This is a genomic window from Calditrichota bacterium (assembly GCA_013112635.1).
GTDB lineage: Bacteria > Calditrichota > Calditrichia > Calditrichales > J004 > JABFGF01.
Genome location: JABFGF010000003.1, coordinates 461,372 through 576,714, shown reverse-complemented (window position 1 = coordinate 576,714; position 115,343 = coordinate 461,372). Strand labels below are relative to the sequence as shown.

Genomic DNA, 115,343 nt, shown 5'->3' with positions numbered 1-115,343 from the left:
TCCTCAAAAGTCCACCATGAGACGAGCCAGGATTTTTTTAATACTTTGGCAGGCAAAGATGAATTTGTGCTTAAAAAAGAAGAGCAACTTTACGATCCTGAAGCCGGTATTTTTTTGGCAGATCGATTTGTTCGTGGCACATGCCCAAAATGTAAATATGAAGAAGCCTATGGCGACCAGTGCGAAAACTGCGGTACTTCCCTTTCCCCACAAGATTTAATAAATCCGAGAAGCGCCATTACAAATGCAAAACCAGTAATGAAAGAGACAACACACTGGTTCCTTCCGCTGGAAAAATACCAACCTGAACTTGAAAAATGGATTGACCAACACTCAGATTGGAAGCCAAACGCTTTGGGCCAGATTAAAAGCTGGTTTAAAGATGGGCTGCGTGACCGTGCAGTAACAAGAGACTTGCCATGGGGTGTTCCCGTTCCAAAAAAAGTTGCTGAACAGGCCGGGACCGATGCAAACGGAAAAGTTTTATATGTCTGGTTTGATGCCCCGATTGGATATATCTCTGCCAGCCGTGAATGGGCTGAGCAAAAAGGCGATCCTGACTTATGGAAAAAATACTGGCAAGAGCAGGATACGCGCCTGATCCATTTTATTGGAAAAGATAATATTGTCTTTCACTGTTTAATTTTTCCGGCAATGTTAAAAGCTCATGGCCAATATGTACTGCCGGAAAATGTACCGGCTAATGAATTTTTAAATCTTGAAGGCGATAAACTTTCCACGAGCCGTGATTATGCCGTCTGGCTCGATAAATATCTGGAAAATTTTGAACCGGATTCTTTGCGTTATTGTTTGGCCAGTATAATGCCGGAAACAAAAGATTCAGACTTCTCCTGGAAAGATTTTCAGGCCAGACATAATAATGAGCTTGCTGATATTCTGGGGAATTTTATTAACCGTTCAGCAATATTTTGCCACAAATATTTTGATGGTAAACTACCTCAATTGGGAGAACTTTCAGATCTTGACAAGGAACTGATAAAAAAATTAGAAGCAGCTCCGCAAAATTTGGGTGGGATTATAAACTCACATCAATATAAAAACTATGTTCGGGAAGCCATGGATTTGGCACGTTTTGCGAATAAATATTTTAATGATAAAGAGCCCTGGAAAACACGGAAAGAGAATCCTGATGATTGTGCCACAACAATTCACTTATGTCTGCAAACTGTGCGTGCTTTAGGAATTTTATTTGATCCTTTGTTACCTTTTACTTCGGAAAAAATCCGGGTACTACTAAACATAGCACAGCAAGAAGAGTGGGATAAAGCAGCAAACCAGACTTTAGAAACAGGCCATAAAATAAATCAACCCGAAATTTTATTTGCTAAAATTGAAGATGAACCGATTGAAGAAGAGATAAAAAAATTGAAAGACAATCAGGAACCGGAAAAAGCAGCGGATACTAATTTACCTGAGTTCAAAGAAACCATCGAATTTGATGATTTTGGGAAACTTGATTTAAGGGTGGCAAAAGTAATCCATTGCGAAAAAGTACCGAAAACTAATCGGTTGTTAAAACTTACTGTGGAACTTGGGCAAGAAGAAAGGACAATTGTAAGCGGCATAGCCGAGCAATATTCTGCCGAAGAGCTGGTTGGCAAAAACGTGGTTGTTATAGCCAATCTAAAGCCGGTGAAAATACGAGGCGTTGAATCTCGCGGTATGTTACTAACCTCAGAAAACGATAGTAAGCTAAGCCTGTTAACGGTTATGCAGGAAATTCCCTCCGGCAGTTGCATAAGTTAGATTTAAAGAAAATTTGAAAGCTTACTTATTGAATAAGTAAAAAATATCCCTCGTCTCCGCTCGTGATGAAGAAAGTGATCTTCATGGTGAGCGAAGGTGAACCATTCCCCATTTTGGTTGCGAGTTTAAGATATTCAGCAAACAACTTCATTTGTATTGGGGAGACTTTTTAAAGAGAATACACATTTAAGGATAAATATGTTTATTGATACACACGCCCACCTTGACTTTGCTTCTTTTGATGATGACAGGGATGCTGTCATTCAACGGGCCATAGAAAATAAATTATCAGCCATAATAACCATTGGCACCAGTCTTGATACTTCGAAACAAGCTATCCGTTTTGCTGAAAACTATGCTTCAATCTATGCGGCGGTCGGTATTCATCCATCGGATTGCGCAGAGGCTGAAGATAAAGATTATTCTGAAATCGAAAAACTTGCAAAGAATGAAAAGGTGATTGCAATCGGCGAAGTAGGCCTGGACTATTACCGCATGTACACAGATAAAGACACACAAAAAGCAGCTTTTAAAAGACAAATAAAAATAGCAAGAAATGTAAATCTGCCACTTATAGTTCACACTCGGGAATCACAGGAAGACTGTATAAAAATTCTTGTTGCAGAAAAAGCAGGCGATGTATCGGGTGTTCTTCATTCTTTTAGCGGATCTCAAGAAATTTTAGAAAAAGCTTTGGATACGAATTTTTATATTTCATACACTGGTGGAGTAACATTTAAAAACTCCACAACGGATGAGCTCGTCGCCAATACTCCTGTTGAAAGAATGCTTCTGGAAACTGACAGCCCGTTTATTACACCGGTACCTTTTCGCGGAAAACGAAATGAACCATCTTATGTGATCCACACAGCAAAAAAAATTGCAGAAATAAAAGGACTATCAGTAGAAGAACTTGCAAAGATTACAACCGAAAATGCACGGCATCTATTTGGATTGACTGTTTAAAAATTCAAGGCCTCAACATTTATAGAAAAATACCATGATATCGCTCCCAACTTGCAACACATAACCTGCAACAGAGTGTTTTCCCATGCATAAGCCCCTGAAAAAATTCGGACAAAATTTTTTAACCCAGCCAGCAATTGCCCGCAATATTGTAAAAGCCCTGCAAATAAATAATCAAGATACAATTATTGAAATTGGTCCCGGTCCGGGAGTACTGAGTGAAATTATAATTTCACAAAAACCTAAGAATTATTTTGCGATCGAAATTGATAAACGGTGGGCACATGATTTATCAACCAGGTTTGGAAATGAAATTGTAATTCTAAATGTCGATTTTTTGGAATGGGATTTTACTTCAATTATAGAAGAAAAGAAAAATATTAAAATAATCGGCAATATACCTTACAACATCACCAGCCCGATTTTATTCAAATTGCTTGATCATTTTTCCAAGCTGGATTGTGCGGTAGTGATGATGCAAAAAGAAGTGGCTAAACGAATTGTTTCTGAACCCGGGATAAAAGACTTTGGCATACTTTCCATACTCACACAAACATTTGCACAGGTGGAATGGCTGTTTGAAGTCGGTCGGAAAAACTTTAAACCAGAACCAAAAGTCGATTCAGCCGTTGTTAAATTTAATTTTTTTGACAGAACCGATGGGATTGATAACCTGAAACTATTTAAACAAACCGTTCGTGGTACTTTTAACTATCGCCGCAAAATGCTACGTAACAGTTTGGGTAGAATTTTTGATCAAACAATTGTATCTTCTTTAGATAATTATGACCTGACCCGGCGACCTGAGCAATTGACCATCGCCGAGTTTAAAGAACTTTCCAATACAATTAACCGGATGAAGAAAAATATGGAATAATTGAATATTGGAATTTTTTTCAATAATTCATTACTCCAATAATCCATTCTTTTTCTTATTATGGCTGAACTCCAGGTAGACAGCATTTTACCAGACATTGAAGATTTGATCGATGCAGGGCAAAGCGGCGCGCTCCTGAATATTATGATGGATATGCACCCATCTGATATTGAAGGTGTGCTTAACCGACTAAAAAAGGATCGGCGTAAATTCCTTTTTGAACTGCTTCCGGCCGAACTTGCTTCCGAAGTATTATCTGAACTGGACGCCCCTGTTGCAGAAGATGTTTTGGAAGAAGCTGATGATGAACGTATCTCTTCCATTATCCATGAAATGGATTCCGATGATGCTGCAGATATTGTTGCCGAACTGCCGGAAGATGTGCAAGAGCGTGTTCTTAATACATTGGAAGACGAGGTTTCTGATGATGTAAAAGAGCTCCTTGTATTTGACGAAGACACGGCCGGTGGAATTATGGCACTCGAGGTTTTGTCAATGCCGGACAGCTCCAGTGTCAATGAAACCATCGAAAAAATCCGTGAAGTAAGTGAAGATGTTGATCACCTTTATAATATTTGGGTTGTCGATAAAATCAATAATTTCTTAGGCAGTGTTTCCCTAAAAGACCTTGTTCTTGCCGGCGCCAGAACCAAACTGTTCACCATCATGGATACGGAGATTAAGACCATTCATGTAAGCATGGACCAGGAAGAAGTTGCAAATTTCTTTAAGAAATATGATTTGATCAGTGCTCCTGTTGTTGACGATGCCGGTAAACTTGTTGGACGGATCACTATCGATGATATTGTTGATGTTCTCGAAGAAGAAGGTTCGGAAGATATGGCGCGTATCTCCGGTGCTCCTGATGAAGAAATTCAGGAAGATTCGGCATTTATTATTTCACGGGCGCGTATTCCATGGCTTCTGGTCGCTTTTGTGGGCGAACTAATTGCAGCATTTATCCTTCAACAGTTTAATCTTGAACCGAGTCAACAACTGATCATTGCGGCATTTATTCCTATTGTAATGGCAATGGGCGGTGCCAGCGGCCAACAGGCCAGCGTAACTGTTGTTCGTGGTTTGGCCATGGGCGATATAGAATTACACGATACGGGGAGCAGGCTTTTTAAAGAATTTCGTGTATCCCTGTTAAACAGTACTTTCTTTTCTATTCTGCTTTTTTTGATTGTTTATTGGTGGTCCGGAATGATTTTCGCTATTATTTTAGCGGGTTCCATGTTTATTGTGATTAATAACGCCACCGTGCTTGGTGCTTTGGTTCCCTTGTTTTTCAAGCGCATCAATATTGATCCTGCCCTTGCTGCCGCTCCGCTTGTCTCAACCTCCAATGATATTATTGGGATATTGATTTATCTTTCAATAACTACCTATGTTTTAAGTGTTGGCCTTTAAGGTACAACCATGGATCAAAGCCAGGCCTTAGCCATTTTAAAAAGCGGTAGAAATGCCTTCCTTACCGGATCTGCCGGTACAGGTAAAACCTTTGTTTTAAATGATTATATCCGCTATTTAAAAGAGCGCAAAGTACCGGTGGCCGTTACTGCTTCTACCGGAATTGCCGCAACCCATATGAATGGAATGACCATTCACGCCTGGTCTGGAATTGGTGTTAAGAATTCCCTTTCCAGCAGTGATTTACTAAATATGCAAAGCAAAAAATACCTGCAAAAAAACCTGAAGGAAGCCCAGGTATTAATCATTGATGAAATATCGATGCTTCATAAAAACCAGCTTAACATGGTGGATGAAGTTTTACGATTCTTCCGGGAAAGTGACAATGCTTTTGGAGGTGTACAAGTTATACTTTCCGGTGATTTTTTTCAGTTGCCGCCAATTGGAAACCACGGCGAAAGCAATAAAGAGAAATTTGCATTTATGTCGCAATCCTGGCTGAATGCCAAACTTGCCGTTTGCTATCTCACGGAACAATACCGGCAAAGCGACCAACAATTAAATACTATTTTGAATGAGATCAGATCCGGACAAATCTCTCCCCATTCTATCCGAGAATTACAATCCTCCAAAGAAACAAAGCTTGAAGCACAAAACCAGCCTACAAAAATGTATACGCATAACATCGATGTAGATAAAATCAATAAAGAGCATTTACTTGAACTTCCTGAAGAAATGCATTTGTTTAAAGCAGTTACAAAAGGAAATAAAAAGCTGATCGAATCTCTGAAAAAATCTGTTTTGGCAGATGAAAACCTACAACTGAAAAAGTTTGCCAAGATAATGTTTGTAAAAAATAATTATGATAAAGGCTTTGTTAACGGGACTTTGGGACAAATAATTGATTTTTCGGATGATAACTTCCCAATCGTAAAAACCTATGAAGAGAAAAATATTTTGGTGGAACCGGAAGAATGGTCAATGGAAAATGATATAGGCAAAAATTTGGCATCTTTTTCTCAGCTCCCGATACGCCTTGCCTGGGCGATTACCATTCATAAAAGCCAGGGAATGACCCTTGATGCTGCAGAAATTGATCTATCAAAAACCTTTGAAGAAGGCCAAGGATATGTGGCCTTATCGCGTTTAAAAAGCTTGCAGGGATTACAGCTAAAAGGGTTCAATTCTAAGGCCTTGCAAGTTGCAAGTCTGGCTGCGAAAGCAGATAAAAGATTTCAGGAATTATCCACAGAAGTTGAGCACAGTTTACCAGATGAAAAAACACAGGAAAACCAGGCTTTAGATTTTATAAAGAAATGTGGCGGCATAACCGATCCTGACGAGATTGAGCGGTTTAGTAAAAGAGCCAAAGAGAAAAAAATGCCTAAGAAATCCACCTATCTTTTCAGCAAAGAGTATATAGAAAAAGGTTTATCTCTGGAAGAAATTTCCAAAGAACGAGGTTTGACAAACGGGACAATAAGTGGCCATATTGTAAAAATAAAAGAAATATATCCTGAGACAGACATTTCCAGGTTTAGGCCGGATGAGAAAATTATGGAAATGGTGATATCAGCGCGGGATAAATTAGAGGCGCGGAAAAACCCGAAAGATATAACCAGCAGAGGTCAGTTGTCTTCCAAAGCATTTTTTGACGCCATGAACGGAGAAGTGAGTTATAATGACATCAAGTTGGCCATGGCTTTTTTATAAATAATTCAAAGGAAAATTCTGGCAAGAAATGTTAAAGCTTTGCTTTCAAAGAATATAATTTTGATAAACGCTTAGAACAGGTTTTTGTATAGCTGTCTTCCTCGCCCGATGCCTCTTTTAAAATCACAAATGCCGATAGTAACAGTTTTTCAGCTTCTTCATACCTTTGTTGTAACATTAAGGCATTGCCCAGATTGCTTTTTGCGCGACCGATATATCGATGTTTCGCTTCCAATTCCTCTTCCCGGCGTTTTAACACTTCCCTGTATTGCTCTTCTGCTTTTTTATATTTTTGAAGATCGATATATACCAAAGCCAGGTTTTCCATTTCCCCTAAAACGCGGCGATGATTTTTATGATGCAATCGTGATTGAGCGGCCAATGATTCAATCAATAATTTTTCTGCACGCAGATACTCCTTTTGGTCGTAAACGGCCAAGGCCAGGTTATGCAAAGTTGTCGCTGCTTCCGGATCATCTTTGCCCTGGGTTACATAAATCATCTCCATTGAGTTTCGGTAATATATTTCTGCAGATTTGAAGTCACCCATCGCGTTATATACACGCCCGATATTATTAATTGTATTGGCAACGCTAGGATGGCTTTCTCCCCAGACCACCTTTTTTAATTGCAAAGCTTTTTTGTGCAGCTTTAAAGATTGATCATAATCTTTGGCATAGCGTAGTAACCGCGCTTTAAAATCCAGATTACTGGCCACAGAATGATGTTCTTCACCAAATAATGACAGGTTTATTTGATACGATTCGTCGATTAGCTTTTGAGCCTGATCCAGCTGCCGCATATCTTTTTTTAAAAAGGAATATGAAGTTAATACTTTGGCAAGGTCGCTATGCTGATCACCCAATAATCGGCGATCTATCTCTAATGCTTTTTGGAATGAACTGTCCGCCCGTTCAAAATCATCCCTTAAATGGGACAGTTTACCCAAATTAAAATATTCTGTACTTAACTCGATGCTGCCTGCACCAAATAGTTTTGTTTTTATGGCAATGGCTTTTAACAGCAACTCTTCCGATTCTTCATATTTACCCAGCCGTTTCATATTAAGCGACAAATCGCTATAACCGGATGCCACAGTTTCATGCTCTTCGCCAAAAAATTCAATATCCAGTTTCAAAGCTTCGCGAAACAAAGGCTCGGCCTCTTTAAACTCCCGTTGAAAATTATGAAATCGTCCTTTCAGGTTTAGTACTTCAGCCTTTTCGGCTATCAGATTTGTTTTTTGTAAAATGAGCATGGCTTCGTCAAGCAAATCTCCTGCCCGCTCATAATCATCCGTTTCCAGGTAAACAATTGCCAGGCTGGTCATCGATTCTACCAGATCACTGTTCATACTATCAAGATTGGCCCGTCTGAGAGAAAGTGATTTTTCAAGCAAAACAGTTGCAGTATCAAACAAAGCTAATCTGCCGTAAACATCACCCAGAACATTTAGCATTTTTGCTTGCAGTAAAGGTTGTTGCTCCAAGCGCGATTCGATATTCTGGCGCCCCTGTCCTAAAATTTCCCTGGCGGTTATAGTTTCACCTTTAGATACAGCCGGATCGGCCACCTGGAAAATATCTATCAAAAACGATGATACTTGTGCAGCTTTTATTTCTTCTGATTGTGCTTTATCGCGTTCCTGTTTAAGCTCGTTTGTATAAAACCAGATCAGTGAAAAAAATGCTATTACAATAAAGAAAGAACTGATCACTGCAATTTTATTTCGCTGGACAAACTTTTGAGTTTTATAAAGCCATGATGATTTACGTGCTAAAATTGGTTTTTTAGATAAAAAGCGTTTTATGTCATCCTGGAAAGATTCAACAGAAAGATAACGGCGTTCACTTTCCTTACGAAGTGCTTTAAGGCAAATTGTCGCCAGTTCACCTCCTAAGGTTTTTTTAAGATCTGAAATAGTGGTGCTTCTTTTAAGGGCGGTTTCCGAAAAGTTGTTTTTTGTTAATGCAGATAATTTTTGTGGTTCTTTTTTTTGTAATTCTTTCTCTACCTCAGAGAGAGACGAATTCTCAAACTTGTACGGCCTTCTCCCACTAAGCAGTTCGAACAAAACAACACCAAGCTGATAGATATCCGTAGATACCGAAGCCTGTGCGCCTTTAAACTGTTCGGGCGCTGCATATTCCGGAGTAAAAACATGTTGGCCAACTTTAGTAATCGGGCCATGCAGTTCATCGGTTTTATCCAATATATCAGCGATACCAAAATCAAGAAGTTTTACTTTTCCATCATTTGTAACAAAAATATTGCCTGGTTTTAAATCGCGGTGTACTATTAAGTTGCGGTGTGCATAGCTAACCGTTTCACAAACGGTTTTAAAAAGAGTTAAGCGTTGCTTAATCGTAACTTTGTTTTGGTCACAATATTGATCGATTGGTAAACCATCAATGTATTCCATTGTAAAATAGGGCCGCCCATCATCGGTAATACCTGCATCAAATAATCGCGCGATATTTGGATGTTGTAATTTGGCAAGAATTTGGCGTTCGCGGTTAAAACGTTTTAGAATTTGCTCTGAGTCCATTCCTTTTTTTATTACTTTCAAAGCTACGGAACGATCAAAGTGACCATCGCTTCTCTGAGCAAGATAAACCGCTCCCATTCCCCCGGTTGCAATTCTTTTAACGATCAGATAGTTGCCAACATTTTTACCTGCCAAAGACACTTCATCTTCGATTTGCAAAGTATCAATAGCCAAACCGTTTAAAAGATCGTGTACATTTTCATCAGCGGCCAACAAAGAAGTTATTTCTGCATAAAGTGCGGAATCACCGGCACATTTCTCCTTTAAAAATTGCTGACGGGTAGCCGGGTCTTTTTCAAGAACTTGTTCAAAGAGGGTTTGTATTTGTGTCCAGCGTTTTGTATTCATTTTGTTATAAGGATTTGAGATGAAATATATTGAGATGGCTTACATATTACTAACGCACGATTTGATTATAAAAGTGATAATCCTGATGAAAGTTGTTTTTGGTACAAATCAAACTAGCCTCGCTCTTCCATAGAGAAAAGAGTGGATTGTTTTTTCAAACATGTAAGTTAGAACAGTGTATATAGCAAAATCATCCTTAACTTTTTTTTGGTTGTTAAATTATTATTATTCACATTTCGCTCTAGCAGATTCAAATCCCTCTCTTCCAAAGAGAGGGAAAAAGGGTGAGTTGGCTTTTCCCTACACTATTAAGATTCCAATATCTGGCGAAAAACTCATCCCTAACCCTTCTCTTAAAAAAAGAGAAGGGAACCTCATTTATATTTGAATTGTCTTTTTTAGATTAATAAGAACAAGATTTATATTTTCTTCAATTTCTTCATTATTAAAACGAATCACTTTAATGCCTTTAGAATTAATAATTTCGCTACGGATTTCATCATATTCCTTTTGCTGCTTGTGAACTCCGCCATCAAGTTCAATCACCACTTTTAATTCGTGACAATAAAAATCGGCAATAAAAAACCGCTGTGTTCCATAATGGTTAAAAAAGATAACCTTTTGTCTATAAAACTTTTTACCGCAAAACCGTCTGTCCCTGACTGCTTCCCAGAATATTTTTTCTGCGTTTGTGCTATTCTTCCTTAACTTGCGTGCTAATGATTTTGCCAATTCTTTTTGGCTGTTTGAATTAATATTATTCACAGTCTCTCTAGTAGATTCAAATCCCTCTCTTTCAAAGAGAGGGAAAAGGGTGAGTTGGCTTTACAAACATCATAATTCTTAATCAAGAATTTTTTTCCAGTTCACGGCTAAGCCAGGCACGTGCAAAACGCCAATCCAGGCGAACAGTTGGTTTTGAAACCCCCAACACTTCCGCAATTTCCTCCTGCGTTAAGCCGGCAAAGAATCGCAATTCCACAACTTTGCTTTGTCGTTCATTCATTTTTGCAAGTCGTGTTAATGCCTCATCCAGAATTATCAATTCTTCCGCTTTAGTTTCACGGACAAATGCTTCTTCGTTAAAAGTGGCAACTGCTTCACCTGCACCTCTTTTTTCTGTTAAGCGGCTTTTTGCATAATTGATTAAAATCCTGCGCATTGCCTGGGCGCAAATCGCAAAAAAATGTGCCCGGTTTTTCCAATCTGTATTTCGCTGATCTACAAGTTTTAGATAAGCCTCATGAACAAGGGCCTGTGTATTTATTGTGTGGTTGGAGCGTTCGCGACGGAGTTGGTTATGCGCAATTTTCTGCAAGTCTTCATAAACGATTGGTAACAGTTGGTCTACTACATCGTTTTGCCCATCGCTAAGATGATTGAGCATTATTGTTACATTTTGAGGTGTTGAGTCAGTCATATTTTTTGTAATGAAAAGTTTTGTATTTCTTTATTTTTGAAACGCATTAAGATTCAGCAAAAATCCTGCTATTTTAATTAAATGATTTGCTTAGTATTCGTTTTACAAATACAATTATTTATGCTGATAAGAAAATATAATGAGAACGACAAACTTGAATTAATTAGAATATTTAAACGCAATACTCCAAAATTTTTTGATATTAAAGAGACCGACGATTTTATTGAATATTTAGATCTTGATGGAGAGAACTATTTTGTTATCGAAATTGAAAATAAAATTGTTGGAGGAATCGGTGTTCAAATAGAAAACCAACACAAAATTGGACGAATTACTTGGATATTTTTTCACCCGGATTATTCCGGTAAAGGATTAGGAAAGTTTTCTGTTGAACATTGTTTAGGTCTTTTTAGCAAGAATCCAAATATAAAAAAAGTAATTGTTACAACCTCACAGTTAGCATATAAATTTTTTGAGAAATTTAATTTTATCCATACCAACACAGAAAAAAATTATTGGGGAAAGGGACTCCATCTTTATACGATGGAGTTAAACCCGATCCCAAAAAAGTAATAAATAAAAAGAAACCCTTAAATGAAAAGTCTGATAGAATGGCAGAAGACAATATTGATGATTCATACGGATCTAAACGACTTGAAGATTTTTTTAACTCTGAAGTAAAAATAAACCCGGCTTAATATTTTTACTTTTTAATTTCAGATTAATTCAAATGAATTTAGGATAAAGGCCATTTCCTCATATATCTCAGGGAAAACATCCGTATCGCTTTCAAGTTTTGAAGCTGTGACCATATAAAATTTCCCCTCTTTAAATAGAAAGCGTTGCACTTGGTAAAGGCTTCCCTGGATATCCCTGTTAAGCATTACATTTACACCAGACATTGTTTCTTCATCAATTTCGGTGTCAACAACCTCCCAACCCAACTGAACCAACTCATTATTTGTTGCATCAATCCAATCCTTGATTGGTATGTCATTCGTAGGCCCAACCAAAACATTTATATTTGGAGTGAAATCACCAAAAGATTGATAATAACCGATATAAAGAGGGAAATTTGCATTCCAATTCGTAGACATGAACCCTGCCATTTCACGGTTTACGGCCCATTTACCATTTTGGGGCCAGTCGATCTGAAATCCATTGTCCTCGTCAACATAAACCTGTGAAACCGGCTCGGCAGATGTATCTTCAAATTCTGCAGCTTTGTTTGAAAGAACCGTTTTACCAAGCGGTGTATTTATCGTTCTCGTCTTAATGGCAATCCCATCTGTGGAGATAGAAATCTCTTCTGTTTTATCAAGTATCTTACTGATCTCTCCTTTAAAGAGAAACATAAAGACAATTATTACAACTCCAAATACGATCCACTTGGTCATAGCCGCTTTTTTTGCTGAACTATCGCCACTCTGATCTGAACTCATGGTAAGCCTCCTAATAAGTTTTGCAATTCAATCTTTTAAACTAACAATTGGGTTTTTGATTTGCTTTTTCTTTGTTTTAAGATTGCGTCTTTTCTCAATAATTTTGTGAACCTCTGATCCAATATGAGCTTCACCGCGGGATTTGGCAAGCTTTACTTGTTTTTCACGCTCCTTAAATCGCTGGCGTTGTTTGGAAGTTATAGAATCAAAACAGTGTGGGCAACTTTCTCCTTTAACATATTTGTCACTCTGCTTTTCCTGCTCGGTAATTGGCATACGGCATGCGTGGCATTGATCAAAAGAACCCTTTTCCAAAGAGTGATTAACCGTCACACGATTATCAAAAACAAAACACTCTCCTTGCCACATAGTATCCTTTTCATCCACTTCTTCAAGGTATTTTAAAATACCACCCTGCAAATGAAAAACTTCCTCAAAGCCCTGGCTTTTCAAATAAGCAGTAGATTTTTCACAACGGATGCCACCTGTACAAAACATGGCAACTTTTTTATTTTTGCCGGGATCCAGCTTTTCCTTTACGAATTTTGGAAAACTGCGAAATGAATTGGTTTCAGGATTAACAGCATTTTTAAAAGTACCAATATTGACCTCGTAGGAATTACGGGTATCAATCAGTGTAACCTGTGGGTCTGAAATTAGCTCGTTCCACTCTTTTGGTTCAACGTAAGTGCCAACACTTTTTTTAGGATCAATATCCGGCTGCCCCATTGTTACAATTTCTTTTTTAAGCTTTACTTTTCTGCGATAAAAAGGCATGCTTTCGTCATATGATTCTTTATGGCTTAACTCAGCGAGCCTTGGATCACTTTTTAGCCAACGTAGAACGGCATCAATTCCTTCGCGGGTACCTGCAATAGTACCGTTTATACCTTCCTGCGCTAATAAGAGTGTACCTTTAATTTCATTTTTAGCCATAATCTTTAACAAAGGTTTACGCAATTTTTCAAAATCATCTAATGTAACAAACTTATACAAAGCCGCTACTACAATCCTGGGCATTAATTACTCCGGTTTATGTCATTTTGGGGAAGCTTTTAAACACGCTTTTATACTATAAATATTTCCTGATGTTTATTCAACTTATATAGAATCCTATTTAATCCCACTTTAATCGAATAAAAATCGGTCAGCATTGAGATTGGTAAATCAGTAAAAATTTGCTACCTTTGCGCCTTGCAAATTCACAAACAAAAAATATTAAAATAAATTAAAAAACTTTCGGAGTATTAACTATTATGGAAATTGGAATTGTTGGTTTACCATATTCCGGTAAATCCACTTTGTTTTCAACCCTTTTAAATTTAAAAGATGATTCTGCTCAGCACGGAAAACAAAGCGCTGAACGTGGCGTGGTAAAAGTACCGGATGACAGACTGGAAAAGTTAACCGCTTTATTTAACCCAAAGAAAAAAGTAAATGCCACAATCGAGTTTGTAAAAGTTGCCGGACTTGAAGGTGATGGATCAAACCCGCAAGGACTACCACCTCAATTTATTGCTAATGTTAAAAATGTTGATGCAATGCTTGTAATGGTACGTGATTTTGAAAACGATTTTTATCCACATCCCCTGGATCGCATTGATGCCAAAAAAGATATCGGTTTTATAAACAGCGAGTTTCTTTTAAGCGATTTAGCAGTTGTTGAAACACGGGTGGAAAAGCTTGAAAAACAGGTGATGAAAATTAAAGATGAACAGGATAAGCGTGAGCTTGTTGTAATGAAAAAAATCCTGGATCAGCTCGAACAGGAAAAACCAATCCGTGAAATGGATTTAAATGAAGATGAGCAACGTATTATTCGCGGTTATCAGTTTGTAACAGCCAAACCTGTGCTTTATGTGATCAATATTTCTGAGGATAAAATTTCAAATTCTGATGAAATTGAAAAAGAATTTGAATCATTTGCAGGCACCAATTGCGAAGTGACATCGCTTAGTGCAGAAATAGAAAAAGAAATTGCAGAATTACCGGATGAAGATGCGGCCGTTTTTATGGAAGATCTTGGTATAAGCGAACCCGCTTTGAACAAATTAATCCGCCGCTCTTATGAATTACAAGGCCTGATTTCATTCTTTACCGTTGGTGAGGATGAATGCCGTGCCTGGACTATTAAACATGATACAAAAGCACAACGGGCAGCAGGCGCAATTCACAGCGATCTTGAAAAAGGATTTATCCGTGCAGAGACTGTTCATTACACAGATTTAATTGAAGCCGGTGGTTGGAATGCTTGTAAAGACAAGGGGATTTTGCGTTTGGAAGGAAAAGAGTATCCGGTAAAAGATGGCGATATTCTTAGCATCCGCTTTAATGTTTAAAAAAGGATAAGTTTTTGGATTGGATTGAAATAGTAGGATATTCAGGGTCATTCCTTGTAGCAATTTCCCTGATGATGACCTCGATGAAAAAGCTGCGTTGGATTAACCTTATTGGCGCATCCACTTTTGCAACTTATGGATTGCTGCTTAATGCGTATCCCGTATTTATATTAAATGGATTTATTACTCTGGTAGATCTTTTTTACATTTTCCAGATGTACCGCAAGAAAGATTATTTTGAAATTTTGGAAATATTAAATCCAAAAGCGGCATTTTTAACACGGTTTTTGGATTTCCATTGTGATGATATTAAAACCTTTTTCCCCGATGTCGATTTTAAGAAAACAAAAAAACCTTTAATATTTTTTACACTGAGAAATATGCTACCTGTGGGATTGTTTATTGGCGAAATAAAAGAAGATAATTCCCTTGAAATTAAAATGGAATATGTTACCCAGGGTTATCGCGATTTTAAAGTTGCAGAATATCATTACAAAAAAAATACCACCATCTTCGAGAAGCATAATGTAAAAACAATTCTCATTAACTCCACGGTTTATGCACATGTGAAGTTTTTGAAAAAGGTGGGTTTTACAAAAGACATGGCTTTAGGCGAAAATAATTATTCGTTGATTTTAGAATAACAACAATAGTAACCTTCAAGGTTTAAAAAACCTGGAAGGTTTCAACAAAAACTACAAAATCATTTTGAAATTTTAATTTTACTTAAATCTTCAAAAGAAAAATTTGCTGCTTTTAGCAATGGATGATCTGATGAAATATTCATATCACCATCAAAATTATAATTTAATTCCGCATCACCGGTTGCAATATCATAAACGGCTTTGCCCATAGATAAAAAATCCAACTTAAACGGAATGCTTACTATTTTTTCCCCGGAAGAATTTACGGCAATCTTATCTGTGACCTTGCCGCTAACCCAGTTTTTACCGGCAATTTTTAAACCATAAGCAAGGTTATCAACAAATAGATCGAGTCCACCACTGCCCTTTACAGCTATATCCAATTGCATTGATGCACCACTCCAACTAAGGTTTTTCATGCTTATATCTTTTAGTTTAACTTTTGGGAGCTTTAACAATGGCAACTCACCTGTTTTAGAAAGTGGCAATCTTATTTTACCCAGAACAGGCAAATCAAAACTAAGGCCGCCTTCAAAAGTGTATGATGATTTCCCTTTGCCGGTCAATGATTTAACTGTTTTGTAAATGTCATCGTATTTTAAGCTTAACGGAATTTGAATCGTGCTGGAACCTTTTGCTTCAATATTTAATGGATCATTTTTTGTTCCGCTGAATAAAGAGCTTTCATTTATTTTCAATCCATAATCTAATCCTGCCAAATCAATAGCAATCCCGTTTGGATTATTAATTTTAATGTCAAACAACAAATCAGCTTTCGTAAAAGATAATCCTGTAAGTTTTGTAGCTGTAACCGAAGCAGTTGGTTTTTGAACAGAAGACTGCTGTAAAAGCTGTAAAAGTTCCGCACAGCCTGTAAAGAAAAAAGAAATTGTTAAAAGAGCAATAAAGCGTTTCATGAAACTATCCTTAATATTGTATTTTATTTTGAAGGTAGGAAAAATATAAAGACAAAAATAATATTTTGTTAAAAAAAGGGCCAGGTTGTCCCCACTTCCCGGCCCTCGGAGTATAAAAGAACGTCGCTCCAAGCATAGCCTGGATTGACAGCCCCTTCATACCTTTTTTAATTTTCTACAGGTAAATAAATTGCTATCATTGTTCCGGCACCATCTGCCGATGCAACTTCAATGACACCATTCAAAGAGTTTATTATTTCTTTAGCAATTGCCAATCCAAGACCACTTCCAGTGGCTTTTGTACTGAAATACGGCTTCATTATCATTTCAGAATATTCTTCCGGAATTCCGCCCCCACTATCCTTTATCGAAATCTGAATATATCTTTGGTCATTCAAAGTAGAGACTACATTGCAGCCCTGTTCAATTCCGCAGGTTGAAATATTAATTGTTCCGTCTTTGTCTCCAATAGCTTCTATAGAGTTTATTAAAATATTTTGAATGGCTCGTTCCAGTAAGAGTTCATCAATAAGTAAATCTTCAAGATTCGGGCATGTCGAAAGTGAAAACTTTACTTTTGAAGAACCAATTATTGCCACTGTTGTTTTCTCTATTACAGATGCAATATTTACTTTTATTGGATTCTTTTGTTTTGGGTTTAATAGCCTGAGGTTTAATTCAGAAGCCATATCTACAGCTTTCAGGGCATTGTCAATTAAATCACTTTTTTTAGGATCCATTTTAACCAGCTCCAGATAACCCGTTATGGCTGATAAAAAATTACGCATATCATGCGCCACGCCTTTAACAGATTCAGCCAATAAAGGGAAGCTGCTGTTTTGTTTATTGGCAAAACGGATAGGCTGTTTGTTTGTATGTTCTTTTTCCATTTTATACTGGCGAAACTTTTCTTCCAGAGCTAAATCCATTTGTATTCCCCTTTAAAATTTTGACGCCGTCCCCCTCAAGCCGGCGCCAATTATTAACCCATTATCTTGAATAAACTCATTTTCTTTTTTGTAATCAAAAGGCTTTAAAATTGCTGGTTTATAATCTTTTCTTGAGAAAATCAAAATCAGTATTCAACTGATAGCTATATCAGTTGTTGATAACTGCTTAGGCAAAGTGTGTGCCAAAAACACCAAATTTATTTTAAGCCCATTTTAAACGAAAACTCGATTTTTTAAATACCGACAACAACAAAACCTTGGGTTATTTGCCCCGCTTTCTGGTCATTTCACCAAAATCGAAATATATACGGTATTTATTTTATTAATCGGCTGTGTCTTTTTTTTACATCCTCAATTGTGAACTCGTGCGGCATCTGTTTTTCTTTTTTTGATGACTTTAAAAGATTTATTAAGATTTTATGAGAATAACGAATAATCTCGTTTTCTGACATGGACAGTTTTTTTAAAAATAAATTCCATTGATCGAAATTTGGATTATATGCCAATGACATATTGTATGCAAAAGGCATAGCCAGGTCACTGTCTTCAATTGTGTTTAATGCTGCATAAAGAATCATTTCCTGTTCAGGATTTAAGTATTCCATATAGACCGGAATGAGAAACGATGCCATCACATGAAAATTTCTTTCATAAGTATTCCACATTTCTGTAAACAATGTGACCCCATCAAAAGAATGTGTCTTTAGTTTGTCAATCAACAATTCCAAAATTGAATTAAAAGTCTCAGATGGTAAATATCCATTTGTTTTCCTGCGAACTAGTTCTTCATTTAAACAGCGGACAATATCTGCTTCTTTGCTGCATGCAGTAAAGCAACCTGAAAGTAGGTTCATTTAGGTTCTCCAAAAATTATATATGCTCAACCTTTCAAAAAACAGGCCAAAGTTTTAAAATGGAGATAACTCTATTATTTTATTGGATTTAGTAATATAAATTAAGTGTAGGCTTAAATAATATTTTGGGGCAAATACACAAATCCGGGTGATTTAACACAGGAGGGTTTTAGGAAATATTATATTTTTCCAAACGATAGCGTAGAGTGTCTCGGCTTAAACCAAGAAGTTTTGCCGCATTGGATTTATTTCCATTGCTTTTTGTAAGAGCCGATTTTAAAAACTCAATTTCCATTTTCTCAAGATCAATACCGCTACTAGGTATATTATAGTCTAGCTTATTTTCTATGGTTGTATTTTTTCTGATTACAAAATCATCTGCTTCAAGAGTTTCACTTTCTGCAAAAATCATAGCTTGTTCTATGCAATTACTCAGTTCCCGAACGTTACCCGGCCAGCTATGATTTAATAATTTCTTTGTTGCCGATGCACTTAAGTTTTTTACCTTTTTATTAAAAAGCATATTGAAATTTGCAATAAAATGGTTCGCCAGAAGTATCAGATCATTCTCCATTTCGCGCAAGGCCGGCAAAGTTAATAGCACAACATTCAAACGGTAAAACAAATCTTCCCGAAATGTACCTTCTTCTACACATTTTGCCAGGCCTTTATTTGTTGCCGCGATTAAACGCAATTGTACCATTTTTTCTTTATTACTTCCTAACTGACGAAACTTTCTTGTCTCCAAAAAAGAGAGCAATTTTGCCTGCAGGTTTAAAGGCAGTTCACTAATCTCATCCAGGAATAAAGTGCCGCCATTGGCTGATTCAATCAAACCAATCCGGTCTGCTACTGCATTTGTAAAAGCACCTTTAATATTGCCAAAAAGTTCTGCTTCCAAAAGTGTTTCGGGGATTGCCGCGCAGTTTATCTCAACAAAAGGTTTATTAATTTTTGAAGAGGAATTATGAATAACCTGCGCCAGCATACTTTTCCCAGTGCCTGTTTCTCCTTCAAGCAATATTCTTGATGTCTCAATCTTCCCAATACGCGGTACAATCATTTTAATTTTTTGAATGGCCGCACTTTCCCCGATTATCTCGGAAAGTGCAATTTTATTTTGAGTGCTTAGCTGGGCTTTGAGGATATTTATTTCATTTTCTTTTTGAGACAGTTTTTGTTTTAACGATGCCTGCTCAGTGATTTCCTGAAAAGTTATAAGCAATGGTGTTTTGGAATCAGTATAACTTTCTATGCAACAATTGTAAGCTTTATTGCCCCTGTTTAAATATGGAATATTAAAGAGCTTTTCGTTGCCGGAGGAGATTTTTTTTAACTGGTTTTCCAACCCAATAAACTCAGGGATTAAATCGAAAATTTGTTTAGTACGAAATGCATCTTTTTCTGTTGAAGAACAGATATCAAGAAATGCATCATTATGGTCACCCAGTTCCAGATTGTGGTTAATCAAAGCAAATGCAATTTTTGCTTTTGATAATATGTGGTCAACAACTTTCATCAATCTGTAATCAGTTTTTGGGAAATATTTTGAAAGCAGGCTTCGACATTTTCACCATCTTTTGCGCTTGTAAAGAAAAACGGAGATTCTAAAATTTTGCTGTTCTCAGTAAAAAAATTATAACCCGGATGCTTTTTGGTGATAAGGTCCACCTTGTTTCCTGCCAAAACAACGTGCGCTCCGGGATTAATTTTCAAAAAAATATCAATAAAATTTTTATTTATTTCAACCGTTTGTAACCGTGTTAAATCCGAAACTATAATCGCACCTGATGCCCCGGTCAGATAATTTGTATTTATCTCATTTGTATTCGCTGCACCTTCTACATCCCAAATCATTAAAAAAAGTTCTTTGGAGTTTTCCAGGACTACCTTTTTTTGCGATACCTTAACACCAATCGTAGTAAGATAGGAGTCATCAAATAAATCTTCCACAAAACGGCGAATCAAACTGGTTTTCCCGACTCCAATATCACCCAGTAAACAAATTTTCTTTTTAATCAGGGACATTTCTTTATTCTACTTTGAATATTACACGTCTGTTCGATTTATATATACTAGTCTCTAATCCATTTTCCAAAACAGCAGAAGATATTCCAACCTTGTCTGGCGGAACACCATTTTCCAATAAATGTTTTTTGACAGCCATTGCCCTTTCGCTAGCAAATTTTTGATTTAATTTATGAGGACCACTGCTGTCTGCAAACCCATGAATATTGATTTTATTGAATGTAATAGAATCCAGAATCAGTAAGACAGAATCTAACACTTGTATGGATTGAGTAGTCAATTTACTTGATCCTATTTCGAAATAAAGAACCTGCCTATCAATATCCGATGCCATGTAAAGTGGTTTATTGGTAGCCACATTAATTTCATTAATAACAACCGGAAGCGAAGATTTTTCTGCAAATAATGTAGCTGCAAGAAATTTTTGCTGCCTGGATTCAACTGTTCCGCCTATGATTATCTGAGAAGAATCAACTACAAGATTTAATTCTGATGCAGTATTTAGATCACCCTTAACAGACAATAATTGTGCCTGGAGTTGCTCGAAGGAAGGTAAAATAAATAAGTTTTGGCTTTCAATATTCAGTTCTAAACCTTCCAATTCAGAGATTAGTTTATCACGATCTGCTTCAAAAACTGATCCTTTTAGGATAATATTGCTTTCACTTTTTTGGGCGGTAAAAAATGATCCGGGCTTATTTTGATAATTCTCGATAATCGAAGAATATTTTTCGTCTATATCAACTCCTGAAGGCCAAAAGAAATAAATTGAGACAATTATCAAAATTAAAATCAGGAGATAAAGTACCCCTTTCGGTTTACTTTTGTTTCCATCCTCCTGTGCCAGCACTTCTTTAAACATGGGCTCGTGCACAGATGAAATAAAACCAGAAAGAAGATCTTTTACATCGGTAAATGAACTTGTTTCACCATCAAAACCTCGCATGTCTTTATAAAAGCGCAAATGGATTTTATTCTCAAGCTCTTTGATAATTTCTTTAAAATTTGTTGAAGGCACACCTTTTACAACAAAAGCAAGATAGGCATATTTTCCGTCTTCAATAATTATATTTAAATCTTCATATTTAATTTCGTGCAAGCTTTGTCCACCGGCTGCGAAAGCTGTTTTAGAGAATTCTCTAATCGCGCTAAGCATGCCACTAATCACATCTTCGTTACCATTATTTTCCTTAGAAAACGATGCGTGTGAAAGTAGAAGACCTGTTTTTTTGTGGATAAGGAAAATTTCCTGCAAATGGAAAGGCAATGATTGTTTCAATAGAGTTTCATGATCTACTTTTTTACCCGAACGAAAACCCTGGTTTACAATATTATCAATTCGTTCATTGATGGCCTGCATCAGGTTTTTCATTGCCTCGGCAACAGACTTACGTACAGCCTGGCCAATTACCGGATACAAAGCATCGGCCATATCATCTTTTGCCTCGGCAATTTGTTTGCGAATGGCGCCACCCATAACCGGTCCAAGGGCTTCGGCCATTTGAGATTTGGACTCTATAATTTTTTTATATAAAAGATCGGCAATTATTGGATCAAGAGATTCAAGCAGTTGTTCTTTATCATTTAAACGCAGATACAAATCTTTCATCTCAGCTTCAAGATGAGCGATTCTATCTTTTTCACTACTGAGCAGAATGGCTTTTAACTTATCTAAAGCTTCTGTTTCTGTGGGTTGTAAATCAGGCATGGGATGCTTACTTGTTTTCACCGTTGCTAAGCTGAGCTGCTAAATCACTAAAGATTTTTGCTAAATCCACGTTTGCTGTTTTTGAATCTTCAAGAGTATTCAACTTATCCATCAACGTTTTTTGCATTTCCTGGATTTGAGAATTAACATTTTTCAGGGTTTCATCAATTTGATTTGCCCCATTCTGCCTTTCAGATTTTTCACTTGATAGCTGCTCAAGAAACTGATCAAGCTTTTTATTTATTGAGGAAATTTCGCTATCCACTTTTGCAAATTTTTCATCAAAACTCTTAATGGTTTCACCAAAAATTAAGTTGCGGATTTGGGAAATATCATTTGATTTACTCATGACAAACCTTTGTAATAATTAGGACATAAATAAATTTTAACGGGGATAGATAAAACAGATACAGCCTACACTTTTTTTTCAAAAATTGCAAACACATAGGTCACTAAAAAAAGGCCATGCAAAGATTTTGCATGGCCCATGAGGTAATAATTTATAATTGAGGACCGGCAGCAACAAGTGCTTTGCCTTCTTCATTATCTGTGTATTTCTCAAAGTTCTTAATAAATCTACCGGCAAGATCTTTTGCTTTTTCTTCCCATTCACTTGCATCAGCATAGGTATCTCTCGGATCAAGAATTCCACTGTCAACACCTGGCAAAGCAGTAGGAACTTCTAAGTTGAAAATCGGAATTTGCTTAGTTTCAGCTTTTTCGATTGAACCATCAAGGATAGCATCGATTATTCCACGTGTATCCTGAATGGAGATTCTTTTACCAGAACCATTCCATCCTGTGTTTACTAAGTATGCTTCTGCACCATGTTGTTCCATTTTCTTAACTAATTCTTCACCATACTTAGTTGGATGTAAGGTTAAGAAAGCAGCACCAAAACATGCAGAGAAAGTAGGTTGTGGGGTTGTTACACCACGCTCGGTACCAGCTAATTTTGCAGTAAAACCAGACAGGAAATGATATTTGGTTTGTTCCGGTGTAAGTTTAGCAACCGGAGGTAATGTTCCAAAAGCATCGGCAGAAAGGAAAATCACTTTGTTGGCATGTCCGGCTTTGGAAACAGGTTTTACGATGTTTTCAATGTGATGAATTGGATAAGAAACACGTGTGTTAGCTGTAACAGAACCATCGTTGAAATCGATTGTTCCATCTTCGGCAACTGTAACGTTTTCCAAAAGTGCATCACGTTTAATTGCATTGAAAATATCCGGCTCAGCCTCTTTATCCAGGTTTATTGTTTTAGCGTAGCAACCACCTTCGAAGTTGAATACCCCATCATCATCCCAGCCGTGTTCATCATCACCAATTAACTGGCGTTTAGGATCAGTTGAAAGTGTGGTTTTACCTGTTCCGGATAAACCGAAGAAAATAGCAACATCGCCGTCTTTGCCAACATTTGCAGAACAGTGCATTGCAGCCATACCGTTAAGTGGCAAGTAGTAGTTCATCATAGCGAACATACCTTTTTTCATTTCGCCACCATACCAGCTACCACCAATAACCTGCATTTTCTTTTCCAGGTTAAAACAGGTATAAACTTCGGAGTTCATTCCAAATTCTTTCCATCTGTCGTTTTCTGTTTTTGAAGCATTCATAACAATAAAATCCGGTTCACCAAAGTCTTCCAATTCTTCTGCTGTTGGACGGAGGAACATGTTTGTTACAAAGTGGGCTTGCCATGCAACTTCCATAATAAAACGTACTTTCAGGCGGCTATTTTTATTAGCACCTAAAAAAGTATCTACCACAAATAAACGGTTACCAGAAAGCTGTTTTGTGGTAATTTCTTCAAGGTAGTTCCAGGCTTCCTCAGTAATGGGTTTATTATCATTTGGGGATTCCGGGGTTGTCCACCAAAAATGCTCTTTTGTGGCATCATTAGCTACAATAAATTTATCCTTTGGTGAGCGACCGGTAAAAATACCAGTCATTACATTCAATGCACCAAGCTCAGTCTTTTGTGCACGCTCATATCCTTTAAGTTCAGGTTTCAGTTCTTCTTCATATAAAGTGTCATAGGACGGATTGTGAACAATATCTGTTACATCCTTAATTCCATATTTTGAAAGATCTACTTTAACTGACATTTCTTACTCCTCTAATCTTTGGTTTTAATTACTAGCAATTGTTAATTTACAAAAAAAAAAAATGCTTTTAAACATTAGTTTCTAATATTTTAAGATAAAAATGACTTTAATTATATAAAGCGTTTTCGACATAGTTTAACAAGTCATTAAATGATATAGGTTTTTGGATTGTATAGTTTGCTTCATGCACCATTTCCTCATATTCAAGAGGAATATCATAACCCGTTAAAAATATAAATTGTGTCTTATATTTTATTCGTTTAATATTTCTTAACAAATCCACGCCGTTCATCCTTGGCATCATAACATCACATAAAATTAAATCAAAAGCCTCGTTTTGGATTAATTCGAAGGCTTCTTTACCATCACTGGCGCCTTTGCACAAATAGCCGGCATTTTTAAAAATATCCATCATTGTTTCAAGAATTTCCCGCTCATCATCAACCACTAAAATTTTGGATTTTAATACTTTTCTTCCCGGTTCACTCGAGGCAAAAAGATCAAGTATTTTTGATTCCAGATAATCCATTTTATGGATTGTTGTAATATTTTTCAGGTTTGTGGTCAATTCTGAAATGCGGTTTAGCATTTCGCGTGATTTTTCAAAATACTCATCGCGTGCTTCCACATTCTGGATTAAGTGCAAATAGTTGTACAAGGCTTGCAAAGGTTGTGCAAATTCATGTGAAATTGCGCCGGCCAATTCTTTCACGCTATTCAGCTTTTCAACTTCTACCAGTTTTTGCCTGTTGCTTTTTAACTCATCCTGGGTTTCTACCAATTGCTGACGTGTTTTCATCAAATCATTTTCAGCACGTCTGCGCTCTGTAGTATCACGGATAATACAAACAACCTGCCGTTTGCCCTTCCTCTTAAATGTGGTCAACGAAACTTCCATCGGAAAGGAATCTTCATTTTCACGAAACCCGGTTATATCCCGGTAAATTTGTTTGCTGGCAACAGTTCCTAAATTATCAATAATTTTTAGCAAGTCCGGATTATTTTTAAAAACGTAATGCAAACCAATCTCAAGAACATCTTTTTTTTGTATTCCAAAAATCTCTTCGGCCGCAAAATTAATAAAAACAATGTTTTGCGATTCATCAAAATGGATGATTGCATCTGAGGAACTGCCGGCTACTGCCATAAATTTTTCTTCATTTTCCTTAATGGCTGTTTCGGTGGAGCGCTGTTCGGTGATATCACGCATTGTACACAAATAGGCATCCATGCCACGCCAGTTAATATCCACCATTTGCAGCTCAACCAGAACTGGTGTTTTTTGAGTAGAGTGAACCTCAATTTCTGCAATATTATTATCGCCCAAAAGCGGAATACCAAAGAGCTCACCAATTAACCGGCTTGCCGGCATTGCCATAATTTTTTCTGCAGTAGGGTTTGAAAAACGTATGTGGCCTCTATGATCGATGATTAAAATTCCATCCAGATCGGTTGTTATAATAGTTTGTAATTTATCCTCGATCTGTTCAAGATCTTCTTTTTGATCCCTGTATTTTAATTTTAAACGTTGTCGCTCAATAGAATATAATAAGGATTTTACAAGTAATGTTCGTTCAAATTGCCCCTTGATGATATAATCCTGCGCACCGAATGTCAGCGCGCCACGGGCCATACCAACATCTTCAGAACCAGCAAGTATTATCACAGGAAATTGAGGCAAAGTATTCGCAAACAGTTTTATCGTAGCTAAGCCATCGCAATCAGGTAAAAACAAATCCAGTAAAACAATATCAACTTTATTTTTAAGTCCTTTGCAAAACTTAATACCATCTTTTAGGTTTTTTTTCCAGGACAGTTTTATATCAATTTGTTCTTCTTGTTTCAGGATTGATTTTAGAAAAGCATTGTCTTCGGCATCATTGCCGATTTGCAATATATTTAGTTTTTCCGGAATCATTTAAAATCCTTTTATTTTTCCGGGTAGGAGTTTTAAGGCCAACATTACATTTCTCATATTTGTCAGGTTTCCTGTAACACGCAATTGGGGAAGCGGCGAAATACGAATTAAGGTAGGGGTGGCCATAATATTTTGGTTTACTGCTGCGGCCGGGTCTTTTTTTAAATCGTACAGATTTAGTGAATAATCTGTACCAAACTGGTCTTCGCATTGTTTTGTTAAGCGAGTGTAGATGGTGTTGCTGTTTGAGTTCATGCCATTTACATAAAGACTCAATTCTACAATATTTTTCATGTAATCTTTAATGTTGGTTTTTTGTTAAATACAATAATAAACAGGTATTCGGCTTTAAAAGCCAATCCATTATTTTGGTATTTTTTTTTTGGAGTTGGAAGTAGAACGAAGCTTAAACTACATTAAGATATTTCCGGCTCTAATGATTTTTATCTATCAGAATTATATAACGAATTTATTTATAATAATCGTAAATATTAAACGAGCAATGTTTATGCAATAGTGAATCGAAAAAATTAATAACAAAATGAAGCGGAAATATGATTTAAAACATTCATCACCGCATCACTTCATTTTTATAAATTTTGCAATTACTTCATAAAACAGATCAGGATTTTCATAGAAGGGAAAATGTCCGCTGCTACTTATTTCATCAATCTTGCAATGAGAGTTTTTTAAAGCTGGTAAATATGGCAATTTATTGTTTTGCGACCCATAAATAAACTGGACAGGCATTCTCAAATCTAAAAACCGTTTTAGCACATCTTCTTCTTCAGAATAACTTACCAAGGTTGGACATACATCACGCATAGCTGCGGCGCTGGCATATTTTTTTAATATTTTAGCATGCTCCTGCAAACCTTTATTTTGGTTTATTTTTACACGAAAAATATATTTTTCAAAAGCATGGTTTATAAATTCGCCTCTCTCCATTCCTGCAACTTTGCGTGAAAAAAAACAATCACTACCTGCCAAATTTCCTTCAACATTTATAAATGCCGTAACTTTTGCAGGAAACTTTTCTGTAAATAACAGCCCAACCAGACCGCCCATACTGTGGCCTAAAACCACAATCTTTCCAGGGTTTAATTTGTCCAGCACAAGATCAGTTATATTTACAAGATCATCAATTCCAAATCGGGCCTTTTCCGGATAAGAAGAATTGCCACAACCTGGAAAATCAATCCCAATCAAAGTCATCTCTTTTAAATATTGATTTTGGGTAGCGCCATAGAAGTCATTTTTGGCACAACCCAGACCATGTAGAAATAGAAGTGTTGATGAACCTCCCGGTCGTACAAAACAGGAAACTTCTAAATCAAAATTTTTATAATTAAAATTATAAGTTTGTTCTTTCATAAGCCTATTTTATTCGGATTTTATGCGGGCTTGTTCCGGGGACTCGCTCAATAATTCCACGCGCCTCTAAATCTTGCTTTACAGTTACAACATACCAAACAACTTTACCATCAAATGAATCTGACATTTCATGGACCAGTTTATCGCTTAAATACTGGTAAGTCACCTCATCCTCATTTTCGAGTACTTTTAAAATATCATCTTTTATTTGATCGTACCGCCGTTTGAGAATGTTGACACCTTGTTTGCCTTGTGGATGCAAGGTCAAAATTTTCTCTTCCATTTTTATACCTGTTTAGTATATATTTTTAGATTGAACGGCATTAAATGCTAAATTTATTTCTGTATTATTTTAAAAGAATAGAAACAAATTAACCTAAAAATAAATATATTTGGAAATATTAAAATTTTGCAATCTGGAACAGAAAATATTTTTGAGGTGAATAAATGAAAAAGGTTTTTCTTTTACTCTTTGTAAGTAATCTTTTTAGCATAGCAGCAGAAAGATCAAAAGCCATTAGTCCGGATCAAATAGCTGCTGTTTTTAAAAAATACAACGCCACAGGAACTTTTGCCTTGTACGATCTAAACGCCGGTAATTTTACAATCCATAATCCATCCCGGGCAGATAGTGCTGCAATCCCTGCTTCAACATTTAAAATTTTCAACTCCCTCGTTATTCTGGAAGAAGGAGTTGTTAAAGATGAAAATGAAACTTTTAAGTGGGATGGCAAAAAAAAGTTTTTAAAAAATTGGGAAAGTGACCACAATCTTAGCAGTGCCATTGAGCATTCTGCTGTTTGGTTTTACCAGGAATGTGCCCGCCGTATTGGTGAAGAGAGAATGCAGTTTTGGATTGATAGTGTGGGTTATGGCAACCGGAATATTTCCGGTGGTATAGACCGCTTTTGGCTGGATGGCGGCATTCGTATTACGCCAAAACAACAAATTGAACTTTTAAAAAAATTATACCTTAACCAACTTCCTTTTTCTCAAAGGTCGATGGATATTGTAAAAGAAATTACAATCCGCAAGAAAAAAGAGGATTATACACTACATGCAAAAACGGGTTGGGCGATTCGTTTTAATCCACAAATTGGCTGGTATGTGGGCTGGCTGGAAAAAGATGACAACGTTTTCTTTTTTGCCATGAATATTGATATTAGAAATAATGAAGATGGAAAGAAGCGCCGCAAAATTACTTTTGAGATTTTTGGACTGGATTAATTTTTTCGACTTTTTTACCCTTGATGCAAAAAAGTCAGGTTGTTTAACAGTAAAATCCTCAAAAAAGGATGCCATCCTACCGCTGTCGGATGGCATCGATAATCAACTTTTACCTTCCAGTCACAACAACCGTTTTGCCGGATTTGGTTGCCCGGTATTCATTGTCATACATGGCGTTGAAAGTTGCACCCGGCAAGAAAAATTCACCAACGGTAACAGCATTTATTTTTACCAGAAAATCTTTTTGTTTTTCATACCCTCGCTGATCGAAAAACCAGCTAATCCGGTCATCACGAATATCTTCATATTCCGCTTTTTTTAGTTTATAATTTCTGGTCCAAGATGGCAGATCCGATTGATTGAGACGCAGGTTTTCAATTTCCCAGCCGGCAGGGAGAATTTGGGTCAAGGCTAATTCTTCTACAGTCAAACGGCTGTTTTGCACTTTTACACTATAACGCCCCCAAAAAGTTGTACCCTGTTTTACATTTGCCGGGTTTATAACTCTGCCAGATTCATCCAACCATTGAATGTCAAGTTCCAGGTTTTTCGATTCATCCTTCTGAGTGCTTTTTAAAGGCTGTCCACTCCAGTTTAATATTGCAAAAACACGTTTGGCCTTAGTCGAATTGTCCAACTCGATAGAAAGATTATCACCAAATCCTTCTTCAACCGGCAAATCAAATGTTGCCCCCTCAAAATTGAAAGCTACCTTTTCACCAGTTGGCAGCGTAACTTTTCCAGAAATTGGTTTTTGATCGTCGGTGCTTGTTGCATTTAAATATTTGCCCATGGCAAGTAAAATAAATGCACTCTCCTGGGTAGAAAGCCACGACTTTGACCTTAATAAAGTTGCCAGTTCATCTACCAGTTTATTAGCCCTTTCATATTGCTGAAACTGAACTACCTGATCCAGAATCATCGCTTTGTCTCGATCACTGGAACCATACGTCCCGGAAAATTCACGGTAAAGCTTTACAAAAAATCCTGTAGATTTCAGGATTGTATTTGCTTCACTTTCAACGCCCGCCAATTTATATGCCGAGGCCAGCATCCAACGCTCAACATCTTTAAGTGCAGATAAACTGGATTCACGAATCAGGTTCATTGGGCCTATAATGGGCTCACCTGCAAGCGCAAGAAGGTACAATCTGTAAATACGGGTTTTTATATTTCCTGATGTAAGCAAAGCCTGCGATTTCTGAAACTTTATCCAGTCATTCATCAAATCATCCGGCACATGATACCCCTTGCGTTTGGCTTCAATCATAAAATGACCCGCATAATTTGTACCCCACATGCTTGGTGTTTTGGCACCTGGCCAATAGCCAAATGCACCCGACGGTAGCTTAAACTTGCGTAGCCTTTTAATGCCCTTGTTGATATTATCATCAATATCTTTTTTTGCAAGGGATGATTTTGGTATGAACTTTTCAAGATATAATTGCGGAAAGATCGATGATGTGGTCTGCTCAATACAGCCATAAGGGTAGCGGATCAGGCGGTACAAGCGTTTGCCAAAATTCAAATCTTTGGTACGGCGGATTGTAAGAGTTGCCTGGTTGCTTCCGGCGATGCCATTTCCAGGGATATTCATAGTCAGTTTATCACCGGGTTTAACGGTCTTTTCCTCAGTCAAATATTCCATATCCGATGATGTACGAACCTGGATTTCTGTTTCATATTCTGCACTGGCCCTGGACGACTTTGCCGTTATTTTGATTGCGGCAATACCGACTCCGGCCTTTGCCTTAATCTTGAAAAGCAGGTCTTTGTCTTCAGGTTTTGCAAAGTTTAATTGCTGGCTAATTGCTCCCATTACTTCGATCGGGCCATCCACTTCCAGCGTCACTTTTGTATCTCCCAGGTTTTCCCTCATGGGAAAAACAGTTACCGGAACACTGATTTCATCTTCCGGGCCAAGAACACGGGGAAGTGTTGGCATCAGCATAAGATCCGATTTAACCGGAACAGTTTTTTCTGTGTTACCATAACGTGCGTTATTTGCTGCAACAACCATCACCCGCACTGCCCCGATATAATCCGGCATTTTAAAACTTACTTTTGCATGACCGTTTCTGTCTGTTTGCAACGGTCCCTCAAACATTGAGACGGCTTTAAAACGCTTAGCTGTTTTATCTTCATCTTCCTCAGCACTCATTTTATCCATTTCCATGCCACCACCAATGGAAAAAGTACGGAAAATATCACCATGGTTGGCACCGAGAATATGGCCATATAAGTCATAGGTCAAAACGCCAAGCCGCTCTTTGCTGTAAAAATGTTTCCAGGGCTCAGGTGTTTTAAAGCGGGTAAGTTGCAGCAAACCTTCATCAACCACTGCCACAGTAAATTGGGTTTGGTTTTTATCTGCTGTCTGGATTTCTACCTCAAAAGGTTTGCCTGTTTCCAGCTCGTCACCCATCTTGATAAAAACTTCCTGTTCTGTTGCAGGATCGGCCACATTTAAGGGAACAACGCCGTATGTGCGGATTGGCCGGTCATTGGTCGTTTCGCTATGCGGCTGGATTACCGAGACCGAGACGTAAGCTGTAGGCAGCATTTTTTCTGTAACAGAAATATTTATACTCAGCTCATTTTTTCCTTTTTCCAATTTATGCCATGTACTTGTCAAAACGTCACGCCCTTTTTCAACTGTCACCAAAGCTGCACCTTTTTCCGGCACAGGAAATGTGACCACCGCTTCATCGCCCGGTGCATATTTTTCTTTGTCCGTTTTTAAAACAAGCGTACCGGCATTTTTCTGTTGTTCAGGATTTTCGCCCCAACGATAGGCGCTAATAAAAAATGATGTTACATGTCCGCCGGGAGAATCATCATAAACTTCAACCAAATACTGCCCGCTCTCTTCGGGTTTATAGGTTAAAATGGTTGGCATCGTACCGGAGATAAGCTGACCTTCTTTTTCAAGATCGGTGCTGCTGTCGGACTTATAACGCATACGGTATTGATCGCGGCTGTTGTATTCCCACCACCAATAACGTTCATTTCTGTAGATTTTGTATCTCAATGGTTTGCCGGAAACACTTTGTCCTTCATTATTTACAAGGATGACAGGAATTTCTATATCTCTGCCTATTCGGGCATAACCCCATTTTAAATCCGGCTTTTGGGCTCCTACAAAATATTTGAAAGGCTCTATGGGAACACTGATGTCTTTTTGTGCAAACCGTCCGCCTTTTTCAAAAACCTTTACATTAAAACTTGCTCTCAACAGGCCAGGTGCTTTGCTAAAATCGGGCGCCTTCCAGTTGATGTTTAAATGGCCGTTCGCATCCAGCTTTTTGCGCGAAACATTTTGATCAATTTCCTGGAAAGATGTATGTGCGGCCTTAAAAGTAAATCCAGGATACTTTGCAAATGAAACCGGCACATCACGAACAGTAACGTTGACATTTGTTTCCAGGTTTGCAGCAGGATTGCCAAACAGGTAATTTGTCTGAATATCCAGATTCAGTTTCCTTTGTTCAAAAGTTATTTTCTCTGGGGATGTTTCCAGTTTTATTTTCAGTCGCTCGGGTACAACTGTTTCAATTTTTACAGTATGCGCAAAGTTAGCACCACCCGTGGAAAACTGAGCATTATAATTCCCTGTTGGGTCTTGCGGGCTTGTATTAAAACGGAAAGAATAGAATCCATCTTTGGCCTTTTTAAGGGTTTTTGTATGGACAAGCTGGTCTAAAGGATTTTTAATTTTCATTGTTACGGGATGGTCATCCGGAAAAGTGCCGGATTTATTACGCACAATAATTGAAACATTTACAGTATCACCCGGCCTGTAAACACCCCGTTCTGTAAATGTAAAAGCATTTATCCCGCCACTGCTTCTTTGTTTTCCACTCACATCAAAATTGGAAATATTCCATGCCATTTCATTAATTTTAATTATGCTCTGTTGCCCGTCGCGTTCGCCTTCGATATAAAAAACTGTCTTGTCTGTCTTTTCAAATTCGGCAATACCACTGTTGTTTGTCACTCGTTCAGCAATTACCTGGTTTTGATAGGTACGTAGTCTGATTTTTACATTTTCCAGCGGATCTGTGTTTAACAGGTTTGTAGCATAAACAATGGCTTTTCCATCCAGCTTTTTATAGGTCAGGCCAATATCTGATAAAATAACCGGCTTAAAAATGCGCCCTTTATTGTTTATATAATAATAGGATCCTGGATCACCATAGCGGTTACGGCGGTTTCTGTAAGAGGAATATTCGCTGTTTGCATTGCTGTCCCAAATCATATCATTTCGTTCAAATCGCAGTGAAAGGATGAATAAACCTTTCATAGTAGGTTTGATAAGATTACTCAAATCAACTTCGTGTTGCAGCCAGCGATTTTTTGTATCTCCGATTTCCAAATCTTGCGTGGCAAGTGTTACACCAACACGTTCGATACCCCAAAACCGATTATTTCGATTTTTATTACCATCAAGATTGCCCTCTTGCAGAAATTGTCCAATATTATTTTCGAAAACCTGGGTTACACTTATTTCTACCCGTCGTACGTTCACAGACATAAAAGCAACTTTTTGTAGATTAGTAGATGGCAGGAAAACGCCGCTTTTGGAGAATTTGATTTCCGGCAGTAAATCTTCAAAAGTAATGATTTCATGAAAAAGTGTTTTGGTTTTTGTGGCCCATTTGCTGGCGATTCCTTTCTGTACATCAAAAGTGTATGTTTTGCCATATTCAAAAGGCGCATTGATTAGAACTGATTTTCCCATTTTGCGAAAGGTGAAATCAATTTTTGGTTCAATCGAAATAAAACCATCAATATTTTGCTCTCTGTCCAACTCATCAGAAAAATCAATTTTTACGCGGGGCTGTCCACCGCTTTCATCCTTTTTAATATTGTTGATTCTTAAATCCTGAAGAGCGGCTAATTTAATTTCCCTAAAAAAAGCTGAAGGCAGCTTAAGTTCCTCGTTTATTAACTCTATTCTAAAATTCTTTTCAATGTTATTGCGGGTAATTATATCCGTTTTAAAAGTGATTTGGTTTGTTCCTGATCCGGCTTCAACTTTAACCCCAACTTTGACGCCTCCTTTTTTAATAATTAAATATTGTCCAATCACTTTAGGATCTGCATTTAATGCGAAATTTATTGTTCCGGCATAATAAACTTTTTTAGGATTGCCTTTTTCTGCCAGCTCAAAATCACCATCAAACGAAGTCAATTCCTGGCCGGCAACGCGAAACTCAAAATTTACCGGCTCCATTCCTTTAAACTTATCGGCATCCACATTTTCCAGGACAATTGAGCCGCTATAGTTTTCATGTGCAATTAACCCGGATGTGGGCTTCAAAACCAAAGTCCTCTTATCTTGCCAGGATAAAGCACCCTCAATAGCAGGGTCAAATTCAAAGACATCTTCAAGATCGGACGCACCAATTTTTTTCTCATCAACCACTGGGTTTACAAAACGGATTTTAATTAACCCATCTGGCTCCATCACCTCCAGCGGTAAATGGCTGATTGTTTTTGCTGTCTCCATATCAATTTCTTCAGAGATTTTTGCCGTGTCTGTTTTTTCGCAGGAGATAAACAAGAAAAAAATAATACTTAAAAATGCCAGGATGGATTTAATAGAATTGCGCATTGGATGCCCCGCTTGGTTTTGTAAAAAAGATAGTATTTGAAATTTGAGAGAAACGCTTAACGCAATATACCAACGTGGCAAGAAAGAAAAAAGGTAGAAATGGCCAGATTGTGAGATTATATCAGGTGTATTTTGTAACTTGCTCCATAACTGTTAAATTATAACATCAATTGTTGTTTTTATTAATTGAATCCAAGTAAAGTTGTTTAAGAATTGTTAAAATTAATCCATGAAAAATATAATCTTACTAATTTTCACATTCATAACTGTTAACAAATTAATTGCTGATTCAATTTTACTAATAAATGACCAGGCCTATGAAGGAATAATAACTCATTCAACCGATCAAAATGTAAGTATAAAAAAAGGGCCGATAATAAGGATAGTTCCGAAAGAGTTTATAAAATCATTTATCTTTTCAAGAGCAGACTTTGTTTATTTAAATGATTCGAGCCGAATAAAATGTAAGGTATTAGCTGAGTCTGACAACTACTTAATGTTTGTGAATTCTGACGGGCCTGATTCAGTATTTTTAATTAGTGTAAACAACATTGAATATAATGCAACTAGTGTGCTCGAAGTTCTGAATTTTCCAGAAACAGGAGAAGCATATTTAAATGAAGAGATTATCAAACCCCCTTTAAAGAATGGTGTTTTTTTTAAATCAAACATTGGTATAGTTTCGGATAATTTGGTTAACCAATCACTGGAAATTGAATTTACCCTAAAGCCAGGTTACTATTTTGGTTTAGGTGTTAATAATTTCTTATTTATCAATTTCAGGCCTGCTGAGTTCGGATACGATAAGAGAGAGACTTCACGCTTTTATTATATAGCTTCAAGATTTGATTTAATACAAATTCCGAAGACTATATGGTCCATAGATGCAGGTGCGGTATTTGGGATTAATTCTGATGATCCCTTTGCCTTTGGTGCTTCTATAGGTTCATATGTAATTGAAAGAAATATTAAATTTTCAATTAATTTGTCGTATTTAGTTTCGAAAAATTTTAAAGGTCCGGGTATAAGTTTTGGAATTGGCTTTAACCCAAAACCTTTTTAACATCATGGATGTGTCTTATTATTTTACATTTTATTTTATATATGATAGTTTAGCGGCAAAAAAAAAATTGTCAAATAGTAATTAATATGATAGGAACATTTAAAGCAAATACGGTAGACAAATACTTACGTCCTATACGTCAGCAAATTACAGAACTTGTTGAGCCAAATTCAACTGTGGTAGAGTTTGGATGTGGAAATGGCGATTTACTTTTTAATCTATCAGGAAAAATTCACACAGGGATTGGCCTGGATATATCGGAACCATTGATTGCATATTGCGCTAAACGTAAAAAAAAAGAGGGTATTAACAATCTTGAATTTGAAATAAAAGATTTATCAAAAGAGTTTTTACCTGAAACAAAAATTGATTATTCAATAGCAAGTCTGTTTTTCCATGTACTGCCATGGACCGAAACAAAGGAATTATTAAAAAGAATTATTGGTACTTCAAAAACAATTATTGTGTGTGGATTTTCAAAACCTGAAAATCGCAGACAGAACACACTGCTGTGGTTGGACCAAAGGTTTACAGGACATTACCATAATTATAATAGTTATAAAAAAAATGGCTTCACTGAAGGGTTAATAAATTCCATTGAAAATATTCAGTACACCAAAATTGACACTTTCGATCCCCTTATTAAAATTTACAAAATTGAAATAATAAAATAATCCCAGGAGATTAGGTATGACAACAACACCCGAACATGATGAGCGGATCGCAAAAATGACTTTCGCCTCAGTGTATCCACACTATATCACAAAAGTCGAGAAGAAAGGCCGGACCAAAGCAGAGTTGCTACAGGTGATTGAGTGGCTGACCAGCTTTGATAACGAAAAGCTTCAACAGCTAATTGATGAAAAAGCGACTTTTAAAACATTCTTTGCACAAGCAAAATTAAATCCAAATGCGGAATTGATTAAAGGCGTTATTTGCGGCTACCGCATAGAAGAGATTGAAACACCTTTAACACAACAAGTGAGGTACCTGGACAAGTTGGTTGACGAATTGGCCAAAGGCAGAAAGATGGAAAAAATATTAAGGCAACCTTAAATCAACTTACAAATAATATCTCAGGAAATAACTGCAACCACAAAGCTATAATTCAAAACCAGACCGGACATATAATCGAAGGGCACTAATCAACCAATTACTACAATTAGAAAGCTTACATAATGTTGAGAAGGGAAAAACAATGAGTTCAAAACTAATTTTTACAACCACATTTTTATTATTTCTTATCATGGTGCTCTGCTCCTGTCAGAATTATTCTCAAGAAAAACAGCAGGATATTAAAAACCCTACATTTTTAGGAACCTGGGAAATGCAATCAATCCATTGGATTACCAAGGACACAACCTTTTCAATCGAAAAAGCCCAACCAGGAATGTTAATATTAACTGCTGATAGCTATTCAATCATGTGGACTCCAACAGACGTTCCAAGGGTTCCTTTCCAAAATCTATCCCAACCAACCGACCCCGAAATATTATCAGGGTTTAAATCGATAGTTTTTAATTGTGGAGATTACAGATACTCTGATTCAACAATAACCACAACGGCAAAGATCGCCAAAGTTCCTGGTTTTGAGGGCGGTAAACAGTTTTATCGGTTCAAGATAGAAAACAATAAAATGGATTTAACAATGTTTGATGAAATTTATCCTGATGGAACGCGACCTGCATGGTATGGAAGGTTCCAAACAAAATTTGTGCTAAAAAAGGTGGATCAATCAACGAGATAATCAACAAAAGGAAAACTTTTCTGGACAAAAATCTCATATCCAATAAATTCTTGATAATAATAATAATAGTATCCCTTTTTTCAGCAGTTCCCAGCAACGGACAAACTGAAGTAAAGGAGTATTCAACTGTTATTCAGGAAATAGTGGTTCAAAGAGAGGAAATAAAAAAATTATATACTATCTCCGATTCCACAACAAAAGATTCAATCGTCAACCAGGCAAGAAAATTCTTAATCAAAACAATAGCATCTGATATTTTTCCTTTTTGGTATGGAACAGAATGGGATTTTAATGGGGCAACCAGAATACCAGGACAGGGAAAAATTGCCTGTGGTTATTTTGTAACAAATATCTTAACCGATGTTGGATTTAATATTCCAAGAGTTCAATGGGCGCAGTCCGCATCGGAAGTATTCATTAAAAAACTTGCCAAGAATAATATCAAACGTTTTTCAAACAGACCAATTTCTGAAGTAGAAAAACATCTTCAAGATGCTGGAGATGGCCTTTACTTAGTCGGGCTTGATAGTCATGTCGGGTTCATCATTGTAAAAAATAATAAAACAAGTTTTGTTCATTCAAATTACTATCAGCCGGAAATTGGAGTTATGTCTGAAAAGCTAAACACAGATAATCCTTTGAAGGACTCCGACTACCGGGTAATTGGAAAATTGATGTCTGATGAAATGATAGTTAACTGGATTTTGAACACTGAATATTAAATATATTCTCCTTTTCAATAAAAAATTTTCATGTCAACTTCCTTTGCTTTCCAATCCTAATAACTGTAATTTTGCGCCACAACAAATCACCTCTCAAACAGATCGGATTCATGGATGGAAAAATATCTAAACAGTGCTATTAAAGCGGTTACAGCCGCCTCAATGATTTGCAGCGAAATTCAGGCGCAGCTTGTTAGCGAAGACAGCATCACAAAAAAAGATAAAAGCCCGGTAACAATTGCAGATTATGCATCTCAGGCAATTGTGTGCAGCATATTAAATGAACAATTTCCGGATATCCCAATTGTTGGCGAAGAAGATTCCGGCTCATTAAAAGAAGCAGAAAACAAATCACTGTTAGATAAAATTAAATCGTTTTTAGGCGATTGGCATAACGATCAGATAATTGATGCCATCGATTTAGGTAACGGGGAAGCCAATGATCTGTTTTGGACTTTGGATCCTATTGACGGCACTAAAGGATTTTTGCGTGGCGAACAATATGCGGTGGCATTGGCCCTAATTAAAAATGGTGAAATTGTTCTTGGCGTGTTGGGCTGCCCAAACCTTGATTATGATGATCAAAACCAAGGCACACTTTTATATGCCACAAAAGGAGACGGTTCAGTAGCTTGCAATTTCTCCATGGACAGTTCACGCGATATAAATGTCTCCAATCAAAACCCGGATGAAAAAGTACGCTTTCTGGAAAGTGTGGAAACCGGACATGCCAACCATGGTGCACAAGCTAAAATAATTGATGCCTTTGGAGAGCGCAAAGATTCGGTACGTGTAGACAGCCAGGTAAAATATGCCGTTCTGGCCCAAGGCAAAGCAGAAGTTTATTTGAGGCTGCCAAAGCCGGAAATGCCCGATTATCGTGAAAAGATATGGGACCATGCGGCCGGCGTAATAATTGTAGAAGAAGCAGGTGGAATTATCAGCGATATAAATGGCAATCCACTGGATTTTAGCCAGGGAAAAAAACTAAAAAATAACCGTGGCGTGATTGGCACAAATGGTCAATTCCACGACATGGTTTTGGAAAATGTAAATTAATTTGAGCCTTGTGGGTGTTTGCCTGCAAGGCTTTTTTTATAGGTGTCATGCTGAGGAACGAAGCATCCACAAATGGTTAACTCAATTAAAATCATGAGATTCTTCACTCCATTGCATTACGCTCTGAATGACAAGTTTGGAATATGACCAATTTTCTCGAGACAGCCAAAACAGCAGCCATAGAAGCCGGAAAAATATTAACTGGAAACTTTGGCAAAGTTCAGCAAAGTGAGATTCGCAAAAAATCCTCCGTCGATTTCCTAAGTTTTGTTGATGAAAGCTCTGAAAAGAAAATTATTGAAATAATCCGGTCGGCTTTTCCCAAGCATGAAATACTTGCTGAGGAGAGCGGAACAGATGCGCTAAAAAATTCTTATCGCTGGATTATTGATCCTTTGGATGGTACAACAAATTACTTGCATAATATCCCGGTTTTTGCGGTTTCAATTGGCCTGGAATTTGATGATGAAATAATTTGTGGTGTTGTCTATAACCCAATCACAAATGAAATGTTTTGGGCCGAAAAAGGACAAGGAGCATTTTTTAATGGTAAGCCAATCCGGGTTTCACAGACAGAAACTTTAACGGAAAGTTTTATTGCAACGGGATTTCCATTTAAAAATAAACACATTTTAAAAGAATATCTTGAAGTCTTTGCAGGGATTTTTGAACAAAGCATTGGAGCAAGACGGCTTGGTGCAGCTGCAATAGATCTGGCTTATATCGCCAGTGGCAAATTTGACGGCTATTGGGAAATTGGTTTAAAACCATGGGATATGGCGGCAGGTTCAATTTTAATAAAAGAAGCCGGCGGTACAATCACAGATTTTTGGAATAAGCCTTATTATATGAACAGCTCTTACGTTCTTGCATCAAATACAAAAATACATGAAAATTTAGGTGAAATTATTCGCCGCAGTTTTCCGTTTTTTAAAACAATTTAAGAGGATATTTAAATGACCCAGACATTTCTCCATAAACGAAAAGGTGAACGCGGCGCGCTCAGCATCTCAGCCTGTGATTCCGGGATAGATTTTGCCGAACGGATAATCAAATCCCTTAATCAAAAAATTAGAGGTGAGGGCGATATAATTCAGATTCGCCGGACCACTTCTCGTGAAATCACTTTTGGGAATGGCGAAATTAAAAGTGAAATTTCTGAAAACATACGTGGCGATGACCATTATATCGTTCAGTGTTTTGATGATCCACGATCCGAAAAATCAATAAATGACAATTTGATGGCATTGTTTACAGCTGTCCACGCCGCTTACCAATCCGATGCTGATTCGATTTCTGTCGTAATGCCACAATATGCATATTCGCGCCAGGAACGAAAAAAAACCCGGGAAGGAATCACGGCAAAGCAGGTTGCACAGTTTTTAGAAGTATCCGGTGCAAACCGGGTAATAACTTTGGATGTTCATGCCGAAGCGATTATGGGCTTTTTTACAACTGCACGCATGGAAGATTTGCATGCATCGCGTACACTGTTAACACATTTTAAAAACAATTATAAAACAGATAACTTGGTCATTACAGCCCCGGATGTAGGAGGAGCAGAAAAAGCCCGCTTTTACTCTAAAACCATGGAAACCGATCTTGCGATTGTGGATAAAGCACGCGACTATTCCAAAGCCAGTACAATTGAAAGTATGCGTCTGGTGGGTGATGTAACCGGAAAAGATGTTTTGATACCCGATGACATGATTAGCACAGGTGGTACAATGGTTAATGCGGCAAAATTGCTGAAAGATAAAGGCGCCGGAAATATTTACATAACCTGTTCCCTGCCATTTTTTAACGGGCATGCAGAAGAAATTATGAGCAAGGCTTATGAAGAAGGGGTAATCACCCGAATTATTGGAACAGACGCAGTAATGCATGGTAAGGATTTTCTGAAAAGAAATGAATGGTATGATGAAGTTTCCATAGCACCACTTTTTGCCAAAGTGATTTATCATATCAACACCAAGAGATCTGTGTCGGAGTTATTGAGGTAAGTAATGTTTTTTATAGCCTACAATTGTCATTCTGAAACGTTACATAGTAAAGTGAAGAATCCACTTCCCGGAAAGGATACTTCACTGGCGTTAAGTATGACAACTCTAACAAATATTTTAAACCGTTAAAATGTATGGGCAAAAACAACAAATCAGACATAGCCAAAGATTTTTTTGAAAAAGGTTTTATTCTGCAAAACAACGGTCATCTGGATCGTGCTGCCCATTTTTACAGACGCTCAATTGAATTTTATCCATCAGCAAAAGCTTATACTTATCTGGGTTGGGTTCTAAGTTTAAAAGGTCTTTACGATAAGGCCATCGAAGAATGTAAGCATGCCATCGATCTTGACCCGAGTTATGGCAATCCATATAACGATATTGGTGCCTACCTGCTGCAGCAAAATAAATTTGATGAAGCGATGGATTGGCTAAAGAAAGCACTTGATGCACCAAATTATAAAAATTATTGTTATCCCTGGCTAAACCTTGGCCGCGTGTATGAATTTAAGGGCCATTGGGATGAAGCTTTAAAATGTTATAAAATGGCTATTCAGGAAAATGACAATTACACTCCAGCCGAACAGGCACTACAATCACTACTTGCGAAACACAATTAATGAATCGATTTGAAATTGACGTTGTAGCTGCAATAATCCACAACTCCCAAAACAAATTTTTAATTACTAAAAGACCTGAAGGATTTCACCTGGCAGGATTATGGGAATTCCCAGGAGGCAAAGTGGAAGATGGTGAAGAGCAGAAAATTGCCCTTGCCCGTGAGATAAAAGAAGAGACTGATTTAGATATTAAAGTTGGTAAACTATTCTGGACAGAAACCGCAGAGTATTCAATGAAACGCGTAAAACTGTATTTCTATGATTGTTATCTGACTGAAGAAAATCAGGAAGTTAAATGCCTTGAAATTGATGATTTTCGCTGGATCACTAAAAGTGAACTAAATCAGTATAAATTTCCTGAGGCTGATGACAAACTGATAAAACATTTAGTGAAATAAATTGAACTTAGTGCACATCAGTTTTGAAACCATTAGAAGTTTCGAAACACCTCCCGAGACATAAACTCCTTCATCTAAAATCTACATTACGATATTTTATTAAGCCTATATATAATCATTTAAAAAACTTAACTCACGAACAAACGAGGTAGACTTCGAAATTTAAAAAAATAGGTAATCTTAAATTAGGACTTCCATATCTTTTTTCGATTGAAAAATGGTTTAAAAGCTGTTTTGTAAAGACCCTGTAGTCAAAACCCATGTGCCGCAAGAAATATGGCATCCCATCAAATTTAACTTCCAGCCTTTCTTTTGGTGGAATCCCAATTGCAGATAAGAAAATATTTTTTAAACTTCCATCTGAATCATTATTTCTTCTTTTAAACCTTAATGCCCCTTTAAATAAAGCTGCAAAAAAAATTTCATTTGGAATACCTAAAACAAGTTTTCCATTTGGTTTTAAAAGCCTTTTGAATTCAAGAAGTTCTTTTTCGATTATCTTTGGTGGAAGGTGTTCAAAAACCTCCAGGCAAAAAATAAAATCAAATGAATTATTTTCTAAACCGTCCGTTTTTGAAATAACTTCAATCTGCTTTTTTTCTGAAAGCTTTTGAACGGCTTGTTGTCTTAAATAATCCGCCGGCTCATAGCAGTTAATATCTGATCTTGGTAAGATTCTGTTTATACGTAAGCTCAATTCACCATCACCTGAACCATAATCCAGAATATTTATTTTTGATTCAATTGAATGATCCTCTAAAACTTTCAACCCATGGTTTAGCCGTCTATTTTGCAGAAATCGTTTTATAGGGTTTTTATCCTCAATTGTTAATGAGGCATAATTGACATGCGAATAATTACTCATAGAATTATTTATATTGGATTGTGAATATTTACAAACTCAACTTCAATTCCAAACTTTTCCCTGATATGTTTTCCCAGGGCTTGGACACCAAATACTTCCGTTGCATGATGGCCCGCAGCAATAAAATGGATACCTTCTTCTTTGGCATAATGATAAATATGTTCGCTGGCCTCACCGGTTAAAAAAACATCCAATCCCTGTAAAACAGCTTCTTTGATTTCTTTTTGTGCACCGCCGCTGATTATACCAATGGAGTTTATTTTTTCAGGGCCAAAAGGGAAAAACTGTGCATCAGGATTTATTTCTTTTTTAACAAGTTCAAACAATTGCTCCGGTGGTAAATTATCAAATGAACCGCTGCAGCCAATATAGGCACCTTTATATTCATCAAAAGGCTGAACATCCTGGACATTTAGCAAGTTGGCAATAAGAGCATTATTCCCAAAAGCAGGATCGCCATCCAAAGGCAGATGATAACCAAATAAATTGACATCATTTTCCAAAAGAAGCTTGATCCGTTTTTTATAGCCGCCTTTGTACAGCGGTTTTTCAAAATTCCAAATCACGCCATGATGTGTTAAAACAGCATCTGCATTTCTTGCTAAAGCTTCTTCGAAAAGTTCAACACAAGCACTTACACCGGTAACAATTTTTTTTATTTCCGGACGACCTTCAACCTGTAGGCCGTTGGGACACATATCATGGTATTTTTCAAGATCTAAAAGATTGTTTAAATATTTTTCAAGATCGTTTCTTTTCATATTCTTATTTTTATGGGATTGTATTGACTTTCTATTATTTACGAAACTCTTCCAAAGCCTGCTCAACATCATCCAGTAGTTTTTGATCGTATAATTCTCCTACAAGGTTTTGACGCGCTTTTTTACCTAATACTTCAAACTCTTCCAATAATTTGGGATCGGTCACCGTTGTTTTTTGCATACCATAATCATACATGGTTTTTTGAGATTTGGAATTGTCTTCGCGGCTTAATTGAGTCAATTTACCAAAATATTTTCTGCCCTCTTCCTTTAAGATTTTTTGCTGATCCGGAGAAAGCTTATTAAACATTTTTTTAGAAATTAACACGGCACCGTTGGAATTGGCCATGGGAATATCCAAAACATATTTTACTTTTGTAAACCATTGCAAAGCCACTGCACCCAATGGCGATGTATAAACCCCGTCAATTAATCCTGTTTGCAAACTGGTCAAAACATCTGTGATGGAAAGGGGAATTGGACTGACATTAAATGCTTCAAATGTTGCACGCGAAATTGGATCACCTTCCCACATCCACATTTTTACACCATCCATTTCCGACTCGGCATTAACCGGTTTATTGGTATAAATATAAACCCAGCCAACTTCTGCCCAGCCAAGTAAAACATAACCTTTTTTCTCAAAACCCGCGGCAAATCTATCAAAAAATTTATCCGCAATAAAATCTACCTCTGCTTTGGTTTTATATAAAAAAGGTGTGTCTAAAATGCGTACTTCAGGCAAGATTGTACCCATACCAACGCCGGTAAATCCGCCGCTATGTACCTGGCCTATTCTCATTTTACGGATTACATCTTTCTCGTCTCCCTGCGTACCGCCTGCATAAAACCTAAAACTAATTGTGCCATTGGATTTCTCTTTAACTGACTCACTGAATTCGTTCATGACGTTCATCCAGGTCGTTCCTTCAGGTGCAAGTGTAGCAAATTTTATTTTAACTTTTTTTTGTGCAAAAGCAGTACTCACTGCAATTAGCAGGATTAACATTAGTTGGAATATTTTGCGATTCATTATTTCTCCTAAATATTTTTTTTGATAAAAGCTTACCTGCAAGCCCTTTGTTTTCAAGACTCTCACAGATAGGATTCTTCACCAAAATGCGGTTCAGAATGACAATTAAGGGCTTTAGTATTAGAACATATCTTCTTTCTGTTCCTTTAATAGTTTAGCCTTCTTCTTCGCGATTTGATTGAACAGGGCAATCTCAGGATTGGTTCCCAAGTCGAAATTTTCAATCTTTTGAATTAGGTCATCAAATAGATCTTCATCCAGCGTTTTGGCCGCATAAAAGCGTGATTTATAAATATAACTTAATAAAAACTTACCTTCTGTGAGCTTTATACTTTTGTCAAAGTTTTGCAAAGCAACTTCAGGATTACCACCGAGCATTTTTGGCCTCATTCCCGCAATAGATCCTTTCATAAGATAGACAGCTCCGTGAAAGAATTTGGGATCAAACTGCTCAGTTTTGGCAATCATTTTTTCTATTAAAGGTAAATGGATCAATGCAGCTGGATCTGCCAGTGAAAGATTTAGTTTTCCTGCCAGTGAAAAATTAGTCCAGAACATAGCGGCAACATCCGATTTTCCACTATTCCGGATTTTCCCTTCCAATAATTCACGGTTTTTGGCAGACCATTTCCAACTTTGAATATTTTCATTCAGCAATGCCCGAACGCCAAATAAAAAGGCACGATCATAAAACAGCTTTGCCCTTTCAGGATCATCATCTTCCACAAAACCCAACGCATAACCAGCATAACCCTGAGCCAATAATAAAAGCAACTCTTCATTTTCAGGATCATTTTTCAGCAAGCCTTCTAATAGTTTTAAATTAGCTGCAATTGCCTGCTCTGCCAATTTCAGATCTGTTTCCTCGTACAATGCATCAGCGCTAACCTTAAAAACAGGCGACATTTGGCCAACGACAAAACGATTCAGGCTGCAAGATGAAAGTATTAGAACAAGTAAAAGTAATAGAATTTTTGATTTCATAACTATCCGTTTAATTTTTGTATTACCGAAAATAAAAAAACCTTACGAAGGTTCCAAGTCTTCATAAGGTTTTAAAATTTACATTTAAGACAAACTTACTTATTGGCTATATTCCTTATCTTGTCCATAAATGGTGCGAATAACTCCAAAGGTAATGGGAATATAGTTGTTGTATTTTTTTCGGCGCCGACTTCGACCAAAGTCTGCAAAAAGCGTAACTGAAGCGCTGATGGAGATTCATCAATTTTTTTAGCCGCATCTGTCAACTTTCCGGCTGCCTGGAATTCACCTTCCGCTGCAATAACTTTTGCACGGCGTTCACGTTCTGCTTCAGCCTGCTTGGCCATCGCTCGTTTCATCTCTTCCGGTAAATCTATATGCTTAATTTCCACAAGCGAAACTTTTATACCCCATGGATCGGAATGTGTATCAATTATTTTCTGCAATTCCTGATTAATACGATCCCTGTCCATCAGCAATTCGTCAAGCTCCGCCTGACCGGCAATACTTCTCAAAGTTGTTTGGGCAAGCTGAGATGTGGCAAAGAGAAAATTTTCAACTTCGATAACCGACTTTGTTGGATTTACAACGCGGAAATAAAGTACTGCATTAATTTGAATAGAAACATTATCCTTGGTAATAACATCTTGCGGTGGCACATCCATTACAATTGTCCGCAAACTCACTTTTACCATCTTATCAATCAGTGGAATCAAAAATATTATTCCGGGTCCTTTTGAATCGATAATACGGCCTAACCGGAAGATTACGCCCCGTTCGTACTCTTTTAAAATCCTGACTGCACTGGCGATTAAAAGTACCAGAAAAATAACAATCGCTACATAAAACTGCATACAAACCTCCCTAAGTATTTATTCTTTTTAATCACTCATCTGAAAAATGAATTCGATTTAGCTATATTTCAGCTCGCTTAAATTTATGAACAGATGAATAATTGGGAGGAAATACCTAATCAATAATTCACCAATTCAGTAATTCGTTTTATCAGACTTGCTTAACCTTAATCGTTAGATTTTTTCCATCATATTCAACAACTTCTACATCGCTTCCTTTTTTTATAGTCGTATCAGAATGAGCTTTCCAAATTTCACCGTGTATCTGAACGGTTCCTGACGGACTTAGATTTTTCAATACTACACCCGTTTCACCAACCAATCCTTCAGAACCAGTTGTTGGTTTAGATTGCTGTGCTTTTATGGCAAAGCCAAGGGCAAAAACAAAAAACAGAGTCGTCATTACAACAATGCCAACAATTACCTGCCAGGAAACCTGAAGTTCAGGGATGGGTGAGTCAATTAACATAATAAGGCCAATGGACAAGGACACAACACCTCCAATTGTGAGAATACCATAACTGGGCACTTTTATTTCCAGCAAAAACATTATTAGTGAGACAACAATTAAAAACAAACCAGCGTAGTTTAGAGGCAGAACATCCATCGCATACCAGGCTATAATCAGAGAAATGCTTCCTGCGACACCAGGAATAATTGAACCGGGATTATATAATTCCAGCATGATGCCGGCCATGCCAATCATCATTAAGACTGCAGCGACATTAGGATCAATAAGTGTATCAAACAGACGCTGTCGCCAGGTCATTTCAAATGTTATGATTGTTGCACCTTTTGTATTCATTTTACGCTCTTCACTATTATCCAAAACAATTGTTTTGCCATCAATTACTGACAAAAGTGAATCTGCTGATGGGACAATATAATCAATCACATTCATTTTCAAGGCTTCTTGTGCTGTGATATTGGCGCTTTCACTTACAGCTTTTTCTGCCCATTCAATATTTCTGCCTCGCCTTTCTGCAACAGCCTTAATTTTTGCGATTGCGTCGTTGGTTACCTTGTCCATCATAATATCTGTTTGGGTCGAATCCATTTTATTTTCACCTCCCCCAAATACCGGATGAGCTGAGCCAATATTTGTAGATGGCGCCATGGCTGCGATATGTGCTGAATAGGTTATAAAAACTCCTGCTGAACCTGCCCTTGAACCTGAAGGTGAGACAAAAACGGCAACCGGTACTTTTGCATTTTGAATGGCTTTCATAATATTATGCATCGATTCCATTAGTCCACCGGGTGTATCCAATTCAATTATCAAGAGCTGTACACTGCTTATTTCAGCTCGCTCAATAGATTGCTCGATATATTCCGTTGCAATTGGATTAATAACGCCGTTAATAATTATTCTATGAACTGTTTCACCAGCCAGAGCAAGCGAACTTGTTAAAAAAAATATTATAAAAAAGAAATATTTCATTGGATTATCCGTGGGTTTATGGGATAAAAGAATGTAGAGCTGGTAGGTTATAAAGTCAAGAAATTTGGGGATTGAAGCAAAAGCCCTGCATATAAAAACAGGGCTTTCTAAGGAGTAATTATTTTAAGGTAACAGTCACAGAATTACGAACTTTTCCAAGTTCAATTTTGTCTTCCCTGGCTAACCAGCCAATGGCTGCATTCAATGTAAAAACATCCGCCTTTAGGGCCGTTTTAAGTTTTGCCACCGTCATTGGCCCATTAGAATTTAATTGATCCCAAACCTTACCGGCTGTTTCACCAATATTATTGCTCATTTTAATCCTTTTGTTTTAATTTATACCTCGAACAAGCGGCGAAAATAATGAAATTTGAAAAAAAATCAAATTAAAGTTTTGCAAAATTCTTATGCCAAAGATATTACAAAAAATTGTACATTAAGCTTTTTGCATAAATCTAATACTTATTACACATAAATGAGATTTTAATGGAAATAGAAAAGCTTTTAAAACGTCAAATTGATCGGCTGTCGAACCTTGAAAAAAAGTTTCAACAAACTAGCCAAACATATTCGTGGACCCGATTGGCATCCATAATATTGGCCATAGTTGTTGCCGTGATTGCTATTTATCAAAAAAGTGAGATTCTTGCTGCAATATCAATGGCGATTGTTTTATTTGGGTTTGGTGCTTTGACTTTCTTCCATTCACGTCTTAAAAGATCGATTCAAAAATTTGCCAAAATGATTTCAATCTATGATCAGCATCTAAATCGCTTAAATCTGAACTGGGGTAAACTCCCGGAAATAAAATCAGAACAAAAAGTTGATCATCCTTTTGGATTTGATTTAGATGTTTTCGGACCATTTTCATTAATCCGGTTAATTGATCAAACTGTATCATTACAAAGTAGCAAGATTATTCATGACTGGTTTTTGAAACCGCAGTTAGATTCTAAAACCATCACGATCCGTCAAGGACAAGTTAAAGAATTAATTTCTCTAACATCATTCCGAAATAAATTATTGGTTTTTGGCCGCAGTGAGTCTTTCGTAAAATCCGATACAAAAAAGCTTACCGACTGGTTACATAAAATCCAGCTAAAAACAGCTCCCTGGATTGCAAAGACGCTTATTGGTTTGGCTGCAATTAATATCACTTTATACCTTCTGCACCAATTCGAACAAATCGCTCCATATTGGTATTTTTCATTCACACTTTATGTAATCCTGCATTTATGGAACCAGCTCTCTTTAAACAGTTTCTTTGTCAATACCTTTGAGCTTGCTGATGATTTTAGGACCGCCTCCAAAACTTTTCTTTATCTTGAAAATTTTTCATTGTCGAAAAAAGAATCATTAAAAACATTGTTTAAACCATTTCAGCAAAACGGGCATAAACCTTCAAAAATATTCAAACAGTTGAACCGCTATATTGCTGCAATCGGTTTGAGGATGAATCCGGTTATGGCCATTATTTTAAATATTGCTGTTCCCTGGGATTACATTGTTGCCTTTCGCTTAAAAAAAATTACAGCTTCCATAAAAGACCGCGCACCAGGTTGGTTTGAAGGCTGGTATAATATTGATGCGCTTTCTTCATTGGCGCAATTTTCCTGGTTAAATCCCCAATATAATTTTCCACAAATAAGCCAGGCTGCAAGCTCCGCATATTTTAATTCGGAGAATATGGGGCATCCATTAATTAACAGGGAAAGTAGAAAACTAAACGATTTTTCCATTGAAAAAGACAACCAGGTAAATATCATTACCGGTTCCAATATGTCTGGGAAAAGTACTTTTTTGAGGACGATTGGTCTCAACCTGACATTGGCCTATGCCGGGGCGCCAGTTTGCGCGAATCAATTAAATACACAAATTTTTAAACTTCATTCCTGTATCAGGATAAATGATTCGCTATCTGAAGGGCTCTCTTATTTTTATGCTGAAGTTAGACGTCTAAAAGAGATTTTGGAGAACCTTGAAACAAGCAAAGATTTTCCTGTCTTATTTCTGATAGATGAAATATTTAAGGGCACAAATAATAAGGAGCGTTTGATTGGCAGTCTTTCTTATATAAAAGAATTGGCAGCAAAAAACGGAATTGGTCTTGTTTCAACGCATGATTTGGAGCTAGTTAAACTTGAAGAAGATATTTCATATCTTAAAAATTTCCATTTCCGTGAAGATATTAAATCAGGTAAAATGGTTTTTGATTATAAGCTAAGAAGCGGCCCATCGCCAACAACCAATGCCTTGAAAATAATGGAATTGGAAGGTTTACCGGTAAATAAAAAATAAGCCCTCAAACAGTTTTATATTCAAGATCTTTAAATAATTTTCTGGAAATCCCGGCTATTTTCAAAACAGCCTTATCGAAAGCTTCTTCATTTTTTTTTGATGGTTTTCTATAGCCGCTAATTTTGCGAACAAATTGCAAAGCCGCATCTTGCAATTCCTGGTCTGATGGTTCGCGGTCCTCATAGCGAAGTTTTTTAATATTTCTGCACATAAAATTTCCCCAGTTTATCAATCTTTCAATCTTTCAATCCTTCAATCCTTCAGTCTTAAAATCATAAATCTAAAGCGTTCCGGGATACAACCCACCATCCACCTGGATTGTTGTTCCGGACATATAACCTGCTTTACCCGATGCCAAAAATGCCACTAGTGAAGCAAGATCCTGTGGTTCTCCAATTTTTCCAAGAGGAATATTTTCACTCCAGCTTTTTAAAACATCTTCACGTTTTTGGCCATGTTCAACTTTGTTATCAATAATCCGTTCCAGTCCATCGGTTAGGTGATAACCTGGTGCAACATTGTGAACAGTTATCCCAAAACGTCCCAAATCCAAAGAAAGGGTTTTAGCTAACCCAACAACCGCCAAACGAATCGAATTTGAATAAACCAGGTTTTCGATAGGTGATTTTACTGAAGATGAGGTGATATTAATGATACGTCCCCAATTGTTTTGCTTAAGATATGGCAAAGCTGCTTTTATAGCGCGCACCACACTCATAAAAGTAATATTATACCATTTTTGCCATTCATCATCCTGAGATTGCTCGAAAGATGCAACAGGTGGTCCGCCGGCATTATTAACCAAAATATCGATTGTGCCCCACTTTTGGGCAACGTTTTCGATAAATGAATCAATTTGTATTTTATTCTCAACATCCACTGCCTCGCTATAAACGTCGGTCCCGGAAATTCCCGAGATATCTTTTGCTGCCTGCTTTATTTTATCTGCATCTCGTGAACAGATCGCCACTTTACAGCCTTCATTGGCCAGGGATAATGCCGCAGCTTTTCCCAAACCTTTACTTGCCGCAAATACAACCGCCACTTTGTTATTAATTTCTAAATCCATAAATCCTCTTTTATTTTATAATCAATTATAAGAAAATATTAATCCGGCCCGATATATCAATTTATCTGCAAGAAGCAAAGTTTATTCGCTTTTAAGTGTAAAATAGATTTTGTACTTTTATCAATCAACTTTAAGGTTGAACAAGAAAAGCAAATTCAAACAAATGAGATAGCCGGAGTTTAGATGAAAAAATTTATCCGTATAGCCAGTGGCCAGGGTTACTGGGGTGACAGATTTGATGCGCCGATTGACCAGGTCCGTGAAGGTGATATTGATTATCTTGTTATGGATTATCTGGCTGAAGTGACCATGTCCATAATGCAAAAACAAAAAATGCGCGATCCAAGCCTGGGATATGCAAAAGATTTTGTACCACTGATGAATACACTCCTGCCATTGCTGGTAGAAAAGAATGTAACACTGATAACGAATGCCGGTGGTGTAAATCCTGTAGGCTGTATGCTGGCAATCCGTGAAATAGCTGAGAAAATGGGTTTTACAGGTTTAAAAATCGCCGCGGTTTATGGAGACGACATTTTAAATCAACTGGACTCCATGATCTCATCCGGAAATGACATGAAAAATATGGAAACAGGTGATGATCTTAGTACGGTTCGCAAACAGGTTTCCAGCGCAAATGTTTATTTTGGTGCACGCCCCGTAGTGGAAGCTTTGGAGCAGGGAGCGCAGGTAATTGTTACAGGCCGCGTTACCGATACAGGAATTAGCCTTGCGCCAATGGTGCATGAATTTGGCTGGGAATGGGATGATTGGGACAAACTGGCAACCGGCGTAATTGGCGGCCATATAAACGAATGCGGCGCCCAGGGCAGCGGTGGTAACTTTTTTGCCGGTTGGAAAGATGTCCCCAACATGGAGCGAATCGGTTTTCCAATTGTTGAGGCGTATCCTGATGGCCATCTTATAGTAACAAAACACGAATCGCTTGGCGGATTGGTTAGCGAACAAACCATAAAAGAACAGCTTCTGTATGAATTAGGAAATCCGGCCGATTATATTACTCCCGATTGCGTAGCCGACTTTACCTCAATCCAGCTAAAACAGGAAGCACCAAACCGGGTAAAAGTTTTTGGCATAAAAGGTTTTCCCGATACACCTTTTTACAAGGTCTCTATTTCTTATTTTGATGGATATACAAGTATTGGACAATTAACCTATACCTGGCCGGATGCTTTGCAAAAAGCCAAAAAAGCGGATGAAATTATACGCAAACGATTAGAATATCTCGGATTAAAGTTTGATGATATATACACAGAATATCTTGGCTATAATGCCTGTGGCGGTGACACAGCTCCACCGGTTAATGATCCAAACGAAGTTGTTTTACACATTGGAGTTCGCGGGCATAGCTTCCGGGATATGAATAAATTTTCCAGGGAAGTGATTCCATTGGTTTTAACCGGGCCTCCAACTGTTACAGGATTTGGTGGCGGGCGGCCTAAAGTTCGCGAAGTAATTGCATATTGGCCCGCTTTGCTAAAAAAGGAAACCGTTGAGCCAAAAGTATTGACGATTGAAGTAATTTAAGCATTGAAAGATTTAAATATTGAAAGATTCATATTCCAAAAGTGTTTTTCTTTAAGAATAAAAAACCTGCTTAAAGATTTTCTTAGAATGAAAAAGGTAGGAGTTGTCTTTGACAACGATTTCTAGAATAAAAAGGAAGTAATATGAAAAAAGTACAACTTGTAAAACTGGCACATGCCCGATCCGGCGATAAAGGCGATACGGCTAATGTTGGCGTTATTGCACTTAAACCAGAATATTATGATATCATCAAAACTCAGGTAAGCGCAGAAAAAGTAAAAGCACATTTTGGCACTAATGTAAAAGGCAAAGTTGAACGTTTTGAAATGCCAAATCTTGGGGCTTTAAATTTTCTGCTGCACAATGCGCTTGGCGGCGGTGGAACTTTGACTCTAAAACACGATGCACAGGGTAAAGTAGTAAGTGCAAATATCCTTCGCATGGAAATTGATGTACCGGACGATCTGGAGATTTAGAAAAAAATTATTGCACAGTACAGTCAACCTTCAAATCCCGTAATCCAAATATTCAAAAACTCATTAATTAGTATTTTTTATGCGACTTCTCTCCTGGAATGTAAATGGAATCCGTGCTGTTGTGCGCAAAGGACACGACAAATGGATTAACAGTAAACCTGCAGATATCCTTTGCATGCAGGAAGTAAAAGCAACCGGCGAACAAGGCGAAGCGGCACTGTTTCCTGGTGCTTATAAAAATATTTCCTGGAATGACACTCAAAGCCGGGCAGGTTATTCTGGCGTGGCAACACTTTCATCAATCAAACCATTGAAAACAGAAAAAGGCTTTGGGATGGAAGAATTTGATCGGGAAGGACGTATTTTAATCCATGAGTTTGATCAATTTTTTCTGTATAATATTTATTTCCCAAACAGCCAACGAGGGCATGATCGCCTTGATTACAAATTACGTTTCAAAGATACATTTTTGGCTCATGCCGAAAAAAATCGAAAAACCAGAAAAGCAATTCTTGTATGCGGGGATTTAAATACCGCCCATACCGAAATCGATTTGAAGAACCCTAAAGCAAATAAAAACAATGCCGGATTTCTGCCTGAGGAACGCGCCTGGATGGACAAGTTCGTCTCCAGTGGTTATGTTGATACTTTTCGAATTTTTAACAAAGAAGGTGATCATTATTCCTGGTGGACTTATCGCCTAAACGCACGCGAGCGAAATATCGGTTGGCGGTTGGATTATTTTTTTGTCAATGAAGAACATCAATCAATTATCAAAGATGCTTTCATTTTGAAAGATGTTTTAGGCTCTGATCACTGCCCGGTTGGAATTGATATTTCTTTTTAAAGTGCTGACTCTTCTATGATATAAATCAATTCAAAGAAAATGGCACTTACATAGATTTGCACTCCCGTTTTTAAAAACGAAAATAAAACAAATTCAATTATTCAAAAATCTCATTTTTTATTAATCTGATACGAGTATAAAGCCAGATAAAATTATCCCGAAAAAAATCCAAGTTGGAGTTTTAGCAAATGTTTAAAAAATTATTATTATTATTTATAATTAGTTTGATGACCATTCAATGTGAAATACCTGCTGCACCAGACATAATACCACCAACACCTCTTTTAATTTATCCAAATGAAGGTGATGTCATTTCTAATAACATAAATGTTCGCATCGAAGCCACGGACAATAAGAAGGTAAAAGAAGTTTGGATTTATCTGGATGGGCAATACATGGGGAATGCTACCTCAAGACCATTTCTTGTTCCCCTTGACGTAGATACCTTAAAAGACGGATTACAACACAAGATTCAGGTAGCCGCTTCCGATAAATCTGGGAACATTGGTTATTCAACTTTGACAACTTTTACCATCGCTAAAACGCAGGATATTATAGATCCAACTGTTTCTATATTAAACCCACAAAGTGGTCAAACGGTTGAAGGCATTGTAAGAATAGCAGCTATAGCTGATGATGAGCGGTCTGTAAGAGAAGTAGCCTTTTTTGTTGATGGGGACTCTATAGGCTCTGATTTTTCTTACCCATATCAATTTGATTGGGATACTACACCTTTTGCCGATTCAACAAATCATACAGTATATGCGAAAGCATTTGATGGTGGCAATAATAGCAGTATCTCTCCCGTTGTCACTGTAACCGTATTCCCAAGGTCAGGGACTACCGGTGATAACATAGCACCTACAGGATTAATGACATATCCGCTTGCAGGCAGTGTTGTATTTGGAACTATCAAAGTAACAATAGAAGCATCGGATAACGAAGAAGTTTCCAGAGTAGATTTATACGTTGATGGTGACAGCATTGCTACAGACTCTAGCGCTCCATATCAATTAGCCTGGGACACATCTCCTTATGCTGATGATGCATCACATTCAATTTATGCAAAAGTATACGATACGGCCGGAAATAGTTTCACAACAGGATCAACAATACTAACTGTGTCATCCGGTAGCTCTGATGATGTGAGCCCACCAAGTATTCTTGTCCTTTATCCCACAACAGGTAGTACTGTTTCAGGGACAGTTGCCATCCGTGCAGATGCACAAGATAATGTTGGTGTCAGTTCGGTTGAAGTTTTGGTTGATGGCAAACTTGAAGGAAACATGGCATTGGATAGCGGAAGCTGGTTATTCAATTGGAATAGCATTGCCAAAGCAGATACAAACACTCATACAATTTATTTGAAAGCATATGACGCAGCGGGGAATGTTGGAACATCCGGGCTTACTACAGTAACGGTTGTTGCCCCTTAGAAAATATTTTTAATTAAAAAAAAGGCCATCCTGATATTTTAGTGATGGCCTTTTTTTATTTTGGAGTTTCGGTTGTGACTTAATTTTAGAGTTTCGATATATTTTTTTCGCTTGTTTTTTCAACCATTCGAACAACCTGGCAAGCAGCAAACGCAGCCGAAAAACCATTATCAATATTAGCTACCGTTACACCAGGTGCACAGGAATTAAGCATACCCAGCAATGCGGACACACCTTTAAAACTCGCACCGTAACCAACACTGGTTGGCACGGCAAAAACAGGACAGTCAACAAGTCCGCCAACAACACTGGGCAAAGCTCCTTCCATACCGGCAATAACAATAACTGCCGTTGCTTTTTGTAAGACATCCAGTTTGTGAAGTACTCTGTGTAACCCTGCAACGCCCACATCAACAACTTTTTCAAAAGCAGTATTCATGGCAATGCACGTTTCAGCTGCTTCTTCAACAACAGGCAAGTCACTTGTACCCGCAGCCACAATGGCAATAAAAGGTTCATTTGGGGAAGAGTGTTTTTCAGGAGGGGAATGAAGTATAAATGTGCGGCCCAAATCATTTCCTCGTTCATCAGGAAACGCTTCATTTAGCGCGGCAAATTGTTTTTTCTTTAACCGGGTAAACAAGATTGGATCCTGGCGTTTATTAAACTCATCAGCAATTGTAAGCAAATGTTTCGTTTTTTTACTTTCTGCATAAACCACTTCACCTAAGCCATTACGCAGCGACCGATGATGATCGGGCATAAAAAAACTGTTGGATTTTTGTTGGAATGGCCCTTGCTTTAGTTGAGAAACCGCTTCTTCAATTGAAATCTTTTTTTCTTTTACCAGTTCCAGTAAATCTTTTATGTTCTTTTCTTTCATTTGTCTGCGCCACCCATTTTATATCCGCCTAGATCCAAAGTGACCCATTTATAATTCCTGGCGCGACCTTCCGAATTCAGTTTTTCTTTTATGTTTATAACTTTTTCAAATTCTTCAACAGCTATTTCAATACGAATAAACAAGCCCCCTTTTGTTTCATTTAAACGTACACGAAACAAACTTACTCCGGCATCACGCAGAATATTTTCCATAAAAGAGATATCAGCCAATCTGCCTGTTGTAACCGGAACCCCATGTGAGATGCGTGAGCTTAAACATGGGCTTGCCTGCTTTTCCGAAATGTTAATACCTTCATTTCGCAAGATTGTACGGATCTCATCTTTTGAAAAACCTATCTCAGCCAATGGAGCAAGAATACCATTTTCAATTGATGCTTTGTGCCCGGGTCGGTCATCGGAAAAATCTGAAGCATTATAGCCATAGGCAATGCTTTTTAGATTGTTTCCTTTCAAAAGTGATTTTGCAATAGAAAACAATTCTGTTTTACAGTGATAGCAGCGCAGGTTGTCATTTTGCAAATAGGCCGGGTTTTCCATTTCCTTACTTTCAATCCACTTATGATCTATTCCAAACTCACTGATAAATTTTTCAACATCCTTTTTATCCTGATCCGGCAAGCTGGCGCTGGTAGTTGTTAACGCGAAGACACGACCACCTTCTTTATCCATAGTTTGTTTTGCTGCCCACAAAAGAAAGGCGCTATCCACTCCTCCGGAAAAAGCTACCAGAAGCCCATCCTTTAGCAAAGGTAAAAGGTATTCTTTTAGATTCTCCAGTTTTTCATATTCAATCGTAATTGTTTCTTCAACAATTTCTATCATTTATTTTCCATTCAAAATTATCTGTTAATCATCATCTTTTTCAAAGGTGAAGCTGCCATAAACCGGGCAATGATCAGAAACTTTATTAAAATATTGTGGTATCTCTTCTCCCTCATAAAACTCGTTTCCTGCGGAACAACCACCGCTGGTTTTAGTGCTGTTTTCCACAAACTCAACCTTTGCATCCGCTGAAACGAAAATATGATCGATAGTTGATGCCTTAATTTTGTTTACTTTCCAATCCGGCTGCCAGTAGTTTGTCGGTTTTCCTTCCAATTCTGATGATGCCCAATAAAAGCCAAGTCTTTCCATCATCGGAGTAAATTCACCGGCACCGGCCTTTGTCACGTTGTTCATATCGCCTAATAAAATAATATCGCTGTCTTTACTTTCTTCTGGTAGTGTTTTCAATATTTCTTCAAGTTTATTTAATTGCTGCTCGCGTTGATTCCATCCCCGAGGTGATGCTTTTAAATGAACTACAATGGCATGGAAGTCAAATCCACCGGATTTACTTTTGAAATATGCCCTGTATGCCGGACGTAAACGGGAGTCTGGTTTTAACAACAAGCTGGCATAGGTTTCAGGTTTTCCAACCAACTCCAGCACTGACGAATCGTACAAAAAACCCACTTTTTGAGATCCCCCAGACGTGGAGTAAATCATTTCAAATTCTTCCCCAAGATATTTTTTGGCCATTTCACCCAATAATTTTGGATCCACAATTTCCTGAACTCCAAGCAATTCGATATCCAGCTCTTTTAATACTTCAAACAATGCCTCTACATCTGTTGCTGTTCCTGTTGGCGGATAGCGGAGATCGATGCCATATTTCTTCATCATCTCACCATCATCTTTGCACGGAAACCACTCTATATTAAAAGTGCCAATTTCTATTGTATTATTTTGCGCAAAAATAGAATTTGCTGTAAGAACTAAAATTAGGATAAATATTGTTTTCACTTTTCCCCCTCAATTTATTTTTTTAAATGTTCAAAATACGATACGATATTTACCAGCCGGTCATCCATCTTTTTATCCGCCGCTGTCCTAAAATGCAGATTATAAATCGAATCATATTCACCTGATGCAAGATTTAGCCTCATTGGCGCCCCACTAAGAGCGCACAGATATGAACATATTTTGTCCTGCTCATCGTTTGCATCAATAACCAGATCAAATTGCTCATCGCGGATAATCTTTAAATATTGTTCATTTGGAACCCCCAACCAGCTCATATCTGTTTTACGTAAGCTGCTGCTAACAAATGTTGAAATATTTGCATTTGGGAAAACCGTATTTAATTTTTTTACAAATACCTGAAATGGCTCAGAATATTCATTTTGTGCCGGCAGAATTACAAGTGCTTTTTTAACTTTATTTAATTCGGATGAAAAATCATAAGCCCGTTCCTGGCTTAGCAACATCTTTAGACGAAAACTTAAATATTTTCCCAAAATTATTTTCTTAATTGGGTTACTCACTCTTTACTCCTTTTACCCGGCCAAAGCCACTTTAAATACTCTTTTATTTTTTTTTCGCGGCCCATTTCACTGGGATTATAAAAAATTTTATGGGCTAGCTTATCCGGAAGATATTGTTGATCTGCAAAATGATTTGGATGATCATGGGCATATTTATAACCGCTGCCATAATCCAAATCTTTCATTAGTTTTGTTGGTGCATTACGCAAATGGAGCGGTACTGGTTGCACACCCGATTGTTTTATTTCTGTCAAAGCAGCATCAATTGCCAAATAAGCAGCGTTGCTTTTGGGAACTGATGCCAGATAAGTTGTTACTTGTGATAAAATGATCCTTGCTTCCGGCATTCCAATTTTTTTCACAGATTCAAAACCGGCATTTGCCAGCGAAAGGGCATACGGTTCCGCATTGCCAATATCTTCGGAAGAAAGTATAACCAACCTGCGAGCTATAAACAAGGGGTCCTCGCCAGCATCCAGCATTCGTGCCAGCCAATAAACGGCAGCATCAGGATCACTACCGCGAACACTTTTTATAAATGCAGAAATTGTATCATAGTGATAGTCGCTTTTTTTGTCATATCCCAGGGCTTTTCCGGCCGCTGCTTTCTCGATTATTTCATTATCAATCAAAACCTTTTTGTTTTCTTTGCCGGCCATTACAAAAGCCGATTCCAACAAATTTAGTGTTTTACGCGCATCACCGCTGCCATGTAATAAAAGAGCATCCATGCTTTCAATTTTCACTTCGTATTCTTTTAACAAAATATCTTTTTGGATAGCATTTTCAATTACATGGATTAGATCATCCTTTTCGAGCATTTCAAGTTTTATTACTGTACAGCGTGATAGCAAAGCAGCATTTACTTCAAATGAAGGGTTTTCAGTTGTTGCCCCGATTAAAGTAATTATGCCTTGTTCAGTTGCATGCAAAAGAGCATCCTGCTGCGTTTTATTAAAACGATGGATTTCGTCAATAAAGGCCAGGGTTGCTTTACCATACATAGAAAAATTATTGCGTGCCCGTGTAATAATTTCTTTTACTTCTTTTACACCGGCACTAACAGCAGAAATCTCGTGCAAAGTTGTTTTTAATTCTAAACCAATAACCCGGCCAAGTGTAGTTTTACCAACGCCCGGCGGCCCCCATAAAATGAGAGATGGAATTTGTCCTGCGGCAATTTGCTTAGCGAGCGGAGCATCATTCGACAAGTATTTGTAATGCCCGATTATTTCTTTCAGGGTTTTTGGCCGGCAGCGTTCGGCCAAAGGTTTTTGGAGGGAACTTTGGGATTGGTGATCAAACAGATCGGTTGAGTTAGACATGTAAATTTTATTTCATAAGAAAAATGAAATTGTTAATTATTGTGCTTTAATTAACGGATTTCGGCCTTCCAAAATTTCAGGAACACGGCATTGTCCGTATCAACTGCAATTATTAATACATTGCCCCCAGCCCTAAGATGTTCTGAAATTGAGATTTCCTCATAATTTGAACTTGAGAACTGATCCATTGTAAATTTGGGTTTAACATGATTTGCTATAATTACATTGTTTAGAATCACTCTGTATTCTGCCCTGCTTCCCAAAACCAATGGATATTTCGACTTTGACTCATAGAGCCATAATTTTAGTTTTACATCTTTTGTAATATTCATATCGGATGGTGTGTTAAAACGAATCAGCACAGCATCGGTTCCGGGTGGATTTTTATATTGGAAAGCAAACCCCATATTCCAGACTTTTTCTCCAATTATTTCGTCTGCCTCAAAATCCGGGCCATTACCGGAATTAACTTTAAAATTAATCCCATTCATAATATACCCGCTGGACACACTAACAACAGATGGCGATGGTAATACTTTACCCGGTTTTATTTCATAAAAAATATCACTGCCATATTTAAATTCATATTTCGAACCGCCTTCTTTTTTGATATCTAAAACCTGTTCACCAGGATTTTGATAACCCTCCAAATCATTAAATGTGACGATATGTTTGCCAAGAGGCAGGGAACCGGAAAAACTCCCTGATGCTACTTCATTCCCATTGATTATTATTTTAGCTTTTTTGGGTAAAACATTTATCGTAACAAGGCGGGATGTGCTGGTCATAGTAAAGCTAACCTTTGCCTGACGCATATCTTTGGATAATTTAACAACCTGCTCTTTAGGATAGATTTTATAGCCTTCTTTTTCTACACGCACAATGTGCTGACCAAATGGAATTTTTTGAAGGATATAATCTGTAGCAAAACCTGTTTTTTGTCCATTTAAAATAATTTGCGCATCACGGACATTTGAACTGACTTCAATTAACCCTACGTTTATAGATGAGCTGGCCCGGTTTGCAGTTGTCTTAGATTTTTGCGGTGTTAACCTGAACGCCAAATCAATCGTATCCCCGGCATTTAAAGAAAAGGAGTGAAGCTGAGGTACAGGAATATAGTTTTCTTTTTTTACTGTTAATGAGTGATCACCTGTTTCTAAAACTAATATCTTGCTTTCCTGGGCCGTTCCCTTAAACTTGCCATCCAAAAAAATAGTGGCATCATTAAATGGAATATTCAAACGGACAACACCCATATTCCCTGCAAATTCTGTCATTTCAAATGTTACATTCGTTGTATCCCCAACAGAAATTTCTGCTGTCTGAAATGAAGGTTCAACAGTATAACCGGATGAAATCACTGCAATCTCATGTTCGCCCTCATCCAAAACATAGGGTTCACCGGGCGTAAACCCAATGGCAAGATTTTGATTTATATAGAGACTGCTGTTTTCTACATTTAAGTCAACTATCAAATACCCTTTTTGGGATTCCGGTGTAAGAAAATCAGAAATAAAATATACTCCAACGCCAATGCCGATTATAACAAGGGCCATTACAAATCTGCGTTGTAACTTCTCCATCGGAGTAAGAACACGATCCGTAAACTCATCCTGATGATCAAATTCTTCTCTGGTCATCCAGGTTGTTTCATTTATATGATTTTTATATTTGTGGTATCCTTTTTTTGATCTGTAAAAGCGCTCTTGTTCTTCTTCAAAAATTTTCTTTTCCAGGTCGTCTTGAATTTGTTTTTTATTTTCAATCAAATGCGTTTTGTACTTTTTAATTCTCTCCTCAGCATCTTCTTCAATTTCCTTGCGGAACTCGTCAATCATTTTATTTATTTCAGGCGTATCCGGCACTTTTGCCTTTTTGCTGCCGGAGAATTTTTTACGGAATCGTTCCCAAAATGTATATTCCAAAGGAAAGAACTCAAATTCCTCTTCAAGTTCAAGAGGAGTCAGCCATTTGATTTGATCAAGATGATTTCCACATTTAATAAACTCTGCGTGTCTGGAAAAAACTTCTTCCTGTAGTTTTCTACGAACGTATATTTCCAGGAAATAAGATTCATCTTCCTCATTTCCGGTAGCTTCCTGTGCATCTGGCTGGTTAGGATTTGTCTTTACCTGTTTTTCAGAATGCTTGCGTTCCAACTGTTCACGAATTTTCCGTCGGAGTTCGTCTTCATTAAATTTATTTTTATCGCTCATAAGGCTTAAATGCAGTCTGTATTTTATGTGGATTTAAAAAGCAGTTAGATGCCAAAATTACCAACTCAAAGTAAATTCCAAAATAAAAATAGTTTCTTTGTCAGCCGGGGCATCAATTTGATATTTTATTGATCCATCCTTTTGCTCAATTAGGGTACCGTTTGCTGAGTGGATGTTCACTTCGGAGCGTCGCTGGAAATTTTCAACTATTTCCAGGCTGACTTTTTCCTCTTTATGATTTCGGATTTTATACTCAACTTTTCTGCGCTCAGATCTATTGGTAATTTTAGTACTCTTCCTAACAGTTCGTTCGGAAACTATGTCGAAAGCTTTACCTGTTTCGATGTCAATTTTCTCATCTTTGGGAGTATGCTCAATGCGGTTTTCTCCAACAAACTCGCGCTCATCTGCATCTTTTTTATAGAGCCGTATCACACCTTGAGGCAAAGGCATCCCCAGGTTATTTTTTTTGCTGTTGTTTAATGAAATAATTACTGCCGTTTTTGAAGGGTTATAACTAGTTATCCGATAAATTTTCTTAACCTTCGCAGCAGTCTCCCCAAATAATTGAATTTGTTTTATCTGGTTATTTTGCAGATCTGTTTTACGGTTAAGATCATATAAATGATATTCAAAAAAAGATTTCTCAGAAAAAGAATCTTCTGATTTTGCAAACGCTCTACTCAAAGCAATCGTCCCTCTTCCACGGTTTGATTGCACCAGATTCAAATCACCGGCCATTAGTTTTAACTTTGTATCCCGGAAAGTTTTACCTGATGTATTATTAATTGTTACCCAGCCGGAAAGCGTAATTTTTGAATCGTCTTCGTTAAGCAGCGCAACATAATCTGCGTTCCAGGTAAGTCCTTTTGTGAGATAAGAGACTTTGGTGTTGTAGCTCCCCTTTTTCTCTGAATTAATATCCCAAACCAAAGTAGGCCGAATAATAAATGGCTGTTTTTCTGAAGCCAATCCTTTTAAGGATATTTTTTGTTTATTATTGCGTGGAATAATCTGCATCATCCCATCAATAGTTTTCAGGATCATATTTGACCCTGTCGCTGAAAGCAAAACACCTTCCATTTTGCCCTGTTCAGGGTGATCGATTACGATTTCCTTTTCAAGTGATTTCTGCAAAATTTTATCAACACTTATCAGATCGTATTCAAAATTCTGCTCCAAAACAGAAAAATCACTTTCGATTAAAACACTGGCCGGATTGATTAGTGCAGGAATATCTTCCAGGTTTGTTTTTTGACGGCCTTTTGTCAAATCCAATACCCGCTCTTCTTTTACCAAACCCAAATTATTGTTTGTGATGGTAATCGAAGTACTTTGTTGTGCAAAAGAAAAGGAGCCGGAAAGCAAAATTAAACCGGAAAAGAAAACAGTTGAAATGATTGATCTTGATTTTCGTTCTTCTTTGTTCTTTAATCTTGAATTAAGCATATTTTTCATAATTTGCCTGCACCTTTACCATAGTTCATGAATATTTATTATTTTATGAGCCCTTTGTGAGCCCTTTAACAAAGCATGGATTATATGAGTACGCCTAAAGGTATACAATATAGACATGTAAAGCATGAGCCCTTTATGAGCCCTTTAATTTATATTCTGTTCCAACACCAGTCACGCCTTTTTTTTCTAACAAATCGTATTTATCAACTAGTTCTGAAAGATCTCTTGTTGCCGTAGCTTTAGATATATTATGAAGTTCTTGATATTTTTTATTTGTAATTTTTCCATATTCTTTTAAGAATATCATTGTTTTGAGCTGTCTTTCATTTAAAGAGAATTGAGTGCTATATTTTTTGCTGGAAATATCTTTGTGAATTGTAAAAATCAGCCCTCCATTTATTTCATCTATTTCAGGACTTGGCATTCCAACAGCCTTACACTCGGCTATAACTTTCAATGTTCCTCTACCCCATGATTCAATTAACCCAGCCTTAAATAAAATATCCGCTAAAATTGGATTCCGTGGGTGAGAGCTATGTTTTTTGCCTAAATCTTCAAGGCTAATACTGTCTGGAAGTTTACCATAATTCCACACCATAAATTTATCTTCATAAATACTTATTTGTATAGGTGCACCAAAATATTCTCTATGAACTATTGCATTTAGCAGTATTTCACGAACTGCTCCATAAGGATACTCAGTTGTATCAACCCGGTGCAAGCCATCATAAGAAATAGATTTTTTAAAATATTTTTTGTCTAAAATTTCAAGTGTTTGAGTGGCTAACTCAAATGCATTCCCCTCAATTACTTCCTGCGATAGCAGATCATCATCAGTTTGCCCAAATTTACCGACTTTAATAAACGCATTAATAAAAAATTTCCTGGGATCTTTTCCAAATAACAAAATTGCAGCTCGTTTTAGTTTCCCCTTTTCCAAAAGCCTCAAGTTTTCAAATATTTGTTTTATGTCTTTTTCATTTTCTACTTGTGGTAAACGATTGCTTTTTCCTGCAATTTTCTTAAAGGCTACAACTGCGTTTTCATCAATATCCTCAAAAGTAGCGTTCGGTTCTATTACATCATCCCAAGTTTTGCCTGCCTTCCGAAGTAGGAATTCATTAAGGGGTGCCCCTTTAAGTTCTTGTTTTGTGCTACCGCTCCGGTAGTAGTAAGCGCCATGATATGAGATAGGAACATCATAAGGGTGGACTACAATTTCAATAAAATGTTTCTTCTTTTCTTCATGTAAATTTACATCACACAAAACACCTAAATGATTGGTAATTTTATTCGGGATGTCATTTAAAAGTTTTTGAGAATCCTTAATACCAGTCACTCTGCCTGTGTCATCTTTTCCAATGAAAATTTTTCCTCCGGAAGCATTTGCAAAGCCACAAATCCACTTCAAATACTCATCTTTCCAGATTTTTTTCCATTCTACGTTTTGATTCTCTATCATTCTAATTAATAAGGTGAATAGTATTATAAATATTTTTCATAATTTGCCTCCACCTTTACCAGGTTTTCTTGAATATTTGCTAATTTATTTTGTTCACCTTCAACCACAGCTTTTGGAGCGCGTTCCACAAAATTTTTATTTTCGAGTTTTTTGCGAATTGCCATTTCCATACCTTGCAGATTTTTCAACTCTTTTTCTAAACGTGCTTTCTCTTTTTCGCGATCGATTAAATCGGACAAAGGAACAAAATATTCGCATCCTTTTACCACAACGGTTGCCGCATCTTTTTTATCAAAAGTTTTTTCCGGCTTCAGGATTGTTTCCACTTTTGCCAAGGATTTAAAATAAATTATATTTTTTGCAATCATCTCAAAAGTTGCTTCTTCACACTCAACAACCAAATCCATAGATTTTCCCGGCGGGACATCCATTTCGCTACGCATGTTTCGCAAAGCGCTAATAGAATCCTGTAAGAAAGTAAAGTCATTTTCTGCTTGAGAATCGTCCCAGGAATCCCGTGGTTTTTCCCACTGGGAAATGACAATACTTTCTTCATCTCCAGATTTAAAATTTTGCCAGATTTCTTCAGTTATAAATGGCACAAATGGATGAAGCAGCTCCATGCTTCCTTTCATGATAAACGAAGCCAGTCTAAGAGCAGTTTGCTTATCTTCAGGTTTCTCAGGTTTATACAGTCTCGGCTTAATAACCTCCAAATACCAGTCACAATAATCACCCCAGAAAAAGTGATAGACAGCTTCAAGAGCATCATGAAAACGGAACTGATCCAGATTTTTAACAACATTTTCAATGGCTGAATTATAGCGGCTCAATATCCAGCGATCGGCCAATTCAAAATTATTTTTGTATGGTTCAAAATCAGTTGAATAATCTTCCAGGTTCATGGTTAAAAAGCGAAAAGCATTCCAGACTTTGTTGGAAAAATTACGGCCGGTTTCAAAGCTTTTTTCACCAACATTCAAATCCTGTCCTTCGGCGCTCATCATAATCAGCGTAAAACGCACTGCATCGGCACTGTACAAATCAACCATTTCCAGAGGATCGATACCATTGCCCAAAGACTTACTCATCTTGCGGCCTTTTTCATCGCGCACTATGCCGTTAAAGAAAACGCTGTCAAACGGCTTATTATCCATAAATTCCAGGCCGGCCATTATCATGCGGGCCACCCAGAAAAATATTATATCCGGTCCTGTCACCAAAGTTGATGTCGGATAAAAGTTATTCAGATCATCAGCGCTGTCCGGCCAGCCCAGTGTAGAAAATGGCCATAACTGTGATGAAAACCATGTGTCCAGAACATCCTCATCCTGCACCCATTTTTCAATTGATGTTGACGGATCCGTTTTGCTAACCTGATATGCACCTTTGTCATTGTACCAAACAGGTATGCGGTGTCCCCACCATAATTGACGGGAAATACACCAGTCGCGGATATTATTCATCCAATGACGGTATGTGTTTTCAAATTTGCCCGGAGGATAAAACTTTACATCACCGTTTTCAACAGCCTGAAGCGCCTTCTCTGCCAACGGTTTCATTTTTACAAACCATTGCTCGGATAAATACGGTTCCACCGGAACATGTGAGCGATAGCTATGGCCAACGGCATGGACATGATCTTCAACTTTCTCCAGCTGACCCATTTCTTTAAGTTCGGCAACAATTTTTTTACGGGCAGCAAAGCGCTCTAATCCTGCCAAAGATTGTGGCACAGGCAACTCGTCAATCAAACCATTTTCAGTAACTTTTTGGCAAACAGGGAAGATTGTCCCGTCTTTATCCAGCATAATTACTTCATCAAGATTATGTCGCTGGCCCATTTCAAAATCATTGGGATCGTGCGCGGGTGTTGCTTTAACAAATCCGGAACCAAATTCCTTATCCACATGCTCATCAGCAAAAATTGCCACGGCACGGTTTACAAACGGGATTATTACCTTTTTACCAATCAGATGTTTCTTTTCATCATCATCCGGAGAAATAGCTACGCCTGTATCACCAAGCAGGGTTTCCGGACGCGTTGTTGCAACTACAATATATTCATCCGATCCCTCGTACTTATAACGGATGTGATACATCTTGCCATTTATTTCTTTGTGGTCCACTTCATCATCGGAAAGCGCCGTGCCGGAAGCGGGATCCCAATTTACAATGCGCTGTCCTTTATAAATCAGTCCACGCTCGTAAAATTTCTCAAAAACATCCATCACTGCGTGTGAAAGGCCTTCATCCATTGTAAAACGCTCTCGCTGCCAATCCAGAGAACAGCCAATTTTCTTTAACTGATCGTTAATAATATCGCTGTGTTCTTCCTTCCATTTCCAAACACGTTCTACAAATTTCTCACGGCCAAGGTCATGGCGTGATTTATTTTCTGATTCTTTCAGGTCGCGCTCTACAACTGCTTGCGTAGCAATCCCTGCATGATCGGTTCCCGGAAGCCAAAGTGCTTCAAAACCTGTTTTGCGCTTATAGCGGATAAGAATATCCTGGATAGCGTTATTAAAGGCATGGCCCATATGCAGACGCGCGGTCACATTTGGCGGTGGAATTACAATTGTATAAGGCGGTTTTTCTGATTTTGAATCGGCACTGAAATAATTCTTTTCAACCCACTTATCGTACCACTTATTTTCAACATTTTTAGGATCGTAAATTTTTGCTGTTTCTTTGGACATTGATTCTCCACTATTCTTAAAATTAAAACGATGCCATCTTTTTGGGATGGCATCGACAGGAAGGCCAAATATACTATTTTAAAGGGTTTAAATAAACTCCTAAAGTTGATTATCACTTATCAAAAAAGCATGAGACAGTTTAATCCGAACTTCTGCATTTTGAATGAACACAATTGCTCCGGGTTTGCCGTCAATCTCCAATGCATAATAGCCATCAAAGCCTTGTGGAGCTGGACATTTTCCTGTTTCAAAAAGCAAAGTCAAACTTTCTCCATCCAAAGCCAATCGCCGCTTGGAAATCTTATCTTCAAAATGCTGGATGGATGGATGGGTTAGCTTCCAAATGTGTAACCGTTTTTCTGCTAAAAACAGACCGCCATTTGTAAAGCCCTCTATTACAATCTTTTTTACATCTTTGCTAAACAGGTAGATGCGTTCTTTTGTTTTATGGAAACGGTAGTTTGGCCAAACGGAATTATCAATGCCCCAGCTTTCAGAAATATCGGTTAATATTTCGGATACATTTTCATCGTCAAAGGCAAGAGTATTTAAAAACCCAACTTTAACAGGATATTTTTTATTATAAAATTCTTCCGTTTTCCTAAGCCGGGCTATATAAAATCCTTCCATACCATGTTTGTGGGACCAGATTCTTTTTGTATGCTTTAATGATGGAGAAAGCTGCACATCTTTGTATTTTGTCCAGCCATCATCAAACTGCTGCAAACCTTCATTTTCTATTGGCAAAACTTCCAGCGGATATTTATTTATCATGCGCTCTACTATCAGTTCGTTTTCTTCCGGTGCGATCGAGCAGGTTGAATAAACAATCTCACCACCAACTTTTGTTGCTTTTATGGCCGAAACAAACAATTGATGTTGGATGCCGTTTATCTTTGCCAGTTTTTCGTAACTCCACCAGGCTTTAATTTCTTTGTGGGTTGCCAATGTGCCCAATCCTGTGCACGGCGTATCCAGCAAAACTTTATCAAAATATTGTGGGAAAAGTCTACCCAGGCGCTCACCAGCCGAGTAGTAAACGCAATGATTAATCAAACCCGTTTTTTGCAGATTGGCGTTTAAAGCCTGCATCCTTTTGATGTTGGAATCGTTTATAACCAAGTGTCCGCTGTTATTCATCAGCACACCAAGCTGTGTGGATTTTGATCCTGGTGCAGCGGCCATATCCAATACATTTTCACCTGGTTTTGGGTCTAATACAATTGGCGGGATTTGTGATGAGGCACCTTGAAAAGCAAAGTTACCTTTAAAAAAACCAAGTGAATGGCTTAATGAGAAAGGCGCTTCTTCCAAAAAATAGCCGATTTTTGTGAATGGTAATTCTTTTAATTTAAAACCATTATTTTGCAGTTTATCGATAATGGCCGGATAGTTTTCTTTAAGGTTATTTATGCGGATGGATTTTTGTTCTGCCTGAGCATTTAGAAAATTATTTTCATCCGCTCCCAATAAATTTTTTAAATATTCTGATAATTCCTCATTTTTGATGAGGCGTTCATTTTCCATATCTGCCTTTTAAGATTGAATACATCAATCATTTGAAGCGGTAATTTATTAAACTTTGCGGCAATAATAGAATTAATTTGAAACGGGTGAAAGCTGCAGATTTTCAAATTGGTTGCGGATGCTTTGATAATGACGGCGGGTCAAACGATTGGAATAAATATTGATAAAAGCCAGATAGTATTCCTTTTTTATCATTTTACGGGAGACTTTTACTTTTTCATGTCCTAATAAAGCCAATGTGTTTTCCTGAATTTTTTGCAAGGTACGCATTGCCCAAAAAACCGGAAGCATACAAAACATTCTAATGCCTCGTTCTTCTTTTGGTAAAAGTAAAATATAATCTATAGCTTTATCAAGATGTTTTACCGCATTTTGGATCAATTCATTAAAAAGCTGTTCAGCTTTATCTGCATTCTGTTTTTCAAAAATTGTTTTGCGGTTAAGTTTATATTTCTCTAAAAGCTCTTCAGGAATATAAGATTGCCCCCTGCGTAAATCTGTGGTCATATCACGGATAATATTTACCATCTGTAATCCTTTGCCAAAACTTTCAGCCAAAAGATTTAATTTTTTCTTGATTGGCGGCGTAATCCTATTGGAGTAAAAAGCAAATAACTCGGTTAACAGATACCCAACTGTACCGGCAACATAATACATATATTCGTCAAGTTCTTTCATTGTACCTAAGAAGGAAAATTTCCTAAGAACATTTGCCTGGGCATATTTGTGCATTCCAACAGACATTTCAATAACCCACTGACCAATATGCTTTTTAAATATTGGTGAGAATGAATAAAAAACATTCATAATTCGCGGCAGGTTATAAACAAGCTGCTCATCATGTGTTTTAGTAGGAAGTTCAATAATTCCTGCCATAAAGCGATCCAAAGATGCAGGATTCTCTTCTTTGAATATTGCAATATAATTATTCAGTAACTCTTTTTTTATATCAATAGGCAGATCTTCGCTGTCTTCCACAGTATCCGCAACACGGCATAAAAGATAAGCTACTGTCACAATGGAGTTTAATCCTTTGGGCAGCATTCTAATTGTAGGTGCAAATGTTCGCGATACTTTTGGCAACATAGAATCGCAATAAACTATATCTTCTGTCAGCTTTGTCATATCTATTCTTGATAAGTGAGTTAAGTCAATCGGAATATATTTTGTAAAAGAAAAGAATTTATCACAAAATTTTCATGAATCAAATTAATAAATCTAATCTGTATCAACTCTAACACAAACTCTGTCTTCATCTACGCTTAAATCAAAATAATATAAATCATCAATTTCACGATTTATTTTGCGATTAAGCCGGTTGATCTGTTTAACCTGGTATTCAAACTCTTCTGCATCATCTTCAAGACGATCGGCCTGCCTTTCAATCTTTTCAGATTTTTTTTCCATTTCCTTCTCAAACTCGTCTTCAACTTCTTCGTCAAATCCTGAAAGGGCAAGTTCAACCACACCACCAACAGCCGTCGCAGCAAGCTTTACACCTTCTAACCCTATATGAATACTTTTTGCGCCAATGCTGTTTCTTTTACTAAAGAGAATTTGCTGTGCTTCGTAGTAATCTCGTAATAAACTTCTTTGATTTGAGTTTAAACTCACCTTATTACTTTCAATATAAAGATCGATTTCTGGCGTAATTTCAATTAAGTACTTATCACTTTGCCGATCACAAATGATTAAAGTTTCGTCTTCAAAAACAATATAATTGTCGTCGTTAATGTTCATTTGGACATCATGAAACTTGGCCTTCATACCATCTTCAGCAAACATAATTCCGGGGATAATAATTAAACAAAATAAAAACAAAATTGTAGCAACTTTCATATGGCCTCCCTGTTAAATTAACAACAAACAAAATACGGCCGTATCTTTACTTTTGTTGCACATTTTTTTGCCGTTAAAGAAAAAAGAGCATTAGTCCAAAAATAAAATTAAATTATTTCTACAAAGAAATGGAGAGACTATGTTAAACCCTTCAAACCTTGATTTTTTAAAAGAAAAAGATAACCGCATAATTTATGTGCTTGATACAAATGTTATGCTCCACGATCCTTCGGCTATCTTCCGTTTTGATGAACACATTGTGCTCATTTCACTTTTAATGATCGAGGAAATTGATGCCAAGAAAAAAGACTCCGGTATAGGGTTCAATGCCCGGGATATTAGTAACAAGCTGGAGCAGCTGATTGAACGAACCGAAAATATTGAAGAAGGAATTGTTATTCCAAACGGTAAAAACGGTGCTCTTTATTTTGTCAGTGGTCTGTTGTCAGAAAATTTTCCTAATGAATTGAATTTGGATTATAAAGACAATGCACTCCTTTCGCAGGTAATCGGTCTTCAGGAAAAGTATCCAGACAGGTCATTTATCCTGGTTAGCAAAGACCGCAATTTAAGAATTAAATGCCGTGCCCTTGGTATTACGACAGAAGATTATTTGCACGATAAAATTTCGGAAGAATATCTTTCCAGCTTTTTCCAGCCATTAAAACACATTGGTCTGGATGAAGATGAAATCAATAAAATATTTAAAAATAAAACTGAGGGCGAATGGACCATTAATTATAGAAAAAAATGGCAGCTTAATGAAAATGAAGGGGTTGCGCTTTTTGACCCAACCGATGAATTATTTGGTTTGGGAATGCGTCAGGGCGATAAATTAAAATATCTTGATTATCATTCAACGAAAGTTCTTGATACATACCCCAAAGTTTTAAATGAAGAGCTTTATAAACATAATTTTGAACAAGCAATTTGTATGGCCCAGGCGCTGGATGATGATATTCGCATCCAAATAATTATTGGCCGTGCGGGAACAGGGAAAACCCATATTGCCATGGCAGCTGCTTTGGAAAAAGTTTTTCGGGAGCGAAAGTACGAATCAATTAAACTGATTAAACCTGTGGTAACAAAAAGCAGACTTGGTGAAGATATTGGATTTCTGCCGGGCTCGGTAAAACGAAAACTGCTGCCTAAAATGCGCCCTTTTGTTGACAAATTAAAACAGTTTACAAATAGCTCTGATACAGAAGAAGGTTGGAAAAAATTGTTGGATTCCGGTGTGATTGAAATGATGAACCTTGCTGATGTTCGTGGTGCCGACCTTGCAAATTCATTTGTAATTTTTGATGAAGCACAAAATGCCAATCCTTTTCAGATGCGTACGTTGGGCACACGTTTGGGTGAAGATACAAAACTAATCGTTCTGGGCGATCCGACCCAGATTGACAGCATTTATCTTGATAAATATAGTAATGCCCTAATTAACTTGTATGAAAGCTCTATAAAAAAACCAACACCGTTTATTGCCCACATTTGCCTGGTACAAATGGTGCGTTCTTTCACCTCAAAATGGTTCGAAGAAACCTTAAAAGTCCCCGGTAGTTAATGCAAAAACTGTTGCTTTACTGGTTCAAAGAAAACAAACGGGATCTGCCATGGCGTACTAATCCGGACTGGTATAAAACGTTTTTAAGTGAAATAATCCTGCAGCAAACAACCGTTGTACAGGGCTGGCCTTATTTTCAAAAATTCCTCAAAAAATATCCTAATATTAATTCTCTGGCGCTGGCAAATGAACACGATGTTTTACATTTGTGGGCCGGCCTTGGTTATTATGCGCGTGCCAGGAATATGTTAAAAGCAGCCAAAATCATTTCTCAAAAGTACAATGGCAAATTTCCTCAAGACTATAAAACAGCGCTTTCCCTGCCGGGGATTGGACCTTACAGCGCTTCAGCAATTTTGTCCATTTCTTTTAACTTGCCTTTTTCCGTGATGGATGGAAATGTTATCCGTGTCATCAGTAGAATATTTGCAATAAAAGACGACACTCGTGACCCTGCAACTTTGAAATTTATAAAAGAAAAAGCTGACAGTTTGCTGGACAAAAGTGAACCTGGGAATTTCAACGAAGCAATGATGGAACTTGGCGCTACTATTTGCTTACCGTCAAAACCAAAGTGCTCTGGTTGCCCAATCCATAAAAACTGTTCGGCATACAAAAGAAATTTGGTAGACAGAATTCCATACAAATCAAAACCGGCAAAGAAAAAGAAAAAATATAATATTGTTGGTGTTGTAATGAATAAATCTAAGATTTGTATTGTTCGTCGCCCCGGAACTGGATTTTTAGCAGGCCTGTGGGAGTTTCCACTAATTGAAGTTAAAACTGATGATTTTTCTAAAATTAATATTACAGATCATTTTAAAAAGATGTATGGTTTAAATGTTTTCCGGGAAATTGAATCACCTAAAATGCGCCAAACATACAGCCATATAGATTTGAAATTTATTGCCGTAACTTTGAGAACCGGCAGTAAAACAATCCTGAAAAATAGCTATGTTGAAAGTAAGTGGGTTAAATTTGAGGAATTAGAAAATTTTGCAATCCACAATGGGCATAAAAAAATAATTGAATGGCTGAAGCTTTCAAAATTAATAACTAAATCCGAGGGATAAATACAAACTTTTCCGGCCTAAACTGGTTTTTCCCCATCCGACAAAAAGTGGTCCAAGGAAAGTATCAATACCTATGTTTGCACCGATCCCGGAAAAAAAATCTTCGGAATTAACAACCAAATCAGGGCTTTGAAGAACACTTCCAAAATCATAACGGACTGATGCATAGGTGTCAGAAATTATTTTAACAGGCAGTTTATAGCGATACTCAAAATTCATTATAACAATCTGTTTTCCAAAAAGCTCGTTTTCCAGTAACCCGTAAAAACTATCCAATCCGCCAACCCTGAAATTCTCGGAAAATGGCAAAGATTCATCACCAAGCCCCATAAGAAACCTTATATGACCAATGTGGTCTATGTTAAACAAACGATAATAACCTTCCAGGTTTAGCAAGATTTTCGTATATGATTCCTGACTGTTTAAAAGAAAACTATTCCCGTTTTCCCAGGCCCAGTGATTAAATATACCTTTTGTTGGGAAATCAATCCGGTCACGTTTATCAGTAATTGAATGAAGTGCAAAAGCACGTAACTCAAAATTTTTAGGTTTTGTAAAATCGCCTTCGAGTCTAAAATCTTTTACCCGTTCAATTCGCACTTCACCTACAAGCTGTCCTATGCGGGCTAGTTGCTGACCAACCTGCAATTTAATCCCCAATCGTTCTTCGCGGTATTTTCCGTTTTGAGGTGTTCCCTTTTTAAAGGGATTTATTTCCCAGGTAAAATAACTTTGGGCGGCAAATGTAAGAAAAGATGTGAAAATACGGTCATTCCGAAAACTGAATCCGAGCAAACCATCATTTACACCCAATCGTGTTTGTAGTTTTATTTTAACACCTTTACCCAAAAAGTTTTCATCCGCAAGTTCCATGTAACCCTGAAAATTTCGCTCTATATCGGCTTTGCCACCAATTTGAAAACGGATAGAAGGTTTTTCATTTACCCCGATCACCAAATCGGCGGTGTGCCCGTTGCGCTTTATATCCACACTGACGCGGCTGTACAAAGAACTTGCATAAACATTATCTATACCTTTTTTTACAGAAAGCCAATTAAAGGCATCATTTTTTTGCAGGGCAAACTCACGTAGAATTAAGAAATCTTCAGATTTTTCGTTTCCTTCAACTGAGATGTTTTTAATAATGCCTTCATTAATCTCAAATAAAAGTATTCCTGTATCTTCATTAAAAAATACTTTGTCAAAATTCATCAAAGAAAAACCCTGCTTGCGGTAAATTGACAATACCTTACTTAGGTCGTTTTTTAGGGTTTGTGAATTTAATGCTATGCCTTTTTTTGTTTTTATAGAATCCAACAATTCGCTGCTTGTAATATGATTATTCCCACTTATCTGAATTGAATCAACTTTGCCGAATTGAATAAAATCAAAGTTCAACACCGTGCCGGTTGAATCAAGATTTGAAGATATTTTTTTAAAAAACCCTCTATCAATCCATTTTTTTAATGAATCTGAAATAAGTGATTTGGATACATGTTTTTTACCATTTGCATCTCTTTCCAAACCTAGACCGGCATTAATTAAGCGCCCCGGTTTTGAAATATTTACTTCATCTATTTCAAAACTTTGCAAAGAATGATGATTCCAATTATTAAGTTTTTCTTGCAAAGAAGCGATCTTTAATTCCATTGCCATTTTTCCTGCCAGGATCATAGAATCAATTTTTGAGAAATCTGTATTTGTTACTTTTGGTATTTTAGGAAGAACAAGAACATCAACATTTTTATGTTCTTTTAAATTGTTTTGATCAGTCATGATTGTTGTTACCTGATCCGCTACTTCCCATGGTGCCTTTATTTGATCACGGCTACGCAGAGTAGCACTTACATCGGATGCTATTATCACATCCATGTTCATATCCATTGCAACGCCAACCGGGAGATTTGCTTTTATTCCGCCATCCACCAAAAGCATTCCATCACGGCTAACCGGTGAGAACAGTAGAGGAACAGCTAAAGAACCATTAAGTGCTTCAGCGATATTTCCATCTTTAATTACACACATATTTCCACTAACAATATCCGTTGCAACAGAGCGGAATGGTATTTTCAAATCATCAAAATCATCTTTCACCTGATAAGGCGCCATTAAAAAGAGATCAGATAAAATGTTTAAAACTTTTTGCCCGGGAGTAACGGCATTTGGGATGTAGGGCTTAAAATCCTGAAGACGCAATGATAAGAGATAGCGATCCTGTTCGCTTTTTTGGCCAAGAAATAAAGACGTCCTTTGCGGATTATCGCTAAAGATATCCACCCAATTTATCGACTCAGTGATATTTTTAATTTCAGCTGGCGAATAACCGGCAGCATAAAGTCCGCCAACAACGCCGCCAATACTTGTTCCAACAATCAAGTCAGGTACAATTCCCAAACTATCCAGAACTTTAATCACACCAATATGAGAAATACCGCGAGAACCGCCACCGCTAAGTACAAGGGCAATTTTTGGTTTTTGTTGCAGATTTGAAGACTCGATAGATGAGACTTTGCCATTTTCAAATACAATTTCAGAACTGTATTCCTGGGCCTGAAGGATATTGAAGAAAAAAGTGAAAAGTGAAAAATGAAAAATGAAAGTTTTAAATGACATTGTTTTTTTTGATAATTGGTTGAGCGGCAATTTAAGAAATAAAAAGAATTGGATTCAAAAATCTTAATTTTTATAGATTTGTATAAATATCTATTAGAATTCTTTTTCTATTACGTGAATTTTACTATCAACATAATCCATTGCCTTTATTCTTGATACCCGTTTCATATCAAGATTAATCATTTTATCGGAGAAGTCTTCCCAAAATTCTCTTTTATCAAAGGAATACTTTTTCATATCATTCATAATTAGTGATGTTGTCAACCTATTTATTGTATAATATGCAAACCGAGAATTGGGCATCTCATTTATATAGAGCATTTTTGCTTTTTCCAATAAAAAATTGAATTGTTTATACGTATACTTTGATCCACATTGTGGTAAATAATATCGATAAATGTAGCTCAAATCATTAATAATACGTAATGATAGCATATTTGATGGCTGCTTTTCTAAGAGTTTAAGAAAAGACATTTCTTTTAATTCAGGAGTATCCCTCAACAGACCATTTTCTCGGAAGATTTTTTTATACTCATTAATATGCAAATATTCGGTCGGGAGTACTTCAAATTCTATCCATTTTGATTCGATGCTATCACTTTTAAACTTTAATACTGCTTTTATCTTGTAGTACCCTGGCTCAAAATATCTATGTATTAACTCTTTACTTCCCTTCATAAAACTTTGCAAGTTATAATATGAACCAACAGGAAATTCGACTTCAGATTTAGGTGCGATTTCATAAAAATATCTTTTATTGCTTCCCCGTACGCAATAAAACCGTTTAATTGTTTTTATTGGCTGTAGTTGTCCATCCAGAATAATGAACTCTAGATATTCAGGGTATTTTCCAATAGGACTTTTAGGAAGTACAAGTAATTCCTGTCTGTTGTTTTTAATTATGATTTTTACAAAAATATATTCCAAGTATTGAAATTTATCGCCACCTAGGTCGAGAGATACTTCAATATTATTCGCTAAACAGTTAGTGTTTAAAGTGAGAGTTATTACAGCAATTTGGATAAGTGTTTTCAAAAGGGCTAATCAATTTATTAATAATTTTAAACTTCGTAAATTCAACATTTTTGTTACAAAGTTTTTGAATGGCAATTATTAATTTTTGCCCTGCTGTGCGGAGAGCTCTTTAAAATATGCTTCAATCAGTTTCTGATAATCGCTGTGGTAACCTTCGCTCATTGCTTTTTTCAGGGCATCCTGAAGTTGTTTTAAAGTAAGATTTTCTGAGTCTTTAATTTTACCTGGATCCTTGGCAAAATATTTTTTGGCCTGTTCTGCTTTTCGCTTCTTAGAAAATTCACGCTCACGGACCGATTTTTGGGCATCCAGCATGCGCGATAAAATTTGTTGTTGACGATCGATGGTTTTACGGTTTACATTATTAGCCAGCATATCCTGTACGATTTCATCCATTTGCTCACCCATTTCATTAAGGCGCCCCAACATGTCCGAACGGTTGCCCATTTTTTCTGCCATTTCCTGCATTGCCTGTTGAATTGCTTTTTGTTGTGCAGCCAGCCTTTTGCTACCGGCCTGTTGTTTCATAGACATTTGGCCCTGGTTTCCTTCACCTTCCATAAAATTTAGGGTTTCATTATTTAAACCGCCTTGTTGTCCGGCCATTTGCTGAAGCTGTTCCATAAATTGTTCAAACCCGGTCCCCGATTGAGAGCCCGACATTTGTTGCATCGATTTTTGCATACTGCCAAGACCACGGTTTAAAGCTGTCATTGCCCGTTGCTGGTCACCAGCGGCTTGGGCATTTCTTCGCTCACTCAAATCATCCAAACTTCTTTGCATATTGCTGTAAGCATTGGCCATGTTTTTACTTAACTCGGGATTAATAAAAAATGTCTCTTTTGAAAGTTGAATTATATCGGATAAAAGTTTTCCCAGGTTTTCTTGCAGATGGGCCTGTTTGCGAGCCATTTGTTTCAAGTCTTCATTTATCTGCGAAGCATTTTTTGTAGCCCGCTGAATTTTCTCCTGCTCATGGGAAAGCTTAAGCATCTTCTGTGTTGCAGCGGCCATTTTCTTTTGAACATTTTGTTTATTTTGTCGCTTCAAACTTTGCATTGCCTGGTTTAAATCCTGCTGCATTTGTTGAAAAGATTTTTGCAGTTTTTGTGATTGGTTTCCTGCCTGCTCCATTTGCTGATTTTTTAAATCTTGTTTTAATTGTGCTAATTGCTCTTTTAGTTTCTGGTCGCCAATTTCATTATTTGCTTTTTCTAAATTCTCCCTGGCTTCCTGAAATTTATTTAGTTGATCTTTTTTCAACATATTTTCCAGGTTTCGTTCCAGCGAGCTCAGTAATTCGTTTTGTTGATTTTGATCTGTTTTAAGCTGTTCCCGGTTTTCATCAGATAAACTATCCGGTTCTTTCATCGCCTCGCTCATCTTTTGTTGATTATCGGCCAGCCGCTCAGCTTGTTGGACTAATTGATCCATTTGCTGTTCTAACTGAACCTGTTTAAACAACTCAAGTGTGCGTTCCAAATTTGCCTGAAACGCTTCCTGGTTTTGCTTAAAATTTTCAAGTGCTTTTTGAACATCTTTTTGATTAGATTTTTCCATAGCCTGTTCCAGCTTTTTCATCGCTTCCAAAAGTTCTGGGGTTGCGATTTCCTGAAACAAGTTTTGAAGCTGACTGTATTTTTCCATTATCTCCGGATTCATTAAGCTGTTTTTGTCCAGCTTCTCAATCATTTCCTGCAGTTCCTGTTGAATCTTTTCAATTTTTTCCTGTGCCGATTTTTGCTCATCCAGGCTGTTTTCAATTTGCTTTTTCAAATCCCAATCTAATTCTTCAGACCTTTTTAGTTCACGGTTTATTTCATCCAGCTTTTGCCTAAGTTCTTCAGATTCTTCAGCCATTGTCTCGAGTTCATCAACCTTTTCTTCCTCCCGTCCTGCAAACTCTTCAAAAAGCTCATTAATTGATGGAAAGCGAACACGATAAACCGGGCTTACAGATTTGGAATAGCCATTTACACTATTGTTATCCAAGGCAACAGCGAAATACTCCAACTCATCATCATAGCCCACATACATTGTGTTAAAATCAAAATAGTCATGTATTTCAAGTTGTGTTTTATTGGCCCTAAAATCTTTTAACTTAAAACGGTGCCATAAACTATCTGTAGAATTTCCCTTTTTGATATATCTGTAGTTCAGATAAACATTGCTCAGACCATAATCATCAGAAGCATCAACTTTAAAACCCATAATATCTTCAAGTTGGGCTTCAATATCTTCTCCAGGTTCAACAATATCCACATAAGGCGCATTATCCGGCAGCAAAGAAATTGTATATGTAATTGGATTGCTGTTTACTAAACCTTCAACATCCACTAAACTTATTTTATATTTTCCATTCTTTTTCACTGAGAACTCTGTAGTTGCCAATTTCCCTTTTGTTTGTAAATGCAAAGTATCAGTGTCATTAAAGGTGATGAATGCATTTTTTAACACCTTGTTCGATGTAATTTTAAATTGCAACCCTGAACCTGCCAGACACGAAATGTTACCGTCATTTGTATCGTTTAGAAATGGCTCCGTTTTACTATAAGCTGGCGGCGTAGTTTTTACAGATAGTTCCTTTACAAGCGGCGGAACCAACACTCCAATTTGATAAGTTTCTGAGTTAATACTTCCTTCAAGGTCATTTCCCCTTAAGGGTATTGCAGAAAAGGTGTATGAAAATGGCGATGTAATTTCTTTTAATCTGGCTACATAATGGTCTTTTCTTTTTTCTAAAATCATCTTACGTTGCTGATTTTCATTTCCATCATAAAAAATAAAGAGTTCTACATTTTTTGCCTGTGGACCTTGATAACCAACTTTGATTTCCAATGGCTGCTTATACAAAACATCTTTGTTGCCGGGAAAAACATTAAAACTATAAGGTGGGATTTTCAAGTAGTTATTAGTCGGGTTTAAAAGCCGCAAAGTAGAGTTAGCAAGATTTGCCCACTGAAAAGACATTAGAATAAGTGCACTAATAAAAACAGGAATAATTAGTTTTATTGAAGGTAAGTTATCTTTAATACTTAGTTTATTTATAAATGGATCGGCTTCAATTTCAGAACTCCATTGGTCAATAGCCGCATCAATTATTTGTGACGATTTTTTTTGGGAAAGTTGATAAATATTTACAAGGCGGTCAGCAATTGCCGGATTTTTCTTACCGATATCAATTGCAATTGAACTTAAATCTGAGTTTTGTTTTAAACTATTCCATTCTCTAAACGGGTTTATAATTAATTTAAAAATTAAAAACAAAACAATTGGGATATTCAATAAAAACAATCCCCAACGTGTTATTTTTGAAAAATATAAAGCAGAATCAGCCAGGGAAACACTTAACCACAAAATAAAAAACAGCAAAAAGAAACGGGAAATTTTTCCAGCTAAATGATATGCTTTTTCTTTTTTACCATATTGAAAGAGTTGTTTAATAATTTGATTTTCAATTTGCATAGTTTAATTCAACAGGGCATAAACTAAAATGTTCAGCGCCATTTTTAAGGCTTGTTCCCTAACCTTCGGTGGATCATTATGTATCGGTTCATCTTCACAGCCATCGGAAATATCCGTATTAAAACTATAAAAGCAAACAAGTCTGCCTTCATATATTAACCCAAACCCTTTTGCAGGGCCGCCATCATGTTCATGGATTTTTGGTAAGCCATTATTAAAATTGTAAACGGAATGATAAATAGGATGCGAAAAAGGTAATTCGACAAAGTTAAGTTCAGGAAAAACCTTCTTCATTTGTTTTCTAAACGATTTATCCATTCCATAGTCATCATCTGCAAAAAGAAACCCACCGGAAATTAAATAACTTCGTAACGCGGCAGCTTCATCCAAACTGAAAGAAATGTTTCCATGTCCTGAGATATATGCAATAGGGCTTGAAGAAAACTCCGGCTCCAATATTTTATAAGCTACTTCATTTTCTTTCACCGAAAGATTCAATTCGCGATCCGCTTTATAAAGAATATTTTTCCAGCTGGTTTTATTTCCATACCAGTCGCCGCCACCCGAGTAGTGAATCCTAACCGGGGCAATTTCCTGAGCACAAATGATATTTATAAAAATAATGGATAGAGTTAGTAATTGTTTCATAGTTAATATCAAAAAAAAATCCCGAAATGAAAACATTACGGGATAATACAATAAAAACGAAAATCAGTTCAAATGAATTTTAAGCCGATGTGGCATACTCATATCTTTTGCTGCGATTGTTTAATTTTAAGCGTGCTAATTCAGAACGAACACCAAACCAGCCCATTTTTGTGTAACCATAACGGGCGGAATTCAATTCACGTTTAATTTTATAGCTACCAAATTCCGGATTTTCTTTAACCATATGTCGAATTTTATCCGAAATTGCCATATCCGCAATTTCAATATTTTGTGTCTGATCTTGAACAACACCTTTATCTTCCTGAGAAACAATATCAATTTCTGAAGCCTCCTCTTTGACTGGCTCAGATTTTGGCAATGTTATTTCTTTGGCAACAGATTGGCCTGCCGCTTCGGAAGTTTCAAACTTACCGACCGCTTCATCTACTTTATCATAAACATCAAGGATGTGATGAAACTCCAGCAGCTCAAATATTTCATACACATCAGGAACCATTCTTACCAGTTTTAAATCTCCACCGTTTTCACGAATAGATTTAATTTCACTGATAAAAATACCCCATCCTGCACTACTGATATAATCAACATTTCCTAAATCAACAACTATAAAAAAACGGCCTTGCTTCAAAAGTGAATCAAGGGCTCTTTCGAGCTCCGAAGATGTAGTTGTATCAATATAGCCACCAACTTTTATTATCGAAATGTGATTCCGGCTACCGGCAACTTCAGTAGAAACCTGAATTCCTTCCATCAAAATCCTCCTTAAAGGATAAAATTCTTATTAGCTCTTTGGATTTTCGTCCAAACTTTTTAAAATTGAAGCATCAGATACCAATTGTTTTTTCACAATCTTATTCCTGATGCTGTCTAACGAATTTATTTTTTTTTCTTTTTGTGGCGAATTAATTTCTAATTTTTTATGAATTAATCCTAACACATTAATATTTTCTATTATGCTGGTTGAAGTATTTAATATATTTTCTTTTTTCAAATAATTCAACACAGTTTCAGACTTCTCTAAAATACTCTTATTTTCGATTGCAGAAAAGTTATCTTCTAACAATTCTAAAATGCTCTGGCCCTGACTAAAAAGCTGCTTGACCTCCCGCAATTTTTTAAGTATCGGATTTTTTAAGACAATTTTCAGAATTAAATTCATTTTCTTTACTTTTTCTATAGTAACAGATTCTGCTTTCATTATATTAATCTGTCTTTCAACTGCATCAAAATCATCTTTGCATTCAAAATAGAGTTTATCTACCAGTTTATGATCTATTTTTTCAGTCGCCTTTTTTGTTAACTCTTCTTTAGTCGGAACTGAGATTTGTTCCACTTCTTTTTTTTGTACAATTTCAGGTTTTTGCTTTGGCTCTTTTTTTATTTTCTCTACCTGAGCAGGTGTTTCTTCTTTCGTTTCCGGCTCTTTTTTGGCTGATTCTTTTGCCGGATCATAAATCTTACCGGTCTGGTGCATAATTAATGCACTGTCATCTTTTTTATTGCTAATTTCACGAACAAATGGTTTTTTTTCTTCTTGCCTTACTTCCCTTGTTGCTTGGCTTTGTTGCGGAGCAGTACCCGTTCGTTTTGCAATTTCATTTTCAGATGAGTCAAAATCCAGGATAACTTTTCCATCAAGTGTAAGTAATGGTGTTCCCGGTTGCTTAAGCCGTTTGTTTTGACCCTTCTCTACAAATCGCTGACGGAGCTTTTGAGTATTCAAACGCTGCTTTATTAAATCATTATAAATTCGTCTTTCTTCCAGTTCAACAAAACCATATTTTTCTGTATTTAACAGGCTGGAGATTTTTTTAGCACCGTGTCTTGGATTTGAGCGGATAATATCAAATATCTTTGATTTTACCTCGATAGAAATATGTTTTTTCTCAATATGATCTGAACCGTCAAGAAATTCTTTTAAAGCATCCAAACCACCTTCATCAACAATCCCCTTGTATTTATAATATTGATATTGGGATATTTTTAGTTTTTCACAGGCATCTTTTACACGCATACCATCTGCAATCAAATCCACAACATGCTTGTGAGTTTTGTAGATAATTTCACCGGCCATAAGTTTTTCTTTGACCGCTACAAAAGTAATGTCATCGTTTTGAGGAGCGCCGCCTGTATAATTTTTTAAATCATCTTTTATACTTTTTACAAACTCAGCAACATCAAGATGGCCATTGTCACGAATCGATTGCAGAAAACGTTCTTCGCGGTATAGTTCGCGTTGATGGTTCATCGCTTCAGTAATACCATCTGTGTATAAAACGAGAATATCATCCTCGCGCAAACGAATCGAATCTGTTTCAATACGCTTATCAAACAGGTTTATATCGGGTAGCTGAATACCAACCGGGAAACCGGACGGGTTTAAATAATATGTTTGTTTGGAAGAAGATCTAAACAACATCATCGGGTTATGGCCTGCACTTGCATAATGGATAACCCGGTTTCGTGAATCCAGAATAATATAAAACATCGTTACAAACATACCTTTGCGCATGTCATTAGAAACAAAACGGTTTACCCGGGCCAAAACATCAGCAGGATTTTTATTCCCGCGCGATTCAAGGCGGATTGCTGTTCTAATCATTGTCATAATCAATGAACCCGGAACTCCTTTACCCGATACATCCGCAACAACAATTCCAACAGTCTCTTCATCAACTTCAACAAAATCAAAAAGGTCACCACCCACTTCTTTAGCGGCTTCATAATATGATCCAATATCAAAACCTTCTACTTCCGGGAAATCGCTAGGTAAAAGCATTTGCTGGATTTCCTGAGCAACCTGCAATTCTTTCTGCATTTTTTGCTGCTCTATCAGGTTAACCTGGGCTTTCTGAAATTTTTGAGTCATCTCATTGAAAGCCTGGGCAATTTCCCCAATTTCATCCGATGTATCGATATCAATTTCATCCTGGTCTACTTTTCCTCGAACAACTTGTCTTACCCAATCTGCAAGACTATGGAATGATTTGAGGATTTGAGAAACGAGATAGAAAGAGCCAGTATAGCCGATAATCAGAATTATTACCAGAACAATGATCAGTGTGATGCGGCGGTCAGTTACAATTTCATCAATGGAGCTTTTGGAAACCCAAATATGGGCTTCACCTAAAAGTGTTGGATTTTGAACATCACTTTTTTCAGATATTTCTGACACAGCATCATAAATATCAAGTGAATCGTTTACCGAGTATTTATAAATAATAGCAAACTCTGAGCTATCAGCCATTACTGCATTCTCAGGTAATTGAAAATTTCCCCGGTATTCTGTTTCTTCGTTGCCGGAAATACTTGCTTTTATATTATTTTGAGAATCAAGAATAAAGGCTTTATGAATTTCTATTTCTGTACTGGTCATTACCGATTTGATATTATCAAATAGGGGTAAATATGTATCCATATCAAAAACAGAATTTTCTGCCAAAGACCTGGTACTGGTAGAAACAGCTGTAAAAACCTCTTCATCTACATTGTTTTTGAGATTGACAAACAGCAAGCCAAAAATAATTGTAACAATTAAAGTAAAAATAAATGAAGAAATAAGTGAATAACGCGTGCGCATATTTAATGCATGCCACATTTGCATAAGCTTGGGTTCATCTGTGGCTTCGCGCATTTTTGTTAATCGAAACTCGTTGCCCTTTTCGGTAACCACATATTGAATGTCATCCATCAGCTTACGCATCATTAAAATACCTAAGCCGCCTTTTTTACCGATATCCACATACTTAGCTAAATCCGGTGTATTGGCCTGGCGAGGATCATAGCTGGTTCCCTGGTCGACAACTACAATGGTTAAACTCAACCGGCGCATAATCGCTTTAAGTTGAATTTCACCGTTTTTTATATCCCTGTAACCGTGCCGGATAATATTTGTACAAGCTTCATCAATAACCAGCTTAAAAGAATTGACCATCTTTTCTGAATACTTATAGCGCTTTCCAATATGCTCTATAAAGTTCCTGACCTGCAACAGATAACTCATTTGAGCAGGTATGGTGATCTCTTCCTTTTTTACACTTCTAAACATTTCTAATTCCGTTTAATTATTGTGTTTTTATCAGTGATGATCATTACTTTTTAATATTTGCCAATCGGTCCCTGGCATTTTTAATGCTTTCCAGCACACGTTTGTTGTATGGATGGTCTTTTAGAATTTCTTCCCAAATTTTTATTGCCTCAGCGTACTTGCCGCTTAGAAAAGTATTTACACCAAGTAGATATTTTTTCTGGGATTCAGGATCCATCTCTTCTTCAGAAGATACGGTTTCAAGCCTGGAGCGCTCATAATATTGTTTAACAAGATTGTTTTCAGGATCAAGTTTAAGCGCTTCCTCCAAAACTTGCAATGCCTCGTTATAATTACCCACTTCATATAACAGCAATCCTTGCTGTAAATTATCCTGAAGTTTTATACGAGATGCGAGTGTTTCAACTTCATTTTGCAGCTGGGCGTCATCGGCACCAAGCAACCTTGCATCTGCCAACAGGCGAAGCGCTTCCGAATAGTTTTTGTTTTGAAATTCATCGCGGCTTTTCTGGACAAGGGTACCTACTTCTTCTCCAATTCGTCTTCTTGTTGTAGAAATTGAGTTTTGTAATGTTTGATTTCCGGGTTCGCGTTCCAAGGCAATGTTAAACTCAATCATAGCTTCAACAAATTGTTTTTGATCTAAAAGCAAACGCCCTTTATTAAAATGCTGCTGAACAAACATTCTGTCACTTTCCGCTTTCTCCTTATCGAGAGCGTTTTGAACAGCAATAGTTTGCCTCTGGTAAAAATCATTTTGCAGTAGAGCATTTGAAGAATCGAGCATTACACCGGCACGAAAATGAAATGGATCAGTTCCAATAACCTGCTGATATTCAACGATTGCATCGAGATACTTATTCTCAGCAAAAAAATCATCTGCCGCTTTTAAATGTGTCGCGATAAATTCCTGTTTATCTGCTTCGCGTATTTCACGTTTAATGCGGTCTTCCTCTTTGATGCGTTCTGCTTCAGCTATTTGGAACATATCATTTCGAGTAGCGCCAAAATTTACTGTAATTGAAACTCTATGTGTTGCTGCAAAAATTTGGTCATGCTCCATCATGCCATAACCATAGTCAATCTCAAACATATCGTATTCCGCACCGGCGCCAAAAGCAAGAGTTCCCCCGTTATATCCCATACGGATCTTTCCCATGTCCCGAAAACTGTATTCCGACCCAAAATGTATTTTTAAATCCCTGCTTTGGGAATGGTTTACATCAACCATTAAATTGATTGATCCTGCCTGGCCAAAATGAAGTTGCTTCAAAATACCAATTTTTGTAATTAAGGCATATTCATCTATTATATCGCCTTCACCTATTTGAGGTGCAAACAAGTTATGCACTTTTAAGCCAAAAGACCAATCCTGAGTTAAAGCACTACCAATCCAATCGGGACGGTACAATAATCCCAGATCGGCCCCAACACCTACACCAACAAGACCGCCTTCATCTGTTCCGGACCAGCCATTACGAATCCATCTTACTGTTACACCTGGCGTCAGATTAAACGGTAATTTCTTTGCATAGGAAAAGAAAGCCTGGTATTCATCACCGGTAAAATCAGAGGTTGAATTTTGATAAATATCTTTTCCCACAAAGCCTGTTACACCCAACCGTGCAATACCAAATCCAAATGAACCAAGAGATAATGTTGGGTATGCGTAACCAATAAAATCGTATTGAATTCCTTCAAAAAGTGTGGTATGAAAAAAAGTGGCGCTTTGCTGGTTAATAAACTCTAGACCTGCCGGATTCCAATGAACTGCTGTTGGGTCATTCGCAGCAGCTGTAAATGCTTGACCCATCCCAATAGCTTTTGCACCAAACCCAAGAGTGCTAAAAGCTCTTTGCGTACCTCCATCCTGTGCCGAAAGAAATGAGCATAGGATTAGAATTATAAAAATTAAGATACTTTTGTTCATCGATTTGTTTTCATTTTTATTCATGCTAATACCTACTTAATATACGCAATTTTAATGATTGAACGTTTTACTGCACCGCCGTTTGTTGGCCGAACTTCCAGCACACCGATATAGGCGCCATTTAAAACACGTTTTCCTTTGCCATTTTTCCCATCCCAGAAGAATTGTTTGTCATGAGTTCCTTTCAAAATCTTTGTCTCGCTTTTCCAAACAAGTTCACCAAGAACTGTATAAATACTAATTGCAACTTCTGAGGTTTGATCCAAGTGAACGTTGAACCATCCTCTGCGATCTTCATCTGTGTCACCACGTCCAAATGGATTAGGATAGATATAGAAATTTTTATCTGAATCTTTTGAAATGATAATCTGGTTTTCAGATGCTGCGTCAGAGCTGCCAATAAATTCTGCACCTGTTTCACTAACTGCAGTAAGTTTAAAGGAATCATCCACATCAAAAATTGTTATATCTTCCAATTTAGTGCGAAAACCTTGGATTTTAGCATCAGGCTTGAAATCAACCAGTACAGCAATTGTTTCAACTGAATCCGGTGCAAGGGACATTTTTGACTCAAACTGAATGCCAATGGGATTTTCCACAGAACTAACAATATCAACATCAGCAAATATTTCTGCTGAAGTTACTGAACCAGTTTTACCCAGGTTTTCCAATATATAATCTTCGTTTACAACTTTTATTTTTGAGAACATCCCTACTAACGCTGATGGATCAACAAAGGCTGAAGAAGTTGGATCATCACTGGCAGAATGAAACCCAACCGACAGGGAATCAACAAACAGAGTGTCTCCATAACCTTCATTTGAAATCTCAAATGCCAAAAGCGTAAGATCCGTCGCCCCTTGTAAAAAGCTTGTTGATGCAAGCAAATCATTCTTTGGAATTAGAATTATTTCTTTCTGCCTTACCTGAATGGAATGTGTAACAGAAGATTCCCCTGAAAGTACTTCTATTCCGCTATTTTTATCTATGGGCCTACCTGTAAGGTTAAAAATGATGCTTGAACTACTCACTTCGTTTTGAGGCGCAATAATTTTCCAAGTTAAAGCATTCTCTTCACCCAAAGAACTAAAAGTCTTCGTCGCCACTTCCCCGGGTGATAAAATGAATCCATCTTTAAATATCTGTAGAGTATCAAGGGTAATTGTACCTTCACCTTCAATTTCTGCGTAGTTGAGAAGCGACGTATTCTGCGCCAATACTGTCCAAACTCTTATTTCTAATTCCTGACCGTAAGAAAGCTGGCGTTTGTTAATAGCAGAAACCGGTTTTATCTTAATTGATTTCAACTCAATATCCGGTCTTTTTTGAATTTTAATTTGATCAGTAATCATAATACTTGGTTGCGAATCATCCTGCTTATTATCATCCTTTCCAATCAAAAAGACTTGAATATCCTCAGTTGGCGATCCTGCATAATCCTGTGGTACGTTTATATTCAAGCTAGCCGTATTATCTGCTGATAAAGGTACTGTTGGGGTCAACTGATTATCAGATGCAAAACTTTCAGGAAGAATAAACTCTGCTCGTGGATCAACTAGATGATCACTCATTTCACCCGCAGTTACCGTGTAAGTAAATACCTGGCCTGTTGAAACAGACTCCGGTGAGGATGTTGAGGCAATTCTTATAAAAGCGGCTCCAATAACTTTTACTGTTTGTGTTTTCAATGAGTCTTTAATTTGAGCTGTTGTATCCAACTGTATATCAGTTACTGATTTTGTTACCTTCACTGATATAGGAGATCCCTCTGCCTGAAATGCATTGAATTCACTAATAGCCTTTTGAAGTTTATTGCGTACAGCTTTCTTTTCTGCAATAGACATAATAATTGCTTCTTCCGGATGGTCTTTTTCTTGTATGACTTTCTTATTAATCAGACCATTAAACAAAGCCCGAGATGAAATCGGTGTCTCCCCTGTAGCTTTTACCCACCAGTAAAATGGCTCTGTTACTTTAAAGCTGCGGATCAAAGACGCATCGACATGAAGCCCTGTAGATTCTTCTGTAGTATCAAAAACTGCAAAGTATTGCGTATCTAAAGATACAAGTTGAACTTCACCGGTACCAGAAACCGGAGAATCGGTTTCTTCCAAGTTTATCACTTCGCCTCTTAAGCGAAAGGCCTGTCCTTCGGAAACCTCACCATCTGCAGCACCATCAGGCTGATCAATTGAGAGTTCTAATTCCAAACGGGCGATGGCAACTGTTTTGATTGCCAATTTTTGCTCAGTGGTTTTATCAAACCCTTGTGAACTTGCCCCAAAGACACTGATTAAAATTGAATCTGTTTGTGTACTTTTTAATTCCGGAGCTTTTATCATCCAGGATACGTTGGTAGTGAAAGTACCGTCTTCAAAATCTGTTGAAAGATTTCCCTGCTGAATCGAATATCCGGCATTAGTTGGGAGGATTAAATCAATTCTTTTGTCTTTATCCAATTGTGGATCAAAAGTAATATCGGCCTCCAGGAATATTTCTTCCTGGTTAATGGCCACGATTGTTGTAGTAGAACCATCTTTGTATTTTGCATCAAGATCAATGTCCCGGACTTCAATAAAATCAATAGTTAACGAGTCTCGTGCTGAGCTTGCTTCGCGGAAAGCGCTTACGTTCTCATTTTCATCGAGTGGATGTTTGCCTGTTTCTACTGTTACATAGAATGTGGATAATGCCTGGCTACCGGGGGCACTCACATTCCAGGTCACAAAACTGTCAGCATGAATATAAAAAGGTTTGCGAGTTTCTTCATTGTTAAGCAGCTCTATGCCTGTTCCCGTTGTATCTAAAACAAGAAAGTGTCTGCCAGAGGTTGTATCAAGTCCGGCCTGTCCACTATTTACCACATTGGCCACAATTTCAAATGCCTGTCCTGTTGCCCTGGTAATCTGGTTGTCTTCCGCTCCTGTTTTATCAACTGTCAATCTCAGGTTTGCTCTTTTGATTACCTGATAGTTTTGTAGGGTCAAATCAACTTTTACGGAAGCATCCTGCAAGCTATTTTCATCTTTTGGAACGTCCTGAATTGTACTTGTAATTGAAGCGCTACCAACTTTGTCTGGAACGATCACTATTTTGTTAATTGCGTCTGTTGTAAATGAAGGAAGTACTAAAGTGCTGTCGCCATTTTCTTCAAATAGCAGACCACCATGAGCTTCCAGTAAAACAGAACCACTTCCATCAAAATCTGCATGGCCGGAGTTGGAAACCTGGGTCTGAAACTCAAAGGTTTGTTCTGTTGAAAGTATTCCGTCCACTGCACCGGCTGGATTGATAACTGCAGAGGATAATGACAATGTTGCCACCCGCTCTAGATGGATTATTAAATCTCCCGAAGTTCTTGTTACAGGATTGCCCGTGTTAATATCATTTCCATTAACTGAGACACTGAATGTATCGGTATTTGCACCTTGCTCTGGTAATTGCGCCGGAGCAACAACCTGCCAGGTTACAACCGGTCCGGTCACAGCTTTAGCCGATCCACCAATCACAGAATAACCGCGTCCTTCGGGAAGGTTTAGAGTGGCAGTTGTATCCTGCAGCATTTTGTTTAAAGATACCTGTATGCTTAGATCAAATTGCTGGCCCGTTGAAACTGTATCGCGGCTGGCTACCGGTCCGCTGTTTATAAAATTACTAAGTGTAATATTGCCCTGATTTTCTACTGTAACCGGCACATCAGCTTGCGGTATTAGCACAGTAACAGGATTTCCCGTATTTACATCTAAAGGAATTGAAGCAAATTGTATTTTTAATGTATCAGTTGCCACAGACGGGCTTAAGGCCCGAACATCCCAAGATCTTGTGAGTGTGTCAACACTTATTACCTGACTCAAAACGGATCCATTTGCAAATTCAAAATTAGCTGGTAGTACTAGTTGGATTGAACCTGGTTCAAAATTAGATTCGCCACTTTGACCAATTGTTGCATTTACTTGAAACACCTGGCCATCGGTAACACTCATTTCATTTGTTTGAGAAGTGATTGAAAGCGTCCGGTGATCTTGCACAATTACTCTTTCAGAATTATCCAAGGCCTGTTCTGTATTTACTGTATTTCCTTCAATATCCATGATGGATTCTAAGGTTACTGAATAAACCGGATCGTTGGCAGGAATAGTTGAGATGCTATCTTTTTTGAATGACAAAGATGCTGAACTACCGGCAACAAGATTAAGAATTGAAACAGTATCAACTGCTGTCGTTCCCTTCTTAAGAATTGCTGAGCCGGATGCCACGGTAACCGCTCCGTTATTTGTTAAGTCAACCGCCAGAATAAATGATTGGCCGTCATTTACCAACGGTGCATTTGGTGTATTTCCGGCTGTTGCAAAATAAAGACTGTCAATTCTGATTGATGCAGGAACTATTACTTCAATCTGATCATTTGTAACGACGTTTGTTGATGTTTCGGAAATGTGCTGAGTCCGGATATCCCGGAAATCAACAGAAGGTTCCGGTGTTACAAATCCTGTGTCCGCATCCTGGCTTACATTATATAAAACTGAGAATGTTTTTTGGTTATTTGCAAAAACCGTATCCGGGAAAAGTCCTGTGGAGATATTGACCCATTGTGATTGAACTGAAGACCCCTTGTTGGTGAAATCAAAATCCATACCTGTAACAATCGCATCTGAGGCACCATCATTTTGAACCGTATAATCTATTTGAACTGAATCCTGGCCACGCAAGACTTGATTATCCAAAGCTACAATCGGATCAAAACTCAATGTAGCAGATGGAATTATTTCAAAAGCGCTGGCAGCATTTCCCGTGTTATCAAAAACACCTCCGTTAAGCATTTCACCTTTTATTCGCCAGGTAATATTTTGAATGCCGGAAGCACTTTCAGGTATTGTGATTTCTGAAAAGGTGATTGTCGTCGTATCATTACCACCGAGTGTAAAATTACCTGCAAGATTTTTACGTGGTATGCCAACAAAACCAGGGAACTCGATGTAGGTTGAATCCGGATTCAGTGCCAAACCTGCCGTACCGGTATTCCCAAAATCCAACTGGAATGATACTTTTTGATTATTAATAACTGAATCAGGAGAAGTAGTTATATACGTTGCATTCGCTCCCGACAAAACAGTCATAGTTTTGCTATCTGCAGAGTTTTCTACAATACTTCCGCCGTCAAGGCTTAAACGCCCGGAAACTTCAGTATCACCAATCGGATAAGTGGATTGAACATCGAAAATAAAACGCAGTTCGGAATCACCGACTGGCAAAATTGTTAATGTGTCTGCAGGATTCCTCCTAAGGTTTTCGACAAACTCTTCACTTCCATCCAAAGTAAAAATCAGTTTTGTATCAACAGAGTCAATCGGTAATGCAGCACTGGAGTTTGTAATAAGCATTTTTACTAAATTGTCTTGTGTACCTTGCAAAACGGTTGTAGATGTTTCAAATCCAATATCCGTAATTACAATTAAACCTGCACCAAATGCGAATGATCCTGCATCCAAAGTATTCTCATAATCAGCTTTATTAGTGGTTCCTTTCAATCTAACCTGGAGGGAATGATCGCCTGGTGCCAATCCGTTCAGAGAATCACCAATAAAAATAAGTTCTGTCGTATCAGGTGTAGCAGCAATGATTGTCGGGCTTGATATATCCAATGCAAGCGGCGGATCAAAATCACCTACTTTTATTGTTGTTTGCGCGGGATCCAACACAATGGTCGCTTCACCGGAATTGAAGATTTTTACCCTGAATTGAATAAGCTCTCCGCCGGATGATGACTGTGGATCTTTAGTAGTATAAGTTGGATTTGCCGGTGTTTGGATTAAAAATTGTGTCGGGTTTACATTTGAAGCGGCTAATACTGATCCTGAATTATTATCTTCGCCATTAACTGTCCCGTTAACTTCGACCAAACCATTAAAACTTGGAGAGGCTACAAACGAATAAGTAAGTGTATCGGTTAAACCTCCACCCAAAATAAAAGGTGTGGCAGGATCAATAAACTGTTCTTGAAGATCGGTTAGTACAGGGTCAAATGTTAAATCAGAGCCAGTGATTGTGGCAGGTGCCTGGCCTGTGTTTGTTACCTGAACATATATTCGGCCATGGCTCTGTCCCTGACTTATGGAATCCGGTGTTACCCACACGGTATCAACTGCAAGTGCTGCACTATTTTGTACCAATAATGATCCGGCTAAATCTGCATTGTTATTTATACTTTGGCTGCCATCATTAATATCCTGACTTTCAAGATAAGCATCCGAAGTATATGTGCCGGTTAATGCTGTTGGGTTTACATCAAGATCAAAATCAATTCGTGTGCTTGTACCTTCCTGCAATATAAGCGGGATTGAAGGAATAAGTGAACGGCTAATTGTAAACTGATCGTTTCTTTCAATTGAAGCAAGGTTCATTACCAGTCTGACAGAATCAAGCTGTGCAGAAGCACGGTTTACATTGATGCTATCCCGGTTGCTTACATAAACAGAAGCGGTAAGCCCATTTTGCCCTGTCGAGGCCTGGGCCGGATTCACGCTTACGCTGTCAATTACAACAGCTGGCCGAACCTGAACATCCCAGGAATCAAAAACTAATGGATCGGTTACAACTGATGGCGTTCCTGACACTCCTTCAGTTACATTAACCTGGGCAAAAACCGAATCAAGACCTGTTTGTGCATTATTATTTACTGTTACCGGAATTGTAAATACCCGATCTAAACCAGAATTTAAAGTGAACGGTAATGCCGGGGATATTGCATCTATAAAATAATTTGAATTTCCATTTCTAAAATCGAGAGATACAGCATCAATAATTGCAGAGCTTGTTCCTGTATTTTGCAGCCTTATCTGAACATTAATTGGCCCTTGTCCCTGTGAAACGTTTGATGGATCTGCCTGAATAGATACAATATCAACTGTTGACGTTCCGGCAATGGACCATTCGTGAAAAACAGTGCTGGTATCCTGATCAGTTTCTCCGGAATAAATATTTTGAAAATCAACCTGTGCGAAAAGTGAATCCGTTCCTGTTGCAGAATTTGCTGCAACATCAACAGTAACGGTAACTGTTGCGCTATCATTTCCGTTAATCCTGAAATTAAATGCAGGCCAACTTTGCGAATATAAACCAATGCGTGGCAAAAGGTTCATGTTAGTTACAAGAACCGGTGTTTCACCATCATTACGTACCGTAACGTCTACAGGAACACCACTTTGCCCCTGGGTAACAATTGTAGATAAAGAGGTTACATTACTAACTGCAACAACCGGTGCCGTTGTTACAAACCATGAATCTGGAGTTGTGGCGCCATCTTCATCATTTGTACTTACTACAGTATTGTTGGCATCGTGGCCATAACCGTTTACATCTAAAGATATATCGCCTGTTGCGGTTAAGTTTGTTACATCTATATCTGCAACAAATGCTTGCGAAGAACCACCACTAATAGTAAAAGGTAATGCCGGGCTGAGATTTATCAACTTGCCATATTCATTTATTATAAGTGAATCAACAACCAATCCTGCTTGTGCACTGTTATCAATGGTAATTGTTACTTGTTCAGTTTGCCCATGACTTACACTATCTGCCACAGCATCTGTTGAGGCAATTGACATTACAGCCTGGGACTGAACAACAAACTCGTTTGGCGCTGTATGAATGTTGTTATAAGTATCATTATTTTCTACACCAACCAATTCCAATTTTAAAGAATCCACAAAAGCCGGAGAAGAGGTTGTGCTGTTAAAAACAAGCTGGACAGTCTGGTTGCCCTCAATTATGGTTATGCTGCTGTCTGCAAGTTTTGCAAAATTTGCCGGAGTATCTTTCGGATAAAGCTTGGTGGCACTGGTGTCAATTTCCAACCGTGCTTCACCGGAGTTTACAACCGTAAGTTTAGTAACAAATGGCTGATCAGTAGAAACCTGAACAGGTGAATTATCAGAAATTGCGATATCCACAGCTTGTTGAACCAGCCAGCTTGCAGTTGAATCTGAATTCGCATCTGAAATTTGAACAGACCCATTTCCAAGATCAACCCCCAAAACACTTGCATCTAATGTTGCTACACCGGATATGGAAGAAGCAGCTACATCTACATTGATTATATATTGGGCACTTTCACTTGGAATCAATACATCTCCTGGTAACACATATAAAGAATCATAAGAGCCACGGGAAACACTCAATGCAAGACTATCAATACGGACATTCGTATCACCACCGTTTTGGACAGTAACCGTGACAGGTACATTTTGCTGCCCGGTACTAACCGAATCTCTATCTGGTAGGACTGATAAAACTGACAATTCACCTGTACCAATCACAGTCCAGGTATTTAAAGTGGCAGAAGTATCAGCAGTTGATAAATTTCGGTTAAGCTCAGTACTTTGAACTATTCCACGTAAATCAATGATACCCTGAGTGGCATCGGCACCGACATCAATTGAATAAGTTACATCTGTGCTATCCCAGCCAAGTAATGTATGCGGTAGATCCGGAGACACATATTGACGAGCATAGTCATCGTTTACACTGGCATTTATACTATTAAAAAAGTTAAGTAAAACGTTTTCCAACCTTGCAGTTGCACTACCCAGGTTTTTAACCCGAAGGCTTACAATAACATCTTGTTCACCCGTAGTTACTGAGTTTTTGTTTTCAATTCTTGTAATTACAGGATTAGCCGGTGTTTGTAATAATACTGTATCTTTATTTGCATCCGCGCTTAAGTCAGTTAAAGCTTGTGAAGTTAAAGCATCAGTGCCATAAGCACGTGCATTGATTTCTACATTGCCAGAATCACGGGCTGTAGTTGGAGAGTTTAGTCTAAATAAAACAACTGTACTTTGGCTGGCCGGTAAAGTAAATGGTTGCACTTCAAATGTTGTTATCTGAGAATAACCCAATGTATTTCCCGCCGCAGGATTTGCCAATTCAGCACTTGTTAAATCAAGCCGAATAGAATCGAGAAATGCTTTAGAATTACCAGTATTTGTTAAACGAACACGCACATCAAGATTTTCTTGTCCCTGGCTGAATGAGTAAAAGGACGAAAAAACTGAATCAATTTGTAATGCCGAAGGATCTCCAACAAATAAAGTATCGCTAACTGCAGAAACTGAATCTACAACTGAGGCATTTGAAATAGCGTCACGGCCTTCAAACCGAGCACCAAGTAAAATTTTGTTGGCTGCATCACTAAGTATTTCTGATTGAAATTGATAACTAATTGTTTGCCCAGAAAGAATTGAATCTGGAGTAGTAATTTGGGTGTCAGATGTAGGAATATTTAGATCCGGAGGAATATTTGTATTGTTTAACTGAAGGTTATCAATCAATACAGTCCCCAAACCTTCATTGCTAACAGTAACTGTTACCGGAACACCCGTTTGGCCGCGATTAACTTCACGGGAGGTTGAGGTTACAGCATTTATTATAATTTTCGCCTTATCAAAAACATCCCAGGCATCCAAATACGCACTTGTCTCACTCAAACTTTCGGATGACAAACTATTTTGTCCTGTTGCAATGGCGCGAATTGAATCAATACCGGTAGCAGCTCCTGAATCTATAGCGACGCTAAATTGAATATTTAGTGAACCACCACCAGTTATTGTTTCCGGGAATGTGGCGTTGTGTGTAAAACTGTTTGCATTACGTAAAAAGTCCAGGTAAACCGAATCAACCGTCGCCGTTGCCTGGCCAGTATTCTCAAGAATAACATCAACTGTTAAACCGCTTTGCCCCTGGCTGACTTGTGTGGCGGTTGCATTTAAGCTGGTAACCGATAAGGCGCTTTTTGCTAACACATCCCAGGATGGGTTAACACCAACGCCGGATGTTGTTTCGGTAGTTTCATCGCTATTTAAGTCGGTAGCTGCAATCCTGCTGGAAAATGTATCTGTACCAGGCGTAGCAGCATCCGTAATATCAATTGTATAGATAAAATTTTGGGGATCTGAGTTTGCTACTATTACAGGAAAATCACTTAACTCGTGTGAAGTCAATGTGCTTGAATATCTTGTTCCCAAAATGCTTATATCTACACCACCAACAAGAACAGTAATGCTATCCGGGCTGTTTATTTTGTAAGAAGCTTCGCCATCGTTTGTAACACTTATGGTGAACTGTTCACCATTCTGCCCCTGGCTTACCGGATCAGAAGAAAGTGTTAATGGATTGAAAACCAGGTTTGCAATTGTTTGAACAGTCAAATCCGGTAAAGAAGCAGCCGTTGTAGTAATTGTAGAGGAAACACTATTCCCTACTTCAGTGCCGTTTAAAACCAATGTTCCCTCATGAGTACCGGATGCAATTCCCAAAGTGCCAGACTCAAAAGTAAGTGTAGTTGTCTCGTTTGCAGGCAAAGTTTGATTTGAAGCTAAATTAAAAACATCTGCTCCAAAAGTAAGAGATGTTGTATTTTTATTCAAAATGACATCGTATAATAAACCATTGTTTGTTACATCTACTGTAAAGGTTACAACCTGTCCTTCTGACAAAGTTTGTGGAGAATAATTATCCCAATCAAAACTGGCCGATTCAATTACACGGAAATTCTCCGTTTGATCGGCGCCTATATCACTCACTGATTCGCTTAAGTTCAATCCTGTAACAGACCCATCAATCGTTTTTAGACCAAATGGAGATCCACCAGGGATAACCATATTGAATTTGTAAATTTCGCTATTTCCTGCAAGGATTGTGTCTGCCCCGGAAAGCAAGGAGTCAGTATAGTCTTCTGGCGAGACAGATAATAACGGGATTACATTTCGAATTGTATTGTTGCCATTATTTGTAACCTGCATTTGGATTTCTGCTATTGAGGTTCCAACTGAAACCAACGTATCTTCAGGATTAGGAATAAGAATAAAATCAATTTGTAATGGTGAAACTGACAGCTCACCAACATCAGTAAACAATGTCCCATTCATTAAAGCATCACTACCGGATCCAACCAAGGTGATTTCCGGTGTATAACTGCCACTGGCAAAGTTATCAATCACCGCAGAGTTAAAAGTTAAAGTTGTTGCTGAATTTGCTGGCAAAGCCGCAGGAGTATTCAGGCTTTCTGTGGTGTTAATTGTGCCATCTGAAATAACAAAGGTACTGCTATCTGTGTTTAAACTTACCGAATTGGGACCAGGGTTATTTACCTGAACTGTAAATGATGTGTCATCACCGGCTGCCACAGATTTTGGTGCCAGTGAATTGGAAACATAACTAAGACCATACACTTTAAAGAAAGCTGTATCTGCCGGGCTGACAATTATTGCCCGTGCTGTTGATGAATCCTGATTTGAAGGCGCACGGTAAACCGCTGAAACCAAACCCGTATCATTTGAAGTTGAGACAAGAGCCGACATACTGTTGGCAGGTAAAAAGCTTACATATTGCCCGGAAACATTATTTCCATATTGATCCAGTACGCGCGCTTCAATTTTCTGGTTACTTCCTGCGACAGTTGTTTTGCCATCTCCGGATATAACTACTATTGAATTTGCAACATCTGCATTTGCTGTGGCAACATAGGTTACTGTATCCAACCCGGCTAAAATAGCCAGAAGCGTATCAGGACCAGAAGTCGTTCGCAATGTCCATGAAACCGTATCACGGCCAGCGACGCCGGTAGTAGGTTGACCTACATTATTAACAACACCATCTGCTGTTGCTTGCCATGTAACAGTTGCACCAGTGACATGGTTACCAGAAGAATCTGTTGCCGTGACAATAATATCATTTGTTAGTGCAGAGCCTACAGTACCACTTTGGTCATTTCCTGAAAAAATGGAGAGCGAAGATACGGCATCTGCAATAGCTTCCGCAGAAAATGTATTATCTAAGGTAGCCAGACTCGCATTAAATGCTGTTACCTCATAAGTACCTACTTTGTTACCCAATGTTAACTTTGTGCTGGCTTTTCCATCAACACCCGTCTCAATTGAAACGTTAGATAGGGAGTATCCTGAGGCGCCATTAGGAAATCCGGTAACAGAAAAAGTAATTACTACTCCAGGAACCGGGTTATTTATTGAGTCAACCACAGATACTACAAAATCTGATAGCTCACTATTTACAACACCTATTTGCAGATCGGTACTTTCATCAATTTTTAGGGAGTCAGCATTTGAAGCTGACACAGAAGCCCTGAACTCAACAAATGGAAGACCAGTATATGTAGCACGAGCCGTATCTCCTGGTGCAGTTGATGAATTTCTTAAACGCCAGGAACTTCGTGAAACACCAAGAACATCTGTTGGATCACTTGAAGGAGATAATGTTGCTCCATCATTTGTAGTTGATGTCCATGCAATAGTTGCATTTGGAACAACATTGCCATAATCATCTGTTAATCTTACAGCAAGTGAGTCAGGTAAGATATTACCCGCAGAACCTGTAAAGGTTTGAGAAGAAACAGCGGTTAACGTTGCCGGTGTGCCTGCTGTTACTTTCACAATACCACTATAATTATTTATTGAGCCTGAATTAATTCTCAAACGGGCAGCGTTTACTATACGCCCATAAAATTTATTGGTTGATGCTGTTGTTGGAGCTGCTGTTTCGAAAAAACCAATTGTGTCCCCTTCAACTGTCCACTGAACGTTTTGATCAGCAATAAAATTGTCATTAGCATCATAACCAGCCGCATATAAAGTAAGGGAATCCCCAGCTGCCTTTGTCGTATCACTAACGACTACACCTCCGCCACCCGATGCTGTCCTGATTTGCAAAGAAGCCAAAGCACCGGTATTTACCGTGATTGTGCCAGTTGCATCCTCAGTAAAAGCGCTTGTTGTAGTTATGGTTCCTGCTCCGGTTGAAGTTGGCAGAAAAACAGTACTCGATCCGGGATTTGGATCCAGGTCACCCGCATCAAGAGTCCCGGTTACACCCCAGGTAACACTTTCATTAGCGGTAAAGTTATTATTGACATCAAAGCCATTTGCATAAAGATTTAAAACTTCCCCCGTTGTCAAAGTTGGGGTTAGGATTTGGCTTCCTGTTCCCCCCGGAGCATCCATAATCAAAACATAATCCGTAGCACCAGCGTTTACTGTTATCACACCGCTGATATCATCAATTATTCCACCTGCGGCATCCGTTGCGGTCAACTTTCCAGTTCCTGAAGTTGTTGGTGTGAAGGTAATATTATCTGTTGGATTTACCGGGTTTAAATTTCCAGCGCCAATAACTCCGCTACCCGTCCATGTAGATGATGTAAGTCCAAGTGAATTGCCTGTTGCATCATATCCCCAGGCATAAGCTGTAATAGTTTCATCGGCTGTGATTGTTGAGTCACCTAGTTCAGTACCATCGGCAACATTTGTAATTTGGATTCTAATTTCAGCCAAAGAGCCGGAAATTACCGGCAGTGCAATCGTATCTAAAACGGCACCAGAGTTGAAAGAAACAGAGATACTATCATCTGCGCCTGATGTGGAACTTGCTGTATAAATTATCTCGGCCACACCGTTGGCATCTATTGCATCGGGATTGGCTCCGCTGAATGTACCCGTGCCAGCAAATGTGCTAAATGTTACATTAGAACCATCGTCTAAACGGTTGCCATATTGATCTTCAAGACCAACCTGTAATAATCGATCTGTTCCTGCTACAATATCTGAAGTGCTTGAAATAATCGAAAATTGCGCCGCTGCTGCCGGGGAAACTGTCACCAAACCACTTTGACCGGATATGGTTGAGGTTATTGTGTTTTCAGCCACAACTGTAAATGAGCCTGCGGTCGTATCAGAAACAGTAAAAATTAAAGTGCTGCTTCCACCAAATGAATAGGGGCCGCTACTAAAAGTTTCCGTTGAACTACCTTGTCCATCCAGAGTAACTGATCCATTGTTTATAACATCGTTTCCAAACTGATCTTTTGCTGTCAAAGTAAATTGAATGTTGACACCGGCTATGATTGAGCTATCGGTTGCAGGAGAAAATGTATAATAGCTTACACTGCCAGGATCAACAGGCAACGTTATCTGAATGGCTGTCGCCGGAGCTGAGGTCACATCGATAACATCATTGCCACCGGATACCGTATCAGCTCTAAAATCTACAAATGCAATCCCATTAGCATCTGAGGTTGCTGGATTTGTGCCTGTTAGAGAACCACCGCCAGTATTAATGGCAAAAGTAACGGACGCTCCGGAAACGGGATTTCCAAAGGCATCATCTACACGGACTTGTAAACGTCTGGTGGTTCCTGCCTTGATCGCGCTGTTGCTTGATACTTCCGTTAAGGTCGAGGCTGTGCCGGAGGATACGGTAAACAAACCGCTCGTACCAGTTACGGTCGCATCGGCCGTGCCACCGGATAGGCGCGTGGCCTTGATATTAAATGTTCCGGCGGTGTTGTCCTGAACGGTTACGCTTACTGTTGTACCACTGGCAATTGATATACTGTCATTTGGGCTGAAGGTCGCTGTAGAGGAACCTTCTGCTGAGAATATCACACTGTCTGTACTGGTTACTATATTATCATATTGATCGCGCGCAGTTACATCGAATGGTACACCCGCACCACCTGCAGTTAGCGGTTGTGGTGTTGATGGATTGAATGAGTAATAACTGACATTGTCGGCTGAAACAGGCAAAGTGATCTGAATGGCCGTAGCCGGAGCTGAGGTTACATCGATAACATCATTGCCACCGGATGTTTCACTGGATGTATAATCTACAAAAGCGATTCCGTTGGCATCACTGGTTGCCGGATTGCTGCCGCTAAATGAACCGCTGCCGGCATTGATGGCAAAAGTAATAGACGCTCCTGAAACAGGGTTTCCAAAGGCATCATCAACACGGACCTGTAAACGGCGCGTGGTTCCTGCCTTGATCGCGCTGTTGCTTGATACTTCCGTTAAGGTCGAGGCTGTGCCGGAGGATACGGTAAACAAACCGCTCGTACCAGTTACCGTAGCATCTGCACTGCCATCTTTTAAGCGCGTGGCCTTTATATTAAAAGTCCCAGCTGTGTTGTCCTGAACTGTCACACTTACTGTTGTTCCACTGGCAATCGATAAACTGTCATTTGGGCTAAAAGTGGCTGTTGAAGATCCTTCCGCAGTAAAAATAACACTGTCTGTACTGGTTACTATATTGTCATATTGATCATAAGCGGTCACTACATAAGCAACACCTGCACCACCTGCGGTTATAGCCTGGGCGGTTGATGGATTGAAAGAATAGTAACTGACATTGTCGGCTGAAACTGGTAAAGTAATCTGGATGGCTGTCGCCGGAGCTGAAGTTACATCGATAACATCATTGCCACCAGATGTTTCACTGGATGTGTAATCCACAAAGGCGATTCCGTTGGCATCACTGGTCGCTGGATTGCTGCCGCTAAATGAACCGCTGCCGGCATTGATTGCAAAAGTTACAGATGCTCCGGAAACAGGATTTCCAAAGGCATCATCAACGCGAACCTGTAAACGTCTGGTGGTTCCTGCTTTTATTGCGCTGCTGCTGGATACTTCAGTTAAACTCGATGCTGTCGCAGAAGAAACGGTGATTAATCCGCTGCTACCGATAACTGTCGCATCGGCTGTGCCACCGGATAGGCGCGTGGCCTTGATATTAAAAGTTCCGGCGGTGTTGTCCTGAACGGTTACGCTTACTGTTGTACCACTGGCAATTGATATACTGTCATTTGGGCTGAAGGTCGCTGTCGAGGAACCTTCTGCTGAGAATATCACACTGTCTGTGCTGGTTACTATATTGTCATATTGATCAAATGCTGTCACCACATAAGCGACTCCCGCGCCACCGGCGGTTATTGATTGCGGGGTTGATGGATTAAAAGAATAGTAACTGACATTGTCGGCCGAAACAGGCAAGGTGATCTGGATGGCTGTCGCCGGAGCTGAGGTCACATCGATTACATCATTGCCACCGGATGTTTCACTGGATGTGTAATCTACAAAGGCGATGCCATTGGCATCACTGGTTGCAGGATTGCTGCCGCTAAATGAACCGCTGCCGGCATTGATGGCAAAGCTGACTGAGGCACCGGATACCGGATTTCCAAATGCATCATCAACACGGACCTGTAAACGGCGCGTGGTTCCTGCCTTGATCGCGCTGTTGCTTGATACTTCCGTTAAGGTCGAGGCTGTGCCGGAGGATACGGTAAACAAGCCGCTCGTACCAGTTACCGTAGCATCTGCACTGCCATCTTTTAAGCGCGTGGCCTTTATATTAAAAGTCCCAGCTGTGTTGTCCTGAACTGTCACACTTACTGTTGTGCCACTGGCAATTGATATACTGTCATTTGGGCTGAAGGTCGCTGTAGAGGAACCTTCTGCTGAGAATATCACACTGTCTGTACTGGTTACTATATTATCATATTGATCGCGCGCAGTTACATCGAATGGTACACCCGCACCACCTGCAGTTAGCGGTTGTGGTGTTGATGGATTGAATGAGTAATAACTGACATTGTCGGCTGAAACCGGAAGTGTAATTGGAGTGCTTACACCGCCAAAACTAACCGTAATAACATCATTGCCACCAGAAGTAGTGCTTGCCGTATAAAGCGCTTCAGCTTCACCAACAGCGTTTGTGTTACCTGTTATTACCGATACATCACCTGTAAAACTGCCTGTTCCACTCGTTACTGTAAATGTTATAATCGAATCTTGTCCAACCCTATTATTGTGGATATCTAAAACAGCAACGCGCAAAGTTCGTTGTGTCCCTGCAGTAATAGCTGCAGAAGATGATAATTCATTTATGTGATCAATATTGTCCGGATTAACAGTGACCAAACCACTAGTCCCGGTAACACTTGCATCAGTTTCTTTTTGGGCCTTTAATGTAAAATCACCGCGTGTCACATCAGAAACTGTAAGCAAAACTGTAGAACCGCCAGAGAAATTAAGCGTGTCATTTGCAGAGAAAGTAACGGTTGAAGAACCGGAGGCAGTAAAAACAACATTGTCAGAATTGTTAATAGTAGCCCCAAACTCATCATAAGCGGTTACTGTGAAAGCTAAATTATTACCTGCAATTAAAGATGTATCAGTTGCCGGAGTAAATGTGTAATAATCCACTGTGCCTGGTGCAGCAGTTACATCAACATCCCAACCAAGAGCATCTTCAACCGAGCTCTGAGGTCCCGATGTTGTATCAAGCTCTGCGCCATATTCAGACGTAAAAGAGTTTCCTGAACTCACTGCAGCGGGTGTTTGCTCAATAAATTTCACAATCAACGAATCGATCACCTCAAAATCAGCCGTTTGAACAATAATATTACTACCGCTAACCTGCCATGTAGCAAATCCACGATCTTCCGGTTTAGTAGCTGAATTCTGAATAAATGCAGCACCATCATTTATTTTTATTGAGGTCACTGTTGGTGTTGATGAAAAAGCTGCGGGTAGAGTAATTGCAACCGAATCTAATTTACCAAGAAGGTCTGTGCTGCTGGGGCTGATATTATTGAATACATATGTGAATTCCTGAGAAGTGCTGGTTGAAACTGATGAAGGAGAGATGGCCGCATCAACACCGCTAACACCTTCGCCATGAAAAAGCACAGCCGTATATTCACTTATTGAATTGGCACCCGGAGTATTATCAAAACTATATTCTAATGCTTTTGAACTCGTAGCCTGCAAACCAACTGTTTCACTACCGCCGGGATCGCCAACATCCATTTTGCCCCATTGGAATTTTATATTATTACTGCCTTCATATAGAATTGCCTGAAATTCTACTGAGGATCCGCCATCAGGTAAATGCCATTGAATAACATATTGTCTAAATGGAGCACTCCCAACAGACTTAACATAAACGTTTGCTTGTTGAGTTCCCCCGCCGGTTAATTCGCCCCAGTAAGGAGCAATCATAGAATCCGGTGCGGATGCGCTTGGAATTGTAACATTCCCACCAAACGGATCTGTTGTAACACCTTGATCAACAAAAGTTATATAGCCATTTGCAGAAACGTAAATATTGCTTTTGGCCTGACCATAAAAATAAAAAGTGAATGGTAAAGGAATTGCGGTGGACAATTGGTTGTCTATGCCACCGAAGAATAGAGATGTTCCATCTTTTATGTCAATCCAATTATAATTAATTCTAGGTGTACCAAAATCCTGGGTCCACATATAGTCATTGCCTGTACTATCGCCTTGCCCTGCAAACAAGAAAGATGAAACAGAAAATATTATCCCTAATGAAAGTAAACTTTTTTTAATCATTACTCTTTTTCCACTTTTTTAACAGAAATATTAGATTGGGCAAGAACTGTTTTTTCTATCTCGAAATTCTGCCCGGTTTTTGAAACGGAGTAAATTTTAACATCAATATCTTCAAAACGCTTTATACGGCTTTCATCCGGAACAAGCTCAATTTCAAGCTCACCACTTTTATCCGTGTAATGCAAAACCAATCCATTGTCCTGAGCATACCACCCCAGCACGTTGTCTTTTGTTATCTCCTGCTTGCCATTAAATAGCCAAAATGTATTTTCTCCTTGCCTGGCTGAAGACAAAACAGGTTTAAGTCCTGCGGGCAATTCAACAAAAACAGCGCGGGATGTGCTCGACGCTGTTTCAATCTTTATATTTAAAGAAAGCGGTTTGCTCTGATCCTCATTCTGATCAAGACGCAGTTTTAATATTTCGGGAGATTGTGCAAACAAAGACGATATTAAAACGGTTAGAATTAAGCTTGCTTTGAAAATAGTTTTCACTTTAAACCCCTTAAAACACACTATTTTAGATATGATTGAAATGTTTTTTAATATGATAGATACCGATCGCAACGTCGGTGATGCATAACACATTCGGTAAGAGATAGAAAAATATCAGCAAAATTTAGTGAAATTTTTGCATTTCTTTATTTATTGATAACTCGTTTAAAAAGGCTTTTACAACTTGTGGATCAAATTTCTTGCTGGAATTGTATTCCAAATACTCTCGTGCAGTCACATCAGGAAGGGCTTTTCTATGCGGGCGGTCAGAGGTCATTGCATCGTAAGTATTACAGACAGAAAGGATTCGAACACCAAATGGAATATCCAGTTCGCCCAATCCATGTGGAAAACCCTTACCATTAAAATCTTCATGGTGATGCATTGCCAGGTTTACAATATTTTCTTCAAACCCAGACGATTTAAGAATTGAAGCCCCTTTTATAGTATGTTCAAGAATTTTGTTTTTCATTGTTGGTTGATTTTCACTGAACACATTTGGATCGAGCAAATATTCATCACGGATTGCTATTTTACCTACATCATGAAGCAAAGTGCCATAAGTAAGCTCTTTGATTTCTGTCTGGCTTAATCCCATTTTTTGGGCAATAATATTCACATAATTTGCCGTTCGCGTATTATGGCCGCGGGCAAAAACATATTTTGCTTCAAGGGATTTCATCATAGCTTTAATGGTTTTAAAATAAATATCCTGAAATTCCGAAGTAACCATCGTCTGCTCCATTACAAAAGCAGCCTGGTTGGCAACAATCGAAATCATGTTTATATCTTCTTCACTAAATTTTGCACCGCTTAGTTTTTCACCAACAATTAAAACCCCTTTCAACTCGCCTTTTATTACAATCGGACAAAACAAATCGTTGGCAAAAAATTTGAGCATTTTAACTTCATCTGCATACAAATCATCTTTTGGGATATTTTTTTCGAGTAATGGTTCCCTAGTAGAAGCAAAAGTATTTAACAGGTTGCTGCCAAGATAAATACGTATCCTGTCAAGATCAGAACTCTTTAATCCTTTTGCTGAGAATGTGCTGTAATAATTGTTTTCACGATTATTTTGCGTCAGGATTAAAGCATGTTTACAACCGAGCTGTCCAATTACTGTGTATAAAAATGATTCGATGGCTTTTTTCGAATCAGAGTTAATATTTAGCTGGCCACTTAAATTGAGAATATTTTTAATTTCAATATTTCTTCTTTTTACATCCTTATTTAGCGATGTGACGATTTGAGAGTTTAAAAATAGTTCGCGTTTTAAGTCATTAAACGTTTTATCAAGTTTGCTGTTTTCAAACTCCAGATTTTTTTGTTTGCGCTGCAAAGTAGCAATCACATTTAATGAAAACGAGCTCAAAGAATTGATAATAAGGGCCGGAAAGAAATTTAGTGCAAAATAATAAATCGCATTTTGGACGAGCCCTGCAAAAGAATATGCACCCATAACAACTACAAACAAACCCAAAGCAAAAGCAATACTAATCCTGCCAAGCCGCCTGCCCAATAAAAAACGTACACCAATAATATTGGTTAAGAAAAGCACCGGATAGAGTGCACTTGTATAGGCCATAGGCAGCATAACCGCAATTACCAGAATATTATCTAACCCTAAAAATAAACTTGCAACCAACTTGTTAAAATTTTGTTTTGCAAATAATAGATGCCAAACAATGGTTGTAAAAGCTGAGGCGAATGTAATTAAAAGAAGGATAAAACTTTGTGGAGCAGCAGCAAAGAAATGAACAGAAAGGCTTACAATTCCAATCAATACAGTTGTAAAAACTTTGAACAATGACACACTTTTGGAACGGTGGTCTTTTATATAATTATAAACCTTTAACATATTTTATTTCAAAATTGCACGTAACAGGATTAAAAACTCTTTTCCATCATTTTCAACAAGTTTTTTGTTTTTAAGGGCTTTTTCAAACTTGGGATTTATTTCCAGGGCTTTATTAAATTCACCCAGTGCCTTTAAAAACAAATTCCTGCATTGGATAAGATGAACAATTCCCAGGTTATTCCAAAGGTCGGCATACTCATCATTAGACTCAATAGAATTGATCAAATCCTGTTCAAACTTTTTCAATGAGCGTTTTGTAAGGTTTTTGCCTCCATACATAAAACGCAGATAAAAATTTATCCCGATAATACTGTGAATTTCATCCGGAAATAATTTTTCCCGGGCACTTTCCAAAATTTTTATTGAATTATTAAAATCTTTGGCGATCAATGCCTTCTTAACTTTATTGAGTGTTTCCAAGGCTCCATCCAAACCTGCATCAACTAAAACCTGCAATTGTTGAATCGCTCGCTCAACCCGAATTGTGGCCGGTGGTAATTTCTTATCTTTACGGTCACTTAAAATACTATCCATATAAATCATTGCCTGGTTATAGCGGGCAATCTGGTATTCCGGATTTATACGCAGAGCTTTTTGAATGTGCTCAAGACCTTTATGATGTTGCTTTTCATGAAAGTAAGCCATCCCCAAATTGTGATGCACATCGGCATATCCGGGTTGCATTAGCAGCGCCCGTTCAAAAACTTTTACACTTTCAGCATAATCCTTGGCTTTTATATGGGCCAGGCCAAGATTATTATAAGCATCGATTTGTTTTGGATTAATTTCAATAGCTGTTTTAAACTCGTTAACAGCATCTTGCATAAGGTTATTTTTTACAAAAAGCAGACCCATTTTTACATGGGATGGGGCATGACCAAGACTCTTGATTTTTTTTGCAATGGCAAACATCAGTTCAATTTCTGACAAGGTTTCCTGATGCATGTTTTCAACAATCTTGCGGATGCGGTTTTCCATTTGCTCTTCATCGGATTGACCACGCCGCTCAAAACTGATATAGTTTTTGTTTATTACACGACCTGCTTCAAACACTTCACAACTGGCCATCCCTTTAGAACTTTGAGTAGCCGTTTGAACATGAAATTTGCGGCCGTAAACCTGGACATTATCATTATAGCCGATATCGGACATTTAGCATTCTCTCTCAATAGGTTTAAACATAAAAACAGAAATATTAGCTGTTGATAAATAAGGTCTAAATAATAAATAAAGTTATAATATGCGTAAAACAACCAACATTACTCAACACAAAATTTATTTCCTTATTCTCAATTTTAATCCGTTAAAGTGAAGAGCCCAAAATGACTTTGATTTGGAAGAAATTCAATATACAGGCTGGGGAGTAAAAATTCAATCACATATCTTCACTATATACCGTTAACATATTACGACCAGCATTTTTAGATTTATATAATGCCTGGTCTGCTTTAAATACAAGATCCTCAAAGTTATCAGCATCTTTTGAGAAACAGGATCCCCCAAGGCTTACGGTGATTCTGCCTCCAGGTTGTACATTTTCTTTATAAAATGGATATTCTTCAATTTTAACACGCAACCTTTCACCCAAAACCTGAATGATGTCTTTTTCTATTCCAGGTAAAATTATGCAAAATTCTTCACCACCATACCTGTTTACAATATCTTCGTCACGCACAGCATTTTTTAAAATCCAACCCAGGTTACGCAATGCTTCATCACCTGCCTGATGACCGAGTGTGTCGTTATAATTTTTAAAGTGATCAATATCGATCATGATCAGGGAAACGGGAGTATTATTCCTGCGTCCACGATTTATTTCCTCTTTCAGCCTGTCTTCAAAATACCGGTAGTTGTTTAAGTTAGTCATTGCATCTGTTAAGGAAAGATTTTTTACATCTTCGTATGTTTGAGCATTTGAGACAGAAATCGAAATAATATTTATTAGAATATTAAGCAGATCCATTTCGTTTTTACTAAACTTTTGGTCTGATAATAAAGCTCCACAGCCAACAAATCCCTGAACCCTGTCTCCATAAACTATTGGTGCGATCAGTTCAATTTTGTTTGCTAAAAGTTTTTCACATTCCTTCTTTAATTTTTCTTCTTTCTTTAAATCCTCAACCAAAACTGGCTTATATGATTTTTCAAAATAACCTACCAGTGGATGATCTACCTGAATTTCCAGTTCACTTAATTCCATTTGCCCCAAACCCTTTGTAAACCGTTTGGAATATTTGCGATGGTTTGAATCATATAAAAATGCAAAAGCTTTTTGGCAGCCAACTTGCCCCACAATAATTAGCAGGGCGGAATTAATTAGTTGTTTCAAGTTTAATATGGAATAAAGCTCATTACTTATTTCCAACAGGTTGTGGATTTCGTAAACACGGCGTTTTAGATTTTTTTCTGTTACAATTAAATCCCTGTCTTTTAATAAAAGCGCCTGTTCTAATTGTTCCACAGTTGCTTTGCTATTATCAGAGTTAAGAAAATCGCTGTTTATTTGTTTGATTTGACTAATGGTGGTTTCCAAAGTCTTAACACTTTTTTGAGACCGCGCTGCCTTGCGGTTAAATACAACCAGATAATCACAATATCCAAAAAGCTCAAAACTTATCGCAGGATTTTGATGTCCATTCAATCTGCTATGAATCAAACTGTCCAAACCAAATGCATTTTCTTCAATCACAAAGCATTCATTTTCATCATTGGTTTTACATATTTGATCATAATTAGGCAATGTAACTTTTGTGTTATCTGTTAATTTAATCCAACTTTTACCTTCATCTCGTACATGATAATAAACTTCGTTAACAGAACGTGTAGCCCGTATAAAGCTTTCTAAAAATATTAAAAACTTTTGATGGAAAGATTTATTTGAACCATTGCTGCGGTTTGACCTCGCTTCTGAAACTAAAACCTGTGCTTCATTTAGCAAAAAAAGGCTTTTATCCCTGCTAAGGGAATTATATCTGCTGAATACTTTATTAACAAATTCGTTCATAATCCGGATACAGTAGCCTTATAAAAATTAAAAGGAAATCAATAGAAAAAAATACTTGATAAATTGGTTGTGCGTGTACAAAACAAAATTATACAACAGGGGCATTTTCGCATCATTTTGTATAAAAATTTAATTTTAAATTTAAAAAGTTTACAGTAAAGTGGTATAAAATATTGTTTTAGGAAGGTATATTAAGCTTAAAAAAAAGAAGTAAGGGCAATATTAGAATTACACCTTACTTCAAAAATGTTTACGACTGGCTTTTTACATCAATGGGAACCTGTTCTTTTAACTCTGAAATCCATTTTCGATATTCACGTTCAATTTTGAAATTTTGGGCCAATTCTTCAATTTTTTGCCAATCATCCACTAAAGAAACAGTTCTGGCTGCCTGGCGCTTTTCCAGCTTAACTATATGATAGCCAAAATCTGTTTTAAACGGACTGCTCACTTCTCCGACCTGGAGTTGTTTAACTATTGTTTTGAACTGCGGCACAATTAATTGGTCTGTTTCAAAGGTGCCAAGGGTGCCACCATCTTTAACAACATTTTCATCATCAGAATACTGCCCAGCTAATTCAGCGAAATCCTTTCCGTCATCAGCTTGTTTCTTTATAGCATTTAGTTCGGTAATTACCCGGCCTTCATCATCTTCGTTTGGTTGCACCATAATAAGGATATGTTTTGTATGTACCTTTTCGCCTAAACGCTCAACCATTTTAATAATATGAAAACCAAACTGTGTTTCAACAATATCAGAGGTCTCTCCGTCGTTTAGTGAAAATGCAACTGTTTCATATTCTTTAACAAAATCCCCGCGGCTAATATGCCCCAAATCACCACCACGTTTACTTGATGCTGGATCCTGCGAATGAAGTCCTGCTAATTGCTCAAAACTTGCGCCGTTATCTAACTGAGTTTTTATATCCGAGATCTTATTAAATGCCACTTCTTTGGCATCTCCCGAAGCTGAAACAATTTTAAGGATATGGCTAATTGTAACGCTTTCTTTTATTTGTGGTAAACTGTCTTCATATTGTTTATAAAATTCCTCCACTTCTCTGCGCGATATTTTTATGGTACTGAAGCGTTGCTGCCGAACTTGTTCTACAAGCAGCTGCTCCCCTAAAATTTTACGTGTATCTTTACGGATCTTTTTCATAGATGCCTGAAATGTTTTTTCCAATTGATCTTCAGATCCAACCCGGTCAATCAAATATCGAATTCTTTGGTCAACACGTTGCTCAACCAATTCCGGGTCTACTGTAATAGTATCAATTTCTGCCTGAGCCAGCATCAGTTTTTGCTCAATCATAGTCTCAACAACCTTGTTACGAACCTGAACAACAAGTGCAGGTTGGCTTTGCGCATTTATTTTATTTTGGACAAGATAGTTCCTAACCTGGTTTTCAATTTCTGAACGCAGAACAATTTCTTTGCCAACTACAACCGCAATCCCATCAACAAGATTTTGAGCTGTTGAAATTGAAATCATGACCAGACCAATAAAAACAGTTTTTATAAATTTTTGCATTAAATTTCCCTTATTTACTGAACTTTACTCAAGTATGTTTGTACCTGATACTTCTCTTTTAATTCATCCATTAAACGTACATATTCTTGTTCGCGCTTCTGCCATTTTAAACGACGTACGATTTCATCTTTAACCAACTCGATATCCCTTTGTGTTCCCTTTTTTTGGTTATCTAAAAGTTGAACAAAATGATATCCAAAATCAGATTTTACATATTTTGATATTGCACCGGTTTTTAAATTCTTAACTGTTTTTTGTAAATAATCCGGAAGTGACGAAATGACAACATACCCCAGATCACCATTGGGGCTTTCGTAAGTTGATCGTGTATCAAAATAATATTTTTTTATAATTACATTAAGATCCTCTGATTCTTTTATTTCATTAAAAATGGCATTGTCCCTGTTTTCAATTAATAAATGGATAATGTGCGCTTCATCCTGCTCACGGATAAACTCCTTTATGTTATCGGCATAATTATCCTCAATTTCCTTCTGGGACACCCTGAAATTTTTATTCAGTTTATTATTTAGAAACCTTTCAACTAAAAGAGATTTCTTATAATTTTCAATCTGAAAAAGTTCTTCATCACTATATTGAATTCCCTCTTTAACAGCAGACTGATAAATAATTTCATCTTCTACCCATTTCTTAATTATCATCTTCTTCATCGATAATTTTGTGTCATCTGGTAAACCTGCAGGTACACTTTGATTCACATTATTTTTTTTTAAATAAGAATCGTTAACTTGTGCAATCAAATCTGCGGGCAGGTCACTACTTTGGTTACACCCGGATAAAAGAGCTGCCAGAGTTAGTGAAAAAATAAATAATTTTAATTTCATGATTTACATTTCTGCGATAATATCTTCTTTAATTTCAACAGTGTAAAGCTTTCGCATTTCTTTTTCCCAGGCCTCTTGCCTTTCACGTGTTTTCATATTTTTAACTTTATGTTCAATCTGGGCTCTTGATGATTCAAAATCGCGTAAACTTTCGGGTTGTTTTTTTCCGGTTTTAAAAACGGCCCAACCTCTTCTGTATTTTACCGGGCCGCCAATACTGTTTTCACCAATTTTAAAAGCCTCCTTTGAAACATTCCCACGTCCATTGAAACTTTTAAAACCAAGATAACCGCCTTTCTTACGATAAAACCCATCTTCGGAATGTCTTTCAGCTGTCTTTTTAAAATCACTACGACCTTCTTTCAAAGCGAGGGCAACTCCATTGGCTTTATCCTGATCTGAAATATAAATTTCCCATATTTCGATCTTTTCCGGGATTACAAATTCACTCCGATTTTTCTCATAATACTTTATTAAATCCTCATCATTAATCGAAACCTTATCCTTAACTTCTGTATTTTCCAGGCTTTTTATCATGTTGAATTCAAGAAAATTTGAAAGCTGAGTTGCTATATCATTTTCTTTGTGAAGTTCAGCAGCTTCACCAACAGAAACAACAAATTGATGACTGGAAAATTTCTCAATGTCGTTATGCATTTTTGCACTGTCACTTATAATAGAAGCAAAACGGCCCAGCTGAGTGCTATAGGTATTTAATAAATCTTCAAATAAGAACGTACCGTTATCCCATTCAACCAATTTTAGCTTTTTCTCTTCATCTTTAAAGTTTTCGCTTTTTAACTGATTGTTTTCTTTGCGATCTTTATTTGCAGCTGCTAACATCTTAATATTTTGACTAAAATATTTAAAGTTCGATTCCTCTTTTAACTTTGACAAATGCTTACTCCAAAGTACTCGTGAGGAATCTTTATATGTGCGGTAAAGGCTTCTTTTGATATTTTCTTTAGAGTTTTCATAATTGTCTTCGCTATATTTCAGGTTCTTTCTTTTATCAAAAACCTGGATAACGTGATAACCGAAGATAGATAAAACCGGATCGGAAATTGTACCAACTTCCATTTTATAAGCAGCTTCCTGAAAAGGCTCAACCATTGTACCCCATTCAAAGTAATCCAGATTTCCCTGGTTATCTTTAACGTTTTGATCGTCCGAATGCATGACGGCAAGTTGACCAATAGGGAATTCGCCTTTTCGTAATCGGGTACTAATTTCGGTGGCCAACTCAAACGCTTCTTCTTTTGTCCTGTTATTCATACTTCTTGGAGCATTTTTATAACTGATCAACACATGACTTGCCTTGATCTCAGTTTTTTTCATTTCAAATTCTCGATGAAGCCTTTCTTCAGAAAAAAGATTATCAATTATGGTTCGTTCAAAATATAGATTCGCAACCATTTGGCCTTTACGTTTATTAAAATCTGCGATTATTTTTTCATTTTTATCCATACCTCTGTCATATGCCAAATTTAGTTTTAATTTACGGATAACCATTTGATCGATAATAGCGTCTTTTTCAAGTTTCGGGACACTTTTATAAGAATCTTTTTTACCATATCTTTTTACTAAAAAATAATTATAGTCTTCTTTAGTAATTTTAAAATCACCGACTTTGGCGATCGTATTTGAATCCCAACCGCAACTTGCAAAAACTGCTAAACCAATAAAAAGTATAATAAAGCGCATTTTATCACGGACCTTAATAACAAAATTTTGGATTTAATTTAAAAACCGGTTTAATGTTCAATTTTTAAGAACACTAAACATAGCATCATTTGACGATGTTTTGCAATACTTTTTTCGCGAACTCTAAACGGTCTTTTGGCCCTTTTCCTTCTAACATC

Annotated in this window: 81 protein-coding genes (2 of these 81 running past the window's edge); 26 read left to right on the top strand and 55 right to left on the bottom strand. The window is 37.6% G+C overall.

Going from position 1 to position 115,343, the window contains the following annotated elements; genetic code table 11:
• The 5 genes from metG to HND50_11530 all read left to right on the top strand — a co-directional run.
• Positions 1-1,767, top strand: the 3' portion of a protein-coding gene (gene metG, locus HND50_11550; GenBank protein ID NOG45864.1) for a methionine--tRNA ligase. Its footprint begins 288 nt before the window's first position; 1,767 of the gene's 2,055 nt are visible here — the last part of the coding sequence; its start codon lies beyond the left edge, outside the window; its stop codon occupies positions 1,765-1,767.
• Between the two features lie 198 nt (positions 1,768-1,965).
• Complete coding sequence (locus HND50_11545) at positions 1,966-2,733, top strand: TatD family hydrolase (GenBank protein NOG45863.1); 768 nt, start codon at positions 1,966-1,968, stop codon at positions 2,731-2,733.
• A gap of 85 nt (positions 2,734-2,818) precedes the next feature.
• Positions 2,819-3,610, top strand: coding sequence for a ribosomal RNA small subunit methyltransferase A (rsmA, locus tag HND50_11540; GenBank protein NOG45862.1), 792 nt, complete (start codon positions 2,819-2,821; stop codon positions 3,608-3,610).
• A 60-nt stretch (positions 3,611-3,670) separates the two neighbouring features.
• A complete protein-coding gene (mgtE, locus tag HND50_11535) occupies positions 3,671-5,023 on the top strand; it encodes a magnesium transporter (protein NOG45861.1) in 1,353 nt (450 codons plus the stop codon).
• A gap of 9 nt (positions 5,024-5,032) precedes the next feature.
• On the top strand, positions 5,033-6,736 hold the full coding sequence (locus HND50_11530) for an AAA family ATPase (GenBank protein NOG45860.1): 1,704 nt from the start codon (positions 5,033-5,035) through the stop codon (positions 6,734-6,736).
• 31 nt (positions 6,737-6,767) lie between these two features.
• Here HND50_11530 and HND50_11525 read toward each other — a convergent pair whose 3' ends face one another.
• From HND50_11525 to HND50_11515, 3 genes are all read right to left on the bottom strand, one after another.
• Positions 6,768-9,632: a serine/threonine protein kinase gene (locus HND50_11525; GenBank protein ID NOG45859.1), complete on the bottom strand. Its 2,865-nt coding sequence runs from the start codon at positions 9,630-9,632 to the stop codon at positions 6,768-6,770.
• Between the two features lie 378 nt (positions 9,633-10,010).
• Positions 10,011-10,388, bottom strand: coding sequence for an endonuclease domain-containing protein (locus HND50_11520; protein ID NOG45858.1), 378 nt, complete (start codon positions 10,386-10,388; stop codon positions 10,011-10,013).
• Positions 10,389-10,479: 91 nt separating this feature from the next.
• Positions 10,480-11,052, bottom strand: a complete 573-nt coding sequence (locus tag HND50_11515; protein ID NOG45857.1) for a sigma-70 family RNA polymerase sigma factor — start codon at positions 11,050-11,052, stop codon at positions 10,480-10,482.
• 120 nt (positions 11,053-11,172) lie between these two features.
• Between HND50_11515 and HND50_11510 the strand changes: the two genes are divergently transcribed.
• A complete protein-coding gene (locus HND50_11510; GenBank protein NOG45856.1) occupies positions 11,173-11,625 on the top strand; it encodes a GNAT family N-acetyltransferase in 453 nt (150 codons plus the stop codon).
• A 143-nt stretch (positions 11,626-11,768) separates the two neighbouring features.
• Here HND50_11510 and HND50_11505 read toward each other — a convergent pair whose 3' ends face one another.
• Both HND50_11505 and HND50_11500 read right to left on the bottom strand, forming a co-directional pair.
• Positions 11,769-12,494 (bottom strand): hypothetical protein, encoded by a 726-nt coding sequence (locus tag HND50_11505; protein ID NOG45855.1) that lies wholly within the window; start codon positions 12,492-12,494, stop codon positions 11,769-11,771.
• A gap of 27 nt (positions 12,495-12,521) precedes the next feature.
• Positions 12,522-13,514: a rhodanese-related sulfurtransferase gene (locus tag HND50_11500; GenBank protein NOG45854.1), complete on the bottom strand. Its 993-nt coding sequence runs from the start codon at positions 13,512-13,514 to the stop codon at positions 12,522-12,524.
• A 236-nt stretch (positions 13,515-13,750) separates the two neighbouring features.
• Between HND50_11500 and ychF the strand changes: the two genes are divergently transcribed.
• Together ychF and HND50_11490 are read left to right on the top strand one after the other, a co-directional pair.
• On the top strand, positions 13,751-14,833 hold the full coding sequence (gene ychF / locus HND50_11495) for a redox-regulated ATPase YchF (protein NOG45853.1): 1,083 nt from the start codon (positions 13,751-13,753) through the stop codon (positions 14,831-14,833).
• A gap of 14 nt (positions 14,834-14,847) precedes the next feature.
• Positions 14,848-15,477 carry a hypothetical protein gene (locus HND50_11490; GenBank protein ID NOG45852.1) on the top strand — a complete coding sequence of 210 codons (630 nt, stop codon included), beginning with the start codon at positions 14,848-14,850 and terminating at the stop codon, positions 15,475-15,477.
• Positions 15,478-15,536: 59 nt separating this feature from the next.
• Here HND50_11490 and HND50_11485 read toward each other — a convergent pair whose 3' ends face one another.
• From HND50_11485 to HND50_11430, 12 genes are all read right to left on the bottom strand, one after another.
• Positions 15,537-16,394 (bottom strand): LEA type 2 family protein, encoded by an 858-nt coding sequence (locus tag HND50_11485; GenBank protein NOG45851.1) that lies wholly within the window; start codon positions 16,392-16,394, stop codon positions 15,537-15,539.
• Positions 16,395-16,561: 167 nt separating this feature from the next.
• Complete coding sequence (locus HND50_11480) at positions 16,562-17,323, bottom strand: hypothetical protein (GenBank protein ID NOG45850.1); 762 nt, start codon at positions 17,321-17,323, stop codon at positions 16,562-16,564.
• A gap of 335 nt (positions 17,324-17,658) precedes the next feature.
• Positions 17,659-18,198 carry a hypothetical protein gene (locus tag HND50_11475; GenBank protein ID NOG45849.1) on the bottom strand — a complete coding sequence of 180 codons (540 nt, stop codon included), beginning with the start codon at positions 18,196-18,198 and terminating at the stop codon, positions 17,659-17,661.
• 169 nt (positions 18,199-18,367) lie between these two features.
• Positions 18,368-19,717, bottom strand: coding sequence for a sigma 54-interacting transcriptional regulator (locus tag HND50_11470; protein NOG45848.1), 1,350 nt, complete (start codon positions 19,715-19,717; stop codon positions 18,368-18,370).
• Positions 19,717-20,226 (bottom strand): GTP-binding protein, encoded by a 510-nt coding sequence (locus tag HND50_11465; GenBank protein ID NOG45847.1) that lies wholly within the window; start codon positions 20,224-20,226, stop codon positions 19,717-19,719. The genes HND50_11470 and HND50_11465 overlap by 1 nt, the downstream gene beginning before the upstream one ends.
• A gap of 4 nt (positions 20,227-20,230) precedes the next feature.
• Complete coding sequence (locus tag HND50_11460) at positions 20,231-21,934, bottom strand: OmpA family protein (protein ID NOG45846.1); 1,704 nt, start codon at positions 21,932-21,934, stop codon at positions 20,231-20,233.
• Positions 21,935-21,941: 7 nt separating this feature from the next.
• Positions 21,942-22,283 (bottom strand): hypothetical protein, encoded by a 342-nt coding sequence (locus HND50_11455; protein ID NOG45845.1) that lies wholly within the window; start codon positions 22,281-22,283, stop codon positions 21,942-21,944.
• A gap of 151 nt (positions 22,284-22,434) precedes the next feature.
• Positions 22,435-24,042 carry a phosphoenolpyruvate carboxykinase (ATP) gene (gene pckA, locus HND50_11450; GenBank protein ID NOG45844.1) on the bottom strand — a complete coding sequence of 536 codons (1,608 nt, stop codon included), beginning with the start codon at positions 24,040-24,042 and terminating at the stop codon, positions 22,435-22,437.
• A 106-nt stretch (positions 24,043-24,148) separates the two neighbouring features.
• Positions 24,149-25,960 carry a response regulator gene (locus HND50_11445; protein NOG45843.1) on the bottom strand — a complete coding sequence of 604 codons (1,812 nt, stop codon included), beginning with the start codon at positions 25,958-25,960 and terminating at the stop codon, positions 24,149-24,151.
• Positions 25,961-26,254, bottom strand: a complete 294-nt coding sequence (locus HND50_11440; GenBank protein ID NOG45842.1) for a circadian clock protein KaiB — start codon at positions 26,252-26,254, stop codon at positions 25,961-25,963.
• Between the two features lie 285 nt (positions 26,255-26,539).
• On the bottom strand, positions 26,540-27,334 hold the full coding sequence (locus HND50_11435) for an alpha/beta hydrolase (protein ID NOG45841.1): 795 nt from the start codon (positions 27,332-27,334) through the stop codon (positions 26,540-26,542).
• A 4-nt stretch (positions 27,335-27,338) separates the two neighbouring features.
• Positions 27,339-27,617: a hypothetical protein gene (locus HND50_11430; GenBank protein NOG45840.1), complete on the bottom strand. Its 279-nt coding sequence runs from the start codon at positions 27,615-27,617 to the stop codon at positions 27,339-27,341.
• A gap of 164 nt (positions 27,618-27,781) precedes the next feature.
• Between HND50_11430 and blaOXA the strand changes: the two genes are divergently transcribed.
• Positions 27,782-28,561, top strand: a complete 780-nt coding sequence (gene blaOXA / locus HND50_11425; protein ID NOG45839.1) for a class D beta-lactamase — start codon at positions 27,782-27,784, stop codon at positions 28,559-28,561.
• 109 nt (positions 28,562-28,670) lie between these two features.
• On the opposite strand, the gene HND50_11420 is transcribed toward blaOXA, so the two are convergent.
• Positions 28,671-34,178, bottom strand: a complete 5,508-nt coding sequence (locus tag HND50_11420; protein ID NOG45838.1) for an alpha-2-macroglobulin family protein — start codon at positions 34,176-34,178, stop codon at positions 28,671-28,673.
• Positions 34,179-34,407: 229 nt separating this feature from the next.
• Here HND50_11420 and HND50_11415 point away from each other — a divergent pair, with 229 nt between their 5' ends.
• From HND50_11415 to mutT, 10 genes are all read left to right on the top strand, one after another.
• Positions 34,408-35,241, top strand: a complete 834-nt coding sequence (locus HND50_11415) for a hypothetical protein (protein ID NOG45837.1) — start codon at positions 34,408-34,410, stop codon at positions 35,239-35,241.
• 86 nt (positions 35,242-35,327) lie between these two features.
• A complete protein-coding gene (locus HND50_11410; GenBank protein ID NOG45836.1) occupies positions 35,328-35,915 on the top strand; it encodes a class I SAM-dependent methyltransferase in 588 nt (195 codons plus the stop codon).
• A 16-nt stretch (positions 35,916-35,931) separates the two neighbouring features.
• The gene (locus HND50_11405; GenBank protein ID NOG45835.1) at positions 35,932-36,297 is read left to right on the top strand and encodes a DUF2200 domain-containing protein; all 366 of its coding nucleotides are present in this window, start codon (positions 35,932-35,934) and stop codon (positions 36,295-36,297) included.
• A gap of 142 nt (positions 36,298-36,439) precedes the next feature.
• Positions 36,440-36,988 (top strand): hypothetical protein, encoded by a 549-nt coding sequence (locus tag HND50_11400; GenBank protein NOG45834.1) that lies wholly within the window; start codon positions 36,440-36,442, stop codon positions 36,986-36,988.
• Between the two features lie 143 nt (positions 36,989-37,131).
• Positions 37,132-37,710 (top strand): hypothetical protein, encoded by a 579-nt coding sequence (locus HND50_11395; GenBank protein ID NOG45833.1) that lies wholly within the window; start codon positions 37,132-37,134, stop codon positions 37,708-37,710.
• Positions 37,711-37,824: 114 nt separating this feature from the next.
• Positions 37,825-38,769, top strand: coding sequence for a 3'(2'),5'-bisphosphate nucleotidase (locus tag HND50_11390; protein NOG45832.1), 945 nt, complete (start codon positions 37,825-37,827; stop codon positions 38,767-38,769).
• A gap of 143 nt (positions 38,770-38,912) precedes the next feature.
• Positions 38,913-39,713 carry an inositol monophosphatase gene (locus HND50_11385; protein ID NOG45831.1) on the top strand — a complete coding sequence of 267 codons (801 nt, stop codon included), beginning with the start codon at positions 38,913-38,915 and terminating at the stop codon, positions 39,711-39,713.
• Positions 39,714-39,725: 12 nt separating this feature from the next.
• A complete protein-coding gene (locus HND50_11380) occupies positions 39,726-40,772 on the top strand; it encodes a ribose-phosphate pyrophosphokinase (protein ID NOG45830.1) in 1,047 nt (348 codons plus the stop codon).
• 134 nt (positions 40,773-40,906) lie between these two features.
• Positions 40,907-41,392 carry a tetratricopeptide repeat protein gene (locus tag HND50_11375; protein ID NOG45829.1) on the top strand — a complete coding sequence of 162 codons (486 nt, stop codon included), beginning with the start codon at positions 40,907-40,909 and terminating at the stop codon, positions 41,390-41,392.
• The gene (gene mutT, locus HND50_11370) at positions 41,392-41,790 is read left to right on the top strand and encodes an 8-oxo-dGTP diphosphatase MutT (protein ID NOG45828.1); all 399 of its coding nucleotides are present in this window, start codon (positions 41,392-41,394) and stop codon (positions 41,788-41,790) included. Before HND50_11375 ends, mutT begins: the two co-directional genes overlap by 1 nt.
• A 133-nt stretch (positions 41,791-41,923) precedes the next feature.
• Here mutT and HND50_11365 read toward each other — a convergent pair whose 3' ends face one another.
• From HND50_11365 to HND50_11335, 7 genes are all read right to left on the bottom strand, one after another.
• Positions 41,924-42,655 (bottom strand): methyltransferase domain-containing protein, encoded by a 732-nt coding sequence (locus HND50_11365; protein ID NOG45827.1) that lies wholly within the window; start codon positions 42,653-42,655, stop codon positions 41,924-41,926.
• A gap of 8 nt (positions 42,656-42,663) precedes the next feature.
• The gene (locus HND50_11360) at positions 42,664-43,416 is read right to left on the bottom strand and encodes a Nif3-like dinuclear metal center hexameric protein (GenBank protein ID NOG45826.1); all 753 of its coding nucleotides are present in this window, start codon (positions 43,414-43,416) and stop codon (positions 42,664-42,666) included.
• Positions 43,417-43,450: 34 nt separating this feature from the next.
• On the bottom strand, positions 43,451-44,449 hold the full coding sequence (gene dctP, locus HND50_11355) for a TRAP transporter substrate-binding protein DctP (GenBank protein NOG45825.1): 999 nt from the start codon (positions 44,447-44,449) through the stop codon (positions 43,451-43,453).
• Between the two features lie 120 nt (positions 44,450-44,569).
• The gene (locus HND50_11350; GenBank protein NOG45824.1) at positions 44,570-45,433 is read right to left on the bottom strand and encodes a hypothetical protein; all 864 of its coding nucleotides are present in this window, start codon (positions 45,431-45,433) and stop codon (positions 44,570-44,572) included.
• 95 nt (positions 45,434-45,528) lie between these two features.
• A complete protein-coding gene (locus HND50_11345; protein NOG45823.1) occupies positions 45,529-46,287 on the bottom strand; it encodes a slipin family protein in 759 nt (252 codons plus the stop codon).
• A gap of 151 nt (positions 46,288-46,438) precedes the next feature.
• Positions 46,439-47,728: a nodulation protein NfeD gene (locus tag HND50_11340; GenBank protein NOG45822.1), complete on the bottom strand. Its 1,290-nt coding sequence runs from the start codon at positions 47,726-47,728 to the stop codon at positions 46,439-46,441.
• A 118-nt stretch (positions 47,729-47,846) separates the two neighbouring features.
• Positions 47,847-48,044, bottom strand: coding sequence for a winged helix-turn-helix domain-containing protein (locus HND50_11335; protein ID NOG45821.1), 198 nt, complete (start codon positions 48,042-48,044; stop codon positions 47,847-47,849).
• A gap of 170 nt (positions 48,045-48,214) precedes the next feature.
• Here HND50_11335 and HND50_11330 point away from each other — a divergent pair, with 170 nt between their 5' ends.
• On the top strand, positions 48,215-50,026 hold the full coding sequence (locus HND50_11330) for a hypothetical protein (protein NOG45820.1): 1,812 nt from the start codon (positions 48,215-48,217) through the stop codon (positions 50,024-50,026).
• A gap of 4 nt (positions 50,027-50,030) precedes the next feature.
• On the opposite strand, the gene HND50_11325 is transcribed toward HND50_11330, so the two are convergent.
• Positions 50,031-50,237, bottom strand: a complete 207-nt coding sequence (locus HND50_11325; GenBank protein ID NOG45819.1) for a DUF2277 domain-containing protein — start codon at positions 50,235-50,237, stop codon at positions 50,031-50,033.
• Positions 50,238-50,306: 69 nt separating this feature from the next.
• Positions 50,307-51,095 carry an SDR family oxidoreductase gene (locus tag HND50_11320; protein ID NOG45818.1) on the bottom strand — a complete coding sequence of 263 codons (789 nt, stop codon included), beginning with the start codon at positions 51,093-51,095 and terminating at the stop codon, positions 50,307-50,309.
• A 183-nt stretch (positions 51,096-51,278) separates the two neighbouring features.
• Here HND50_11320 and HND50_11315 point away from each other — a divergent pair, with 183 nt between their 5' ends.
• From HND50_11315 to HND50_11300, 4 genes are all read left to right on the top strand, one after another.
• The gene (locus HND50_11315) at positions 51,279-52,643 is read left to right on the top strand and encodes a DUF1446 domain-containing protein (protein ID NOG45817.1); all 1,365 of its coding nucleotides are present in this window, start codon (positions 51,279-51,281) and stop codon (positions 52,641-52,643) included.
• Positions 52,644-52,786: 143 nt separating this feature from the next.
• Positions 52,787-53,119: a hypothetical protein gene (locus HND50_11310; protein ID NOG45816.1), complete on the top strand. Its 333-nt coding sequence runs from the start codon at positions 52,787-52,789 to the stop codon at positions 53,117-53,119.
• A 79-nt stretch (positions 53,120-53,198) separates the two neighbouring features.
• A complete protein-coding gene (gene xth / locus HND50_11305) occupies positions 53,199-53,966 on the top strand; it encodes an exodeoxyribonuclease III (GenBank protein NOG45815.1) in 768 nt (255 codons plus the stop codon).
• A 188-nt stretch (positions 53,967-54,154) separates the two neighbouring features.
• Complete coding sequence (locus tag HND50_11300; protein ID NOG45814.1) at positions 54,155-55,402, top strand: Ig-like domain-containing protein; 1,248 nt, start codon at positions 54,155-54,157, stop codon at positions 55,400-55,402.
• A gap of 85 nt (positions 55,403-55,487) precedes the next feature.
• Here HND50_11300 and larB read toward each other — a convergent pair whose 3' ends face one another.
• From larB to HND50_11240, 12 genes are all read right to left on the bottom strand, one after another.
• Positions 55,488-56,285, bottom strand: coding sequence for a nickel pincer cofactor biosynthesis protein LarB (gene larB / locus HND50_11295; protein ID NOG45813.1), 798 nt, complete (start codon positions 56,283-56,285; stop codon positions 55,488-55,490).
• A complete protein-coding gene (gene larE / locus HND50_11290) occupies positions 56,282-57,127 on the bottom strand; it encodes an ATP-dependent sacrificial sulfur transferase LarE (protein ID NOG45812.1) in 846 nt (281 codons plus the stop codon). The genes larB and larE overlap by 4 nt, the downstream gene beginning before the upstream one ends.
• Positions 57,128-57,151: 24 nt before the next feature.
• A complete protein-coding gene (locus HND50_11285) occupies positions 57,152-58,090 on the bottom strand; it encodes an endonuclease/exonuclease/phosphatase family protein (protein ID NOG45811.1) in 939 nt (312 codons plus the stop codon).
• Between the two features lie 14 nt (positions 58,091-58,104).
• Positions 58,105-58,611 carry a hypothetical protein gene (locus tag HND50_11280; GenBank protein NOG45810.1) on the bottom strand — a complete coding sequence of 169 codons (507 nt, stop codon included), beginning with the start codon at positions 58,609-58,611 and terminating at the stop codon, positions 58,105-58,107.
• Positions 58,608-59,936: a replication-associated recombination protein A gene (locus HND50_11275; GenBank protein NOG45809.1), complete on the bottom strand. Its 1,329-nt coding sequence runs from the start codon at positions 59,934-59,936 to the stop codon at positions 58,608-58,610. The genes HND50_11280 and HND50_11275 overlap by 4 nt, the downstream gene beginning before the upstream one ends.
• A 50-nt stretch (positions 59,937-59,986) precedes the next feature.
• Entirely contained in the window at positions 59,987-62,155 is a 2,169-nt protein-coding gene (locus HND50_11270; GenBank protein NOG45808.1) for a PEGA domain-containing protein, read from the bottom strand.
• Between the two features lie 57 nt (positions 62,156-62,212).
• Positions 62,213-63,613 (bottom strand): DUF4139 domain-containing protein, encoded by a 1,401-nt coding sequence (locus HND50_11265; protein ID NOG45807.1) that lies wholly within the window; start codon positions 63,611-63,613, stop codon positions 62,213-62,215.
• A 133-nt stretch (positions 63,614-63,746) separates the two neighbouring features.
• Positions 63,747-65,075, bottom strand: coding sequence for a transcriptional regulator (locus tag HND50_11260; protein NOG45806.1), 1,329 nt, complete (start codon positions 65,073-65,075; stop codon positions 63,747-63,749).
• A 23-nt stretch (positions 65,076-65,098) separates the two neighbouring features.
• Entirely contained in the window at positions 65,099-67,777 is a 2,679-nt protein-coding gene (locus tag HND50_11255; protein NOG45805.1) for a valine--tRNA ligase, read from the bottom strand.
• A gap of 99 nt (positions 67,778-67,876) precedes the next feature.
• Positions 67,877-69,304 (bottom strand): RsmB/NOP family class I SAM-dependent RNA methyltransferase, encoded by a 1,428-nt coding sequence (locus HND50_11250; GenBank protein NOG45804.1) that lies wholly within the window; start codon positions 69,302-69,304, stop codon positions 67,877-67,879.
• Positions 69,305-69,376: 72 nt separating this feature from the next.
• Positions 69,377-70,429 carry a squalene/phytoene synthase family protein gene (locus HND50_11245; GenBank protein NOG45803.1) on the bottom strand — a complete coding sequence of 351 codons (1,053 nt, stop codon included), beginning with the start codon at positions 70,427-70,429 and terminating at the stop codon, positions 69,377-69,379.
• Positions 70,430-70,522: 93 nt separating this feature from the next.
• Entirely contained in the window at positions 70,523-71,143 is a 621-nt protein-coding gene (locus tag HND50_11240; protein NOG45802.1) for a hypothetical protein, read from the bottom strand.
• 139 nt (positions 71,144-71,282) lie between these two features.
• On the opposite strand from HND50_11240, the gene HND50_11235 reads away from it, so the two are divergent.
• Positions 71,283-72,707 (top strand): AAA family ATPase, encoded by a 1,425-nt coding sequence (locus HND50_11235; protein ID NOG45801.1) that lies wholly within the window; start codon positions 71,283-71,285, stop codon positions 72,705-72,707.
• Positions 72,707-73,780 (top strand): A/G-specific adenine glycosylase, encoded by a 1,074-nt coding sequence (gene mutY, locus HND50_11230; GenBank protein NOG45800.1) that lies wholly within the window; start codon positions 72,707-72,709, stop codon positions 73,778-73,780. Before HND50_11235 ends, mutY begins: the two co-directional genes overlap by 1 nt.
• Here the strand turns inward: mutY and HND50_11225 are convergent.
• From HND50_11225 to mfd, 16 genes are all read right to left on the bottom strand, one after another.
• Positions 73,757-76,393, bottom strand: a complete 2,637-nt coding sequence (locus HND50_11225) for a BamA/TamA family outer membrane protein (GenBank protein NOG45799.1) — start codon at positions 76,391-76,393, stop codon at positions 73,757-73,759. The genes mutY and HND50_11225 overlap by 24 nt on opposite strands.
• Positions 76,394-76,486: 93 nt before the next feature.
• Positions 76,487-77,428 carry a hypothetical protein gene (locus HND50_11220; protein NOG45798.1) on the bottom strand — a complete coding sequence of 314 codons (942 nt, stop codon included), beginning with the start codon at positions 77,426-77,428 and terminating at the stop codon, positions 76,487-76,489.
• A gap of 78 nt (positions 77,429-77,506) precedes the next feature.
• Positions 77,507-80,893: a hypothetical protein gene (locus HND50_11215; GenBank protein ID NOG45797.1), complete on the bottom strand. Its 3,387-nt coding sequence runs from the start codon at positions 80,891-80,893 to the stop codon at positions 77,507-77,509.
• A gap of 3 nt (positions 80,894-80,896) precedes the next feature.
• Positions 80,897-81,541, bottom strand: coding sequence for a DUF4159 domain-containing protein (locus tag HND50_11210; protein ID NOG45796.1), 645 nt, complete (start codon positions 81,539-81,541; stop codon positions 80,897-80,899).
• A 79-nt stretch (positions 81,542-81,620) separates the two neighbouring features.
• Positions 81,621-82,313, bottom strand: a complete 693-nt coding sequence (locus HND50_11205) for an STAS domain-containing protein (GenBank protein NOG45795.1) — start codon at positions 82,311-82,313, stop codon at positions 81,621-81,623.
• Between the two features lie 30 nt (positions 82,314-82,343).
• Positions 82,344-85,610 (bottom strand): SpoIIE family protein phosphatase, encoded by a 3,267-nt coding sequence (locus tag HND50_11200; protein ID NOG45794.1) that lies wholly within the window; start codon positions 85,608-85,610, stop codon positions 82,344-82,346.
• Between the two features lie 43 nt (positions 85,611-85,653).
• On the bottom strand, positions 85,654-87,564 hold the full coding sequence (locus HND50_11195) for a PorV/PorQ family protein (protein ID NOG45793.1): 1,911 nt from the start codon (positions 87,562-87,564) through the stop codon (positions 85,654-85,656).
• Positions 87,565-87,572: 8 nt separating this feature from the next.
• Positions 87,573-105,743, bottom strand: a complete 18,171-nt coding sequence (locus HND50_11190) for a hypothetical protein (protein ID NOG45792.1) — start codon at positions 105,741-105,743, stop codon at positions 87,573-87,575.
• Positions 105,743-106,237, bottom strand: coding sequence for a hypothetical protein (locus tag HND50_11185; GenBank protein ID NOG45791.1), 495 nt, complete (start codon positions 106,235-106,237; stop codon positions 105,743-105,745). The genes HND50_11190 and HND50_11185 overlap by 1 nt, the downstream gene beginning before the upstream one ends.
• A 124-nt stretch (positions 106,238-106,361) precedes the next feature.
• On the bottom strand, positions 106,362-108,098 hold the full coding sequence (locus HND50_11180) for an HD domain-containing protein (GenBank protein NOG45790.1): 1,737 nt from the start codon (positions 108,096-108,098) through the stop codon (positions 106,362-106,364).
• Positions 108,099-108,101: 3 nt separating this feature from the next.
• On the bottom strand, positions 108,102-109,250 hold the full coding sequence (locus HND50_11175) for a tetratricopeptide repeat protein (protein NOG45789.1): 1,149 nt from the start codon (positions 109,248-109,250) through the stop codon (positions 108,102-108,104).
• A gap of 223 nt (positions 109,251-109,473) precedes the next feature.
• A complete protein-coding gene (locus HND50_11170; protein ID NOG45788.1) occupies positions 109,474-111,102 on the bottom strand; it encodes a sensor domain-containing diguanylate cyclase in 1,629 nt (542 codons plus the stop codon).
• Positions 111,103-111,352: 250 nt separating this feature from the next.
• Entirely contained in the window at positions 111,353-112,636 is a 1,284-nt protein-coding gene (locus HND50_11165) for a hypothetical protein (protein ID NOG45787.1), read from the bottom strand.
• A gap of 14 nt (positions 112,637-112,650) precedes the next feature.
• Positions 112,651-113,481, bottom strand: a complete 831-nt coding sequence (locus HND50_11160; protein NOG45786.1) for a hypothetical protein — start codon at positions 113,479-113,481, stop codon at positions 112,651-112,653.
• A gap of 3 nt (positions 113,482-113,484) precedes the next feature.
• Complete coding sequence (locus tag HND50_11155; protein ID NOG45785.1) at positions 113,485-115,185, bottom strand: hypothetical protein; 1,701 nt, start codon at positions 115,183-115,185, stop codon at positions 113,485-113,487.
• Between the two features lie 85 nt (positions 115,186-115,270).
• Positions 115,271-115,343, bottom strand: partial view of a transcription-repair coupling factor gene (gene mfd / locus HND50_11150; GenBank protein NOG45784.1) — the 3' portion only. The gene runs 3,236 nt beyond the window's last position; 73 of the gene's 3,309 nt are visible here — the last part of the coding sequence; its start codon lies beyond the right edge, outside the window; the stop codon is at positions 115,271-115,273.

What these genes read in the sequence shown, in the direction of transcription:
- HND50_11545 (NOG45863.1), top strand. Translation starts at nt 1,966, where the DNA reads ATGTTTATTGATACACACGCCCACCTTGACTTTGCTTCTTTTGATGAT.
- rsmA (NOG45862.1), top strand. Translation starts at nt 2,819, where the DNA reads ATGCATAAGCCCCTGAAAAAATTCGGACAAAATTTTTTAACCCAGCCA.
- mgtE (NOG45861.1), top strand. Translation starts at nt 3,671, where the DNA reads ATGGCTGAACTCCAGGTAGACAGCATTTTACCAGACATTGAAGATTTG.
- HND50_11530 (NOG45860.1), top strand. Translation starts at nt 5,033, where the DNA reads ATGGATCAAAGCCAGGCCTTAGCCATTTTAAAAAGCGGTAGAAATGCC.
- HND50_11525 (NOG45859.1), bottom strand. Translation starts at nt 9,632, where the DNA reads ATGAATACAAAACGCTGGACACAAATACAAACCCTCTTTGAACAAGTT.
- HND50_11515 (NOG45857.1), bottom strand. Translation starts at nt 11,052, where the DNA reads ATGACTGACTCAACACCTCAAAATGTAACAATAATGCTCAATCATCTT.
- HND50_11510 (NOG45856.1), top strand. Translation starts at nt 11,173, where the DNA reads ATGCTGATAAGAAAATATAATGAGAACGACAAACTTGAATTAATTAGA.
- HND50_11505 (NOG45855.1), bottom strand. Translation starts at nt 12,494, where the DNA reads ATGAGTTCAGATCAGAGTGGCGATAGTTCAGCAAAAAAAGCGGCTATG.
- HND50_11500 (NOG45854.1), bottom strand. Translation starts at nt 13,514, where the DNA reads ATGCCCAGGATTGTAGTAGCGGCTTTGTATAAGTTTGTTACATTAGAT.
- ychF (NOG45853.1), top strand. Translation starts at nt 13,751, where the DNA reads ATGGAAATTGGAATTGTTGGTTTACCATATTCCGGTAAATCCACTTTG.
- HND50_11485 (NOG45851.1), bottom strand. Translation starts at nt 16,394, where the DNA reads ATGAAACGCTTTATTGCTCTTTTAACAATTTCTTTTTTCTTTACAGGC.
- HND50_11480 (NOG45850.1), bottom strand. Translation starts at nt 17,323, where the DNA reads ATGGATTTAGCTCTGGAAGAAAAGTTTCGCCAGTATAAAATGGAAAAA.
- HND50_11475 (NOG45849.1), bottom strand. Translation starts at nt 18,198, where the DNA reads ATGAACCTACTTTCAGGTTGCTTTACTGCATGCAGCAAAGAAGCAGAT.
- HND50_11470 (NOG45848.1), bottom strand. Translation starts at nt 19,717, where the DNA reads ATGAAAGTTGTTGACCACATATTATCAAAAGCAAAAATTGCATTTGCT.
- HND50_11465 (NOG45847.1), bottom strand. Translation starts at nt 20,226, where the DNA reads ATGTCCCTGATTAAAAAGAAAATTTGTTTACTGGGTGATATTGGAGTC.
- HND50_11460 (NOG45846.1), bottom strand. Translation starts at nt 21,934, where the DNA reads ATGCCTGATTTACAACCCACAGAAACAGAAGCTTTAGATAAGTTAAAA.
- HND50_11455 (NOG45845.1), bottom strand. Translation starts at nt 22,283, where the DNA reads ATGAGTAAATCAAATGATATTTCCCAAATCCGCAACTTAATTTTTGGT.
- pckA (NOG45844.1), bottom strand. Translation starts at nt 24,042, where the DNA reads ATGTCAGTTAAAGTAGATCTTTCAAAATATGGAATTAAGGATGTAACA.
- HND50_11445 (NOG45843.1), bottom strand. Translation starts at nt 25,960, where the DNA reads ATGATTCCGGAAAAACTAAATATATTGCAAATCGGCAATGATGCCGAA.
- HND50_11440 (NOG45842.1), bottom strand. Translation starts at nt 26,254, where the DNA reads ATGAAAAATATTGTAGAATTGAGTCTTTATGTAAATGGCATGAACTCA.
- HND50_11435 (NOG45841.1), bottom strand. Translation starts at nt 27,334, where the DNA reads ATGAAAGAACAAACTTATAATTTTAATTATAAAAATTTTGATTTAGAA.
- HND50_11430 (NOG45840.1), bottom strand. Translation starts at nt 27,617, where the DNA reads ATGGAAGAGAAAATTTTGACCTTGCATCCACAAGGCAAACAAGGTGTC.
- blaOXA (NOG45839.1), top strand. Translation starts at nt 27,782, where the DNA reads ATGAAAAAGGTTTTTCTTTTACTCTTTGTAAGTAATCTTTTTAGCATA.
- HND50_11420 (NOG45838.1), bottom strand. Translation starts at nt 34,178, where the DNA reads ATGCGCAATTCTATTAAATCCATCCTGGCATTTTTAAGTATTATTTTT.
- HND50_11415 (NOG45837.1), top strand. Translation starts at nt 34,408, where the DNA reads ATGAAAAATATAATCTTACTAATTTTCACATTCATAACTGTTAACAAA.
- HND50_11410 (NOG45836.1), top strand. Translation starts at nt 35,328, where the DNA reads ATGATAGGAACATTTAAAGCAAATACGGTAGACAAATACTTACGTCCT.
- HND50_11405 (NOG45835.1), top strand. Translation starts at nt 35,932, where the DNA reads ATGACAACAACACCCGAACATGATGAGCGGATCGCAAAAATGACTTTC.
- HND50_11400 (NOG45834.1), top strand. Translation starts at nt 36,440, where the DNA reads ATGAGTTCAAAACTAATTTTTACAACCACATTTTTATTATTTCTTATC.
- HND50_11390 (NOG45832.1), top strand. Translation starts at nt 37,825, where the DNA reads ATGGAAAAATATCTAAACAGTGCTATTAAAGCGGTTACAGCCGCCTCA.
- HND50_11385 (NOG45831.1), top strand. Translation starts at nt 38,913, where the DNA reads ATGACCAATTTTCTCGAGACAGCCAAAACAGCAGCCATAGAAGCCGGA.
- HND50_11380 (NOG45830.1), top strand. Translation starts at nt 39,726, where the DNA reads ATGACCCAGACATTTCTCCATAAACGAAAAGGTGAACGCGGCGCGCTC.
- HND50_11375 (NOG45829.1), top strand. Translation starts at nt 40,907, where the DNA reads ATGGGCAAAAACAACAAATCAGACATAGCCAAAGATTTTTTTGAAAAA.
- mutT (NOG45828.1), top strand. Translation starts at nt 41,392, where the DNA reads ATGAATCGATTTGAAATTGACGTTGTAGCTGCAATAATCCACAACTCC.
- HND50_11365 (NOG45827.1), bottom strand. Translation starts at nt 42,655, where the DNA reads ATGAGTAATTATTCGCATGTCAATTATGCCTCATTAACAATTGAGGAT.
- HND50_11360 (NOG45826.1), bottom strand. Translation starts at nt 43,416, where the DNA reads ATGAAAAGAAACGATCTTGAAAAATATTTAAACAATCTTTTAGATCTT.
- dctP (NOG45825.1), bottom strand. Translation starts at nt 44,449, where the DNA reads ATGAATCGCAAAATATTCCAACTAATGTTAATCCTGCTAATTGCAGTG.
- HND50_11350 (NOG45824.1), bottom strand. Translation starts at nt 45,433, where the DNA reads ATGAAATCAAAAATTCTATTACTTTTACTTGTTCTAATACTTTCATCT.
- HND50_11345 (NOG45823.1), bottom strand. Translation starts at nt 46,287, where the DNA reads ATGCAGTTTTATGTAGCGATTGTTATTTTTCTGGTACTTTTAATCGCC.
- HND50_11340 (NOG45822.1), bottom strand. Translation starts at nt 47,728, where the DNA reads ATGAAATATTTCTTTTTTATAATATTTTTTTTAACAAGTTCGCTTGCT.
- HND50_11335 (NOG45821.1), bottom strand. Translation starts at nt 48,044, where the DNA reads ATGAGCAATAATATTGGTGAAACAGCCGGTAAGGTTTGGGATCAATTA.
- HND50_11330 (NOG45820.1), top strand. Translation starts at nt 48,215, where the DNA reads ATGGAAATAGAAAAGCTTTTAAAACGTCAAATTGATCGGCTGTCGAAC.
- HND50_11325 (NOG45819.1), bottom strand. Translation starts at nt 50,237, where the DNA reads ATGTGCAGAAATATTAAAAAACTTCGCTATGAGGACCGCGAACCATCA.
- HND50_11320 (NOG45818.1), bottom strand. Translation starts at nt 51,095, where the DNA reads ATGGATTTAGAAATTAATAACAAAGTGGCGGTTGTATTTGCGGCAAGT.
- HND50_11315 (NOG45817.1), top strand. Translation starts at nt 51,279, where the DNA reads ATGAAAAAATTTATCCGTATAGCCAGTGGCCAGGGTTACTGGGGTGAC.
- HND50_11310 (NOG45816.1), top strand. Translation starts at nt 52,787, where the DNA reads ATGAAAAAAGTACAACTTGTAAAACTGGCACATGCCCGATCCGGCGAT.
- xth (NOG45815.1), top strand. Translation starts at nt 53,199, where the DNA reads ATGCGACTTCTCTCCTGGAATGTAAATGGAATCCGTGCTGTTGTGCGC.
- HND50_11300 (NOG45814.1), top strand. Translation starts at nt 54,155, where the DNA reads ATGTTTAAAAAATTATTATTATTATTTATAATTAGTTTGATGACCATT.
- larB (NOG45813.1), bottom strand. Translation starts at nt 56,285, where the DNA reads ATGAAAGAAAAGAACATAAAAGATTTACTGGAACTGGTAAAAGAAAAA.
- larE (NOG45812.1), bottom strand. Translation starts at nt 57,127, where the DNA reads ATGATAGAAATTGTTGAAGAAACAATTACGATTGAATATGAAAAACTG.
- HND50_11275 (NOG45809.1), bottom strand. Translation starts at nt 59,936, where the DNA reads ATGTCTAACTCAACCGATCTGTTTGATCACCAATCCCAAAGTTCCCTC.
- HND50_11270 (NOG45808.1), bottom strand. Translation starts at nt 62,155, where the DNA reads ATGAGCGATAAAAATAAATTTAATGAAGACGAACTCCGACGGAAAATT.
- HND50_11265 (NOG45807.1), bottom strand. Translation starts at nt 63,613, where the DNA reads ATGAAAAATATGCTTAATTCAAGATTAAAGAACAAAGAAGAACGAAAA.
- HND50_11260 (NOG45806.1), bottom strand. Translation starts at nt 65,075, where the DNA reads ATGATAGAGAATCAAAACGTAGAATGGAAAAAAATCTGGAAAGATGAG.
- HND50_11255 (NOG45805.1), bottom strand. Translation starts at nt 67,777, where the DNA reads ATGTCCAAAGAAACAGCAAAAATTTACGATCCTAAAAATGTTGAAAAT.
- HND50_11250 (NOG45804.1), bottom strand. Translation starts at nt 69,304, where the DNA reads ATGGAAAATGAACGCCTCATCAAAAATGAGGAATTATCAGAATATTTA.
- HND50_11245 (NOG45803.1), bottom strand. Translation starts at nt 70,429, where the DNA reads ATGACAAAGCTGACAGAAGATATAGTTTATTGCGATTCTATGTTGCCA.
- HND50_11240 (NOG45802.1), bottom strand. Translation starts at nt 71,143, where the DNA reads ATGAAAGTTGCTACAATTTTGTTTTTATTTTGTTTAATTATTATCCCC.
- HND50_11235 (NOG45801.1), top strand. Translation starts at nt 71,283, where the DNA reads ATGTTAAACCCTTCAAACCTTGATTTTTTAAAAGAAAAAGATAACCGC.
- mutY (NOG45800.1), top strand. Translation starts at nt 72,707, where the DNA reads ATGCAAAAACTGTTGCTTTACTGGTTCAAAGAAAACAAACGGGATCTG.
- HND50_11225 (NOG45799.1), bottom strand. Translation starts at nt 76,393, where the DNA reads ATGTCATTTAAAACTTTCATTTTTCATTTTTCACTTTTCACTTTTTTC.
- HND50_11215 (NOG45797.1), bottom strand. Translation starts at nt 80,893, where the DNA reads ATGCAAATTGAAAATCAAATTATTAAACAACTCTTTCAATATGGTAAA.
- HND50_11210 (NOG45796.1), bottom strand. Translation starts at nt 81,541, where the DNA reads ATGAAACAATTACTAACTCTATCCATTATTTTTATAAATATCATTTGT.
- HND50_11205 (NOG45795.1), bottom strand. Translation starts at nt 82,313, where the DNA reads ATGGAAGGAATTCAGGTTTCTACTGAAGTTGCCGGTAGCCGGAATCAC.
- HND50_11200 (NOG45794.1), bottom strand. Translation starts at nt 85,610, where the DNA reads ATGTTTAGAAGTGTAAAAAAGGAAGAGATCACCATACCTGCTCAAATG.
- HND50_11195 (NOG45793.1), bottom strand. Translation starts at nt 87,564, where the DNA reads ATGAATAAAAATGAAAACAAATCGATGAACAAAAGTATCTTAATTTTT.
- HND50_11190 (NOG45792.1), bottom strand. Translation starts at nt 105,743, where the DNA reads ATGATTAAAAAAAGTTTACTTTCATTAGGGATAATATTTTCTGTTTCA.
- HND50_11180 (NOG45790.1), bottom strand. Translation starts at nt 108,098, where the DNA reads ATGTTAAAGGTTTATAATTATATAAAAGACCACCGTTCCAAAAGTGTG.
- HND50_11175 (NOG45789.1), bottom strand. Translation starts at nt 109,250, where the DNA reads ATGTCCGATATCGGCTATAATGATAATGTCCAGGTTTACGGCCGCAAA.
- HND50_11170 (NOG45788.1), bottom strand. Translation starts at nt 111,102, where the DNA reads ATGAACGAATTTGTTAATAAAGTATTCAGCAGATATAATTCCCTTAGC.
- HND50_11165 (NOG45787.1), bottom strand. Translation starts at nt 112,636, where the DNA reads ATGCAAAAATTTATAAAAACTGTTTTTATTGGTCTGGTCATGATTTCA.
- HND50_11160 (NOG45786.1), bottom strand. Translation starts at nt 113,481, where the DNA reads ATGAAATTAAAATTATTTATTTTTTCACTAACTCTGGCAGCTCTTTTA.
- HND50_11155 (NOG45785.1), bottom strand. Translation starts at nt 115,185, where the DNA reads ATGCGCTTTATTATACTTTTTATTGGTTTAGCAGTTTTTGCAAGTTGC.